The 114,654-nt window shown below is 66.3% G+C and carries 96 protein-coding genes, 3 tRNA genes and 1 pseudogene (2 of these 100 cut by a window edge); 65 read left to right on the top strand and 35 right to left on the bottom strand.

What is annotated here, in order from left to right; translation table 11 throughout:
* The 14 genes from AVTE2539_RS02380 to nudB form a co-directional block, all read left to right on the top strand.
* Positions 1-1,740, top strand: the 3' portion of a protein-coding gene (locus tag AVTE2539_RS02380) for a DUF3683 domain-containing protein (protein WP_284408226.1). It extends 2,175 nt beyond the left edge of the window; only the last 1,740 of its 3,915 coding nucleotides appear in the window; its start codon lies beyond the left edge, outside the window; it ends in the stop codon at positions 1,738-1,740.
* A complete protein-coding gene (locus AVTE2539_RS02385; RefSeq protein WP_284408227.1) occupies positions 1,740-2,198 on the top strand; it encodes an HIT family protein in 459 nt (152 codons plus the stop codon). The genes AVTE2539_RS02380 and AVTE2539_RS02385 overlap by 1 nt, the downstream gene beginning before the upstream one ends.
* 124 nt (positions 2,199-2,322) lie before the next feature.
* On the top strand, positions 2,323-2,757 hold the full coding sequence (locus AVTE2539_RS02390; protein ID WP_272565478.1) for a gamma-butyrobetaine hydroxylase family protein: 435 nt from the start codon (positions 2,323-2,325) through the stop codon (positions 2,755-2,757).
* Between the two features lie 111 nt (positions 2,758-2,868).
* Positions 2,869-3,600 (top strand): bifunctional demethylmenaquinone methyltransferase/2-methoxy-6-polyprenyl-1,4-benzoquinol methylase UbiE, encoded by a 732-nt coding sequence (gene ubiE, locus AVTE2539_RS02395; protein ID WP_284408228.1) that lies wholly within the window; start codon positions 2,869-2,871, stop codon positions 3,598-3,600.
* A gap of 53 nt (positions 3,601-3,653) precedes the next feature.
* A complete protein-coding gene (locus AVTE2539_RS02400) occupies positions 3,654-4,679 on the top strand; it encodes a Tim44 domain-containing protein (RefSeq protein ID WP_272565476.1) in 1,026 nt (341 codons plus the stop codon).
* 75 nt (positions 4,680-4,754) lie between these two features.
* Positions 4,755-5,321 (top strand): hypothetical protein, encoded by a 567-nt coding sequence (locus tag AVTE2539_RS02405; protein WP_284408229.1) that lies wholly within the window; start codon positions 4,755-4,757, stop codon positions 5,319-5,321.
* Positions 5,318-6,883, top strand: coding sequence for a ubiquinone biosynthesis regulatory protein kinase UbiB (ubiB, locus tag AVTE2539_RS02410; protein WP_284393778.1), 1,566 nt, complete (start codon positions 5,318-5,320; stop codon positions 6,881-6,883). The genes AVTE2539_RS02405 and ubiB overlap by 4 nt, the downstream gene beginning before the upstream one ends.
* 77 nt (positions 6,884-6,960) lie before the next feature.
* Positions 6,961-8,412 carry a high affinity choline transporter 1 gene (locus tag AVTE2539_RS02415; RefSeq protein WP_284408230.1) on the top strand — a complete coding sequence of 484 codons (1,452 nt, stop codon included), beginning with the start codon at positions 6,961-6,963 and terminating at the stop codon, positions 8,410-8,412.
* Between the two features lie 62 nt (positions 8,413-8,474).
* The gene (locus AVTE2539_RS02420; RefSeq protein ID WP_284408231.1) at positions 8,475-8,798 is read left to right on the top strand and encodes an FmdB family zinc ribbon protein; all 324 of its coding nucleotides are present in this window, start codon (positions 8,475-8,477) and stop codon (positions 8,796-8,798) included.
* A 10-nt stretch (positions 8,799-8,808) separates the two neighbouring features.
* Positions 8,809-9,429 (top strand): DUF502 domain-containing protein, encoded by a 621-nt coding sequence (locus AVTE2539_RS02425; protein WP_272565470.1) that lies wholly within the window; start codon positions 8,809-8,811, stop codon positions 9,427-9,429.
* A 77-nt stretch (positions 9,430-9,506) separates the two neighbouring features.
* On the top strand, positions 9,507-11,321 hold the full coding sequence (aspS, locus tag AVTE2539_RS02430) for an aspartate--tRNA ligase (protein ID WP_284405495.1): 1,815 nt from the start codon (positions 9,507-9,509) through the stop codon (positions 11,319-11,321).
* Positions 11,322-11,425: 104 nt separating this feature from the next.
* Positions 11,426-12,247 carry a CsgG/HfaB family protein gene (locus AVTE2539_RS02435; RefSeq protein ID WP_284405496.1) on the top strand — a complete coding sequence of 274 codons (822 nt, stop codon included), beginning with the start codon at positions 11,426-11,428 and terminating at the stop codon, positions 12,245-12,247.
* 225 nt (positions 12,248-12,472) lie between these two features.
* Positions 12,473-15,127, top strand: coding sequence for a chemotaxis protein CheW (locus tag AVTE2539_RS02440; RefSeq protein ID WP_284408232.1), 2,655 nt, complete (start codon positions 12,473-12,475; stop codon positions 15,125-15,127).
* A 5-nt stretch (positions 15,128-15,132) separates the two neighbouring features.
* Positions 15,133-15,594, top strand: coding sequence for a dihydroneopterin triphosphate diphosphatase (gene nudB / locus AVTE2539_RS02445; RefSeq protein WP_284405498.1), 462 nt, complete (start codon positions 15,133-15,135; stop codon positions 15,592-15,594).
* 20 nt (positions 15,595-15,614) lie between these two features.
* Here nudB and AVTE2539_RS02450 read toward each other — a convergent pair whose 3' ends face one another.
* The gene (locus AVTE2539_RS02450) at positions 15,615-17,354 is read right to left on the bottom strand and encodes a response regulator (protein WP_284405499.1); all 1,740 of its coding nucleotides are present in this window, start codon (positions 17,352-17,354) and stop codon (positions 15,615-15,617) included.
* Positions 17,355-17,484: 130 nt separating this feature from the next.
* Here AVTE2539_RS02450 and AVTE2539_RS02455 point away from each other — a divergent pair, with 130 nt between their 5' ends.
* The 7 genes from AVTE2539_RS02455 to AVTE2539_RS02485 all read left to right on the top strand — a co-directional run bounded on the left by AVTE2539_RS02455 (position 17,485) and on the right by AVTE2539_RS02485 (position 22,928).
* On the top strand, positions 17,485-18,225 hold the full coding sequence (locus tag AVTE2539_RS02455; protein WP_284405500.1) for an endonuclease/exonuclease/phosphatase family protein: 741 nt from the start codon (positions 17,485-17,487) through the stop codon (positions 18,223-18,225).
* A gap of 20 nt (positions 18,226-18,245) precedes the next feature.
* Positions 18,246-19,466, top strand: coding sequence for a cardiolipin synthase ClsB (gene clsB, locus AVTE2539_RS02460; RefSeq protein ID WP_284408233.1), 1,221 nt, complete (start codon positions 18,246-18,248; stop codon positions 19,464-19,466).
* 120 nt (positions 19,467-19,586) lie between these two features.
* Positions 19,587-20,312: a GTP cyclohydrolase I gene (gene folE / locus AVTE2539_RS02465; protein ID WP_272565459.1), complete on the top strand. Its 726-nt coding sequence runs from the start codon at positions 19,587-19,589 to the stop codon at positions 20,310-20,312.
* 1 nt (position 20,313) lies between these two features.
* Positions 20,314-20,736, top strand: a complete 423-nt coding sequence (locus AVTE2539_RS02470) for a BLUF domain-containing protein (protein ID WP_284408234.1) — start codon at positions 20,314-20,316, stop codon at positions 20,734-20,736.
* A 100-nt stretch (positions 20,737-20,836) separates the two neighbouring features.
* Positions 20,837-21,718 (top strand): EamA family transporter, encoded by an 882-nt coding sequence (locus AVTE2539_RS02475; RefSeq protein WP_284405502.1) that lies wholly within the window; start codon positions 20,837-20,839, stop codon positions 21,716-21,718.
* Positions 21,719-21,721: 3 nt separating this feature from the next.
* Complete coding sequence (locus AVTE2539_RS02480) at positions 21,722-22,582, top strand: DUF429 domain-containing protein (RefSeq protein ID WP_284408235.1); 861 nt, start codon at positions 21,722-21,724, stop codon at positions 22,580-22,582.
* Positions 22,583-22,664: 82 nt separating this feature from the next.
* Complete coding sequence (locus AVTE2539_RS02485) at positions 22,665-22,928, top strand: hypothetical protein (RefSeq protein ID WP_284408236.1); 264 nt, start codon at positions 22,665-22,667, stop codon at positions 22,926-22,928.
* 40 nt (positions 22,929-22,968) lie between these two features.
* On the opposite strand, the gene AVTE2539_RS02490 is transcribed toward AVTE2539_RS02485, so the two are convergent.
* Positions 22,969-23,367, bottom strand: a complete 399-nt coding sequence (locus AVTE2539_RS02490; RefSeq protein WP_284393805.1) for a 4-oxalocrotonate tautomerase — start codon at positions 23,365-23,367, stop codon at positions 22,969-22,971.
* Positions 23,368-23,477: 110 nt separating this feature from the next.
* On the opposite strand from AVTE2539_RS02490, the pseudogene AVTE2539_RS02495 reads away from it, so the two are divergent.
* The 7 genes and pseudogenes from AVTE2539_RS02495 (at position 23,478) to AVTE2539_RS02525 (ending at position 36,322) form a co-directional block, all read left to right on the top strand.
* Positions 23,478-24,377, top strand: a pseudogene (locus AVTE2539_RS02495) (LysR substrate-binding domain-containing protein).
* Positions 24,378-24,894: 517 nt separating this feature from the next.
* Positions 24,895-30,207 carry a carboxypeptidase regulatory-like domain-containing protein gene (locus AVTE2539_RS02500; RefSeq protein ID WP_284408237.1) on the top strand — a complete coding sequence of 1,771 codons (5,313 nt, stop codon included), beginning with the start codon at positions 24,895-24,897 and terminating at the stop codon, positions 30,205-30,207.
* Complete coding sequence (locus AVTE2539_RS02505; RefSeq protein ID WP_284408238.1) at positions 30,204-33,455, top strand: transglutaminase domain-containing protein; 3,252 nt, start codon at positions 30,204-30,206, stop codon at positions 33,453-33,455. The genes AVTE2539_RS02500 and AVTE2539_RS02505 overlap by 4 nt, the downstream gene beginning before the upstream one ends.
* The gene (locus AVTE2539_RS02510) at positions 33,455-33,844 is read left to right on the top strand and encodes a hypothetical protein (RefSeq protein WP_284408239.1); all 390 of its coding nucleotides are present in this window, start codon (positions 33,455-33,457) and stop codon (positions 33,842-33,844) included. The genes AVTE2539_RS02505 and AVTE2539_RS02510 overlap by 1 nt, the downstream gene beginning before the upstream one ends.
* Before the next feature lie 429 nt (positions 33,845-34,273).
* Positions 34,274-34,408, top strand: coding sequence for a hypothetical protein (locus tag AVTE2539_RS02515; protein WP_284408240.1), 135 nt, complete (start codon positions 34,274-34,276; stop codon positions 34,406-34,408).
* Positions 34,380-34,676: a hypothetical protein gene (locus tag AVTE2539_RS02520; RefSeq protein ID WP_284408241.1), complete on the top strand. Its 297-nt coding sequence runs from the start codon at positions 34,380-34,382 to the stop codon at positions 34,674-34,676. Before AVTE2539_RS02515 ends, AVTE2539_RS02520 begins: the two co-directional genes overlap by 29 nt.
* Before the next feature lie 551 nt (positions 34,677-35,227).
* Positions 35,228-36,322, top strand: a complete 1,095-nt coding sequence (locus AVTE2539_RS02525) for a BMP family ABC transporter substrate-binding protein (protein WP_284408242.1) — start codon at positions 35,228-35,230, stop codon at positions 36,320-36,322.
* 50 nt (positions 36,323-36,372) lie between these two features.
* Here the strand turns inward: AVTE2539_RS02525 and AVTE2539_RS02530 are convergent, their stop codons facing one another.
* The gene (locus tag AVTE2539_RS02530) at positions 36,373-37,128 is read right to left on the bottom strand and encodes a sulfite exporter TauE/SafE family protein (protein ID WP_272564920.1); all 756 of its coding nucleotides are present in this window, start codon (positions 37,126-37,128) and stop codon (positions 36,373-36,375) included.
* Positions 37,129-37,280: 152 nt separating this feature from the next.
* On the opposite strand from AVTE2539_RS02530, the gene AVTE2539_RS02535 reads away from it, so the two are divergent.
* The 9 genes from AVTE2539_RS02535 (at position 37,281) to AVTE2539_RS02575 (ending at position 48,738) form a co-directional block, all read left to right on the top strand.
* Positions 37,281-38,252 carry a LysR substrate-binding domain-containing protein gene (locus AVTE2539_RS02535; protein ID WP_284408243.1) on the top strand — a complete coding sequence of 324 codons (972 nt, stop codon included), beginning with the start codon at positions 37,281-37,283 and terminating at the stop codon, positions 38,250-38,252.
* Between the two features lie 202 nt (positions 38,253-38,454).
* Positions 38,455-41,742 carry a 3-keto-5-aminohexanoate cleavage protein gene (locus AVTE2539_RS02540; RefSeq protein ID WP_284408244.1) on the top strand — a complete coding sequence of 1,096 codons (3,288 nt, stop codon included), beginning with the start codon at positions 38,455-38,457 and terminating at the stop codon, positions 41,740-41,742.
* Positions 41,743-41,773: 31 nt separating this feature from the next.
* The gene (locus AVTE2539_RS02545) at positions 41,774-43,240 is read left to right on the top strand and encodes an FAD/NAD(P)-binding protein (protein ID WP_284408245.1); all 1,467 of its coding nucleotides are present in this window, start codon (positions 41,774-41,776) and stop codon (positions 43,238-43,240) included.
* A 68-nt stretch (positions 43,241-43,308) separates the two neighbouring features.
* A complete protein-coding gene (gene guaD / locus AVTE2539_RS02550) occupies positions 43,309-44,592 on the top strand; it encodes a guanine deaminase (RefSeq protein WP_284408246.1) in 1,284 nt (427 codons plus the stop codon).
* Between the two features lie 96 nt (positions 44,593-44,688).
* Complete coding sequence (gene dcd / locus AVTE2539_RS02555; protein WP_272564912.1) at positions 44,689-45,255, top strand: dCTP deaminase; 567 nt, start codon at positions 44,689-44,691, stop codon at positions 45,253-45,255.
* Positions 45,256-45,412: 157 nt separating this feature from the next.
* Positions 45,413-45,736 (top strand): hypothetical protein, encoded by a 324-nt coding sequence (locus AVTE2539_RS02560; protein WP_272564911.1) that lies wholly within the window; start codon positions 45,413-45,415, stop codon positions 45,734-45,736.
* Positions 45,737-45,891: 155 nt separating this feature from the next.
* A complete protein-coding gene (locus tag AVTE2539_RS02565; protein WP_284408247.1) occupies positions 45,892-46,125 on the top strand; it encodes a hypothetical protein in 234 nt (77 codons plus the stop codon).
* 97 nt (positions 46,126-46,222) lie between these two features.
* Positions 46,223-47,101, top strand: a complete 879-nt coding sequence (ypfJ, locus tag AVTE2539_RS02570) for a KPN_02809 family neutral zinc metallopeptidase (protein WP_284402275.1) — start codon at positions 46,223-46,225, stop codon at positions 47,099-47,101.
* Positions 47,102-47,268: 167 nt separating this feature from the next.
* Positions 47,269-48,738: a DEAD/DEAH box helicase gene (locus AVTE2539_RS02575; RefSeq protein ID WP_272564908.1), complete on the top strand. Its 1,470-nt coding sequence runs from the start codon at positions 47,269-47,271 to the stop codon at positions 48,736-48,738.
* 92 nt (positions 48,739-48,830) lie between these two features.
* Here AVTE2539_RS02575 and AVTE2539_RS02580 read toward each other — a convergent pair whose 3' ends face one another.
* Positions 48,831-49,676, bottom strand: a complete 846-nt coding sequence (locus AVTE2539_RS02580) for a symmetrical bis(5'-nucleosyl)-tetraphosphatase (RefSeq protein ID WP_284408248.1) — start codon at positions 49,674-49,676, stop codon at positions 48,831-48,833.
* Positions 49,677-49,923: 247 nt separating this feature from the next.
* Between AVTE2539_RS02580 and AVTE2539_RS02585 the strand changes: the two genes are divergently transcribed.
* The 6 genes from AVTE2539_RS02585 (at position 49,924) to AVTE2539_RS02610 (ending at position 63,089) form a co-directional block, all read left to right on the top strand.
* The gene (locus tag AVTE2539_RS02585) at positions 49,924-50,214 is read left to right on the top strand and encodes an H-NS histone family protein (RefSeq protein ID WP_272548868.1); all 291 of its coding nucleotides are present in this window, start codon (positions 49,924-49,926) and stop codon (positions 50,212-50,214) included.
* A gap of 533 nt (positions 50,215-50,747) precedes the next feature.
* Positions 50,748-53,663: an aconitate hydratase gene (locus AVTE2539_RS02590; RefSeq protein ID WP_284408249.1), complete on the top strand. Its 2,916-nt coding sequence runs from the start codon at positions 50,748-50,750 to the stop codon at positions 53,661-53,663.
* 74 nt (positions 53,664-53,737) lie between these two features.
* Entirely contained in the window at positions 53,738-57,076 is a 3,339-nt protein-coding gene (locus AVTE2539_RS02595) for an EAL domain-containing protein (protein ID WP_284408250.1), read from the top strand.
* A gap of 77 nt (positions 57,077-57,153) precedes the next feature.
* On the top strand, positions 57,154-59,676 hold the full coding sequence (locus AVTE2539_RS02600) for a putative bifunctional diguanylate cyclase/phosphodiesterase (protein ID WP_502868883.1): 2,523 nt from the start codon (positions 57,154-57,156) through the stop codon (positions 59,674-59,676).
* 102 nt (positions 59,677-59,778) lie between these two features.
* Entirely contained in the window at positions 59,779-60,990 is a 1,212-nt protein-coding gene (locus AVTE2539_RS02605; protein WP_284408251.1) for an FAD-dependent monooxygenase, read from the top strand.
* A 287-nt stretch (positions 60,991-61,277) separates the two neighbouring features.
* Positions 61,278-63,089 (top strand): leucine-rich repeat domain-containing protein, encoded by a 1,812-nt coding sequence (locus tag AVTE2539_RS02610; protein WP_284408252.1) that lies wholly within the window; start codon positions 61,278-61,280, stop codon positions 63,087-63,089.
* Positions 63,090-63,218: 129 nt separating this feature from the next.
* Here AVTE2539_RS02610 and AVTE2539_RS02615 read toward each other — a convergent pair whose 3' ends face one another.
* From AVTE2539_RS02615 to AVTE2539_RS02650, 8 genes are all read right to left on the bottom strand, one after another.
* Positions 63,219-64,460: an MFS transporter gene (locus tag AVTE2539_RS02615; protein ID WP_284408253.1), complete on the bottom strand. Its 1,242-nt coding sequence runs from the start codon at positions 64,458-64,460 to the stop codon at positions 63,219-63,221.
* 43 nt (positions 64,461-64,503) lie between these two features.
* Positions 64,504-65,034, bottom strand: coding sequence for a hypothetical protein (locus AVTE2539_RS02620; protein ID WP_284409397.1), 531 nt, complete (start codon positions 65,032-65,034; stop codon positions 64,504-64,506).
* Positions 65,035-65,209: 175 nt separating this feature from the next.
* Positions 65,210-66,652, bottom strand: a complete 1,443-nt coding sequence (locus AVTE2539_RS02625; RefSeq protein ID WP_284408254.1) for an amidase — start codon at positions 66,650-66,652, stop codon at positions 65,210-65,212.
* A 17-nt stretch (positions 66,653-66,669) separates the two neighbouring features.
* Positions 66,670-68,160: an ABC transporter substrate-binding protein gene (locus AVTE2539_RS02630; protein WP_284408255.1), complete on the bottom strand. Its 1,491-nt coding sequence runs from the start codon at positions 68,158-68,160 to the stop codon at positions 66,670-66,672.
* A gap of 125 nt (positions 68,161-68,285) precedes the next feature.
* A complete protein-coding gene (locus tag AVTE2539_RS02635) occupies positions 68,286-69,224 on the bottom strand; it encodes an ATP-binding cassette domain-containing protein (protein WP_284408256.1) in 939 nt (312 codons plus the stop codon).
* Positions 69,221-70,237, bottom strand: coding sequence for an ABC transporter ATP-binding protein (locus AVTE2539_RS02640; RefSeq protein ID WP_284408257.1), 1,017 nt, complete (start codon positions 70,235-70,237; stop codon positions 69,221-69,223). The genes AVTE2539_RS02635 and AVTE2539_RS02640 overlap by 4 nt, the downstream gene beginning before the upstream one ends.
* 28 nt (positions 70,238-70,265) lie before the next feature.
* Positions 70,266-71,153, bottom strand: coding sequence for an ABC transporter permease (locus tag AVTE2539_RS02645; RefSeq protein WP_284408258.1), 888 nt, complete (start codon positions 71,151-71,153; stop codon positions 70,266-70,268).
* Positions 71,153-72,115 (bottom strand): ABC transporter permease, encoded by a 963-nt coding sequence (locus AVTE2539_RS02650; RefSeq protein ID WP_272548856.1) that lies wholly within the window; start codon positions 72,113-72,115, stop codon positions 71,153-71,155. The genes AVTE2539_RS02645 and AVTE2539_RS02650 overlap by 1 nt, the downstream gene beginning before the upstream one ends.
* Positions 72,116-72,426: 311 nt before the next feature.
* On the opposite strand from AVTE2539_RS02650, the gene AVTE2539_RS02655 reads away from it, so the two are divergent.
* A complete protein-coding gene (locus AVTE2539_RS02655) occupies positions 72,427-72,696 on the top strand; it encodes a YfhL family 4Fe-4S dicluster ferredoxin (RefSeq protein WP_284408259.1) in 270 nt (89 codons plus the stop codon).
* 60 nt (positions 72,697-72,756) lie between these two features.
* Here the strand turns inward: AVTE2539_RS02655 and pth are convergent, their stop codons facing one another.
* The 7 genes from pth to AVTE2539_RS02690 all read right to left on the bottom strand — a co-directional run bounded on the left by pth (position 72,757) and on the right by AVTE2539_RS02690 (position 78,606).
* Complete coding sequence (gene pth / locus AVTE2539_RS02660; protein ID WP_284408260.1) at positions 72,757-73,365, bottom strand: aminoacyl-tRNA hydrolase; 609 nt, start codon at positions 73,363-73,365, stop codon at positions 72,757-72,759.
* 139 nt (positions 73,366-73,504) lie between these two features.
* Complete coding sequence (locus AVTE2539_RS02665) at positions 73,505-74,140, bottom strand: 50S ribosomal protein L25/general stress protein Ctc (RefSeq protein ID WP_272564888.1); 636 nt, start codon at positions 74,138-74,140, stop codon at positions 73,505-73,507.
* Between the two features lie 147 nt (positions 74,141-74,287).
* On the bottom strand, positions 74,288-75,262 hold the full coding sequence (locus AVTE2539_RS02670; RefSeq protein ID WP_272548852.1) for a ribose-phosphate pyrophosphokinase: 975 nt from the start codon (positions 75,260-75,262) through the stop codon (positions 74,288-74,290).
* A gap of 44 nt (positions 75,263-75,306) precedes the next feature.
* A tRNA-Gln gene (locus AVTE2539_RS02675) sits at positions 75,307-75,383 on the bottom strand.
* 24 nt (positions 75,384-75,407) lie between these two features.
* A complete protein-coding gene (ispE, locus tag AVTE2539_RS02680; RefSeq protein WP_284408261.1) occupies positions 75,408-76,271 on the bottom strand; it encodes a 4-(cytidine 5'-diphospho)-2-C-methyl-D-erythritol kinase in 864 nt (287 codons plus the stop codon).
* A gap of 5 nt (positions 76,272-76,276) precedes the next feature.
* Positions 76,277-76,696: a lipoprotein insertase outer membrane protein LolB gene (locus AVTE2539_RS02685; protein ID WP_284402291.1), complete on the bottom strand. Its 420-nt coding sequence runs from the start codon at positions 76,694-76,696 to the stop codon at positions 76,277-76,279.
* Positions 76,697-76,815: 119 nt separating this feature from the next.
* Positions 76,816-78,606 (bottom strand): tetratricopeptide repeat protein, encoded by a 1,791-nt coding sequence (locus AVTE2539_RS02690; RefSeq protein WP_284408262.1) that lies wholly within the window; start codon positions 78,604-78,606, stop codon positions 76,816-76,818.
* Between the two features lie 29 nt (positions 78,607-78,635).
* Here AVTE2539_RS02690 and mutM point away from each other — a divergent pair, with 29 nt between their 5' ends.
* The 3 genes from mutM (at position 78,636) to mutY (ending at position 82,558) form a co-directional block, all read left to right on the top strand.
* Positions 78,636-79,451, top strand: a complete 816-nt coding sequence (mutM, locus tag AVTE2539_RS02695; protein ID WP_284408263.1) for a bifunctional DNA-formamidopyrimidine glycosylase/DNA-(apurinic or apyrimidinic site) lyase — start codon at positions 78,636-78,638, stop codon at positions 79,449-79,451.
* A 108-nt stretch (positions 79,452-79,559) separates the two neighbouring features.
* Entirely contained in the window at positions 79,560-81,521 is a 1,962-nt protein-coding gene (locus AVTE2539_RS02700; protein WP_284408264.1) for a dynamin family protein, read from the top strand.
* The gene (gene mutY / locus AVTE2539_RS02705; protein WP_284408265.1) at positions 81,518-82,558 is read left to right on the top strand and encodes an A/G-specific adenine glycosylase; all 1,041 of its coding nucleotides are present in this window, start codon (positions 81,518-81,520) and stop codon (positions 82,556-82,558) included. Before AVTE2539_RS02700 ends, mutY begins: the two co-directional genes overlap by 4 nt.
* A 39-nt stretch (positions 82,559-82,597) precedes the next feature.
* On the opposite strand, the gene rapZ is transcribed toward mutY, so the two are convergent.
* Genes rapZ through AVTE2539_RS02720 form a run of 3 tightly spaced genes read right to left on the bottom strand, consistent with a single transcriptional unit; the run spans position 82,598 to position 86,030 of the window.
* A complete protein-coding gene (rapZ, locus tag AVTE2539_RS02710) occupies positions 82,598-83,461 on the bottom strand; it encodes an RNase adapter RapZ (RefSeq protein ID WP_284408266.1) in 864 nt (287 codons plus the stop codon).
* A gap of 4 nt (positions 83,462-83,465) precedes the next feature.
* The gene (gene recN / locus AVTE2539_RS02715; protein ID WP_284408267.1) at positions 83,466-85,133 is read right to left on the bottom strand and encodes a DNA repair protein RecN; all 1,668 of its coding nucleotides are present in this window, start codon (positions 85,131-85,133) and stop codon (positions 83,466-83,468) included.
* On the bottom strand, positions 85,134-86,030 hold the full coding sequence (locus AVTE2539_RS02720) for an NAD kinase (protein ID WP_284408268.1): 897 nt from the start codon (positions 86,028-86,030) through the stop codon (positions 85,134-85,136).
* Between the two features lie 1,193 nt (positions 86,031-87,223).
* On the opposite strand from AVTE2539_RS02720, the gene AVTE2539_RS02725 reads away from it, so the two are divergent.
* The 11 genes from AVTE2539_RS02725 to greB all read left to right on the top strand — a co-directional run bounded on the left by AVTE2539_RS02725 (position 87,224) and on the right by greB (position 95,936).
* Entirely contained in the window at positions 87,224-87,550 is a 327-nt protein-coding gene (locus AVTE2539_RS02725) for a hypothetical protein (RefSeq protein ID WP_284408269.1), read from the top strand.
* A gap of 469 nt (positions 87,551-88,019) precedes the next feature.
* Positions 88,020-88,250, top strand: coding sequence for a major capsid protein (locus tag AVTE2539_RS02730; RefSeq protein WP_284408270.1), 231 nt, complete (start codon positions 88,020-88,022; stop codon positions 88,248-88,250).
* 113 nt (positions 88,251-88,363) lie between these two features.
* Positions 88,364-89,905: a virulence factor TspB C-terminal domain-related protein gene (locus AVTE2539_RS02735; RefSeq protein ID WP_284408271.1), complete on the top strand. Its 1,542-nt coding sequence runs from the start codon at positions 88,364-88,366 to the stop codon at positions 89,903-89,905.
* Between the two features lie 2 nt (positions 89,906-89,907).
* Positions 89,908-90,207, top strand: coding sequence for a DUF2523 domain-containing protein (locus tag AVTE2539_RS02740; protein WP_284408272.1), 300 nt, complete (start codon positions 89,908-89,910; stop codon positions 90,205-90,207).
* On the top strand, positions 90,207-91,397 hold the full coding sequence (locus AVTE2539_RS02745; RefSeq protein ID WP_284408273.1) for a zonular occludens toxin domain-containing protein: 1,191 nt from the start codon (positions 90,207-90,209) through the stop codon (positions 91,395-91,397). The genes AVTE2539_RS02740 and AVTE2539_RS02745 overlap by 1 nt, the downstream gene beginning before the upstream one ends.
* A gap of 692 nt (positions 91,398-92,089) precedes the next feature.
* Positions 92,090-93,052: a rolling circle replication-associated protein gene (locus AVTE2539_RS02750; RefSeq protein WP_284408274.1), complete on the top strand. Its 963-nt coding sequence runs from the start codon at positions 92,090-92,092 to the stop codon at positions 93,050-93,052.
* Positions 93,053-93,181: 129 nt separating this feature from the next.
* Entirely contained in the window at positions 93,182-93,880 is a 699-nt protein-coding gene (locus AVTE2539_RS02755; protein ID WP_284408275.1) for a recombinase family protein, read from the top strand.
* Between the two features lie 9 nt (positions 93,881-93,889).
* A complete protein-coding gene (gene hrcA, locus AVTE2539_RS02760; protein ID WP_284407617.1) occupies positions 93,890-94,894 on the top strand; it encodes a heat-inducible transcriptional repressor HrcA in 1,005 nt (334 codons plus the stop codon).
* 19 nt (positions 94,895-94,913) lie between these two features.
* Positions 94,914-94,990: transfer RNA gene (locus AVTE2539_RS02765), tRNA-Ile, on the top strand.
* 232 nt (positions 94,991-95,222) lie between these two features.
* Positions 95,223-95,299: transfer RNA gene (locus tag AVTE2539_RS02770), tRNA-Arg, on the top strand.
* 79 nt (positions 95,300-95,378) lie between these two features.
* The gene (gene greB / locus AVTE2539_RS02775) at positions 95,379-95,936 is read left to right on the top strand and encodes a transcription elongation factor GreB (protein WP_284408276.1); all 558 of its coding nucleotides are present in this window, start codon (positions 95,379-95,381) and stop codon (positions 95,934-95,936) included.
* A gap of 17 nt (positions 95,937-95,953) precedes the next feature.
* Here the strand turns inward: greB and AVTE2539_RS02780 are convergent, their stop codons facing one another.
* From AVTE2539_RS02780 to AVTE2539_RS02795, 4 genes are all read right to left on the bottom strand, one after another.
* A complete protein-coding gene (locus tag AVTE2539_RS02780) occupies positions 95,954-98,224 on the bottom strand; it encodes a RelA/SpoT family protein (RefSeq protein WP_284402680.1) in 2,271 nt (756 codons plus the stop codon).
* Between the two features lie 96 nt (positions 98,225-98,320).
* Positions 98,321-98,524: a DNA-directed RNA polymerase subunit omega gene (gene rpoZ / locus AVTE2539_RS02785; RefSeq protein WP_272564822.1), complete on the bottom strand. Its 204-nt coding sequence runs from the start codon at positions 98,522-98,524 to the stop codon at positions 98,321-98,323.
* A gap of 18 nt (positions 98,525-98,542) precedes the next feature.
* On the bottom strand, positions 98,543-99,163 hold the full coding sequence (gene gmk, locus AVTE2539_RS02790) for a guanylate kinase (RefSeq protein WP_272564821.1): 621 nt from the start codon (positions 99,161-99,163) through the stop codon (positions 98,543-98,545).
* A 40-nt stretch (positions 99,164-99,203) separates the two neighbouring features.
* A complete protein-coding gene (locus AVTE2539_RS02795; protein ID WP_284409399.1) occupies positions 99,204-100,097 on the bottom strand; it encodes a YicC/YloC family endoribonuclease in 894 nt (297 codons plus the stop codon).
* A gap of 90 nt (positions 100,098-100,187) precedes the next feature.
* On the opposite strand from AVTE2539_RS02795, the gene AVTE2539_RS02800 reads away from it, so the two are divergent.
* The 5 genes from AVTE2539_RS02800 to hemW all read left to right on the top strand — a co-directional run bounded on the left by AVTE2539_RS02800 (position 100,188) and on the right by hemW (position 104,934).
* Positions 100,188-101,204: a serine/threonine protein kinase gene (locus AVTE2539_RS02800; protein ID WP_272548837.1), complete on the top strand. Its 1,017-nt coding sequence runs from the start codon at positions 100,188-100,190 to the stop codon at positions 101,202-101,204.
* Complete coding sequence (locus tag AVTE2539_RS02805) at positions 101,201-102,103, top strand: PP2C family protein-serine/threonine phosphatase (protein WP_272564820.1); 903 nt, start codon at positions 101,201-101,203, stop codon at positions 102,101-102,103. Before AVTE2539_RS02800 ends, AVTE2539_RS02805 begins: the two co-directional genes overlap by 4 nt.
* Positions 102,104-102,200: 97 nt before the next feature.
* Positions 102,201-102,932, top strand: coding sequence for a ribonuclease PH (gene rph, locus AVTE2539_RS02810; RefSeq protein WP_272564819.1), 732 nt, complete (start codon positions 102,201-102,203; stop codon positions 102,930-102,932).
* Positions 102,933-103,047: 115 nt separating this feature from the next.
* Positions 103,048-103,647 carry an RdgB/HAM1 family non-canonical purine NTP pyrophosphatase gene (gene rdgB / locus AVTE2539_RS02815; protein ID WP_284407620.1) on the top strand — a complete coding sequence of 200 codons (600 nt, stop codon included), beginning with the start codon at positions 103,048-103,050 and terminating at the stop codon, positions 103,645-103,647.
* A 30-nt stretch (positions 103,648-103,677) separates the two neighbouring features.
* The gene (gene hemW, locus AVTE2539_RS02820; RefSeq protein WP_284408277.1) at positions 103,678-104,934 is read left to right on the top strand and encodes a radical SAM family heme chaperone HemW; all 1,257 of its coding nucleotides are present in this window, start codon (positions 103,678-103,680) and stop codon (positions 104,932-104,934) included.
* 64 nt (positions 104,935-104,998) lie between these two features.
* On the opposite strand, the gene AVTE2539_RS02825 is transcribed toward hemW, so the two are convergent.
* The 5 genes from AVTE2539_RS02825 to AVTE2539_RS02845 all read right to left on the bottom strand — a co-directional run bounded on the left by AVTE2539_RS02825 (position 104,999) and on the right by AVTE2539_RS02845 (position 110,433).
* Complete coding sequence (locus AVTE2539_RS02825; protein WP_284408278.1) at positions 104,999-105,331, bottom strand: I78 family peptidase inhibitor; 333 nt, start codon at positions 105,329-105,331, stop codon at positions 104,999-105,001.
* Between the two features lie 127 nt (positions 105,332-105,458).
* Positions 105,459-106,898 (bottom strand): SPOR domain-containing protein, encoded by a 1,440-nt coding sequence (locus AVTE2539_RS02830; protein WP_284408279.1) that lies wholly within the window; start codon positions 106,896-106,898, stop codon positions 105,459-105,461.
* Between the two features lie 51 nt (positions 106,899-106,949).
* The gene (locus AVTE2539_RS02835) at positions 106,950-108,251 is read right to left on the bottom strand and encodes an SAM-dependent methyltransferase (RefSeq protein ID WP_284408280.1); all 1,302 of its coding nucleotides are present in this window, start codon (positions 108,249-108,251) and stop codon (positions 106,950-106,952) included.
* Positions 108,248-109,042 (bottom strand): DUF1365 domain-containing protein, encoded by a 795-nt coding sequence (locus tag AVTE2539_RS02840; RefSeq protein WP_284402685.1) that lies wholly within the window; start codon positions 109,040-109,042, stop codon positions 108,248-108,250. The genes AVTE2539_RS02835 and AVTE2539_RS02840 overlap by 4 nt, the downstream gene beginning before the upstream one ends.
* Positions 109,039-110,433, bottom strand: a complete 1,395-nt coding sequence (locus AVTE2539_RS02845; RefSeq protein WP_284408281.1) for an NAD(P)/FAD-dependent oxidoreductase — start codon at positions 110,431-110,433, stop codon at positions 109,039-109,041. The genes AVTE2539_RS02840 and AVTE2539_RS02845 overlap by 4 nt, the downstream gene beginning before the upstream one ends.
* A gap of 116 nt (positions 110,434-110,549) precedes the next feature.
* Here AVTE2539_RS02845 and AVTE2539_RS02850 point away from each other — a divergent pair, with 116 nt between their 5' ends.
* The gene (locus AVTE2539_RS02850; RefSeq protein ID WP_284408282.1) at positions 110,550-111,209 is read left to right on the top strand and encodes a sigma-70 family RNA polymerase sigma factor; all 660 of its coding nucleotides are present in this window, start codon (positions 110,550-110,552) and stop codon (positions 111,207-111,209) included.
* Positions 111,206-111,865, top strand: a complete 660-nt coding sequence (locus AVTE2539_RS02855) for a ChrR family anti-sigma-E factor (RefSeq protein ID WP_284402688.1) — start codon at positions 111,206-111,208, stop codon at positions 111,863-111,865. The genes AVTE2539_RS02850 and AVTE2539_RS02855 overlap by 4 nt, the downstream gene beginning before the upstream one ends.
* Positions 111,866-111,908: 43 nt before the next feature.
* Here AVTE2539_RS02855 and AVTE2539_RS02860 read toward each other — a convergent pair whose 3' ends face one another.
* The 4 genes in view from AVTE2539_RS02860 to AVTE2539_RS02875 are tightly spaced (at most 21 nt apart) and all read right to left on the bottom strand, a layout consistent with a single transcriptional unit that may run on beyond the window.
* Positions 111,909-112,328 carry a DUF2177 family protein gene (locus AVTE2539_RS02860; RefSeq protein ID WP_272564809.1) on the bottom strand — a complete coding sequence of 140 codons (420 nt, stop codon included), beginning with the start codon at positions 112,326-112,328 and terminating at the stop codon, positions 111,909-111,911.
* A gap of 21 nt (positions 112,329-112,349) precedes the next feature.
* On the bottom strand, positions 112,350-113,015 hold the full coding sequence (locus AVTE2539_RS02865; RefSeq protein ID WP_284408283.1) for a DUF6134 family protein: 666 nt from the start codon (positions 113,013-113,015) through the stop codon (positions 112,350-112,352).
* Positions 113,012-113,818: a DUF1295 domain-containing protein gene (locus tag AVTE2539_RS02870; RefSeq protein ID WP_284408284.1), complete on the bottom strand. Its 807-nt coding sequence runs from the start codon at positions 113,816-113,818 to the stop codon at positions 113,012-113,014. Before AVTE2539_RS02870 ends, AVTE2539_RS02865 begins: the two co-directional genes overlap by 4 nt.
* Before the next feature lie 10 nt (positions 113,819-113,828).
* Positions 113,829-114,654, bottom strand: partial view of an SAM-dependent methyltransferase gene (locus AVTE2539_RS02875; RefSeq protein ID WP_284408285.1) — the 3' portion only. 218 nt of this gene lie beyond the right edge of the window; 826 of the gene's 1,044 nt are visible here — the last part of the coding sequence; the start codon falls outside the window, past its right edge; its stop codon occupies positions 113,829-113,831.

Genomic DNA, 114,654 nt, shown 5'->3' on the forward strand with positions numbered 1-114,654 from the left:
CTGGCCCGCCAGCTCGACGGCGTGATCTCGGGCGAGCACGGCATCGGCATCACCAAGCTGGAGTTCCTGACCGACGACGAACTGCGGCCGTTCGCCGACTACAAGCAGCGCGTGGACCCCGAAGGGCGCTTCAACAAAGGCAAGCTGCTACGAAATCAGGAGCGTGGTGCCCTGGTGGATATTGCCCGGGAGCCCGGTTCGGCCCGCAACTCGCTGATGTTCGCCGACCTGACCAACGCCTACACGCCGAGCTTCGGCCTGATGGGGCACGAGTCGCTGATCATGCAGCAGAGCGACATCGGCGCCATCGCCGATTCGGTCAAGGACTGCCTGCGCTGCGGCAAGTGCAAGCCCGTGTGCGCCACCCACGTGCCGCGCGCCAGCCTGCTGTACAGCCCGCGCAACAAGATCCTCGCCACCTCGCTGCTGGTCGAGGCCTTCCTGTACGAGGAGCAGACGCGCCGGGGCGTGTCGATCAAGCACTGGCAGGAGTTCGAGGACGTGGCCGACCACTGCACCGTGTGCCACAAGTGCTACACGCCGTGCCCGGTCAAGATCGACTTCGGCGACGTGACCATGAACATGCGCAACCTGCTGCGCAAGATGGGCAAGAAGACCTTCCGCCCGGGCAACGCGCTGGCCATGACCATGCTCAACGCCACCAACCCCGACACCATCAAGCTGATGCGCAGCGCCATGGTCGGCGTGGGCTTCAAGGCCCAGCGCATCGCCGTGGACCTGCTGCGCAAGGTGGGTCGCCGCCAGACCGCGCGGCCGCCGGCCACGGTGGGCACCGCGCCGGTCAAGGAGCAGGTGATCCACTTCATCAACAAGAAGCTGCCCGGCGGCCTGCCCAAGAAGACGGCGCGCGCGTTGCTGGACATCGAGAACAAGGACTACGTGCCCATCATCCGCAACCCGGCCACGACCACGGCCGAGACGGAGGCGGTGTTCTACTTTCCCGGCTGCGGCTCCGAGCGCCTGTTCAGCCAGGTGGGCCTGGCCACGCAGGCCATGCTGTGGCATGCGGGCGTGCAGACCGTACTGCCGCCGGGCTACCTGTGCTGCGGCTACCCGCAGCGCGGCAGCGGCCAGTTCGAGAAGGCCGAGAAGATGATCACCGACAACCGGGTGCTCTTTCACCGCGTGGCCAACACGCTCAACTACCTCGACATCAAGACCGTGGTGGTGAGCTGCGGCACCTGCTACGACCAGCTGCAGGGCTACGACTTCGGCAAGATCTTCCCGGGCAGCCGCATCATCGACATCCACGAATACCTGCTGGAAAAGGGCGTGACCCTGCAGGGCAAGGGCGCCTACCTGTACCACGAGCCCTGCCACAACCCCATGAAGCTGCAGGACTCGGTCAAGACCGTGAAGGCGCTGGTGGGGCCGCAGGTGCTCAAGAGCGAGCGCTGCTGCGGCGAATCCGGCACGCTGGGCGTGACGCGGCCCGACATCTCCACGCAGGTGCGCTTTCGAAAGGAAGAGGAAATCAGGAAGGGCGAGGCCGCGCTGCGGGCCAGCGGCGCCGCGGGCGCGCAGGACAACGTGAAGATCCTCACCAGCTGCCCCAGCTGCCTGCAGGGCCTGAACCGCTACCAGGACGACCTGAACAACGGCCTGCTGGAGGCCGACTACATCGTCGTCGAGATGGCGCGCGAGATCCTGGGCGACCAATGGATGCCCGAATACGTGCAGCGCGCCAACGCGGGCGGCATCGAGCGGGTGCTGGTCTGATGGCGGCCACGGCGCCTGCTGCGGCCACCGTGCCCGATTGCCCGCTGTGCGACGGCGACGGCGGCGCGATGGTCTGGCGCGGCCCGAAGCTGCGCGTGATCCGCGCGCAGGAGGCCGGCTTTCCGGCCTTCTACCGCGTGGTATGGAACGCGCACGCGGCGGAGTTCACCGACCTGGACGCGGGCGACCGCCTGCATTGCATGGAGGCCGTGGCGGCGGTGGAGACCGCGCTGCGCGCCCATGTGCAGCCGGACAAGATCAACCTGGCCGCGCTCGGCAACATGGTGCCGCACCTGCACTGGCACGTGATCGCGCGCTTTGCCTGGGACAGCCATTTCCCCGGCGCTGTGTGGGCCACGCCGCAGCGCGACCGCGCGCCCGAGCGCGAGGCCGAGGTGGCCGCCCGCCTGGCCGCGGCCGAGGCGGCGATGGCCGCGCGGCTGGCGCAACTGGCCTGACGCCCAGGCGCGTGAGCCCTGGCAGGGCGCGCTGACGGGCCGGCCAGGGCGCGGTGGGACAATCGCGCTCCGGCTCCATCGGGCCGCCCGCAGCGGGCACAACGCAAACGCACAGAGGATTTCCATGGCAGGTTTGAAAGCCGGCGCACCCACGCCGCAGTCGATCACGGTGCACGAGGCATCGCGCGTGCTGGAGGTGGTGTTCTCGGACGGTGCGGCCTTCCGCATCCCGTTCGAGCTGATGCGCGTGTACTCGCCCTCCGCCGAGGTGCAGGGCCACGGCCCGGGCCAGGAGGTGCTGCAGACCGGGCAGCGCCACGTCACGCTCGCGGGGCTGGAGCCGGTGGGGAACTACGCGGTCAAGCCCACGTTCTCCGACGGCCACGACACGGGCATCTTCTCGTGGGATTACCTCTACGAACTCGGCCAGCGCCAGGACGCGCTGTGGGCCGACTACCTGCGCCGGCTGGACGAGGCCGGCGCCGATCGCGACACGCCGATGCCGCCCCGGCGCGGCGGTGGCGGCCATTCGCACGGTTCCGGCGGCTGCGCGCACTGACGGCGGCGGGCCCGCTCGGCGCGCGCCGCAGCGTCCAAATTGCGACAGATGCCCCATGCAGGTGCGGGGTTGTCGCTGTACGAGCGGGGCCCGCGCCCCTAGCATCGCGGAATGAGCACCACGCATTTCGGATTCCAGTCGGTCGATGAAGCGGAAAAGGCGCGCCGCGTGCGCGGCGTTTTCGACTCCGTCGCATCGAAGTACGACGTCATGAACGACCTCATGTCCGGTGGCCTGCACCGCGCATGGAAGGCCTATACGGTCATGGTCGCCAACCTGCGCGAGGGCCACCGCGTGCTCGACATCGCGGGCGGCACGGGCGATCTGGCGAAGGCCTTCGCCAAAAAGGTCGGCGCATCGGGCGAGGTGGTGCACACCGACATCAACGAAGCCATGCTGCGCGTGGGGCGCGACCGCCTCATCGATGCCGGCGTGGTGCTGCCCACGCTGGTCTGCGACGCCGAGAAGCTGCCCTTCCCCAATGGCCACTTCGACGTGGTGAGCGTGGCCTTTGGCCTGCGCAACATGACGCACAAGGACCAGGCCCTTGCCGAGATGTGCCGCGTGCTCAAGCCGCGCGGCCGCCTGCTTGTGCTGGAGTTCTCCAAGGTGGCCAAGCCGCTGGAGAAGGCCTACGACTGGTATTCCTTCAAGGTGCTGCCCCAGCTGGGCCGGATGGTGGCCGGCGACGACGCGAGCTACCGCTACCTCGCCGAGTCGATCCGCATGCATCCGGGGCAGGAAGAACTCAAAACCCTCATGCAGAAAAATGGCTTTGGGCATGTGGACTATCACAACATGACGGGGGGAATCGTTGCTTTGCATGTTGGAATCAAGTGCTGAGCCGCCTTGCGTTTTCGTTCGCAGCCGGCACCTATCTATAAATTGGAGATGACATGATGAAACTGTGGTCCGTGGCGCTGGTCGCCATGTTGTTGGTGGTGCATGCCGATGCGGATGCGCGCCGCATGGGCGGCGGCAAGTCCGTTGGCAAGCAGTCGAGCAATGTGACGCAGCGCGAGGCGGCTTCACCTCCGCCCGCTGCGCCCGGCGCACCGGCGCAGAACGTCAACAGCGCGGCGGCTGCCAAGCCCGCCGCCGCACCGGCAGCCGCTCCCGCGGCGGCCGCCAAGAAGCCCTGGGGCGCGATGCTCGGCGGCCTGGCCGCGGGCCTGGGCCTGGCCTGGCTGGCCCACTCGCTCGGCCTGGGCGCGGGCTTCGGCCAGTTCCTGCTGATCGCGCTGCTGGCGCTGGGGGCCTTCGCCGTGTTCCGCATGTTCATGCGGTCGCGCAAGCCCGCTGAAGGCGGTGGCGCGGGCAATTCGCCCTTCGCCTTCCAGGGCGCCGGCGGCGGTGCTGCTTCGCCGGCCGAGGCGCAGATGCCCCGCCAGTACAGCCCGCAGAACGTGGGCAACGATGCCTCCGCTCGGCCCTTCGAGCGCAGCAGCATGGCCTTCGACGCCTCGCGCCAGAGCGGCGGTGGCTCCGGCGTGGTGATCGGCTCGGCGCTGGCCGGCTCGCAGAACTGGGGCGTGCCCGAGGGCTTCGACACCGAAGGCTTCCTGACCGCAGCCAAGCGCAACTTCATCACGCTGCAAGGCGCCTGGGACCGTTCCGACATCGCCGCGCTCCGTTCGATGATGACGGACAGCATGGTGGAGGAGATCCGCACCCAGCTGAGCGAGCGCGAGTCGCTGCGCGGCGCCAGCCAGCCCAACCACACCGATGTGGTCATGCTGGAGGCACAGCTGCTGGGCATCGAGGACCTGGGCGATGGCTACATGGCCAGCGTGGAGTTCTCCGGCATGATCCGCGAGGAACTCTCGGCCGGCCCGAGCCCGTTCCGCGAGGTGTGGAACATGACCAAGCCCAAGAGCGGCGGCAGCGGCTGGCTGGTGGCCGGGGTGCAGGCCCTGCAGTAACCGGCCGCAATGGCGCGGCGGGCGCGGGGGTAAAGCCCTCGGTGCCGCGCCCAGTTCGGGGAATAATCGGGGACTATGGCAACACAGTCCCCTTTTTCATTCCTGGATGGGCTTTTCGAGCGCATCGCCGCAGGCCCGCAGCCACCGCAGTGGCTGGTGCACGAGGTGCAGCACCGCCTGGTGCTGTTCCTCAACCACGTGCTCATGCAGGAGCCCGAGGCCATGGACCGCCTCGTGCGCCAGAAGGGGCGCGTGGCGCGGGTGCAGTGGCGGGTCTATTCCATGGCCCTGCAGATCACCCCGGCCGGGCTGCTCGACCTGGCCCCCGAGGGCCAGGTGCCGGACCTGCGCCTGGAGGTGATCGAAACCTCCCCCCTGTCGCTGGCCCAGACCGCGCTGCGCGGTGACAAGCCCGGCATCCGCATCGAAGGCGACGTGCAGCTGGCCGCCGACATCAACTGGCTGGTGGACCACGTGCGCTGGGACGTCGAGGAAGACCTGGCCCGCGTGATCGGCGATGCGCCGGCCCATGCCATCGGCTCGGCGGCCCGCCGCGCCGCGCAGGCGCTGCGCCAGTTCGTCGGCGCACGCGGGGCATCCTCCGCCGGCGAGGCCGGCGGTACCGACCGATTCGCACCATGAGTCGTTTCTTTCGCGGCGTCACCATCGTCTGGGTGGTGCTGCGCTATGGGCTGGACGAGCTGGTCCTGACGAGCTTCCAGAAGCCCTGGCTGCGCCTGGTGGCGCGCATCGTGTCGATCGGCCGCAACCTGGACGCCCCGCGCGGACAGCGCCTGCGCGAGGCGCTGGAGCGGCTGGGCCCGATCTTCGTGAAGTTCGGCCAGGTGCTGTCCACCCGGCGCGACCTGATGCCGCCCGACATCGCCGACGAGCTGGCGCACCTGCAGGACCGTGTGCCGCCCTTCGATCCCGACGTGGCGGTGGCCACCATCGAGCGCGCCTTCCGCCGCCCGCTGGCCGAGGTGTTCGTGTCGTTCGACCGGGTGCCGATCGCCAGCGCGTCCATCGCCCAGGTGCACTTCGCGGTCGTGCGCGACCGCAAGGGCGTGGAGCGCGAAGTCGCCGTCAAGGTGCTGCGCCCGGGCATGCTGCCCGTGATCGAGAACGACCTGGGCCTGATGCGCCTGATGGCCGGGTGGGTGGAGAGCCTGTCGGCCGACGGCAAGCGGCTCAAGCCCCGCCAGGTGGTGGCCGAATTCGACAACTACCTGCACGACGAGCTGGACCTGGTGCGCGAGGCCGCCAATGCCGCGCAGCTGCGCCGCAACATGCAGGGGCTCGAACTGGTGCTGATCCCCGAGATCCTCTGGGACTTCTGCCATGCCGAGGTGCTGGTGATGGAGCGCATGAAGGGCGTGCCCATCAACCAGATCGAACGCCTTCGGGCCGCGGGGGTGGACATCCCCAAGCTGGCGCGCGACGGGGTCACGATCTTCTTCACCCAGGTGTTCCGCGACGGCTTCTTCCACGCCGACATGCACCCGGGCAACATCCAGGTGAGTCTGGAGCCGGAGACCTTCGGGCGCTACATCTCGCTGGACTTCGGCATCGTCGGCACGCTGACCGAGTTCGACAAGGAATACCTCGCGCAGAACTTCACGGCGTTCTTCCGCCGCGACTACAAGCGCGTGGCGGAGCTGCACATCGAAAGCGGCTGGGTGCCGGCCCACACGCGCGTGAACGAGCTGGAGGCGGCCATCCGCACCGTGTGCGAGCCGTACTTCGACCGCCCGCTCAAGGAGATCTCGCTCGGCATGGTGCTGATGCGGCTGTTCCAGACCTCGCGGCGCTTCCATGTGGAGATCCAGCCGCAGCTGGTGCTGCTGCAAAAGACGCTGCTCAACATCGAGGGCCTGGGACGCCAGCTCGACCCCGACCTGGACCTGTGGAGCACCGCCAAGCCGTTCCTCGAAAAGTGGATGCTCGACCAGATGGGGCCGCAGCGCCTGTGGCGCGAGCTGCGCGCCGAGGCGCCGCGCTTTGCCAAGATGCTGCCCGAGCTGCCGCGCCTGCTGCACGGCTACCTGCGCGAGCGGCCGCACGACCACCGGCGCGAGCTGCTGGAACTGCTGGCCGCGCAAAAGCGCACCAACCGCCTGCTGCAGAGCCTGATCTACGGTGGCATGGGATTTGTATTGGGGCTGCTGGCGATGCAGCTGCTGATCCGCGTGCGGCTCTTCTAGCCTTTTTCCGACCCCTCCCTTTCCCCTACCCCTCCCTTTCCCCTACCCCTCCCTACGCGACATACGAGGAGCATGCCGTGCTGTTGACCCTGGTCATTGTCTATCTGCTGATCACCATCGCCATCGGCCTGCTCGCGGCGCGGCGGGTGAAGAACTCGGCGGACTTCGCCATCGCCGGGCGGCACCTGCCGCTGTACATGATCGTGACGACCACGTTCGCCACGTGGTTCGGCTCCGAGACGGTGCTGGGCATTCCGGCCAAGTTCATCGAGGGCGGGCTGGGCAACGTGGTGGAAGACCCGTTCGGCGCGGGCTTCTGCCTGATCCTCGTGGGGCTGTTCTTCGCGGCGCGCCTGTACCGCATGACGCTGCTGACCATCAGCGACTACTACCGCGAGCGCTACGGCCGCGCGGTCGAGATCGTGTGCTCGCTCATCATCATGCTGAGCTACCTGGGCTGGGTGTCGGCGCAGGTGACGGCGCTGGGCCTGGTGTTCAACCTGCTGTCCGGCGGTGCCATCAGCATTCCGATGGGCATGACCATCGGGGTGATCTCCATCCTGGCCTACACGCTGTTCGGCGGCATGTGGTCGGTGGCGGTGACGGACTTCATCCAGATGATCATCCTGGTGGGCGGGCTCACGATCATCGCCGTCTTCGCCGGCAACATGGCCGGCGGGGCGGACAAGGTGATCGAGCTGGCCAGCAGCCGCGACCTGTTCCGCTTCCTGCCCGAGCCCAAGCTGCACGACATTCTGTTCTTCATCGCGGCGGGCATCACGATGATGTTCGGCTCCATTCCGCAGCAGGACGTGTTCCAGCGCGTCATGTCGGCCAACAACATCCGGGCGGCCACGCGCGGCCCGGTGATCGGCGGCATCTGCTACATCCTGTTCGCCTTCGTGCCCATGTTCCTGGTGGCCAGCGCGCTCATCATCATGCCGACCGAAACGGCCGAACTGCTCAAGGACGACCCGCAGAAGGTGCTCCCCACGCTGGTGCTGCAGAAGATGCCGTTCATCATGCAGGTGTTCTTCTTTGGTGCGCTGCTGTCCGCCCTCAAGTCCACGGCCTCGGCCACGCTGCTGGCGCCCAGCGTCACGTTCACCGAGAACATCTGGCGCCAGTTCCGTCCGAACGGCACCGACAGCGACCGCCTGCGCACCATGCGCATCAGCACGCTGGTGTTCAGCGCCCTGGTGCTGGCCTATTCGATCCACATGCAGGGCACGTCGATCTATGAACTGGTGTCGGGTGCCTACCAGGTGCCGCTGGTGGGCGCCTTCGTGCCGCTGGTCTTCGGCCTCTATTGGAAGCGCGCGACGACCCAGGGCGCCATCCTGGCCATCATCGCGGGCCTGTCGTCGTGGCTGCTGTTCCTGGCCACGCCGGCCGGCGCCGTGTTCCCGGCCCAGCTGGCGGGCGTGCTGGCCGCCACGGCGGGCATGCTGATCGGTTCGCTGGCGCCGCAGGGGCTGCGCAACGTGCATGCATCGCACCACCCGGTGGCAGGGGTGGAGCAGGCGTGAAGGGGGTTGGGATGCGGTGCCTATAATTGAAGGTTTTGCACTTTCCATCGCACACGCTCAAGATGCCTATCTATGCTTATAAATGCGGTTCCTGTGGCCACGCCAAGGATGTGCTGCAAAAAATCTCGGACGCCCCCCTCACGGTGTGTCCGGCCTGCGGGGCCGAGGCCTTCACCAAGCAGGTGACGGCGGCCGGCTTCCAGCTCAAGGGCTCGGGCTGGTACGTGACCGATTTCCGGGGCGGCAACAGCGGTGCGGGCGGCTCCAAGCCCGACGCCACGGCCCCCGCCGCCGCATCGCCTGCCAGCGACAGCGCCCCCAAGAAGGAATCCGCCAGCCCGGCGCCCGCGCCGGCCGCCAGCAGTTCCGACACCAAGAAGAACTGAACGGCCCCGGATGTCCGCTTTGCGCAAATGGCTGTTCACCGGCCTTCTGGTCATCGTTCCCGGCGTCATCACGGCCTGGGTGCTGAACTGGATCGTGAGCACGCTCGACCAGACCCTGCAGATCCTGCCCGGCTCCTGGCAGCCCGACAAGCTGCTGGGCTTTCACATTCCCGGCTTCGGGGTGCTGCTCACCCTGGGCATCCTGCTCGCGGTCGGCGCGCTCACCAGCAACTTCGCGGGGCGCAAGCTGGTGGAGTGGGGCGATGCCCTGGTGAGCCGCATCCCGGTGGTGCGCTCGATCTACTCCAGCGTCAAGCAGGTGTCGGACACGCTCTTTTCCGAGGGCGGCAACGCCTTTCGCACCGCCGTGCTGGTGCAGTGGCCGCGCGAGGGCGTGTGGACGGTGGCGTTCATCACCGGCACGCCGAGCGGTGAAGTGGCGGCCTACCTGCGCGATGAATACGTGAGCGTCTATGTTCCCACCACCCCCAACCCGACGGGCGGTTACTTCGTGATCCTGCGCAAGAGCGATTGCATCGAGCTCGAAATGAGCGTCGATGCGGCACTCAAGTACATCGTCTCCATGGGGGTGGTCGCACCCCCGGATCTCACGCCGCCCGATTCCCGATAACACCTCGTCGCATGCCCGCTTGCCGCGGGCGTGCGGAAACCTTGTCGCGCTCCACGAGGGCGCAGGAAGACTCTCCAATGGCCATGCGTTCCCACTACTGCGGTCTCGTCACCGAAGCCCTCCTGGGCCAAACCGTCACCCTCGCGGGCTGGGTGAACCGCCGCCGCGACCATGGCGGCGTGATCTTCATCGACCTGCGCGACCGCGAAGGCTACGTGCAGGTGGTGTGCGACCCCGACCGCGCCGAGATGTTCAAGACGGCCGAAGGCGTGCGCAACGAGTTCTGCGTGCAGGTCAAGGGCCTGGTGCGCGCGCGCCCCGAGGGCACGACCAACGACAGCCTCAAGAGCGGCAAGATCGAGGTGCTGTGCCATGAGCTGAACGTGCTCAACCCCTCGGTCACGCCCCCCTTCCAGATCGACGAGGAAAACCTGTCGGAAACCACGCGCCTCACGCACCGCGTGCTGGACCTGCGCCGCCCGTACATGCAGAACAACCTGATGCTGCGCTACCGCGTGTCGATGGAGGTGCGCAAGTTCCTCGACGCCAACGGCTTCGTGGACATCGAAACCCCCATGCTCACCAAGAGCACGCCCGAAGGCGCGCGCGATTACCTGGTGCCCAGCCGCGTGCACGACGGCCAGTTCTTCGCGCTGCCGCAGTCGCCCCAGCTGTTCAAGCAACTGCTGATGGTGGCCGGCTTCGACCGCTACTACCAGATCACCAAGTGCTTTCGCGACGAAGACCTGCGCGCCGACCGCCAGCCCGAATTCACCCAGATCGATATCGAAACGTCGTTCATGGAAGAGCAGGACATCCGCGACATGTTCCAGGGCATGATCAAGACGGTGTTCCAGAACACGCTGGGCGTGGACCTGGGCGAGTTCCCGGTCATGACGTACCAGGACGCGGCCTACCGTTACGGCTCCGACAAGCCCGACCTGCGCGTGAAGCTCGAATTCACCGAGCTGACCGAGGTGATGAAGGACGTGGATTTCAAGGTGTTCTCGGGCGCGGCCAACATGAAGGGCGGCCGCGTGGTGGCCCTGCGCGTGCCCGGCGGCGCGCGCGAGACCGGCGGCCTCTCGCGCGGCGAGATCGACGGCTACACCGAGTTCGTGAAGATCTACGGCGCCAAGGGCCTGGCCTACATCAAGGTCAACGAGCTGGCCAAGGGGCGCGACGGTCTGCAGTCGCCCATCGTCAAGAACATCCATGACGCGGCCATCGCCGAGATCCTCAAGCGCACCGGCGCACAGGACGGCGACCTGCTGTTCTTCGGCGCCGACAAGGAAAAGGTCGTCAACGACGCCATCGGCGCGCTGCGCATCAAGATCGGCCACAGCGAGTTCGGCAAGAAGAACGGCCTGTTCGAGGACCGCTGGGCGCCTCTGTGGGTGGTGGACTTCCCGATGTTCGAGTTCGACGAGGACTCCCAGCGCTACACCGCCGTGCACCATCCCTTCACCGCGCCCAAGGACGGTCACGAGGACTGGATGGTCACCGCACCCGAAAAGTGCATCTCCAAGGGCTACGACATGGTGCTCAATGGCTGGGAGATGGGCGGCGGCTCCGTCCGTATCCACCGCGCCGACGTGCAGCAGAAGGTGTTCGACGCCCTCAAGATCACGCCCGAGGAAGCGCAGCAGAAGTTCGGCTTCCTGCTGGACGCCCTGCAGTACGGCGCGCCACCGCACGGCGGCCTGGCCTTCGGCCTGGACCGCATCGTCACGCTGATGACGGGCGCCGAGTCGATCCGCGACGTGATCGCCTTCCCCAAGACGCAGCGTGCGCAGTGCCTGCTGACGCAGGCGCCGAGCCCGGTGGACGAAAAGCAGCTGCGCGAGCTGCACATCCGCCTGCGCAACCCCGACGCCGTCAAGGCGGCCTGATCCGTCCAGGCGCACGGCCGATCCCCCGGGACCGCTGAAGCGATGGACCCCCAAGCGGCAGGAGCGTCATGTTCCTGCCGCTTTTTTCATTGAAGGACGCGTTGATGCAAACCCGCAAAGTGACCCGGCTCTCCGTGACCCTGCTGGCCCTGGTGGCTGCGCTGGCCGGCTGTGGCGAGAAGAAGACCGAGCTGGGGCAGGGCGGCTCCGTCGTCACCGGCTCGGCCGGCCCGGAAGGGGCGCGCAACGCCGCGCGCGAACTGGTGCGCTGCGACGCGCCCGTGGCCACGCTGGCGCTGGCCGAGAACCCGAACGGCTACATCATGGGGTCGGGCTACCAGTTGCCGGCCTCGCCCGTGCCGCTGATCAAGCTGCTGGCGCAGCAAAGCGGCTGCTTTCGCGTGGTGGACCGTTCCGCCGGCCTGCGGGGCACGGTGCAGGAGCAGGACCTGAAGGACGCGGGCGTTCTGCGCAAGAACTCCACGGTGCAAAAGGGCCGGGGCTACGAGGCGCAGTACACGCTCACGCCCAGCCTCACGTTCAGCGAGCAGGACGCGGGCCGCGGGCTGTCCGGCGTCATCGCCATGATCCCGGTGCTGCGCGACATCGCGGGCCTGGCCGGCCTGGTGGAGCAGGTCAAGTTCAAGGAAGCGCAGACGGCCCTGCTGCTGTCCGACAACGAGACCACCGAGCAGGTGGCGGCCTCCACCGGTGCGGCGCGGTCCACCGACCTGGGCGTGGGCGGGCTGGTGTTCGGCAAGCTGGGCGGGGCGGCCGGCGCGGGCTGGAGCAATACCAACGAGGGCAAGGTGATCGCCGCGGCCTTCCTGGATGCGCACAACCAGCTCGTCACGCAGGTGCGCGCGCTGCAGGCCAAGGAAATGCCGCCGCCCGTGGCCACGGCACGCCAATCCTCGGGACGCTGACGCGCCGGGCGCAGCGACTCGGGGGGCACCGGGTCGCCCGAGTGGGTGATGGGGCAGGGAAGGCGGAACAGGGTGCGGGGGTGTGGCACGCATTGTGCTGCTGTCTTCGGCCCCGTCGTGCAGGCCCTGCCTGGATGGCAGAGGGCAAACCCCATGCCGATGGCATGCGGTTTGCGCCATGCATGCATCACAATCTGGGCCATCGCCCAGGCAAAAGGACTTCCTGTGTCTCACGCGTCTCCCTTTCTGGCCACCCCCGAGCAATGGTTACGGTACATGCCGGCGGCGCAGCACCAGCGACAGGAATTGAGACTGGTCGAGAACGCATGGGACCACCTGTCCTTGCTGTCATCCCTGTCGCTGCTGTCGTCCAAGGCCTCCTCCGGCCATGATCTGGCGCAGGCCCGCAGGGACTTCGCCGCGCTGTCGGCCGACCTGATGCGCGGTCTGGCCGGCGAGGCGCTCAAGAACCGGATCAGCGATCTCGCCTCGCGCGCCCAGGTCTGCATCGATGTGCTGGTGCGCAACCTCTTCGAGCGCACGGCCGACATCGGCTTTTTCGCCACCGACGTGGGCGTGGCCGAATTCCTGGGACATCCCGACCCCGGCACCCGCCCCGCCATCGCCGCCCGGTTGCGCGAGTACGCCGACAAGTACACGGTCTACGGCAACATCTTCCTGTTCGACACCGCTGGCCGGCCGTGCGCCCAGTTGCATGCGGTGGAGCCGATCGCCTCCGAGGCGCAGCGGCAGGCTGACCAGGCGTTTTTGCAGTCGGTGCTGCAAAGCCATGCGCCCTATGCCGAGCACTACGCGGTGCACGGTTTCAGCGGCGAGGCTTGCAAGACGCTCATGTACGCCCGGCGCGTGGATTTCGAGGGGCATGCGGCGGGTGTGCTGTGTCTGCAGTTCAAGCTGGCCGACGAAATGCCGGCCATCTTCGCCTCGGTGCAGGACGGCGGTCGCCCGCAGGGCCAGGGTTGCGACGCCGTGCTCGCGCTCACGGACGGCCAGGGCCGCGTGCTGGTGTCCAACGACCCGCTGCAGCTGCCGGCCGGCTGGCTGGTGCCGCAGGCCGCGGCCGCCGGTGTGCAACCGATCCACCATGCGAGCCGGCGCTACCTGATGGTCGTGCGCGACGCCGAGGGCTTCCAGGGCTATGCCGGGCCGGGCTGGCGCGGCGTGGCGCTGCTTCCCCTGGACGTGGCCTTCGACGAGGCGGCCCAGAGCGATGCCGGCGCTTTTCCCGTCGAACTGGCAGGCCACGCCGATGTGCTGTCGCAGGAACTGCGCGATATTCCGGCGCGCTCGGCCACCATCCAGTCGGCGCTGGAGCGCTCGGTGTGGAACGGCCTGCTGGACCTGCACCAGCTCGGTGGCGACGCGGCGGCGCCTCGCGAGCTGCAATTCGCCAAGACCTTGCTGTCCGAGATTGGCGCCACCGCCCGCAAGACGGCGCTGGCCTTCGCCAGTGCCCTGCAGGACCTGTACGGCGTGGTCATGCGTTCGCTGCTGAGCGATGCCCGGGGCCGCGCGTCGCTGGCGATGCAGATCCTGGACCGCAACCTGTATGAGCGGGCCAACGACTGCCGCTGGTGGGCGTTGACGCCGCAATTCGCCCGCACCCTGGAGGCCGGCACGCCGGGCTGCGAACAGGCCACCGCGGTGCTGCAGGGCATCAACCGGCTCTACACCGTGTACGCCTGCCTGGTGCTGTTCGACCGCGAGGGCCGCGTGGTGGCCGTCTCCCAGCCCGGCCAGGCGCGGCAGGTGGGCACGTCACTGGACGAGGAATGGGTCGGCCGCTGCCTGCGCCTGCAGGGCAGCCAGGGTTACGTGGTGAGCCGCTACGCGCCGAGCCGGTTCTACGGCCAGGGCCCGACCTTCGTCTATGCCGCAGCGGTGCGGGGCGAAGCACGCGGCGAGGGCAACGGCCGCGGCACCCCGGGACCGCTGCTGGGCGGCATTGCGATCGTCTGGGATGCGGCCGAGCAGCTGTCGTCCATCCTGGCCGACTGCGCGGTGGGTGCGGGCGGGCGCGACGTCCTCGCGTTCGTCGATGCGCAGGGCGCGGTGGTCTGCGCCACGGGCAGCGAGGTGCAGGCGGCGCTGCCCGCCTGGACGGCCGGCCGCACCGAGCCCCGCATGGCGGTCCTGGGCCGCCACCTGTACGCCACGGGGTTCGCGCGGGGCCAGGGCTACCGCGAGTTCCGCGCGCAGGACGGCTATGACCACGGCCTGGGCTGCGCGGTGCTGCGCCACGTGTGCGAGCACCAGGCCGCCGCGGCGCTGGCGCCCGCGCTGGCGACATTGCCCGGCGCGCGCACCGAGGCCGCGCAGGGTTTGCAACTGGCATCGTTTCGCATGGGCGCGCAGTGGTTCGGGCTGGAGGCCGCCTCGGTGGTGGAGGCCGCACCCGACGTGACCGTGCTGCACGCGGGTGGCCTGCGCGCGCCGTTCCTCGGCCTGGCGCAGATCGGCCACCGCGTGTGCCCGGTGGTGGACCTGCGCAGCGTGATCGCCGCGCCGGCAGGCCAGGCGCATGCGCCGGCCCCGCGCGAGGGCGACCCCAACCGCCAGATCGTGGTGGTGCGCGCGACCCTGGACGACGGGCGCCTGCAGGAGTTCGCGCTGCGGGTGGATGCGCTCGGCGCCATCCTCGAACTGGACCGCCGCACGCTGCAGCCGGTGGGCGTGGGAGCGGTCGCCGGAGCGGCGCCCTTGATCGATGCCGTGGTGCCGGTCGCCACTGCGGGCGAGCCGGCCGGCCGGGCCATGCTCTGCCGCATCTCGCCGCAGTGGCTGCAGCAGTGCGCGGCCGGTGCGCTGGCGGACGCGCCCCGGCAGGACCTGCAGTCCTTGCTCGCCGCGGCGGCCTGATCCCGTTGCCGGGCGCGTTCAAGATCCCCGAGTCGGTGCTGGTGGTGGTCCACACCCCGGCGCTGGATGTGTTGCTGATCCACCGGGCGGGCGGTGGCGACCACTGGCAGTCGGTCACCGGCAGCAAGGACTGGCCCGAGGAGCCCTTCGAGGATGCGGCGGTGCGCGAAGTGCGCGAGGAAACCGGCATCGATGCCCGCGCCCCCGGCTGCGTGCTGACCGACTGGGCGCTGGAAAACGTCTACGACATCTGGCCGCAGTGGCTGCATCGCTACGCGCCGGGCGTGGTGCGCAACCGCGAGCGGCTGTTCGGCCTGTGCGTGCCGCAGGGCATGCCGGTGGTGCTGAGCCCGCGCGAGCATGTGGCGTGGCGCTGGCTGCCTTGGCGCGATGCGGCGCTGGCCTGCTTTTCGCCCTCCAATGCCGAGGCGTGCCTGATGCTGCCCCGGTTCACGCCGCCCGCCTGACCGCGGCCTCCCGGCCAGCGCTACATCGGCCGCAGGCGCAGCACCGCCGCGAGATCGGCCGGTTCGGGCAGTGGCGAGGCGGGTGACGAAGGCGAGGCGGGCGTGGCGGCGGGCGTGCTGGCGGCGCTGGACGTGCGCAGCACCAGCTCGCCCGGCTTTCTTTCGGTGGCCTGGCCCAGCACGGCGCGCGGCGTGGTCGGGCCGCAGCGCGAGCGCAGGGCGTCGATGGCCGCTTGCCGCGCTGCAGCGTCGTCGATGCGGGCGGCGTGCCGGGTCAGCATCTGCTGCGCCAGGTCCAGCAGCTTGGTGTTGAGCGTGGTGCCTGCCGCTTCGAGCAACTGCGCCACCGCGCCGCCGGGATCGCCCGACAGGCTGAGCGCCACCGCGTTCTCGGCGGCCTTGTTGATCTGGGGCAGGCAGCCGCGCACGATGTCCGAGTAGTCGGGGTGGACCAGGCAGGCATTGGCCATCAGCTCGCACAGGCCGCGCGTGTTGGCGTAGCGCATGCCGATGGCGGTGACCCACGCCGGTCCCTCCTGCAGGTCGATCGAGGTGGCCGCCAGCACGGCCAGCAGGCTGCTCAGGTTGCAGGCGGCTTCGTAGTCGAAATCGCCGATGCCGATCTCGCGCGCCATGGAGCGCACCCCCGCCACGGCCTGGGCGAACTGGCGCTGCTGGATCTGCTGCAGCGCCGCCACGATTTCGCTGAAGCGCTGCACGCGGCGGCTGTCGCCATGGCGCTCCAGGATGCGCACGAAGTCGGCCATGCAGCGCTCCAGGCCCTTGCGGTCGTTGCCCGCGAAGTGCGCGAAGGCCAGCAGCACCAGCGACTGGTAGTCGAACAGCTTGGAGTCGATGCCCAGCACCGCGGCGCGCGACAGGGCCTTGGCCGCCGTCTCGCGGTCGCCCATGTAGTGGGCCATCATGCCGAGCTTTTGCAGCCGCACCACCGAGTCCGGCGTGAGGCCGCTGGCCGTGCGGTAGGTGGCCATGGCGTCCTCGAAATGGCCCATCTCGACTTGCGCGCGCCCCAGCACGTCATACGCGTCGGCGAACGAGGCGTCCTCCCCGATCAGGCCCTGCAAGGTGGTGATGGCCCGCGGCGCCTGGCCGGACTCGATCTGCGCCCGCGCCACCCCCAGTTTGGCCCAGGGCAGGGCGCGCGCCTCGATCACCGCCTCGAACAGGGTGCGGGCCTCGTCGTGCCGCGCCAAGCGCAGCAGCAGTTCGGTGCCGATGCGCGCGGCATACAGCCAGTAGGGCTTGCGCGCCTCGAAGCGCTCCACGCACAGCTGCGCGGCGGCCTCGAAGTCTTCCCGCCCGATGGCATCGAAGATCGGGCGCAGGTGCGTCTTGCGCAGGCGCGCCAGGCCCAGCCGCTCGAACAGCGCGCTGGGCGTGAAGGGCTTGAGCAGGTAGCCGTCCAGCGCGGATTCCGCCGCCTCGGCCACGGCGGCGTAGGAGGCCTCGGCGGTGACCATGAAGAACACGGTGGAAAACGGCAGCATCTGGGCGCGCCGCAGGTCGTCCAGCAGCGTCTGGCCGGACTGCCCGGATTCGGCGAAATACTGCTCGCACAGCACGTAGTCGAACACGGTGTGCTCCAGCCGGCTGCGCGCGTCCTGCACCCTGCTGCACTGCACCACGCGGTGGATGCCGTACTCGCGCAGCTGCGCCACCAGGATGCTGCGCGAGGTCGCGTTGCTGTCGATCACCAGCGCCTGGGATTCCGTGGAGTCTGGTTCTTTGGCGGTGGCCATGGCGGTGCGGCGCGCGTCCCGTTGAGCAAAGAGCACAGTGTAGGCCGGGCGGCGCGGGCCCGAGGGTGGAAAAAAGCCCCTTCCCGCAGGCTGACACCGGAACGACGCGCGCCTGCGACACAATCGCGCCATGGACCCCTCCGACATCCTGCGCGTTGCCACCTACAACATCCACAAGGGAGTACAGGGCCTGGGCCCAGCCCGCCGCCTGGAGATCCACAACCTGGGCCATGCCGTCGAGCAGCTCGACGCCGACATCGTCTGCCTGCAGGAGGTGCGCAAGATGCACCGCCGCGAGCAGCAGTACTTCCAGCGCTGGCCCGACATGCCCCAGGCCGAGTTCCTGGCGCCCGAGGGCTACGAGGCGGTGTACCGCACCAACGCCGTCACCCGCCATGGCGAGCACGGCAATGCGCTGCTGTCGCGTTGGCCGGTGATCGGGCACCGGCACGAGGACATCTCCGACCACCGCTTCGAGCAGCGCGGCCTGCTGCATGTCGAGGTCGAGATCCACGGCCGCCGCGTGCATGCCATCGTGGTGCACCTGGGCCTGATCCCCGGCAGCCGCGTGCGCCAGGTGGCGCAGTTGCAGCGTTTCATCGCCCGCGAGGTGCCGCCGGACGAGCCGCTGGTGGTGGCCGGCGATTTCAACGACTGGGGCCTGCAGGTCAAGCGCGCGCTGGCGGCCTGCGGGCTGTACGAGTACGAGGAGGCGCCCCGCACCTTCACCTACCCGGCGCGCCTGCCCATGGTGCAGCTCGACCACGTGTACGTGCGCGGGCTCACGCCGCTCGGCCTGCACGTGCCGCGCGGGCGCATCTGGTGGCGCATGTCGGACCACCTGCCGCTCATCGCCGAGTTCCGCCTGTGAGCCGCGGGGGGCTTTGAGCCATGTCGCATGCCGCCGTGCTCGGCGCGGACCACCGCGTCCGCTTGCTGCAGGGGTCCGAGGAGCTGTTCGCGGCCCTCGTGGCCGACATGGACACCGCCACGTCCGACATCCAGTTCGAGACCTACATCTTTGACTGCACCGGCACCGGCGCCGCCATTGCCGAGGCGCTGGTGCGCGCGGCCGAACGCGGCGTGCGCGTGCACCTGGTGGTGGACGGCGTGGGCACCGGCTCGCTGCCCGGCCCGTGGCCCGAGCGCTTCCAGGCCGCGGGCGTGCAGATGCAGGTGTATTCGCCGGTCGGCACGCTGGGCCTGCTGCTGCCGCACCGCTGGCGCCGGCTGCACCGCAAGCTGTGCGTGGTGGACGGCTGCGTGCTGTTTTGCGGCGGCATCAACGTGCTGGACGACCTGCACGACCCCAACCACGGCGTGCTGGAAGCCCCGCGCTTTGATTTCGCGGTGCGTGCCGAGGGCCGGCTGGTGGAGCAGGCCGACGAGGCCATGCAGCACGTGTGGTGGCGGCTCAAGGCGGTGCGCGACGCGCGCCGCCACCGCCTGGCCGATGCGCTGCGCGACCTGCGCGCGGCCGCCCGGGCCCGGCGCGCGCAGCAGGACGCGGACGACGCGGGGCCCCGTATGCGGGCCGCGCTGGTGCTGCGCGACAACCTGCGCAATCGCAGCCGCATCGAACGCGCCTACCGCCGCGCCATCGCCAACGCGCGGCACGAGATCATCATCGCCAACGCCTACTTCGTGCCCGGCGGCAAGCTGCGCCGCGCGCTGGTGCTGGCCGCGCGCCGCGGCGTGCGCGTGCGCCTGCTGCTGCAGGGGCGCTACGAATACTTCATGCAGTACCACGCGGCCCGGCCCGTGTACGGCGCGCTGCTCAAGGCCGGCGTGGAGATCCACGAGTATTCGCCCAGCTTTCTGCACGCCAAGGTGGCGGTGGTCGATGCGCTGGGCGAACACCCCTGGGCCACCGTGGGCTCGTCCAACCTGGACCCGCTGTCGCTGCTGCTGGCGCGCGAGGCCAACGTGGTGATCGAGGACGCGGGCTTCGCCGCCGACCTGCGCGAACGCCTGGTGCACGCCATGGAGCATGCCGGCCAGCGCATGGACCCGCGCGCCTACGCCGAGCGCCCCTGGCGCCAGCGCGCGCTGGACCGCATCGCCTTCGCCATCATGCGCGCCGCGCTCTGGGTGACCGGCAACCGCTACTGAGCCGGTGCGGCTTGGGTTTGGTGCTATTATTTTTATAGCTATACGCCCTAGAAAAATATGCGCTGGGGGCCAAAAACACTCAGCAAGCCGGGGCGGGCATTCGCTGGTACGATGCCGCCCATGTTCAGACAACTCGCCGCCGAATCGAACGACGCGCCGCCCGAAGAGGGCACGCCCGTTTCCGTCAAAATCCGCGAACGGCTGGCCGCGGCACGCAAGCGCTTCAATGCGAACGACAACATTGCCGAGTTCATCGAGCCCGGCGAGCTGGAACTGCTGCTCGACGAGGTCGAGGCCAAGATGCAGGGCGTGCTCGACAGCCTGGTCATCGACACGGCGACCGACCACAACACCCAGAACACCGCGCGGCGCGTGGCCAAGATGTACCTCAACGAGGTCTTCAAGGGCCGCTACGCGCAGCAGCCGGCCATCACCGAGTTCCCCAACGCCGAGCACCTGAACGAGTTGATGATCGTCGGCCCGATCACCGTGCGCAGCGCCTGCAGCCACCACTTCTGCCCCGTGATGGGCAAGATCTGGATCGGCGTGCTGCCCAACGAGCACACCAACGTCATCGGCCTGTCCAAATACGCGCGGCTGGTGGACTGGGTCATGGGCCGCCCCCAAATCCAGGAAGAGGCCGTGGTGCAGCTGGCCGACCTCATCATGGAAAAGACCCAGCCCGACGGCCTGGCCATCGTGATGGAGGCCAGCCACTTCTGCATGTCCTGGCGCGGCGTGCGCGAGATGGACAGCAAGATGCTCAACTCCGTCATGCGCGGCGTGTTCCTCAAGGACCCGGCCCTGCGCCGCGAATTCCTCTCGCTCATTCCCGGAAGGAACTGACATGCTCGTCCGACTGCTTTACGCCAGCCGCGCCGTGGACACCTCGCCCGACGCCATCGAAGCCATCCTCAGCCAGTCGCGCCAGCACAACCCCACCTGCGGCATCACCGGCGTGCTCTGCTACGGCGGGGGCGTGTTCCTGCAGGCGATCGAGGGCGGCCGCGCCGCGGTGAGCGCCCTGTACGGCCACATCCAGAAGGACCCGCGGCACAAGGACGTGGAGCTGCTGCACTTCGAGGAGATCCACGAGCGCCGCTTCGGCGGCTGGACCATGGGCCAGGTCAACCTGACCCGGATCAACCATTCCATCTTGCTCAAATACTCCGAAAAGCCCGAGCTGGACCCGTACTCGGTGTCGGGCCGCGTGTCATTCGCGCTGCTGGAAGAACTGATGGCCACGGCGTCCATCATCGGCCGCGCCTAGGCGGGCCTGCCTCCCCCGTCCCCCACCCGTCTTCCGAGGCCGCAGGCGCCATGCGCTGCGGCCTTCTGCATTCAGGCTTCCTCTCCCCCGTTTCACCACCGTGACCTTCAACGCCTTCGCCCTCATCCTGCTGGCCGGGCTCATCCACGCATGCTGGAACATCGCGGCCAAGAAAGCGGGCGGCGATTCGCGCTTTGCCTTCTTCACCTCGGTGCTGATGATGCTGGGCTGGGCGCCGCTGGGCTGGTGGCTCGGGCGCGATGCCGTGCCCGAATGGGGCGCCAGGGAATGGGGCTTCGTCGTGGCCAGCGGGCTGCTGCACGTGGCGTACTACGTCATCTTGCTGCGCGGCTACCGCCAGGCCGACCTGACCGTGGTGTACCCGCTCGCGCGCGGCTCGGGGCCGCTGATGTCGTCGCTCGTCGCCATCACGTTCCTGGGCGAGCAGATCTCGCTGCTCGGGGGCCTGGGCATCGCGGGCGTGGTGGGCGGGGTGTTCCTCATCGCCGGCGGCCCCGCGCTGCTGCGCGCCGCGCACGACCCGGCCGCGCGGCAGCGGGTGCATGCGGGCATCCGCTACGGCGTGCTCACCGGCGCGTTCATCGCCAGCTACACGGTGGTGGACGGCTACGCGGTGAAGGTGCTGCGCATGTCGCCCATCCTCGTGGACTACATGGGCAACTTCGTGCGGGTGGCGGTGCTCGCGCCCGTGGTGCTGCGCGACCTGCCGGCCGCGCGCGTGCTCTGGCGGGTGCAGTGGCGCTTCGCCCTGCTGGTGGCGGCGGTGAGCCCGGTGGCCTACGTGCTGGTGCTGTACGCCATGCAGGAGGCGCCGCTGTCGCACGTGGCGCCGGCGCGCGAGGTGTCGATGCTGTTCGCCGCTCTCATCGGCGGCCACCTGCTGGGTGAGGGCGACCGGGCCGCGCGCATCGCGGGCGCGGTGCTGATCGCGGCGGGCGTCACCGCCCTGGCGCTGGGGTAGGGCATGGATGCGGGTGCCAGCGCCGAGCCGCCACTGCCGATGCTGATCGGCTGCGATTTCTCCAGCAGCCCCAGCCGGCGCAAACCCATCGTGGTCGCCAGCGGGCAACTGGCCGGGACGCGCGTGGTGCTTTCGGGGCTGGAGACCTTCGACACGCTGGCGGGCTTCGGACGCTGGCTGGCCGAGCCGCGCACCTGGGTGGGCGGGTTCGACCTGCCGTTCGGCCTGCCGCGCGAGCTGCTGGCGCACCTGGGCTGGCCGCTCACCTGGCATGCCAGCATGCAGCACTACCGGAGCCTGAGCCGAGCGCAGATCCGCGACACCTTCGCGGCATTCTGCGATGCGCGCCCGGCGGGCGCCAAGTTCGCCCACCGGGCCGCTGACGGGCCGGCGGGCTCCAGCCCGTCGATGAAGTGGGTCAACCCGCCCGTCGCCTACATGCTGCACGCGGGCGTGCCGTTGCTGCTGGATGCCGGCGTGCACCTGCCCGGCCTGCATGCGGGCGATCCGGCCCGCGTGGCGCTGGAGGCCTACCCCGGCCTGCTGGCGCGCGAGATCCTGGCCCGGCGCAGCTACAAGAGCGACGACCGCGCCAAGCAGACGCCCGACCGCCTCATCGCCCGCAAGGACCTGGTCACGGCGCTGGAGAACGGCGCCACCCGGCTGGGGCTGCGGCTCAAGCTCACGCACGCGCAGCGCGATGCGCTGGTGGACGACGCCAGCGGCGACCGCCTGGACGCCGTGCTGTGCCTGGTGCAGGCCGCCTGGGCGGAGCAGCGCCACCGGCAGGGCGATGCGCTGTACGGCCTGCCGCCGGGGCTGGACCCGCTGGAGGGCTGGATCGTCTCGGCGCCCGTGGATTGAGGCACGGGCCCTCAGAATGGCAACGGGGCGGCGCCGCAGGCTGCGCCCCGTCCATGCTCAACAGCCATGTCAAAGACACGCCATGACTTCGTCGCTTCCCGATTTCCGCACCCGCCCGGCCGGCGCCTTCGTCCTGCGTTGCGGCGCCGCGCTGCTGGCAGCCGCATGCCTGGCCGGCACTGCGGGGGCCGCGCCCGCGCCGTGGTACTTCTGGCGCAGCAAGGTCGATGGCAAGCGCGTCTGCGCCCAGGTGTCGCCAGGGCCGGGCTGGGAGCGCGACAGCACACCTTACGACGGCCCGGGCTGCGAGGCGCGCCGCCGGGTGTTCGTCATCCCGATGCGCTGACGCTGCCGCCGCAGGGCGTGGCAGCACCTGCACCGCGCCGCTATACGCCGGCCTGCTGGTGCCGCCATTCCTGGCTGCGTCCGCCGTAGCCGTAAGCGGCCGCGCGGGCATCGATCAGGTGGATGTAGCTCACCTCGTGCAGGCGGGGCAGCAGGCCGGCGAACGCGGCATGGATCTCGCGCAGGTAGCGCGCCTTCTCCGCCTTGGTGTTGGTCTCGTCGGTGATGCTGATGTCCAGGTGGAAGGCGGTCTGGCCCAGCTCGGCCAGCGAGACGCCCCCGATGAACCATTGGTCGGCCGCGATGAACTGCACCGTGGTGGCGATCACGGGCAGAGCCTTGCCCAGTACGTTCTGGGTGATGTCGGCGACGGCCGCGGTCGCGCGGCGGGCCAGGGCGGCATCGGCGGGGCCGGACAGGTGGATGGCGATGTGGGGCATGGTGCGGGTGCTCGTTGAAGGGATGCCGTGATTTTTCGCCGCATCCACCGTCCTGAAAAGCGGGATTCATGGATACCATCCATCGGTTATTCCGTTGGATGCACTGCGCCATGCACGCCTTTCCCCTCGACCAGCTTCGCACCTTCGCCGCCGTGATCGACGCGGGCAGCCTCACGGCTGGCGCGCCGCGGGTGTTTTTGTCGCAGTCGGCCGTCAGCGAGCAGTTGCGCAAGCTCGAAGAGCAGGCCGGCCAGTCGCTGCTGCTGCGCTCCAAGGCCGGCGTGGCGCCCACGGCGGCGGGCGAGCGGCTGCTGGGCCATGCGCGCCAGCTGCTCGCGCTGAGCGAAGCGGCCTGGCGCGATCTGCACGGCGTGGCGCTGTAGGGCACGCTGCGGCTCGGGGTCACCGATTACTTCCGCCCGGCCGATCTGGCGGGCCTGCTGGCGCGGGTGGAGGCGCAGTACCCGCAGGTGCGGCTGCAGGTCACGGTGCAGAAAAGCGGGTTGGTCGAAGCGGGCTATGCCAGCGGCGAGTTCGACGTGGGGCTGACCATGGCCTTGCCCGCCGCGCGCACGGCGGCCGGCGCGGCCCGCGCACGGCCTGCCGCCAATGCCGCCGCGGCCAAGGCGTCGCTGCTGCGCCAGGAGGCCCTGCACTGGATGGCCGCCCCCGGCGTCACGCGCGTGCGGGGCGAGCCGCTGCGCCTGCTCGCGCTGCCCGACAGCTGTTCGCTGCACCAGTTCACCGTGGCGCTGCTGGAACGCCGCCGGGTGCCTTATCGCATCGCGCTGCTCGCCTCGGGCGTGGCGGGGCTCCAGTCGGCGCTGGCGGCGGGCCTGGGCGTGGCCTGCCTCAATGCCTCGGCGCTGTGCCCCGGCGTGCGGGTGCTGCCGGCGCCGCACGGCCTGCCGGCCTTGCCGCAGGCGGGCTTTTATCTGCTGCCGCCCCGGGCCGGGGAGTCGGACTTCGTGCGCGAGGCGCGCGGGGTGCTGGCTGCAGGCTTTGGCTGATCCCCGCACGTCCGTGCGGATTGCTATTGAAAATATAGCGTTATGCCCTAGTTCCAATTGCGCTGGAGGCACTTTTCACCCCCATCGGTGAAGGGCGGCCCGCACAACCCTCGGGCCCCGGCCGCCCTTTGCGTTTCAATGGCTCTTGGGCCGCAGTGGCCCGAAACGCAGTGGCGCTTTGGTTCTGCAAAGGTTGTCGCTTGAATCGACCCGGCATGTAGTGACCAGAAGATTGCCTCTGCGTGGCTGCGCATCACCCTGGATGTCGTGAAAGCCAATGATTGAGGCATTTGGGCATTCCATCGTCACGGCGGGGGGTGAACAGAAAGCGGTGCTTTGTCGCGAATCGGTGTCAACCACAATTTGTCACAGATGATTGCAATCGTTATGGTTAGCATCCGCCGCAATAAAAAATTGCAACGACTCTGCATCTGCGATTGGGGGAGGTGGTTGGCTCAGGGTCGACCGGCGACGCTTTTCATGCGCATGGTGAGAGACAAGAGGATCTCCAATGTGTGTGACGGGAATCGACCGCGCGGCCAGAGCCGTGCGGTATTGGCTGTGCTTTGCTCTGATATCGACATGTTGCGGGCTGGCTTGGTCAGGCACTGCCAGTGGCCTGGCATGGCTTCAGACCCAGGTGCAGGCGAACGGCCAACTGGCCGGCGCCTCAAGCTCTGCCACTGCGCTCCAGAGCCAATGTGAAGCAGCCCGGACGCTGCTGGAATTTTCCGATCTCGCCAAAGCTGCATCGCTTACGGCCGCGCTGGATGCAGCGCCATTGGCCGAGACTGCGACGGAGGTGCTGGCATGCACCCAATGGTTGCAGCAGCAACAAAGCCAGATTCCACGTACCCCCGAACTTCAAAGCCGGCGCTCGGTCTCCGGCGGCTTCGCCATGTATGACAGCCTCAGCGGGACCAATGCGCTGGATACCGGCTGGGCACTGCAAGCACTGGCTGGCCAATGGAGCGCGACCCAGGCTGAGCCCACCCTGGCTTGGCTGCAACAGCAACAGGCCGCCAACGGCAGCTTCACCGTGGGTGGCGTTGGTGATCTGCTGAGCACGGCCACCGTGCTGCGTGGTCTGCAGGAACACCGTCAGCGCTCCGTGGTCGCGGCAGCCATCGCCGACAGAGCAGCCGCTTATTTGCTGGGTCAAGCTAACCCGGCGGGACATTGGCAGTCCGATGCCGGCATCACCGCGCTCATCTATGGAGCCGTGCACCCCTACAGCGGCGCTCTGCCGACCATGGGCCCATCCGTAAAAGCATGGTTGCTGGCAGCGCAAAGTTCCAGCGGGGCGTGGGGCAACAACGATCCCTGGACCACGGCACTGGCCCTGCGCGCACTTGCATTGGCCGAGCGCCCTGCCATCAACCCGGCTCAGGCCGCGCTGCGCGTGCAGTTTGTGGACGCGCGCAATGGCAGTCCCATCCCGGGAGTGCAGCTCACGGGTCCGGCAAGCAGCGGCATCCTTGGATTGAGCGATAGTTCGGGCCAGATTCACCTGACGGGACTGGTTCCCGGCGCCTACACCCTCACTGCCAGTACCTCCGGCTACAGCACCGTCCAGACATCGGCCACATTGCGCGCGGGCCTTGTGACGGACCTGGGTATCCTTCAGATGCTGGTGCCAGGCAACAGCGCCACCGCGGTCATCAGCGGGATCGTCAAAGACACCGCCAGCGAAATGCCTCTGAGTGCAGTGACCGTCACGGTGGCTGCTCAATCGCTGAGCGCCACCACCGACGCGGCAGGCCGTTACCTGATCAGCAGTGTCGCACCCGGCAACGTCAGCGTGATCGCCCGCAAGGCCGGCTACTACGACGCCTCCGGCCAGGCCAACGCATTGGCCGGGCAAACCCTGGACTTTTCCCCCGGCCTGGTGCCCAGCCAGCCTGGCGGCTCGGGCAGCACCACCGACTGCCGCATCACCGGCCGTGTCACCAACGCTGCCGACACGACGCCTGTTGCCGGAGCCACCGTGGCTCTGAGCGGCGTCAATACCGGCACGACAATCACGGATGCCGATGGCACCTATGTGTTGGCTGGCCTGGTTGCGGGCGACACACGCATCAGCGTCAGCCAAGCAGGCTACAGCTCTGCCGAGGCCAACACCCGACTCTCCTGTAGTTCACAGAGCAACACGGCGGTTCAGTATTCCCCCAGGCTCCATGCGGGCAGCCAAAGCCCGCCAGAGGCCAACGGCGCTAGCCTCAGCGGCATCGTGCTGGACGCGCGAACCGGCCAGCCTATTGCAGCGGCGCAACTGTCCGCCACGACCACCACCGGCATCGTGCGCACCACGGCGAGCCAGGTCGATGGCCGCTTCGCACTCGGCGGGCTGGACGGATCCGCGGCGCAGCTCGCCGTGACGGCCGCAGGCTATGAGGGCGTCACGGCTGGCTACTTGCTGCAGCCTGCACAGAACAGCGACCTGGGACAACTGCGCTTGCGTCCCCCGCAAACAGCAGCGCTGGCCGTGGACCTGCAGGTGCAGGCCGTCAGGCGCCACACCTTGCAGACCGACCCGCAGACGTTGCGCGTTCTTGGTGCGCTGCAGGTGCAGATACGCAACGCAGGCACACAGCCGGCCCCGGCGAGCGTCCCGTTGCTCGCTTTCCTGGACATGGACGGTAATGGCGAATACAACCCGGGCAGGGACGCCGTGCTCGGTCAGGCAACGCTGCCGGCGGCGCTGGCTTCGGGGCAGTCCCAAACACTCGAGATCGTGGTGGCGGGCATGCTGCCTTTCCGCGATGCACCGATCCATGTGATCGTTGATCCCGCAGGGATCATTCCTGAGAGCAGCAAGCTCAACAACGTGCGATCCAGCGCGCAAGATGTGCTGTTCACTCCCTCGGCCGCAGCGTTCTCGCCCAAACTCAAGTGGCACTGGGATGGGAGCAACTCGCCGTACCCCGATTACAACCAAGTCATGATGGCGCCGGTTGTCGGGCGCATCGTCGATACCAACGGCGACGGGCGCCTGGATGGGGATGACATGCCGGCCGTGGCGTTCACGTCGTTCTCGGCATCGCTGGGGTACAACAACGCAGCGACGATCCGTGTCGTCGATGGCAAGACCGGCTCGCACCTGTTGTCCATCCGGGACGACTCCATTTCCGCGATTGCCAACTTGGCGCTGGCGGACCTCGACGGCGATGGCAAGCCGGAGATCATCGCCATCACTCGGGACTACCGCGTCGTGGCCTTCCGCCACACCGGCGAGCGGTGGTGGGTTTCCGATGTGACCGTTGCCAGTTCCGGCTCTCCTCCGTGGGGGGCGCCGTATGTGGCAGACATCGATCGCGACGGAAAGCCGGAGATCATTTTTGGTCTCACCGTCCTGAACTTCGACGGCACCACCAAGTGGCGTGCCAATGGTCCGTATGTCGGCACTTCCTATGAAAGAAACGGGGGTTTTTCCATCCCCATCGCGGCCGACATCCAGGGGCACGGCAATGCCAACGTGATTTTCGGAGGCGCGCTCTATTCCGCCGATGGAACGCTGGTGTGGCAGGCCCCCATGGATGGATACACCGCCGTTGCCTCCTTCGATTCAAGCCGGCAACCATCCATTGCCATCGTTCATTCGGGCCAGATCTCGCTCATCGGTGCGGACGGGCAGGTCCGTTGGACGACCGCGCTACCCGGCGGAGGAACAGGCGGCCCGCCCACCATTGCCGACATGGATGGCGACGGCATCCCGGAAATCGGCGTGGCGGGCTCCAACGCGTATTCCGTATTCCGGGGCGATGGATCGCTGCTGTGGAGCAAGGCATCGCAGGACTGGTCTTCGCAGATCACGGGTTCGACCGTCTTCGACTTCGACGGCGACGGGGTGGCCGAAGTGCTCTATGCCGATGAAATCAAGCTGCGCGTCTTCAAGGGCCCGACAGGCGAGGTGCTCTGGGAGCAGCCAAACACATCGGACACGACCTTGGAATATCCCTTGGTCGTCGATGTGGACGCCGATGGGCATTCGGACATGCTGGTGGTGGCCAACGACTTCGGTTGGCTCATCAATGCCACAGCACGTTTCCACGGCGTTCGGGCTTTCGAAGATGTCAACAACGCATGGGTGCCCACGCGCACCCTCTGGAATCAGCACGCGTACAGCATCAACAACATCAACGATGACCTGAGCGTTCCCCGCGACCCCGAGCCCAGCTGGAAGAGCCACAACACCTTCCGGCTGAACCGGCGCATGGATGCGGACCCCCGGGCTGTCGCGGACATCACGGCCAGTTACGTGCGCGTGGTGGACAAGGGAGCGCAGCCGCTTTCGCAGATCATCGTGCGCGTGGGCAATGCCGGCTCCTACAAGGTGCCCGCGGGCACCCCGGTCGCCGTCTACAACACCGACCCCGCCCTGGGCCAGCCTGCGGCGCAAGCCCTGGTGGCGCAAGGCGTCACGCGAAGCGTGCTGCCAACGGGCGCCTACGAAGATCTGGCGATTGTCCCCGCCCGGCCTTTGGCCCAACTCAGTGCCATGGGCACCGTTTGGATCGTCGCCGACGACGATGGCACGGGCAGGCACACCCTCTCGGACTTCGACCGCGGCAACAACGTGGCAGCGGCCGACCTGGGGGCCATCGCGACCAACCTGGTTGTCTCGGTGGCCACGGACAAGCCGATCTACACCGAGGCGGACACTGCCAGCTTCACAGCGATGGTGCACAACGCGGGCAGCTTTGCCCGCGACGCGCTCGTGCGGCTGACGGTGCTGGATGTGGCCGGCCAGTCCGTGGACGTGTTGCCGCTCGGCACGGCCGCCCAACTGCAACCGGCGACCACCGAACAGGTGCGGGCACCTTGGTCGGTGGCTGCCGTGCTCGCCGGCGACTATCAGGTCCGGGCGGAACTCGTCACCTCTCAGGGCCTGGTCTATGGCAGTGCAAGCGCTTCCTTTGCCGTGAAAGCGGGTGCCGGGGTAGGAGCGGTAGACAACAGCCTCAACAGCGCCCGCGCAAGTACGGACCGCAGCCGCTACAGCGCTGCGCACACCGTGTTCATCGACTCGCGGGTTGCCAATCTCAGTGCCAATTTGCTGCAGGAAAACCTGCGTGCCATCACGCAGGTCATCGCGCCCGATGGGCAGGTCGTGCTCGTCCATGCCGAGGACATCGCCCAGGCCAGTCCGCGCAGCCAGCGCAAGTACGGCTACTACCTCAAGGCCGGCAGCCTGATGCCAGGCTCCTACCAGGTGCGCATCCAGCTCTTCGGCTCGGCCAGCTACAAGAGCAACCGAATGGCCATGGGCGCCAAGTCGAGCGCTCGGACGGGCCTTGCAGACGTCGAACTGGCGTCCAACACCACCAGCTTCGTGGTTCAGGACGCCTTGCAAAGCGGTGTGGGCATCACGGGCCAGCTCAGTGCGGCCCCCGCTTCCGTGATCGTCGGCGCCTCATCGGCACTGCAACTGAGTTTGGCCAACAACGGCAACTCGGCCATCGCGGGGGCTACGGTGCGCGTGCGCGTACTGGATCCCGCCAGCGGCACACCCATCGCTGTCTTCACCCAAACCGGCGTGCAATTGCCCGTGGGTGCAGGTGGACAGTACAGCTGGAACTGGGTCGCGGCAGGCACCGCGGGCAGCGTGCTGCCGGTGGCCGCCACCATCGAGATTGCAGGGAACGAGCAACCTCTGGCGCAAGCCACCCTCACGCTCATGGCCCCGGGCGGGCAGCCGCCTGTCGAGATCCAGCCTGTGCCTCTCGATTGGCAATGGCTGCTCGCGCTGCTGCTTCTGATGCCCGCGGCGATGCATGGCATTGCGCGCCGTCGCTTGTCCCCGCGCGCTCCCCTTCAAAGCGAACCATGAATTACGCGACCCCGAGCATGAGTGCACTCCAACACCCCCGAAACGCGTGGCATCCCTGGCTGCGCCCTGTGGCTCGCATCGTAGTGGCGGCGCAACTGGCATTGGCGCTACAACCCTTGAGCGTGCTGGCCCAGGAAGGCGCGCCTGTCATCCCTGCGACCGCCCAGCAGCAAATGCAGCGCCTGGCCCAATGGCAGCAACGCATCGAGCAGGCCAAGCTGGAGCAAGCGCGTGCGGCGCAGCCGCCCGGCGCGCTGGCGACCGAGCGCACGAGCCGCAATCTCACCCGGGTGCACGAACTGCTCAGAGAAGTCAAAGCCCGGACCGAGCGGCAGCCTGCCCCGACCGCCAGGCTTGGCAACGCCGGGAATCAAACAGCAAAGGCCGCCCCGACCGCTGACCAAGCCAACGAGGCAGACCAGGCTCAGATCAGCGCACTCCTGGCGGCGATCGATGCCGATACCGATGCCGTGTTGGCCGACTTTGCCTCGGTGCGCCAGCAACTCCAGGCACAGGGCGTGAGCGCGGAGATCCTGGCCCGCCACGATCAGGCGCAGGTGGAACTGGAAAAGCGTGCCGGTGAACTGCGCGACTTGATTCGTGCCTGGCGACAGGCACCCGGGGTGGCCGCGTTGGCAGCCCTGGACGCCTACTTCCAGCGGTATCCGGCTGCCCGTGCCCATGCAACGGCAGACCCTGGCAAATTACCCTGGAGGTCGCCGCAGCCCAATCAACGTCCGCCGGCCGGGAACCAGACCGCGTGGTTCCAGAACCTGCATGGCAAACAGCAGGTGAAGCTTGCGCAGGCAGGCGGGGGAAACAGCCTCGGTTTGCAGTTCACCATCCCGCCAGAACCCGGACAAGCGCCCACGCCCGAGGATTTGGCGGAAACATCGGAAGTCACCCTCACGGCCGCCGTCCGCGCAAAGGCGCAGGAACTGGGCAACAACCCCGTTGCCATCCAGAACTGGGTGCGCAACACCATCGAATGGGTGCCGACCTGGGGAGCGATCCAGAGCGCGCAGGACACCCTGGACAAGCAGCGCGGCAATGCCATCGACATCGCCAGCCTGCAGATCGCGCTGCTGCGCGCAGCGGGTATTCCTGCACGCTATCAATTCGGCACGGTGGAAATCCCCGCCGTGCAGGCCATGAACTGGGTGGGTGGAGCATCCAACGCACAGGCCGTTTTGCAACTCATGAACCAGGGCGGCATTGCAGCGCGGGGCAGCGTGCAGGGCGGGACGGTCCAGAGCATCCGCTTCGAACACGCATGGGTGCAGGCCTATGTGAACTGGGCGCCCGGGCGGGGTGCCAAGAACGCGACGGCCTCCCAGCACAACCATCCCAATGGAGCGTTGAATGCCTGGGTGGCGCTGGATGCCAGCGTCAAGCAATACGCCTATGCCGCGGGCATGGACCTGCAGGCCGCAGTGCCACTGGATGCGCAGGCGCTGCTGAATGCCGCCCAAAGCGGGGCCACGGTCAATGAGCAAGAAGGCTGGGTACAAAACCTCAACCAGGCCGCCATCCAGAGACAACTGGACACCTACCAGAGCCGCCTGAAAACCCACATCGACACCCAAAAGCCCAACGCCACGGTCGGCGACATCATTGGCAGGAAGATCATTCCGCAGACCATGTACAGCGTGCTGAGCGGTGTCATCCCGCTGGCCATCATTCAGACCGGCCAGCAGAGCACTGCGGTTCCGGCCGGCCTGCAGCACCAGTTCACTTACCGCTTGAGCGACGGTTGGGGCAATGAGCTGCTGAGCTACACGGCACCCACCAGCCGCCTGGGGAGCAAACGCCTCACCTTGAGTTATGTGCCTGCGGACCAGGCCACGTCGGCCCTCATCGCAAGCTTTCTGCCCAAGCCCAATGCGGACGGCAGCCCCATACGCCCAGACCAACTGCCCAGCAGCCTGCCGGGCTACCTCGTCAAGCTGAAGCCGCAAATGACCCTGGATGGGCAAGTGGTGGCACAAGGCACAGGCGTGGTCACCATGGGATTGGATCTGCAAGGACAGGGCGGCTTTACCCAGTTGTACGATCCCACGCAGTGGGACCTGACGCCGGACCAAAGCCACGTGGCGGGCCAGGCCACGGCCATCGGCATCAGCGCAGGGGGCATCAGCGCCAGGCAACTGGACAGCCTCAAGACAAGGCTGGAGAACACCAAAAACCAACTGCAAGCCAACCAGCTGCAGAACCTGACTGGCGAGCAAATCAGTGGGGACCTGCTCACCGCCGTGATCTGGAGCTGGTTTGCAGCTGCGGAGAGCCACAACCGCCTGAGCCAGAATCAGGCCGGGATGGTTGAAACCCCGGGCCTGTCCTACGGCTTGTTCCATGCCCTAGCCCAGCCGACCTATAGCTGGGGCGTGGTGAGGAAGGTGACGTTCCCTGGGGTGAACATCGATATCGGGCACATCCGGAACGTCAGCTGGGCCAAGGACAACGACGATAAGAAATGGGTGAGCTACAACCGGCTCCGGGGCCAGTACATGAGCGCGCTGGAACACGCGGTGCCCGAGCGGTTCTTCAATGACCCGGCGAAATGCAATCTGGCGGGCAGCTCCAGTCCAGTCACGGGGCTATCCGACTGCCCGCAGGGCATCAGCGCGGTCAAGGCCCTGGGGATTGCGGCGGCGCAGGGGCAGAAGATTTATACGATCACGCAGAAGGTTTACAACCACAACCCGGACATCGTGAACACGGCGCTGTCGGCGCACAGCCATGACACCCAGAGCCGGGTGCAGCGGTCGCTGGACGCGGGGTATGAGGTGACCATCCACGAGAGCCCGATCACGGAGAGTGGGTGGACGGGAGTGGGATTCGTCAGCATTGATCCGAGCACAGGGGCCGGGGGATACACCATTGAAGGGGGTAAAAATGGGGGATTCCTTTTGGTGATCTTTGCAATTTCCTTATTGGTCATTTCTGCTTACTTTGCTGGTTCTCTCTTGCTGGCGGGGGTAATTGGCCCCGTCGGTGGCCTACTAGCTATTGTTGGTGCCGCTACCAGTTACTTTAACTTGCTCAAAGGATTGGGTGAAGTCAAAAATGAAACCCAATTTAATAATTTGGTTGCATTCACGGCGCTAAAAGGGCTTGCTTCAATACTGCTTTCAGGTGTTGCATCAGTATTTTATAATTCTCTGATCTCATTTGGTCCGATAACAGATCTTTTGCCATTTTCGATCATTAATTTCGGTATATTTTTCTTTTCGGGATGGTTTTTTTAATGACACCGCTGATATTTGCTGAGATTTTGGTGGCGCTAGCTCTTTTTTTCGGGGGTGAGCTTTTTTATTTTTACTTGGACAGAGGGGTGGCAAATTTTTTTCATAGAGCACTCTTGAGATTTTTATTATCAATTGCAGCGCCTGGAATTGTTTTATTCCATTCTTTTTATAATAAATATTGGGGTTATGTGATAATCGGGATTTTGGCGCCGTTTCTTTTTTTTATTTCTGAGAGGATTTTAAAAAATTTTGCTCACAGTCGTGGCTGGCAAATGAAAATAGATATCCCATATTTCGACATTGAAAATAATTTTTTTGCCAGTGCAGTGTCTATTATATTTATTTATTGGATAATATCTTTATATTGCATTTATAGTATATGGCGATGAATTTAATCATTGCATATTGCACGCAATGCTCCTTGTAGGCATTCATCTCCATAAGCGGATTCTGAATTCAAAGAGAAGTGCTACGTCTGCCGAGCATGTGAACTCGCCATTACTACCAGAACCGTGTGGTCTTCATGGTCGCAACCTGTGCTCGCATTGTGATGGCGGCGGAACCGGCTATTGCTATAGCCATTGCATTGCATTGCATTGATTTCTGGGAAGTGCGAGGCTGCGAGGGTCGTGATTGCTATAATGAGCGCAGTTTTTATTTTGAATGAAGTATCTGCTGCGCAGAATAAATACTGTTAAATAAACTACCAAAAAGCTGCCGGATTTCATCTTGCTAATGTAGCCCGTTTTTGCTCCCATTGCTATTATTAATGTTTTTTGGATTATTAATCCTTGCAATTCTGCTGCAGGGAATATTCTATGCAAAACTTAGAAGGGAAGATGGCTATTTTTTTGCTAATTGTATTGATGGCGGGCGCTATTGGGGCTGGGTTTTTTGAAGAGGCGAAAGGCTATGGAGCGGCTCTTGAAGTTAAAGAATCGCGAAGAGCTTAATATTGATTTCCTTATTGATCAGATTGCTGAAGGAAGGGCTATTAATGAAAGTGTTGCAAAGAACGAATTGATTGCTCTTTCAAATGCACTTTCAATACCCGTGGGATTGCTGGGGCCAGAAGATGTGGTTGAAGATTTAATCGGGCAGGACTATTTCAGCGGGGATGCTGTGCTCGAAATTGAGAAGAAACTCCTATCTCTGAGAAATCAAGAATTTTGTAAACCGACTGTTCGAAAAATAATATTGGCTCTTTCGCAAAGTCCATGATATGCCGCCATCACAGAACAAGAGGGCTGGGTACAGAACCTCAATCAGGCTGTCATCCAAGCGCAGCACAATACCTACCAGAGCCGCCTGAAAACCACCATCGACACCCAAAAGCCTGGCGTCACCGTGGGCGACACCATCGGCACGAAGGTCATTCGCTGGTTTGATGCAGTGGAAAGCCATAACCGCCTGAGCCAGAACCGGGCAGGGATGGTTGAAAGCCCGGGGCTGTCTTATGGACTGTCCACGCCATGGCCACCCCGGTGTACAGCTGGGGCGTGGTGAGAAAAGTGACATTCCCCGAAGTGAATTTGTGCTATTGAAAATATAGCGGCATGCCCTAGTTCTAATTGCGCTGGAGGCACTTTTCGCCCCCAATCATTGAAGGGCTGCCCGTCCATGCCTCGGCCCGGATGGCCGCAGGGGCGCCCGCCCGCATGGCCCTGCCGGCACGGGGGGCGGGCCGGCTGACTACAATCGCGCTCCCCGAAAGGCGGCTGTCCCGGCCGCCTTTCGCGTTTCCATCCCCCGGGACCATGTAGAGGACCACCATGTACAAAAACCTCGCAGCCACGCTCGTGGCCGCTTGCTGTTGGCTTTCCCCCGCCTTTTCCCAAACCGGCCAGACCGTCCAGACCGTCCCCCCGGCCGTGGTGAAGGCCGGCTTCGTCTATGTCTCGCCCATCACCGAAGCGGGCTGGACGCACCAGCACGACGAAGGCCGCAAGGCCGTCGAGGCCGCCTTGGGCGACCGCGTGCGCACCACGTTCGTGGAGAACGTGGCCGAGGGCGCGGACGCCGAGCGCGTCATCCGCGACTTGGCGGCCACGGGCCACCAGATCATCTTCACGCCCAGCTTCGGCTACATGGAGCCCACGCTGCGGGTGGCGCGGGACTATCCCGGCGTGAAGTTCGAATCCATCACCGGCTACCAGACCGCGCCCAACGTGGCCACGGCCAACGCCCGCTACTACGAGGGCCGCTACCTGGCCGGCGTCGCCGCCGGGCGCATGACGCGCACCAACGTGGCGGGCTACGTGGCCGGCTTTCCCATCCCCGAGGTGCTGCAGGGCATCAATGCGTTCACGCTGGGCCTGCGCTCGGTCAACCCCCAGGCCACGGTCAAGCTGGTGTGGCTGGACGTGTGGTTCGACCCGCCCAAGGAACGCGATGCGGCCATGGCGCTGTTCAACCAGAACGTGGACGTGGTGGCCTTCCACACCGGCTCCACGGCGGTGATGGCCGCGGCCCAGGAGCGCGGCAAGCTCGCGATCGGCTACCACTCCGACATGCGCCGAATGGGGCCGGACGCGCAGATCCTCGCCGTCACGCACCAGTGGGGCGGCTACTACACCGAACGCGTGCGCGCCGTGGCGCAGGGCACATGGAAAAGCGGCAACCTCTGGGGCGGCGTGCGCGAAGGCATGATCCGCGTCGAGGGCTTCGGCAGCAAGGTGCCGCCGGCTGTGAAGGCCGAGGTGCTGGCCCGCCAGGAAGACATCGCCAAGGGGCGCTTCCACCCGTTCCGCGCGGGGGCGACCCCCGTGCGCGACAACACCGGCCGCGAGGTCATCGCCGCGGGCCAGACCCTCGGCGATGCGCAGATCCTGCAGATGAACTGGCTGGTCGAGGGCGTGCAGCGCTGAAAAGGGCGGAAAGGGGCCTTGGCGAGGGGCCGTCCTCTCTCTTTCGGCCGCTACAGGTGGCGCGCCACCAGCTGCGGCAGCGACGAGGCCAGCAAGGCCACGCCCGACGCGGTGAGCAGGCCCAGCACGATCTGCCGGAAGGCCACGTCGCTCAGACCGATGTACAGCCGCGTGCCGAGCAGCGTGGGCACCAGCATCGCCGGCGCCACGATGGCGAAGAACGGCAGCATGTCCCGCGTGACCATGCCGGTGCCCAGGTAGGTGCCCATGGTGACCAGCAGCATCGACAGGTTGAAGTTCTGGATCACGGCGCGCTGCTGGTCCTTCTCGTAGCCGCGCAGGGTGCACCACAGCGTGGGCAGCGTGCCGGTGAATCCGCCGATGCCGCCCATCACGCCGCCGGCCAGCCCCACGACGCCATCGGCCACGCGGCCGCCCGAGCGGATGCGCGGCAGGCGCTTGGCCATCAGCATGGTCGGGCACCACAGCACCAGCAGGGCGCCCAGCAGCGTCTTGAACCACACCATGTCCAGCCGTGGCAGCAAGGCCACGCCCAGCGGAATGCCCAGCAGACCGCCCAGCACGAACGGCGCGAGCGTGCGCACGTCGAAGCCGCGGCGCACCGACACCGCCGCGACGATCTGCCCGGTGAGCGCCCCGAACACCGCCAGCGCCGCCGCCAGGCGCGGCTCCAGCGTCCAGGCCCAGAACGACATGGCCACCATGCCGAACGCGAACCCCGACAGCCCCTGCACGAACCCGGCCACCACGGCCCCGATGCCCACCACCCAGTAGATCGTTTCCATTGCGCGCTTCTCCCCCTTTTTTTGGATTGGAAGGCGTCCGGCCCCGCAGGGCCGCCGCCGCATGGGCTGCGATTGTGGAGTAGCCGCATGAGCCAATCTTTCTCATTTAGTATTGCCCCATAAGCCAATGGATATGGCTCTGGGACCGTTCGATGACCCCTGCCGAGATGGAGGCCCGGCTCGCGTCGCGGCTCAAGATGCGCCACCTGGTGCTGCTGCGCATGATTGCGGAACACGGGTCGCTGACCCGCGTGTCGCACCGCATGGCGACCAGCCAGCCGGCCGTCACCCACGCGCTGGCCGAGCTGGAAGCCATGTTCGGCGGCGCGCTGTTCCACCGCTCCGCGCGCGGCATGGCGCCCACGGCGCTGGGGGAGCTGGTCATCGCCCGGGCCCGGGCGATGCTGGAGGACCTGGGCCATTGGGTGCGCGACATCGAGGCCGTGGGCCTGGGCCGCGCCGCGCACCTGCAGGTGGGCGTGATCCCTTTCGTGTCCGGGCGGCTGCTGGCCGCCGCCATCGGCCAGACGCGGCCGCAGGGCCTGCAGGTGACCGTGACCATCCACGAAGGCACCAGCGACCGCCTGCTGGAGCGCCTGCGCCAGCACGAACTGGACTGCGTGATCGGCCGTGCATCGGCCGTGCTCGACATGCAGGGGCTGGAGCATGAAGTGCTCTACCACCAGGAGCCCCGCCTCATCACCCACCGCCGCCTCGCCGCCCGGCTCGGGCGCCAGCCGCTGGCCTGGCAGGAACTGGCCCGGCTGGAGTGGATTCTGGGCGCCCGCCAGACGCCCATGCGCGAGCAAATCACCGATTTCTTCCTGCGCGCAGGGGTGGCGCCGCCCGCGCCGTTCGTCGAGAGCCTGTCGTCCAAGCTCATCGGCGAGCTGATCGCGGCCAACGAAAAAGCGGTGTCCATTGTGCCCGCCGACATCGCGGAGGAACTGGCCCGCATCGCGGGTGTGGGCATCGTCGCCCACCGCTTCGGCTGGACGCTGCCGCCCATCACGCTGTTCCAGCGGACCGAGGGCGCGCGCTACGAAGAGCAATCGCTGTTCGTGGCGGCGCTGCGCGCGGTCTGCGCCCGGCAGGCGGCAGCGCAGGCCGGCGACGCCGCATAGCGCCAAGCGCGTCGTTCGCAGGGCTCCGCGCTGACCTGGAATGCATCTGCGCCGGTCTGGCAACTACCCGAAGGGATAGTTTCCGGGCGCCCCGGGCATTGCTGTAATGCCATCGACATGCCCGCCAGGCACGCGATGCGCTGGCCCGCGCGGCCCGCGGCGCGCCCGGCGGGTCCAGAAAAAAACCAAGGGGAGAAGGTCGATGCGAATGTTCATCACGGCGGCGCCTGTGGGCGCCGTTCCACAGCAAGCCCTGGCCCGGGAGCCGAAATTCCTGCCCGCCCGGTCTATCGAGGCCGCGGACGCCCAGGGCATGGGCCTGGCCCATCGGCTGGCCGCCGATGGCTGGGAGGCGGTGCCGGCCGGCGGCCTGGGGATCTGCGACAGCCTGGACGCCCTGCAGGTGGCCAGCGCGGCGGACGGGCCCCAGGCCCCGGGCCGCCGCCTGGGCGACATGGAGGCGCGCCGGCACCTGCCGGGTGAGGCCCTGCACCGCATCGCATCGGCAAAAACGGCGCGCGAGCTGGTGCTGACGCTCACCTCCCAGGGTTGGGACGTGGCGGGCGCCGGCGATCTGGCATGGCACCCGGAAACGATCGAGACCTACTTGCCACCCGCGTTGGTGGCCGCGTTGCAGGCCGAGGCGCCGCAACTGCTGGACGCCCTGCGCGAGCGCGGCTGGGCCGACCACGGCGCAGGCCACTGGAACCCGGGCAGGACGGCATCGCCGCACCTGCCCATCGCACCCGAAGCCATCGTCGCGCACAGCGTGGCGGCGGTGCGCGAAGGGGCCGCCATCGTGCACCTGCACACGCGGGACTGCAGCGGCCAGCACCCGGTCCACGTGCCCGGGGTGGCCGTGCCGGTACGCCTGGGGCGGCAGGCCAATCACATCGACGAGGCACAGTACGCGGCGATCGTGCCCCGGCTGCACCAGGCGGCGCCCGCTGCCATCCTGAACCTGTCCACCAGTGTGCGGGGCGGCGCGGCCGACTTTGAAAGCCCCGTGCGCCGGGTGCATCTGCGGGCCTACGGCGCGCAGCAGCGCGCGCCGGAGATGGGCTCCTTCAGCCCCGGGCCGGTGGTCTTCCAGGCGGGCGGCGGCTATGAAAACCCCCCGGCCTTCCTGGCGGCGCAGATCGCGCACTGCCGGCAATGGGGCGTGCGGCCCGAGGTGGAGGTGTTCAACGGCGCGATCCTGGACGGTGCGCTGGGGCCGTATCAGGCCGGCCTGCGCTCGGTGGGCGGGCCCGTGCTGTTCATGCTGGTGGTGGGGGTGGACCAGCACCGGCGCCTGCCTGAGGGCGGAGTGCAGGACGATTCCCTGCTGCCGGTGCAAGAGCGCAAGGACATCCTGCGCCTGCTGGCCGAAGGCTCCGCAGAGTCCTTCGAGCAGGCCCTGGCCCAGGCGGTGGCGCGGCTGCGGCCAGTGGTGGCGCGCATCCGCGCGAAGTGCCCGGGCGCCAAGGTGTCCGCCCTCGTGCCCGGCCCGATGATCGTGCTGCTGCCGCGCCTGGCCGTGGCCCTGGGCCTCGACGGCGTGCGGGTGGGCCTGGAAGATGCCTTGAACGTGCCGGATCCCGAGGTGACGGGCGGCTGGCGCCGCGGCACCACGGCGGAGCAGGTGCGCTACGTGCGGGAGCAACTGCAGGCCCTGGGGGCCACGGTGCTGACGGCCGAGGAAACGCGCGTGGCGCTGGACATGCCCCATCCCGATGTGGCGCTGCTGCAGGCCGCGATCGCCCGGCTGCAGCCGCTCGCAGCGACCGTGCCGCTGGACCGCCCCCGGGCCATGGCCAGCGCCGTGCTGGCGGCGCTGGCACCGCTGCAGCCCGCCTACGCGGCCCGGGAATCCCGGTTCCTGGACGCGCTGGAGGCGGCGGCCAACCACCTGCCGCCCGATGCGCAGGCACCGGGTGCGGGCGACCTCGCGCTCGCGGCCCTGCGCGACCACGGGCTCTACGCGCGATTTTTCGTGGAAGAGCGGGACCGCTATCCCCGTGAAGGTGCGGCGGCGTTCCGGCACGTCTATCCGCTGCAGGCCCTGAACTTCGTGCGCGAGTTGCTGGCCGAGCGCCAGTGCCCCGGCGGGCGGTGGGACGCGGCGCTGCAGGCCATGGCTACTGAAGCGGGCCTGCCGCCCCATGCCTACCAGGTGCCGCCTGCGCAGTTCAAGGGGCCGGAGGGGCGGTTTCTCGAATTCCTCACCGCCATTCCCTGCCACTACACGGACGACCGCACCGACATCGTCCACACCGCCGTGCGCAGCGAGCCCGGCTACAGCGCCGCCATGGCCGTGCTGTTCGAGGCCATCCACGAGCGGGCGGTGGCCCTGCGGGCCAATTCGGAGGCCGAGCCCAAGAGCGCCGGCATCCGGGTGTACCGGGCCGCGCAGCGCAGCGGCGGCCTGGCGGTGCCCATTGACATGGACGTGGCGGCCGTGCAGGGCGCCATCGCCCGCGGCGCATGGATCGTCCTGCCGAGCACGCCCACCACCCACTACCCGGAGGGGCTGAAGCTCTCCACCGGGCTCACGGCCACGTTCGCCCGGTTCCTGGAGCGCACGCAGGCCGCCGCCGAGGTGCTCGGCATCGCGCACGCCGGCCTCGATGCCGACGGCACCGTGCTGATCGAATCCAGCATGCTGCACAACCGCTTCACGCTCAACACGAAGGCGCATGCGCAGGTGGTCAGCCACTCGTCCCGCCTCATCTACGAGCGCGTGGTGCTGCCCCGGCTGGTCGCGTTGCCGCGGGCGCTGGCCTGGACGGCCACAGGGCTGGTGGAACGCGATGCGGCGGGCCGGCCGCTGAACCGCGACGGGCAGCCGGCGGGGCGGCTTTCTTTCCAGGGCATCGAAGACCTGGTGCGGCTGCATTTCCTGGCGCACAGCTCCGGCATCGCGACCATCCAGCAGATCGACAACGCTGCCCGGGCGGACCTGCAGCGGCTGGGCTATTCGGTGCAGGAGCAGGAGGAAATCTTCAACCGCTCCGTCGCCTTGTCGTTCGCGTCGGCCTGCGATGTGAACCTGTCCGTGCTCGGCACACCCACCGTGGACGTCACCGCGCTGAACGATGTGCGCAGCGTGGCCGGCACGACCACGCCGGACTACCTGTGCGGCAGCAACAACGGGCTCTGGAGCCTGGCGCCGCTCCTGCCGCACCGCGATGACGAGGCGTTCCGCTACGGCAGCGCGCACTGGATCCTGCGCAAGGGCGAGCAAAAGAAGCTGCTGCTCCGCCTGGCGGGCGTGGTGCTGCGGGAAGACCCCGTGCGCCTGCACGACGGGCACTCCATCCGCCGTTACCTGGAAGGCGCGCCCGCTTCGCTGGTCGAGCTGGTGGCGCTGCTGCAGACCGCTCCCGCCTCGCTGCGTGCCGACATGTTGCTGCGCCAGCATTTCGCACGGCATGGCTCCCCGGCACGCCCCGTGCCCGCGGCCCGGGATCGCGCGGCGGACCTGGCCCTGGCCGGTGGTACCGCCTGATGCGTCGGCGCACCGCACCCGCGAAGGAGACATGAGCATGGCCAGGATCGCCATCATCGGGGGCGGCTGCAGCGGCACCCTCGTCACGCAAGCGCTGAGCCGCATGGGCGGCCAAGCCGGGATTTCCGAGGTGCTGCTGTTCGACGAGTCCGGCGGGTTCGGCCCGGGACTGCCTTACGGCCGGGACACCAACGACGGCGAGTTCATCCTCAACATGGCTTCGTCGTTGCTGAGCGCCCGGGCCGGCGAGCCGGACGGGTTCGACCGCTGGCTGCAGCAACTCTGCGCGGGGCAGGCCGATGCGCCGGGCGGATACGTGCGGCGCTCGCTCATGGGGGCCTACCTGCAGGATGTCGCCCACCAGGCCGAGAGCGCGTTCGCCGCGCGCGGCGTGAAGCTGGTGCGCGTGGCGCAGGCGGTGACCGACATCGAGCGCGGGGCCAGCGGCTTTCACGTGGCCACAGCCCAGCATGCCTGGCATGTGGACCAGGTCGTGCTGGCGCTGGGGCATCTCAAAAAGCGGTCGCCGTTTCCGGGCGTGGCGCACTACCACGCGAACCCGTACCACGACCTGGGCGCCATCAAGGCCGAGCTGCCGCGGAACGCACGCATCGGCATCCTCGGCACCAAGCTCACGGCCATCGACATGGCGCTACTGCTCGGCCGGCTCGGTGTGGAGCGCATTCACATGTTTTCCCATTCCGGCCAGTTGCCCCTGGTGCGCGGCGCCTTGCCCACCACGCCCCTGGTGCGCCCCGAGCACCGCTATGCGGGCGACACGCTGCGCGGCTTCCTGCGCTGGTTCCGCGAAAGCCATCCTTGTGGGCACGAATACCCGGGCCTCATGACGATCCGCGACCCCCTGGTCCGCATCGGCCGGGAGATCGAGGCGGCCCAGGCGGTGCGGGACTGGCAGCTGCAGCTGGACGCCACCAAGGAGGACATCGACCGTTACTGGACCGCGCTGCGGCCGGACCAGAAACGCCGGTTCTTTCGCAAATACCAGGGCCTTTGGATGAGCTACCGGCACCCGATGCCGCTGGACAACGCGCGCAAGGTCCAGGCGCTGCTCCAGGCGGGCCAGCTGACCGTGCACCCCGGATACCGGGCCACCCGGCTGGCGGAGGGCCGGCCGGGATTCCAGGTGGAACTGGCCGGTGGAACGCTGGCGCTCGACGGCATCCTGGATGCGACCGGCGTGGCCGGCAACCTGGCGCGCATCGATTCGCCGCTCATCGAGAATCTGATCGACCGCGGCCTGATTCGCCAGCACGAACTGGGCGGCATCGCGATCGATGCGCAAAGCCTTCAGGTGCTGGGCCAGCCCGGCCTGTTTGCCATCGGGGCGCTGACCCAGGGCGCGCTGTTCTACGTGTCTGCCATCGAGCGGCTGTTGCTGCACGCCCAGCGCATCGCGGGGCAACTGGGCCGCACTGCCGCCCCGACGGCGGCGCAGGACCGCGAGGCGTTGCCGCCCCGGGAGCGGGTGGCGGTGTAGTGCCGCCGGTATGGGCCCCATGCGCTGCGGCGCATGAAAGGCGCCGTGCCCGGCGTTAAGCTGCCGCCATGCAAATCTACCGCTCCGGCCTGCTGCGTTTCGCCGACGACCATTCGGCCCTGTATGAAGAAGACGGCCTGCTGGCCATCGGCCCCGATGCCCAGGGGCGCCAGCGCGTCCAGGCCGCAGGCGCCTGGAACACCCTGGCGGCCCAATACGCACAGTGGCCGGTGGTGCACTGGCCCGGCCGCATCATCGCGCCGGGGTTCGTCGACATGCACGTGCATTTTCCGCAGACCGATGTGATCGGCTCGCCCGCCGACGGCCTGCTGCCCTGGCTGGAAAACTACACCTTTCCCCACGAATCCCGCTTTGCCGATCCAGCCTATGCCGCCGGCGTGGCCACCGTGTTCCTAGACGAACTGCTGCGCAACGGCGTGACGACCGCGCTCACGTTCGCCACCTCGCACCCGGCGTCGGTGGACGCGCTGATGGGCGAGGCGCAGGCGCGCGGACTGCGCCTGATCGCCGGCAAGGTGCTGCAGGACCGCCACTCGCCCGATGGCGTGCGCGACCAGACCGAGCAGTCCCTGCGCGACACCGAGGCGCTGATCCGCCGCTGGCACGGCCAGGACCGGCTGGGCTATGCCATCACGCCGCGCTTTGCGCCCAGTTGCACCGAGGCCCAGTTGCGCGGTGCGGGCGAACTGGCGGCGCAATACCCCGACGTGTGGATTCAGTCGCACGTGGCCGAGAACCTGGACGAGATCCGATGGGCTCGCGAACTGTTTCCCGCAGCCCGCAGCTACCTGTCGGTGTACGACGATTTCGGGCTGATGCGCGAGCGCGCCGTGTACGCCCACTGCATCCACTTCGACGATGCCGACCGGGCGCTCATGCGCGACACCGGGGCGGTGGCGGCGGTCAGCCCCACCAGCAACCTGTTTCTGGGCAGTGGCTTCTTCGACTACGCCGGGGCCGACTGGGTCGGCTTTCGCTACGGACTGGCGAGCGATGTGGGGGGCGGCACGAGCTTCAGCCCGTTCCACACCATGCTCGCCGCCTACTACGTGGGGCGCGAAGGGCAGACGAAGCCCGGCCTGTCGCTGTCGCCGCAGGCGCTGTGGTGGCAGCACACGGCCGGCGCGGCGCGCGCGCTGGGGCTGGCGGGCGTCATCGGCAACCTGCAGCCCGGGTGCGAGGCCGACTTCGTGGTGCTGGATCCGCGCGCCACGCCGCTGCTGGCGCGCAAGACCGCGCACGCGGCCAACCTGGACGAACTGCTCTTCGCGATGATCGTGCTGGGCGACGACCGGGTGATCGAGCGCACCGTGGTTTCCCAAGCCGAATAGGCCCCTGACGCAGGTTGCACTAGCGCATGTCGCTATGAAAAATATAGTGCCTGCCCGCGCGTCCTCTCTACAATGGCGGCCCAGCAGGAGTGAGCAATGAGCATCAAAAGCGACAAATGGATTCGCCGCATGGCAGAGCAGACCGGAATGATCGAACCCTTCGAGCCGGGCCAGGTCCGTGAGGCCGAAGGCCGCAAGATCATCAGCTACGGCACCAGCAGCTATGGCTACGACATCCGCTGCGCGCCGGAATTCAAGGTGTTCACCAACATCCACAGCACCGTGGTAGACCCGAAGAACTTCGATGAAAAGAGCTTCGTCGACTTCGAAGGCGACAGCTGCATCATCCCGCCCAACAGCTTCGCGCTGGCACGCACGGTGGAGTACTTTCGCATTCCCCGCAACGTGCTGACCATCTGCCTGGGCAAGAGCACCTATGCCCGCTGCGGGATCATCGTGAACGTGACGCCGTTCGAGCCCGAGTGGGAGGGCTATGTCACGCTGGAATTCAGCAACACCACCCCGCTGCCGGCCCGCATCTATGCCGGCGAGGGATGCGCCCAGGTGCTGTTTTTCGAAAGCGACGAGGTTTGTGACGTGAGTTACAAAGACCGGGGCGGCAAATACCAGGGGCAAAGCGGCGTCACGCTGCCCAAGGCCTGATGCGGGCCTGATTTTTCGGGCGGTGGAGTCCTACACCGCCACGGCTTTTTTGCCGTGAGCGAGGGCGGCTACGGTTTTTTACGATTCAGCCAGGTTCTGTGTTGCATTCGGTTGAATGCTGTAAATCCCACGCAGAACGCTGCCTGAGGAGCCCACCATGCCTGCCACCCACCACGCCGTATCGTCTTTCCAGGCCGAGCGCACGGGCCTTTCGCATGTGCTGCACGAGGCTTCGGGAGGCAGCACCCACCGCTGCTATTGGCCCGCCGAAGCGCTCGATGCCTTCCTGCTGCAGATGGCCGCCCGTGGCCATTGCATCAGCGCCGCCATGATGCTCGGCGACCGCACTTACGCCCTGCAGCAGATCGAACGGGCCCGTGCCCTTCCGGGATGCGCCCTGCAAGCCCTGGTGCAGGAGTTGTCCGGGTATTTCGAAGACGCCGAGCCCGCCGCCGCCAGCGTGCACTGGTGCACGCGTTGATCCAGGCAGGGAGCGCCTGAAGGTCGGCGCGTTGCAGGGGGTGTCGCCAGACCGGCTCCGTCCTACGCCCCCGCAGGCCATCGACCGGGTTTTCGGCTCTGGCGCGCTGCCTAGCATCCCATCCATCCATTTCAGACCTATCGCAAGAGACCGCCATGCACGACGATTTTCATCCCCCCGTGTCCTCCGCCCCGACGCTGCGCCCTTGGCCCATCGTGATCGGCAGCGTGGTGATCGCGGCGCAACTCGTCGCGCTGGGCTGGGTGGTGCAGGGGCAGGTGCAGCAGGCATCGGAGCGCCAGGCGCACTGGGCGCCCCGGGGCCTGCAGAGTTCACCGGCCACCTATGCAGCGGTGGACGCGCCCTCGTTCAGCGAGCCGCAGCCTTGATGCCTTCTCGAATCGACCCATGGGAACCGCTGCCCGGCCTGCGGCGCGGGCGTAACATCCAGCGCACCGCATCCGCAGGTGCGAGCAGGAGAACCGTATGAAATGGGAAGGCAACCGCGAATCGGACAACGTCGAGGATCGCCGTGACGGCGGCGGCGGTGGGGGCATGCCGGTGTTCGGCGGCCGCAGCATCGGCATCGGCACCATCGTGGTGGCGTTGCTGGGGGGGTGGATTTTCGGGATCAATCCCTTGACGATTCTGGGACTGCTGAGCGGCGGCGGAGGCGCTCCCGCCCAGGTCCAGCAGGCGCCGGCACACCGCCCGCCGGCCGACGACAAGATGGCGCGCTTCGTCTCCACCGTGCTGGCCGACACCGAAGACGTGTGGACCGACATCTTCCGCCAGGGTGGCAACGCCTATCAGGACCCGAAGCTCGTACTGTTCCGTGGCTCCACACCCACCGCCTGCGGCACCGGCCAGGCGGCAATGGGCCCGTTCTACTGCCCCGGCGACCGCAAGGTGTACATCGACCTGGGCTTCTATGAAACCTTGAAGAACCGGCTGGGCGCGCCTGGGGATTTCGCCCAGGCCTACGTGATCGCCCACGAGGTGGGCCACCACGTCCAGAACCTGCTGGGCATCAGCGCCAAAGTGGACCAGATGCGTGGCCGCGTCAGCCAGGTGCAGTACAACCAGTTGTCCGTTCGCCTGGAACTGCAGGCCGACTGCTTTGCCGGGGTCTGGGCCCACCATGCCCAGAATGCCCGCCAGATCCTGGAGCAGGGCGATGTGGAAGAGGCCATGAACGCCGCAGCCAAGATAGGGGACGACGCCTTGCAGCGGGCGGGCGGCGGCGCCGTCGTGCCGGACAGCTTCACCCACGGCACCAGCGCGCAGCGCCAGCGGTGGTTCCATGCAGGCCTGGAAAACGGCAGCGTGAAGGCTTGCGACACGTTTTCGGCCCGCAGCCTGTAGTGTGAACGCCGCAGTGGAAGCGTTCACCCTGCAATGCCTGGGGTGGCGTTTGCGCTTTTACAGCCATCGTATGATGCTATGAATTGAATAGCATCGTGCCTTTGGCACACGAATGCCTACCCGAAAAAACACCCCGTTCAGCCCCTGGTGCGACAATAGCGGGCTAAATGACAAGTTCTTTCTCCAATTTATCGCTGGCTGAACCGCTGGCACGCGCCGTGGCCGAAATGGGCTACGAGTCCATGACGCCCATTCAGGAGCAGGCCATTCCGGTCGTCTTGACTGGCAAGGACGTGATGGGTGCGGCCCAGACAGGCACCGGCAAGACGGCCGCCTTCTCGCTGCCCTTGCTGCAGCGCCTGCTCAAGCACGAAAACAGCTCCACCTCCCCCGCCCGCCATCCGGTGCGCGCCCTGGTGCTGCTGCCGACGCGGGAGCTGGCCGACCAGGTCGCCCAGCAGGTCGCCCTGTACGCCAAGTACACCAAGCTGCGCAGCACCGTGGTGTTCGGCGGCATGGACATGAAGCCGCAGACGCTGGAGCTGAAAAAAGGCGTGGAAGTGCTCGTGGCCACGCCGGGTCGGCTGCTGGACCACATCGAAGCCAAGAATGCGGTGCTGAACCAGGTCGAGTACGTGGTGCTCGACGAAGCCGACCGCATGCTGGACATCGGCTTCCTGCCCGATCTGCAGCGCATCCTCTCGTACCTGCCCAAGCAGCGCACCACGCTGCTGTTCAGCGCCACGTTCTCCCCCGAGATCAAGCGCCTGGCAGGCAGCTACCTGCAAGACCCGATCACGATCGAAGTGGCGCGCCCCAACGAAACGGCTTCCACGGTGGAGCAGCGTTTCTACAGCGCCAACGACGACGACAAGCGCCGCGCCATCCACCAGGTGCTGAAGACGCGGGGCCTGAAGCAGGCGTTCATCTTCGTGAACAGCAAGCTCGGCTGTGCCCGGCTGGCCCGCAGCCTGGAGCGCGAAGGCCTCAAGACCGCGGCGCTGCACGGCGACAAGAGCCAGGACGAACGCTTGAAGGCGCTCGACGCCTTCAAGCAAGGCGAAGTCGATCTGCTGGTGTGCACCGACGTGGCGGCACGCGGACTGGACATCAAGGATGTGCCGGCCGTGTTCAATTTCGACGTGCCGTTCAATGCCGAGGACTACGTGCACCGCATCGGCCGCACGGGCCGCGCAGGCGCCTCGGGCCTGGCGGTCACGCTGGTGTCCAGCAGCGACACGCGCCTGGTGGCGGACATCGAAAAGCTCATCAAGAAGAAGATCGATCTCGAAGCCCTGGAGTACGAGGAAGACCGCCCCCGCGGCCGCATCAACGACGGTCAGCGCGCGTGGCGCGAGGATGGCCAGCGCGAAGGTGGCCGGCGGGAGCGGGGCGGCGAGGCGCACGACCCGCGCGGCAGCGCGCCGCGCAGCAGCTACCGCGCCCCTTCGGCACCCCGCGATCCGTTCTTCGACAAGCCCTACGAGGCACCGGCCACCGAGGCGGCGCCCCATTGGGAGTCCGCGGCCAAGGCCCAGCCGGCGCGCAGCGGCATCTCGGCCAACATCAAGCCCAAACGCAAGGTGGCGGCCCTGTTCAAGGCCGTGCAGCCCGAAACCGAAACCTCCTCGCAGTGAGCGCCCAGGGCCGATCCGTCGGCCGGGGCCAGACCCGCTCAGGCCCTGGGTGATTTCTTATTGCCGTTGGGCAGTGGGTGGCCCGTTCTTGTTCAGGCCCCTGGCTTTTGCGCCTCCTCGCAATCGACATGGCAGTGCTCGCGGTCTGCCAACGTGCGGCCAAAGCGGACCGCGCTGAGGCAGCCTCCCCACACGCAACCGGTGTCCAGCGCCAAGAGGTTGGAGCGGTTCATCCAGCCCAGGGTGGACCAGTGCCCGAATGCCACCAGCCCGTCCTGCGTTTTTCGGCCCGGTGCTTCGAACCACGGCACCAGGCCGGCGGGGGCAGCGCTGGCACCCTCGCTGCTCTCGAAATCCATGGCGCCCTCGGGTGTGCAGAAGCGCAATCGGGTGAAGGCATTGACGATCACGCGCAAGCGGTCCGTCCCCGTCAGCGTGGGTTCCCAGCGGTCCGGGGTGTTGCCGTACATGGCGTGAAGGAATGCGGGCATGTCGGCACCGCGCAGCACGGCCTGCACCTCGTCGGCATGCGCCAGCACATCCTGGGCCGACCACGAGGGCAATACGCCCGCGTGGACCATCAACAGGGGCTCTCCACCATGCACATGCTGGCGTGCCAGCGGCTGGTGGCGCAGCCAGTCCAGCAGGGCCTCGCGGTCGGGTGCCTGCAGCACCTGGTCCAGCGTGTCGCGGCGGGAAGGCTTGCGGGCCCCGTGGGCGGCCGCCAGAAGATGCAGGTCGTGGTTGCCCAGCAGGCTGCGCAGGCTGTCGCCCTGCTGCATGCAGCGGCGCAGCACGGCTGCGGAATCAGGGCCTCGGTTCACCAGGTCGCCCAGCAAATAAACGGTGTCCCGGCTGGGAGAGAACCCTATGTGGTCCAGCAGGCGCTGCAATGCCGTATCGCAACCTTGAATATCCCCGATGCAGTAGAGCGCCATGGCGTTTCCGAAGGTGGTAAACCTGCATTGTCGCGTCTGCAAGGAGTTGTGCCAGGTAATCGCCCAGGCCGGGATAGCCCAGCCGGTGCAAATCGGGGCGCGCGCTTCGATATGGCTGAGCTGGCAGAGTTCCCCGAAATTCCAGAAATCGATGGGTTATTCAAGAGGTGGATTGCGCCCGCTTTCTCTGCACGATATTGAAAGATACCTATAATGCGGCCTTCGTTATTAATCTCCGCACACTACCATGAGCACTAGCTACAAAGACCTGCTGAAACAGCGTGAAGAACTTGAGCAGCAAATCGGCGAAGCACGTCGCCGCGAACTTTCCGATGCCATCAATCAGGTTCGCAATCTGGTGGCGGAGTATGGTTTGACCGCCCAGGACGTATTTCCTACGGGCCGCGCCCGCAGTGCCAGCGCCGGCGTCAAAGTCGCTCCCAAATATCGCGATCCTGCGACGGGCCAGACATGGACGGGCCGTGGCAAGGCTCCCAAGTGGATCCAGAACCAAGACCGCGAGCAATTCGCCATTTGATGGGCAAACCTTGAATTCCAGATCCCGCGCAGACTTTGTCGGCGCTGCGGATTGGCAAGAGCAACCCACGCAATAAACAGCCCGCCTTGGCGGGCTTTTTTCATGGCCACGGAATACCGTTCTGTTTGGTGGGGCGGCATGGGCATCCATGATGTGTTTCTTGGCTTCCCGTTCATGGGTGCACTGAGTGCTTTCTGCGTTGCGTCTTGCCTCGAAATCCCAACCATTGGGAATTGGCTTCACCTTCATGATGGGTGGTGCTGCACAGCGATTAATTTCAAGAGGATGATTCAATAAAAACGGAGATTCCACTGTGCGGTATTTCATTAATCGAAATGGCCCGCGGTATATGGCTGCGCACTTACTCGCGCTGCGGTTCCCATGGTGTAGGACGGCAGGCCTTGTGATCGGACGTCTTGCCTGGAGTTTGGCGGTGGACTCTCTGAAATGTCGTGCATGCGATTACCCCACGATTGCATCGATATGTAGGACTGCCAGAATAGGTGCTCTCGTCCCCACAGGAGTAGCACTACATGGCCTCGATGTCACCCCCGGTTTCCCGCCACGCGTTCGCATCCACCCTGAAGAATTTCACGACGGGGTCCGGTAAAAGCGGCAAGTTCTATTCGCTCCCGGCACTGGCCAAGCAATACCCGTCGATCAAACGGCTGCCGGTTTCGATTCGGATCGTTCTGGAATCGGTGCTGCGCAACTGCGATGGCCGCAAGGTCACGGCGGAACACGTGGAGCAGTTGTCACGCTGGCAGCCGGTGGCGGACCGCAAGGACGAGATTCCCTTCGTCGTGTCGCGCGTGGTGCTGCAGGATTTCACCGGAGTGCCCTTGCTGGCCGATCTGGCCGCCATGCGCAGCGTGGCCCAGCGCCTGGGCAAGAAGCCCAAGAAGATCGAGCCGCTGGTGCCCGTGGACCTGGTGGTGGACCACTCCATCATGGTGGACCACTACGGCACGAAAAAGGCGCTGGACCTGAACATGAAGCTGGAATTCCAGCGCAATCGCGAGCGCTACGAATTCATGAAGTGGGGCATGCAGGCATTCGATACCTTCGGCGTGGTGCCGCCCGGGTTCGGCATCGTCCACCAAGTGAATCTGGAATACCTGGCGCGGGGGGTGCACAAGAGGGCCGATGGCGTGTACTACCCCGACACGCTGGTGGGCACGGACAGCCACACGACCATGATCAACGGCATCGGCGTGGTGGGTTGGGGCGTGGGCGGCATCGAGGCCGAGGCGGCGATGCTGGGCCAGCCGGTGTATTTCCTGACCCCGGACGTGGTGGGCTTCGAGCTGACCGGCCAGTTGCGCGAAGGCGTGACCGCCACCGACCTGGTGCTCACGGTGACCGAGATCCTGCGCCAGCACAAGGTGGTGGGCAAGTTCGTGGAATTCTTCGGCGAGGGCACGCGCACGCTGTCGCTGCCCGACCGGGCCACCATCGGCAACATGGCGCCCGAGTACGGCGCGACGATGGGCTTTTTCCCGGTGGACGAAAAGACCATCGATTACTTCAAGGGCACCGGCCGCACCGACAGCGAGATCGAAGCGTTCGAGGCGTATTTCCGCGCCCAGGGCCTGTTCGGCGTGCCGCTCGCCGGCGAAATCGACTATTCCAAGATCGTGCGCCTGCACCTGGGTGATGTGACCCCCAGCCTCGCCGGACCGAAACGGCCCCAGGACCGGATCGAGCTGGGCAACGTGAGCAGCGACTTCGTGTCGCTGTTCAGCAAGCCCGCGGCGGAAAACGGCTTCAACCGCCCGGCCGAACTGCTGCACACGCGGCACCACATCCACCGGGGCGACGAGGGCGTGAGCGAGGCGGTTCCCGCCGAGAAGCCCGCCCCTGCGGGTGGACCGCGCTTCCTGGTCGAGATGGAGCACAACAAGCCGCCGCTGGCGGTCACGCATGCCGATGCCGCCGTGCGCCTGCCGACCAAGGGGGTGGACCCCACCATCGGCAACGGCGACGTGCTGATCGCCGCCATCACGAGCTGCACCAACACCTCCAATCCGAGCGTGCTGCTGGCCGCCGGCCTGCTGGCCAAGAAGGCCGTGGAGGCCGGCCTGAAAGTGCGGCCGCACATCAAGACCTCGCTCGCGCCCGGCTCCCGCATCGTCACGGAATACCTCACCGAAACCGGTCTGATGCCCTACTTGGAAAAGCTCGGGTTCGCGCTGGCGGGGTATGGCTGCACGACCTGCATCGGCAACGCCGGTGACCTGGCGCCCGAGCTGAACGAGGCCATCACCGGCAACGATCTGGTCTGCGCGGCGGTGCTGTCGGGAAACCGCAATTTCGAGGCCCGCATCCACCCCAACATCAAGGCCAACTTCCTGGCCAGCCCGCCGCTGGTGGTGGCGTACGCGATCGCCGGCACGGTGCTGCGCGACCTCATGACGGAGCCGGTGGGCAAGGGCAAGGGCGGGCGCGACGTGTACCTGGGCGACATCTGGCCCACCAGCGATGAAATCCACGCGTTGATGCGCTTCGCCATGAACGGCAAGGCCTTCCGCGACAACTACGGCAAGGTCAAGACCGATCCGGGCGCGCTCTGGAACAACATCAAGGGCGTGAAGGGCGACACCTACGACTGGCCCGCCAGCACCTACATCGCGGAGCCGCCCTTCTTCGCGCGGTTCACGCTGGATGCCAAGGAGCGGGCGGTGGGCGCGGACGGCTCCAAGGCATCGGAGTCGGTCGTGGGCGCACGCATCATGGCGCTGTTCGGTGACTCGATCACCACCGACCACATTTCTCCGGCGGGCTCCATCAAGGAGACATCGCCCGCCGGGCAGTGGCTGCTGCACAACGGCGTGATGAAGCAGGACTTCAACAGCTACGGCGCGCGCCGCGGCAACCACGATGTGATGATGCGCGGCACCTTCGCCAACGTGCGCATCAAGAACCTGATGATTCCGCCCACCGCCGACGGCTCGCGCGAGGAGGGCGGCGTCACGCTGTTCCAGAACGAGGGCGAGTTGCAGGGCACGAAGATGTTCATCTTCGATGCGGCCATGAAGTACATCGCCCAAGACACCCCCACCGTGATCTTCGCGGGCGAGGAGTACGGCACCGGCTCCAGCCGCGACTGGGCGGCCAAGGGCACGCAGCTGCTGGGCATCAAGGCGGTGGTGGCCAAGAGCTTCGAGCGCATCCACCGTTCCAACCTCGTGGGCATGGGCGTGCTGCCCCTGCAGTTCAAGGCGGGCGATTCCTGGGAGTCGCTGGGCCTGACCGGCAACGAGACGATCGACGTGGCTCCCGATTCGGAACTCACCCCGCAAAGCGACGCGCTGCTGACGATTCGCCGGGCCGACGGGTCGCGCCAGGAGGTCACGGTCACGCTGCGCATCGACACGCCGATCGAGGTGGACTACTACCGCGCCGGCGGCATCCTGCCCTATGTGCTTCGGCAGTTGTTGACCGCCTGATTCGGGGACATCCGCCCAGGGGGCGAGCGGCCCGATACACTTGTGACGATATGTTCAGGTAACCCGCCGCCGCCATGCCCCCCCCTCCCCACCGTCCGGTCACTGCAGCCATCGCGCGGACGCTTCTGTCGGAGGCGCCCGCGGTCACGCTGATGCTGGTGGTGGCGGTGCTGGCGCTGCTGCTGGTGCCGGTGGTGCAACTGCTGGGTTCGGGCCTGCAGGGGCTGCACGGCCTCGAGCCTTTCCTCGACATGGTGGTGGTGCTCATCGGCCTGCTGGCCGTGGCGGTGTCCCTGCACATGCTCGACGATACGCAGCAAGGCCGCGCCAATGTGCTCGTGGCCGGGCTGGCGACCGCTGCGGTCTGTAATTTCCTTCACGCCGTCCTGCTGCACCAGATGGAAAGCATGGCGTCCGTCACGCGGGCGAATGTCTCTTCCTACTTCGGATTGCTGGCCCATGGGGTCGAGGCGCTGACCCTGCTGCTGTTCGCTTTGCGGGTGTCGTTCCACGGGCCCGGCCGGGCCTGGGCCGTGGCCTCGGCCGGCGTGTCGCTGGTGCTCGTGTGGTCCGCCTCCAGCGGGTTGCCCGAGCAGTTCGGGCTGGCGCACGGCGAGCGCTTCGCCATGGGGGCGGACGCGCTGCTCGGAGGCGTCATGGCCGTTGCAGCCTGGGTGATGTACCGGGTGCACGACACCGCCGGCAGGGAGCGCGGCCGGGGGCGCCGGCGCATCATGGCCTGCGCGGCGGCCGCCCTGGCGTTGGCGGAATTCGCCATGCTGCTGTACCCGCTGCATCCGGTTTTCGTCGACACGTTCGCACACGCCTTGCGCGTGCTGGGGTATGCGCTGATGTTCCAGGCGGTGTTCATCGCCGGCATCCGCATGCCCTTCGCCCGGGCGCGCGAGGCCGAGGCCCGGCTGCTGGAAAGCGAACGCCGCCTGCAGCTTCTGGGCCGCAACCTGCCCGACAGCGTGCTGTACCAGCGCGTGCGCGAGGCGGACGGCCGCTGGCATTTCGTGCACATGGGCGATGCGATCGAGCGCCTGAACGGCATTTCGGCCCAGGCGGTGGTGAACGATGCCACCCTGTTCTTCGAGCAGATGGAGCCGCAGGACCGCCTGGCCTGCGCCGCGTCGGACGAGGCGTCCTACCGCACCATGGGTGTCGGCGACTCGGTGGTGCGCATGCGCGTGGCCAACGGCCAGTTGCGCTGGATGCGGATGAGCTCCACCCCCCGGCCGCTGGACAAGGGCCGCGTGATCTGGGACGGCGTGCTGACCGACGTCACCGAGCAGCGGGAGGCCCAGGACCTGAGCCGCGCGCACGAGGTGCAACTGGCGAGCCTGCTCAGCCACCTGCCTGGCGGCGTCTCGCGGCTGGACCGCGATCTGCGCATCGTGTACGTGAACCCCTCGCAGGCGCACTGGCTGCGCCGTCCGGTCGATGAGCTCGAAGGCCAGTTCCTCGTGGACGTGCTGCCTGCCGACCTGATGGCCCCGATCCAGCCGCATTTCGACCGGGCGCTGCAGGGCGAGACGGTGGTGTTCGAGCACCGCATTCCCAAAACCCATGGGGCCCAGTTCTGGCACACCACGCTGGTGCCGGAAGTCGCCGCCGATGGCCGCACGGTGGCCGTGGTGGTGTTCGCGTTCGACCTGACCGAGCAAAAGCGCATGGCGCTGGAACTCACGCAGCAGCGCACCCGCCTGGCCAGCCTGGTGAGCGCGATCCCCGACGTGGTGTTCCTCAAGGATGCGAACGGCTGCTACCTGTCGTGCAACCCCGTTTTCGAGCGTTTCATCGGGCGGCGCGAGCGCGACATCATCGGCCTGTCGGACGACGATCTCCTACCCGCCGTCGAGGCCCAGCGGGTGCGCCAGCTCGACCAGCGCGCCATGGCCGCCTGGCAGCCACTGGTGTACGAGGAGACCCTCACGTTCCAGGAAGACGGCTACGAGGGCTACTTCGAAACCATCAAGACCCCCATCCGCGACCTGCACGGCCATGTCACCGGGCTGCTGGGCGTGTGCCGTGACATCACCGACCGCAAGAAGGCCGAGCAACAGATCGAATTGCTGGCCTTTTTCGATGCGCTCACCGGCCTGCCCAACCGCCGCCTGCTGCTGGACCGCCTGCAGCGCGCCAGCGCGGTCTGCCAGCGCAACGGCCAGCTGGGCGCGTTGCTGTTCATCGACCTGGACAACTTCAAGGACCTGAACGACACGCTCGGCCACGACATGGGCGACCAACTGCTGGCGCAGGTCGCCACGCGCCTGGTGTCGTGCGTGCGGGCCACCGACACGGTGGCGCGCTTCGGTGGCGACGAGTTCGTGGTGATGCTGGAAAACCTCGACGCCGGCCTGACCGAGGCGGCCACGCAGGCCGAGCACGTGGCCGACAAGCTCTTGCTGCAGCTCAACCAGCCCTTCATGCTGGGCACGCAGCAGCACTACAGCACGCCGAGCATCGGCATCACGCTGTTCGGCGACCAGCCGCGCAGCGTGGACGAGCTGCTCAAGCGCGCCGACCTGGCCATGTACCAGGCCAAGGCCGAAGGCCGCAACACGCAGCGCTTTTTCGACCCGGAAATGCAGGCCCAGGTGCATGCCCGTTCGCACCTGGAAGCCGATCTGCGCCAGGGTCTGGCCCGCCACGAACTCACGGTGCACTACCAGCCCATCGTGGACCACCGCGCGCAGCTGTGCGGCGCCGAAGCCCTGGTGCGCTGGCGCCACCCGGAGCGCGGCATGATCAGCCCCGGCGACTTCATCCCGCTGGCCGAGCAGACCGGGCTCATCCTGCCGCTGGGGCGCTTTGTGCTCGAATCGGCGTGCGAGCAGCTGGTGCGATGGGCCGAGCACCCCGACACCGCGCGGCTGACCATCGCCGTCAATGTGAGTGCACGGCAGTTCCGGCAGCCGGCCTTCGCGGCCGAGGTGCTGGAGACGCTGCAGCGCACGAGCGCCAACCCCCAGCGGCTCAAGCTGGAGCTCACCGAGAGCCTGCTGCTGGGCGACATCGAGGACGCCATCCAGCGCATGGCCCAGCTCAAGAAGCAGGGCGTGGGCTTCTCGCTCGACGACTTCGGCACGGGCTATTCGTCGCTCAGCTACCTGAAGCGCCTGCCGCTGGACCAGGTCAAGATCGACCAGGGCTTCGTGCGCGACGTGCTCACCGATCCCAACGACGCCGCCATCGTGCGCACCATCCTCGCCCTGGCCAAGAGCCTGGACCTGCAGGTGGTCGCCGAAGGGGTGGAAACCACCGGGCAGCTGGCGTTCCTCAAGCTGCACGGCTGCGAAGGCTTCCAGGGCTACTTGTTCGGCCGGCCGAGCCCGGTGGCCCAGTTCGAACGCGACCAGCAATTGCCGGGCGCCCTGCCCACGGCCGCAGAAGCTGGCATGGCATGAGCGCGCTGCCCACCGTTTCCTCTGCCGCCGCCGCCCCGTGCCCTCTGGGAACGGGCGGCGCGCCGGTATCCACCGCCATGGCCGCGCGGCCGCGCATCGGCTGGGTGGGCACCGGTGCGGCACCGGCCCGCGCGGCGATGCGATGGCTGTCCAGCCACCGCCCCGACTGGGAGGTGTCCCCCTCGGATTTCGCGGCTGGCCGCGATGGCGTGGCGCGGTCTCCCGCGTTCGCCGTGCCGGGGGCCTGCCAGGCCCTGGTGCTGGACCTGGAACGCGGTGCCACCGCCTTGCCGGACTGGGCGGCGCAGGGGCGCACCCAGCCGCTGGTGCTCTGCCTGGACCCGGCGCAGGAGGCGCTCGCCGCGCGTGCCCTGCGCCTGGGCCCCGGGGATTACGTGCTGCGCGCCGAAGACGGCGCGCACCTTCCGCAACTGGCCCAGCGGCTGGCGGTGCTGCTGCAGGCGCATGCGCCGCACGGTCCGATGCCCGCCGCCGTGCCCGCGCTGCCGTGGCCGGACGAACCTCCTTCGCAGCGCGCGCTGCTGCAGACCACGCTGGCCAGCATGAGCCAGGGCCTGTACACCGTGGGGCCCGACGGCCGCATCACCGTCTACAACGACCGGGTGCTGGAGTTGCTCGAGCTGCCGCGCGCACTGTTCGATGCCCGGCCCACGCTGATGGAGCTCAAGCAGCTGCAGCAAGCGCGCGGCGATTTCGGCGAAAGCGCGGAACTGGTCGATGCGCAGGCGCGGGCCTATGTGCAAAGCGCTGGCGGCATTCCGTCGCCCGCGGTGTACTGGCGCCGCACGCGCCACGGGCGCACGCTGGAGGTGCACACCACGCAGCTGCCCGACGGCGGCATGGTGCGCACCTTCACCGATGTGACCGACCACGTGCGCACCCAGGCCGAACTGCGGGTGAGCGAGGCACGCTTTCGCAGCCTGAGCGACCTTTCCTCCGATTGGTACTGGGAGCAGGACGCATCCTTCCGGTTCATCCACTTCGTGGGCGGGCGCAACCCCGTGGGCATGGAGCCCGGCGAAGTCGTGGGGCGCACCCGCTGGGAGCTGGGTGCCCTCAACATGACCGAGGAGGACTGGGCGGCCCACCGCCGGCTGCTCGATGCGCGCGAGCCCTTCCGGGAGCTCGAACTGCAGCGGCTGGCATCGGACGGCACGGCCTACTGGGTGTCCATCAGCGGCGTGCCCGTGTTCGACGAGGCCGGTGCGTTCCAGGGCTACCGGGGCGTCGGCCGCAGCATCACCGACCGCAAGCAGGTCGAGGCCGAGATCGAGCGGCTGGCGTTCTTCGACGTGCTCACCGGCCTGCCCAACCGGCGGCTGCTGATCGACCGGCTCTACCGCGCCACGCTGTCCGTCGGCCGCACGGGGCGGCACGGCGTGCTGCTGTTCATCGACCTGGACAACTTCAAGGACCTGAACGACACGCTCGGCCACGACATGGGCGACCGCCTGCTGGTACAGGTCGCCCAGCGCCTGCAAGGCTGCGTGCGCCAGAGCGACACCGTGGCCCGTTTCGGCGGCGACGAGTTCGTGGTGCTGGCCGAAGGCCTGCCCGCCGAGGCCTGGGCGGCCAGCGCCGATGCCTCGCTGCTGGCGCGCAAGATCGGCAACGCCCTGAGCCTGCCGTACCTGCTGGACGGCATCAGCCACCACAGCACGCCGAGCATCGGGCTCACGCTCTTCGGCGAATCCGCTGGCAGCGTGGACGACCTGCTCAAGCACGCCGACATGGCCATGTACCAGGCCAAGGCGGCCGGCCGCAACGCCGTGCGCTTCTTCGACCCCGGCATGCAGGCCGCCGTCAGCGCGCGGGCTGCGCTGGAAGCCGAGCTGCGCCGCGCGCTGCAGGTGGGCGAGCTGATGCTGCACTACCAGCCCATCGTGGACCGGCGCGGCCAGATGCTCGGCGCCGAGGCGCTGGTGCGCTGGCAGCATCCGCAGCGCGGCATGGTGTCGCCGGGCGAGTTCATCCCGGTGGCCGAGCAGAGCGGACTCATCGTGCCGCTGGGGCAGTGGGTGCTGGAGCACGGCTGCCGGCAGCTCGTGGCCTGGTCCCGCAGCGCGGCCACGGCGCACCTGGTGCTGTCGGTGAACGTGAGCGTGCGCCAGTTCCGCCAGCCCGACTTCGTCGATCAGGTGCTGCAGGCGCTGCGCGAGAGCGGGGCGCAGCCGCGGCTGTTCAAGATCGAACTGACGGAAAGCCTGTTGCTCACCGACGTGGAGGACGTGATCGCCCGTATGGAAAAGCTGCGCTCGCACGGCGTGGGCTTTTCGCTGGACGACTTCGGCACCGGCTACTCGTCGCTCAGCTACTTGAAGCGCCTGCCGATCGACCAGCTCAAGATCGACCAGGGCTTCGTGCGCGACGTGCTCACCGATCCCAACGACGCTGCCATCGTGCGCACCATCCTCGCCCTGGCGCACAGCCTGGACCTGGACGTGGTGGCCGAGGGCGTCGAAACCACGGGCCAGCTGCAGTTCCTGCAGCGCCACGGCTGCCATGCGTTCCAGGGCTACCTGTTCGGGCGCCCGGCGCCGGCCACGGTGCTGGAGCGGGCGGTGCGGCCCGCGCTCTGAGCTCCGGCGGAGCCGGCACCCGGCCCTTGCGAAGGGCGGGATCGCTTCTTCCTTGATCTGTGCCCTGCGGGTGCCAGCCCTGCCGCGGGCACAATCGTCCGCATGCAGAAACAACAGGTGTTGGTCGCCGGCGGCGGCATCGGCGGGCTTGCGGCGGCGCTGGGCGCCTCCCGGGCGGGATGGGACGTGCGGCTGTACGAGCGCGCCGAGGCCTTCAGCGAAGTGGGCGCGGGCGTGCAGCTCGGCCCCAACGTCGTGCGCCGGCTGCAGGCCTGGGGCCTGCAGCACCGGCTGCAGTCGGTGGCCGCGTTCCCGGAGCGTCTGCAGGTGCGCAGCGCGCTGAGCGGCGCCGAACTGGCCGTCTTGCCCCTCGGGCCCACGGCCGTGGCGCGCTACGGCGCGGCCTACGCCACCATCCACCGCGCCGACCTGCACGGGCTGCTGCTCGCCGCCGTCACCAAGTACACCGACACGCAGATCTCGCTGGCCCACGCCATCGACCATTTCTCCGATGCCGAGGGCGTCGTCACCGTGCGCACCAGCCGCGGCAAGGAGGTGGAAGGCGACGCGCTGGTAGGCGCCGATGGCCTGTGGAGCCGCACGCGTGCCGCGCTGCTGGGGGACGCGCGCCCGCGCGTGACGGGGCACCTGGCCTACCGCGCGCTGGTGCCGCAGCACTCCCTGCCCGACGTGCTGCGCACCCGCCAGGTCACCGCATGGCTGGGACCGCGCCTGCATGCCGTGCAGTACCCGGTGCGCCGGGGCGAACTGCAGAACTTGGTCGTCATCGTGCAAGGGCCGGCGCCGGACGACTTGGAGGGCTGGGACCACGCCGCCAACGCCGCCGGACTGGCGTCGGCGCTGCGCGGTGCCTGCCCCGCGCTGCAGCAGGCGGTGAGCGGCGTGGCCGACGCCGGCGGCGGCTGGCGCCTGTGGCCGCTGTGCGATCGTCCGCCCTTGCGCGGCGCCGACGGCATGGCGCGCGGCCGTGTGGCCCTGCTGGGCGATGCCGCGCACCCCATGCGGCCCTACCTCGCACAAGGCGCCGGCATGGCCATCGAGGACGCCGCCGAACTGCAGCGCGCCCTGTCCATGCACGACCTCGACGTGCCCCTGCGCCTGCGCCGCTACGCCCTCAACCGCTGGCAGCGCAACGCCCGGGTGCAGGCGCGCTCCACGCGCAACGGGCGGATCTTCCACGCCACCGGCCCGGTGCGCTGGGCGCGCGATGCCTCGCTGCGGCTGCTGGGCGAGCGCCTGCTGGACGTGCCCTGGCTTTACCGGGGCGATGGCTCCAGCGCCAGCTCCTTGTAGTTTGCTATTGAATTTATAGCGATATGCCCTAGTGTTGATTGTGCTGGAGGCCGATTGGGCTTGAAGTCCTCCACCGACGCGGTGCGCGGATGCGGGCTTGCCTCCGGTGTGCCGATCCTGGCGACAGGGCGTCGGCGCGCCGTCAACGCCCCGTGTTGGCATCACGCCAGGAAGTCGGTTCGCGCAGCGCTGTGACCTTTTCGGTTTTTGCGCAGCGATTGCGCTTGACGGAAAGTAGCCTGAGGTGCGCTGGAACTTCAAAGCCGCCAAGCCTTTGGCGCACCTCCATGTTCAACACCATCCATCGCCTTTTCCATTCCCGTCCCCGAACCGGTCCAACGGAACGTGCACCTGCCGAGAACACGCCGCCACGCGGTTCTTCCCGTGCAGCCGAAGGCTCTGGCAGTCCGCTGACCGCGCGGCGTCGTGAAAATGCCCAGGCGGAAAGCACCATGGCGCCCCGAAGCTCTGTGGTTGGGCGCGCTTCCAGTTCACCGCCGCGTTCGCCGCTGCATCCGGCCGCAGCGGCGGGGACCTCGTCGGCTGCCCTGGCCAGCAGCGTGGTGCGCGATATCGACGACTGGCTCGAGCGCAGCCTGCTGCTGGCAGACAAGGTGAATGGCTACGTCGACTTCTACGATGACGTTGAAGACAGAGACACGACACAGGATGTCTTGAAAGCGGTGGCCACCGCGATGCGCCGCGTGGCCACGGGAGAAAGCTCCAGGCTCGTGGTGGCATGGGGCCTTCCTGCCAAGACGTTGCCCGATGCGATCGGACGGCTGCAAGGCCTGCAAGAGCTGTCGCTGACCAACACCGGGCTGACCTCGCTGCCTGAAACCCTGGGTGAGCTTCGCCAGTTGCGCCATCTGAAGCTGGCCACCAACCAAGAGATGGAGAGCCTGCCGGCGTCGCTGACGGCCCTCCCCAACTTGCACACCCTGCAATTGACCGGGAATTCATTGAAAGAACTTCCCTTGGACTTGGGGCGCATGCAAAGCCTGCGCACGCTCGAGTTGGGTTGCGGGGAGTATTCGAGCCTGCCAGACAGCATCACCGAACTGCGCCACCTGACGCAATTGAGCGTGTCGCACTCTCGGCATATCCGGGAATTGCCCGAAAACATCGGCGACATGCAGGGGCTCCAGACATTGGTCCTGAAAGGGAATGCCAAGCTGGCGCGCTTGCCCGACAGCGTGGGAGACCTTTCCAACCTGCACACCCTGGACTTGGAGGGCACGGCGTTGCAGGCCCTCCCGCAGTCCCTGGCCCGGTTGCCCGCCAACTGCGTCATCAAGGTGCCCGATCATTTGCGCGGCCAATTGCAGCAAATCCGCCACCCCCAGGCCGCACGGCAAGCGGCGCAGGCGCCCGCAGCGAGGACGCGGCCACCGACCACGCCCGCGACCGGGCAGGCTGGGCCATCGCGGAACCAAGGGGCTGAACTCCGGCGTGAGCTCAAGCGCATCGACCCCGACCTGACTGCGCGCTTTGACAAGTGGAGGGCGGGGCTGTCCCACGACGCGGTGATGTTGGGCCGACCGCTGACGCGGGAGGACAGGGCCCTTCTGGATCAGATCGTGGCCGAGGCCATCGCGTCTGCCGGGTTTCGAAGCAGCTTCGACCAGTTTTTGAGCGAACACACACTCAAGGCCGTGGATGCCGATGGCGTGACGCAGGTGCATGACGGCCCGGCCGTGTTGGGCGACGTCAAAACCGGGTTCTCCAAAATGCTGGAGCACAAGATCATGCATACGCAAGACCCGAGCGCGGCGCTTGCCATGCTGCAAGGCGCTCTTCTCAATCCCGGTCTGGGCATGTCGCGCGAAGAGCTTCTCCACGAAAGAGACCTGCTCGATCCTCGCCTGACGCACATGTGGGCACCGCTGCGGGCCTACATTTCCATGCACGACGTCAAGGTAAAAGCCAAGCAGGAAGCCGCGACCAAACTGGCCATGGCGCAGTTCGAGAAAGCGGAGAAGGGCGTCATCAGCGAAGCGAAAGCGATGCAGGAGTCTAAAAAGGCGAAGGCCAAAGTGAATGACTCCATCGACCGGCGGGCCCGGGCGCTGGTGGACGGTGAATGGCGCATCCGGTAGGCAGCGCAAGCTCCTTTGGTGTGCTATTGAATTTATAGCGGAATGCCATAGTGTCGATTGTGCTGGAGGCCGATTGGGCTTGAAGCCCGGTTGCGGCCTGCGGCGCAGTGGCCGGCCGCGCCCTCCCACTCAGGCGTGCACCGGCGCTGGCAGCCGCAGGAACGCCAGCACGCCGGCGGCCAGCAGCGCCGCGATCGTCAGCATCACGGCCGTGTATGGCTCCACGCCGTGCGCCGCTGCCATGGCCGCAGCCACGCCGGTCAGCCACTGCATCAGCGCCACGCCGAGGAACATCGCCATGGTGAACACGGCCATGGCTCGGCCCGTCATCGCGGCGGGGTAGGCCGAGCGCACGTCGGCGTACTGCAGCACCATGTAGCCCGACAGCAGCCCCACGCCGATGGCGCCGCCCACGTCCAGCCAAGCCTGGTGCACGAGGCCGATGGCGAGGAACACCAGGGCCAGCACGCCGGTGAACCCGGCGATCCAGCGCCGGCGCCGCGCGGGGCCCGGGTCCAGCCGCCCGAACAGCGCGGGGCTGAAGAGCGACACGAGCGACACCACCACGGCCACGTTGCCGCTTTGCACCAGCGAGAAGCCGTGCCGCTCGATCAGCAGCGGCCCCAGCCACAGCCCGCGCAGTGCGAGAAACGATGCATAGGTGTTGAGCGCCAGCAGCACGATGCCTGCCGTGTGCGGCAGCAGGAACAGCGCCGCGAAGCCACGCACGGCGGCGCCCACCGATTCGCGCGGGGCGCCGTCAGCGTGCGGCCGCGCGGGCTCGTGCACCTTCCAGAAGATCAGCAGCCACGCCAGCGCGGCCAGGCCCGCCAGCACGCCGAACCCCCAGCGCCACGACGCGTGCTGCACCAGCCAGGCCAGCGGCGTGCCCGTGAACAGCATGCCCAGGCCGCCGACGCCCATGGCCACGCCCGACACCACCGCGAACCGCTGGGCCGGAAAATGCCGCGCGATGAACACGGTGCACACCAAAAAGGCCGGGGCGCAGCCCACGCCGATCAGCGCCTGCCCGAGCAGCACCAGTCCATAGCCCGGCGCCAGCGCCGAGAGCAGCGCGCCCGCGATGGCCAGCGGAAACGCCGCCAGCAGCGTGCGCCGCACGCCGTACAGGTCGATCCCGATGCCCATGAACAGCTGCATGGTGCCGAAGGCGAACGCAAAGGCCCCGGCGAAGGCGCCCAGCGCCGCGGCCGATAGCCCGAACTCCGCCCGCAGGCCCGTGGCGATGATCGCGGTGATGGTGCGAAACGCCTGGCTCAGCGCGAAGCCCGACACCAGTGCCAGCAGCATGCCCCAGGCCGCGCGCGGCGCCAGAGCGGCAGGGGGCGGTGCGGCGGGCGCGGTCGGCATGGGCGATGGCGGGGGGGGGGCGGGGTGTGGACGATGAGGGCGGTCAGCCGTTGACCAGCGCCAGATAGGCCTTGCGCGTCTCCGGCGACACCGAGGCCACGAGCTGGTCGTAAGGCGTCTGGTGCCGCGCCATCATGCGGGCCGAGGCGACGGTCTTCGATTTGCAGAACCAGTGGCAGGTGTGCTGCATCAGGAACAGCTCTGCCGACAGGGTGAAGGCCTTGTCGCGCGCATCGCGGCCGGCTTCGTTGCGCACCGCGCGGTCGATGCCCTGGGCGTGCACCAGCAGGGCCCTGCGCATGTCGAACGCGGCCGATGGAAACAGCTGGTGGGCGAACGGCAGGCCGACCGCGATGCGGCTCACGCGGGTCAGCGACGGGTCCAGGCGCGAGAACTCGGCCGTGAAGCGGTTGAACTGGTCGGTCAGCTGCGATTCGGTGGTGGTCAGCAGGCTCCAGATCTGGTCGCGCCGCTGCGGCTCGCTCTCGCCCAGGGCGCGCAGGTAGCCCTCGGTGAGGTTCTCCATCAGCTTCTCGATCTGGTAATTGGCCAGGTGGCGCGCCAGCAGCGCGATGCGCCGGCGCTGCTGGCGGGCGTTGAGGGCTTAGGTGCCGGTGGCGATCAGGATCGCCAGAAGAAAGGTGTCCATGTGCGGGGTCGGGCCGTGGTGTCGGGAAAACGGGGGTGAAGGAAAGCAGGGCAGGCGTTGAAAGGACATGGGCCTGAAGGCGCGCCCGTGGGCGCAGCCTTCAGGCCCCGGGGGGCTGGGGCCAGGGGCGTTGCGGCCCTCGGATCTGCTCGAAGGCATGGGCGACCTGCAGCACGCCCAGGTCGTCGAAGCGCGGCCCGGCGATCTGCAGCCCGATCGGCAGGCCCGCGGCCGTGTACCCGCAGTTCACCGAGGCGGCGGGCTGCTCGGACATGTTGAACGGCACGGTGAAGCCGATGTGCTCCAGCGGGCGCAGCGGGTCGTCGGTGGGCGAGGGCAGCTCGGCCGCGAAGGCGGGCAGGGGTGCGACGGGCGAGAGCACGTAGTCGAACGCGCCGCAGGCCTGTACCGTGGCCACGCGCGTCGCGTGGAACTGCTGGCTGGCGTGGAACACTTCGGTGCCCGACAGGCCCGCTGCGCTGTCGGCCCAGGCACGGATGTAGGGCAGCACGCGGGCGCGCCGCTCCTCGGGCAGGGTCTGCAGGTCGGTGTAGGAGCGCATGCGCCAGAAATGGTCCATGCCGTCGAGCATCCCCTGCGTCATGAACGGTGTCATGGGCTCGATGTGAGCGCCCGCCGCCTCGAACCAGCGCGCGGCCTGCTCGATGGCTGCGCGCACCTCGGGGTCCACCGGCAGGCCGCAGCCGGCATCCAGCAGCAGCCCCAGGCGCAGCCCGCGCAGCCGCTCGGGCCCGCGCGCAGCATCGCCCCAGGCGATGGGCTGGAACGGCAGGCCCATGCTGTCGCGCCCATCCGGCTGGCTCAGCACCTGCATCATCAGCGCGGCGTCGGCCACGGTGCGCGTCATCGGGCCGGCAGCGCGGCCGGTGTAGGGCGGGTCGATGGGGATGCGGCCCAGGCTGGGCTTCAAACTGAAGATGCCGCACCAGCTGGCCGGCAGGCGCAGCGAGCCGCCGATGTCGGTGCCGATGTGCAGAGGCCCGTAGCCCGCCGCCGCGGCCGCGCCCCCGCCGGCGCTGGAGCCGCCCGGGCCCTTGGAGCGGTCCCACGGGTTGCGCGCCAGCGCATGGAAGCTCGACAGACCGGACGACAGCATGCCGTAGTCGGGCATGGTGGTCTTGGCCACGATCACCGCGCCGGCCTCGCGCATCCGCGCGGCCGGCGGGGCATCGGCCGGGGCCGGCACCAGCACCGTGGCGGCCGTGCCCAGCGGCGTGGGGTCGCCCGCGGTGGCGATGTTTTCCTTGATGGTGGCGGGCACGCCGTCCAGCAGGCCCTGCGGGGCGCCGCGCAGCCATCGCGCCTCGCTCGCGCGGGCCTGCTCCAGGGCCGCTTCGGGGCGCAGCAGGTAGGTGGCGCACAGGTGGGGCTCCCACCGGGCGATGTGGTCCAGCACCGACTGCGTGACCTCCACCGGGGACAGGGGGCGGCTGCGGTAGGCGTCGAGCAGGGCGTGGGCGGGCAGGTCGTGCAGTGCGGATGAGGCGGACGATGCGGGCGTTGTGGAGGCGGCCTGGGGCATGACGGGCTCGTTCACACTCAGGCCCAGGACATCGCCGACAGGTCGTTCACGAAGATCGGCATGTCCTTCCACAGCCCGCGCAGGTTCTTGTTGGCCACCGTGACCCATTGCGGCTGGTAGAGGAAGGCATGCACGGCATCCTCGGCCAGCAGGCGCTGCGCATCGCCCAGCAGGCGCGCCCGGTCGGCGGGGCGGGCGGCGTTCTTGATCTGCTCGTACAGCGCGTTGAATTTGGGCGAGTTGTAGCCCCAGTAGTAGTCGGGCTTGGCGAAGTTGCCCAGGTCGAACGGCTCCACGTGCGAGATGAGGGTGAGGTCGTAGTTCTTGTTGCCGTAGGTGCCGCTCAGCCACTGCGCCCACTCCACGTTCTGCAGCTTGGCGACGATGCCCACCTTGGCCAGCTGCGCCGCGATGACCTCGCCGCCCTGGCGCGCGTAGGGCGTGGGCGGCAGCGTCATGGTCAGCTCCAGCGGCGTCTTCACGCCGGCCTCGGCCAGCAGCTTCTTCGCCTTTTCGGGGTCGAAGGGGTTGATGCCGGTGGTGTCCAGGTAGCCGAAGGCGCCCGGCACGTAGTGGCTGCCGATCGGCACGCCCAGGCCGTCCCCGGCGCCCTGGATCACGGCCTTGCGGTCGATGGCGGCCGCGATGGCGCGGCGCACCCGCACGTCGTCCAGCGGCTTCTTCTGCTGGTTGATGGCCAGGATGGTCTTGGCGCGCGAGCCGCTCACGATCACCTGAAAACGCGGGTTGGCCTTGAACTGCGCCACGCTGCGCGGCGTGACGCGCGGGAACGCGTCCACGTCGCCCGCCATCAGGGCCGCCACCTGCGCGGCCGGGTCCGAGATGAAGCGGAAGGTCGCGCGGCGGATGTGCACCGCGTTCGCCGTGCGGTAGCCGTCCCAGCGCGCCAGCGTGACCGAGGCGCCCTTGCTCCACGATTCCAGCCGGTACGGCCCGGTGCCGACGGGCTTGGTCGCGTTGGTGTCGGCGCTGCCCGGCTCCACGATGACGGCGGTGGCCTGCCCCAGCAGGAAGAGCAGGTCGGGGTCGATGTCCTTGTTGATCACCACCACCGTGAGGTCGTCCACCACCTGCGTGGTGAGGTTGGCGAAGGTGCGCTTGTCCTTGTTGGTGCTCTTGTCGCCCGCCGCGCGCTCGAACGAGAACTTGACGGCCGCCGCGTTGAACGGCGCGCCGTTGTGGAACTTGACGTTCCCGCGCAGCTTGAAGGTGTAGGTCTTGAGGTCGGGCGAGACCTCCCAGCTTTCGGCCAGCAGCGGCGAGACGCTGCCGTCCGCGTTGATCTTGGTGAGCGGCTCGAACACGTTGTACAGCGTGATCTCGCCGATGGACGAGGCCGCGCCGGCCGTCGGGTCCAGCCCCGGGGGCTCCAGCGTCATGGCGAGGGTGACGGCGTCCTTCTTGCCCTGGGCCAGCGCCTGCAGGGGCGCTGCGAGCGGCACGGTGGCCAGGGCGCCGGTGGCGAGGACGGTGCGACGGTTCAGCATGGGCGGATTCTCCGGATAGGAACAGACCAGGGGCGGGACGGAAGGCGAGGGGGCGGGCGGCGGCATCGGATCGGCGGGGTGGATCGGCCGGCGGCGCGCGCCCTTGGCGGCCAACAGGCTTTTTACTACACCCCGGGCCCGGCCGGGGGGCGCCGCGCTGCTGGCGCACGCGCCCGCCCGGGTTCGATGGATGGCACGGCGGCCACCAGCGCGCGGGTGTAGGGGTGCTCTGCCTGGGTGAACAGCGCCTGGGGCGTGCCGCGCTCCACGATGCGGCCCTGGTAGAGCACCACCACCTCATCGCACAGGTGATGGACCACGGCCAGGTCGTGGCTGATGAGCAGGTAGGTGATGCCGAAGCGCTCCTGCAGGTCCTGCAGCAGGTTCAGCACCTGCGCCTGCACCGAGACGTCGAGCGCGCTCACCGGCTCGTCGGCCACCACCAGCCGCGGCCGCGTGACGATCGCGCGCGCGATGGCGATGCGCTGGCGCTGCCCGCCCGAGAACTCGTGCGGGTACTTGTCCAGGTCGCTTGTGCGCAGGCCCACCTGGGCGAGCGCCTCGCCGGCCCGCTCGCGCTGCTCGGCACGCGACACCTTCGCCGTGCGCGGCGTGGCGGGCAGTGCCTGCAGCGGCTCGGCCACGATGCGCGCCACCGTCTGGCGCGGATCGAGCGAGCCGTAGGGGTCCTGGAACACCATCTGGAAATCGCGCCGAGCGGCCTGCAGTTCGGACGCCGGCAGCGCGTGCAGGTCGCGGCCCAGCAGGTGCACGCTGCCGGCGGTGGGCGCATCGAGCGCCATCACCAGCCGCGCCAGCGTCGATTTGCCCGAGCCGGATTCGCCCACAACGCCCAGGCTGCGGCCGGCGGCGATGGACAGGCTCACCCCGTCCAGCACCCGCACCGTGGGCGGCGGCGACCACAGGCGCTCGCGCGGCAGGGCGTATTCGCGCACCAGGCCGGTGGCCTGCAGCAGGGGGGGCTCTTTGGGGTCGAATCGGTCCTGTGCCCTAGTACTGATTGCCGTGGTTGCTATGTTTTTGATAGTGTCATCCAAGGTCATGCCCGGCCCTCCTGCGCCGCTTCCGCCACCGCGTCCAGGCGAATGCAGCGGGCCGAATGGCCGTCGCCCAGCGGCACGGGCGCCGGCAGGGCCGGGTAGCACGCGGGCACCGTGAAGCCGCAGCGGCCCGCGAACGGGCAGCCGAGCGGCAGGTCCACCAGTTCCGGCACCGTGCCGGCGATGGTGGGCAGGCGCACGCGCGCACCGTGGGCATCCCTTCCCGACGCAGCCGCATCGAGCCGCGGGCGGGCTGCGAACAGCCCCCGCGTGTAGGGATGGGCCATGGCCGAGAACACTGCCGCCGTGGGGCCGCGCTCCACCACCGTGCCGCCGTACATCACCAGCATGCGGTCCACGTTCTGCGCGATCACGCCCAGGTCGTGCGAGATCAGGATCAGCGCCATGCCGCGCTCGGCCACCAGTTCGCCGATCAGCCCCAGGATCTGCTGCTGCACCGTCACGTCCAGCGCGGTGGTGGGTTCGTCGGCGATCAGCAGGTCCGGCCCGCAGGCCAGCGCCATCGCGATGGTGATGCGCTGGCGCTGCCCGCCCGAGAACTGGTGCGGGAACGCATCGAAGCGCTGCGCCGCGCGGGCAATGCCCACGCGATCCAGCAGCGCCACGGCCTGCGCGCGCGCGGCGGCGGCCGGCAGGCCCAGGTGCCGCCGCAGCGGCTCGGCCACCTGCCGGCCGATGGTGTGCACGGGGTTGAGCGCCGTCATGGGCTCCTGAAAGACCATGCCGATGCGGCGCCCGCGGATGCGGCACAGCGCCGCCTCGTCCTGGCCCAGCAGCTCGGTGCCGTCGAAGCGGATGCTGCCGCGCGTGGTGGCGCGGTCCGGCAGCAGGCCCATCAGCGCCATGGCGGTGAGCGACTTGCCGCAGCCCGACTCGCCGATCAGGCCCAGTGTTTCGCCGCGTTCGAGCGTGAAGCCCACGCCCCGCACGGCATCGGCCGGGCCGCGGTGCGTGTGCAGCCGCACGTGCAGGTCGGAGACTTCGAGCAGGGGCATGGCGGGCGATGCGTGGGGATCCATGGCGTCAGCGCTGGCGCGACAGGCGCGGGTCGAGCAGGTCGCGCAGGCCGTCGCCCAGCAGGTTCAGCCCCAGCACCGCCAGCGCGATCGCCACGCCGGGCCACACGGCCAGCAGCGGCGCCTGGAACATCAGCGTCTGCGCCTCGCTCAGCATGCGGCCCCAGGACGGCTGCGGCGGCTGCGTGCCCAGGCCCAGGTACGACAGCGCGGCCTCCGCCAGGATGGCCAGCGCGAACTGGATCGTGGCCTGCACGATCAGCGCCGCCGCGATGTTGGGCAGCACGTGCTCCCGCGTGATGCGCCACGGGCCCTTGCCGCAGGCGCGCGCCGCCAGGATGAATTCGCGCGACCACACGGCATTGGCCGAGGCGCGCGTGACCCGGGCGAAGGTGGGAATGTTGAAGATGCCGATGGCGATGATCGAATTGACCACGCCCGCCCCGAACACGGCGGTGAGCATGATGGCCGAGAGAATCGCCGGGAACGCGAAGGTGAAGTCCGCCATCCGCATGATGAGTTCTTCCACCCAGCCGCGCCGCGCCGCCGCCAGCAGCCCGAGCGCCGTGCCGATGGACAGGCCGATGCCCACCGCGATCACCCCCACCAGGATGGAATTGCGCGCGCCCACCAGCAGCAGCGAGGCCACGTCGCGCCCGAACGCATCGGTGCCCAGCCAGTGCGCGGCCGAGGGGGGCAGCAGCTTGGCCTCCATGTCCATGTCGTAGGGCGAGCCGGGCGTCCACACGAAGGACACCAGCGCCGCCAGCACCAGCAGCAGCGACAGCACCCCGCCGATGGCGAAGCTGCGGTGGCGCAGCGCGCGGCGCAGGCCGGACGGCGCGGCCCCCGCTGCCGGGACGGGCTGGGAGGGCGTGGCGGGGGACGGGGGCATCACAGGTCGCTCGCTTTCACGCGCGGGTCGATGGCGGCATAGAGAAGGTCCACCACGAAGTTCACCACGATCACCATGGCCGCCAGCAGCATCACGCAGTTGCGCACCACGATCAGGTCGCGGTTGGCGATCGACTGGAAGATCAGCCGCCCCAGGCCCGGCAGGTAGAACACGTTCTCCACCACGATGGTGCCCGCCAGCAGGTTGGCGAACTGCAGGCCCATCACCGTCACCACGGGAATCATCGCGTTGCGCAGCACGTGGCCCCAGAGCGCCGCGCGGCGCGACAGGCCCTTGGCGCGGGCCGTGCGCACGAAGTCCTCGCGCAGCACCTCCAGCACCGACGAGCGGGTGATGCGCGCCAGGATCGCCGCCTGCACCACGGCCAGCGAGATCGCGGGCAGCAGCAGCGCCTTGAGCGCCTCGAGCGGGCTGCCACCGCTGTCCTCGGTCCAGCCCGGAAAGCCGCCTGCCGAGAACCACTGCAGCTTCACCGAGAACAGCAGGATCAGCAGGATGGCGAACCAGAAATTCGGAATGGCGATGCCGATCTGCGCCAGCCCCATCACGCCCACGTCGCCCCAGCGGTTGTGGCGCGATGCCGCGTACACGCCCGCCAGCAGCGCCAGCACGGTGGTGATCGCCATGGCCATCAGCGCCAGCGGCACGGTGAGCGCCAGCCGCTCCAGAACCAGGTCCCGCACCGGGGTGCCGTAGGCGTAGCTGTCGCCCAGCTGGCCCGTGAGCAGCCCGCCCACCCAGTGGCCGTAGCGCTGCAGCGCGGGCTGGTCCAGCCCCAGCTTCGTCGCCAGGGCGGCCACGGCCTCGGGCGAGGCATCCGGCCCCATCAGCATCTGCGCCGCATTGCCGGGCAGGATCTCCAGCACCACGAACACGACCACCGACGCCCCGGCCAGCGTGGCGATGAGCGTGAGCAGCCGTTTGAGGAGGAAGGGTCCCATGGGATGGATCGGAAGGGCGCCGCAAGGCGTCCGGGCTGCCGAAAGGGGCAGGGCGGTGTGGGTGCAGCATAGCGGCAAACACCGCGCGGCGGTCGGAGGCGGGGCGCGTGCGGTCCACCGGTGCCCGTTGCGGCGCGGGTCCGGATGGGCACGGCGCAGTGCGCGCGGGGACGGGGCAGGGATGGGGTATGGGGGCAGACCGCCCCGCCTGCGCCAGGGACTTGTCGGGGCGGGGATAATCCCGGCATGACGTCCGCCCTCCGTGCCCTTGCGGCCTTTCGCGCGCCCCAGGCCTGTGCCAGGAGATCGCCATGGCTTTGATGATCACCGACGAGTGCATCAACTGCGATGTGTGCGAGCCCGAGTGTCCCAATCAGGCCATCTACCTGGGCGAGGCCATCTATGAAATCGACCCGGCCAAGTGCACCGAGTGCGTGGGCCATTTCGATGAGCCGCAGTGCGTGCAGATCTGCCCCGTGGCCTGCATTCCGGTCAGCCCGCAGCACGTGGAAAGCCGCGAAACCCTGTTCCAGAAGTACGAGCGCCTGCAAGCCGGGGCGGCCCAGGGCGCGGCGTCCTGATCCAGACGTTTCAGCCTCCCGCGCACGAGGGTATTGCGCGGGCAGCTTTCAAAATAATAGCTAAATGCCGTCCGGCCGTGGCGGCTTGGGGCGCTGCGGCTTGGTCGTGTGCACCAGCAGCGTGGCCTTTTCCATGTCGCCCGCCAGCATCGCCGGGTGCGCCTTCAACGAATGGGCAATGCTGTCTTCGATCAGGGTGCGCTGGTCGGGCGACGGCTTCTTGAGCACCCAGTTGGCCACTTCCGCCTTGATGCCCGGGTGCCCGATCCCGATGCGCAGGCGCCAGTAATCCGCCGATCCCAGTTGCGCATGGATGTCACGCAGTCCGTTGTGGCCGGCATGGCTGCCGCCGCGCTTGAGCTTCACATGGCCCGGGGCGATGTCGAGTTCATCGTGCGCCACCAGGATTTCGTCGGGCTGGATCTTGAAGAACCGCGCCAGCGCCGCCACCGATTTGCCCGAGAGATTCATGAAGGTCTGGGGTTCCAGCAGCCAGACGCTCTGCCCGTGCACGTTCGTGCGGGCGACAAGGCCGTAGTAGTTGCGGTCCGGCACCAGCGTGGTTTTCAGTTCGCGGGCCAGCGCGTCGATCCACCAGAATCCGGCGTTGTGGCGGGTGGCGTCGTAATCGGGCCCTGGGTTGCCCAGGCCCACAAACAGTTTGATCATGGTGTCCGCGATTATCCGTGTGTGCCCAAGAAAAACGGCCCACGCAGGTGGGCCGTTCGGAGCGGTGCCGCTAGCGCGGCCCGCCAGGAGGTTGCCCTCCGCCTGTCGCCGGGACGGCGACAGTTGGGGAGAAGATTACTTACTTCTTCTTGCCCTTGCCGCCCTTGGCGTCGGCGGCAGGTGCTGCGTCGGCAGCAGGTGCTTCCACTTCGACCACGGGGTTGGTCACGGACACCAGAACGGGGTTGTTCTGGCCGCCACGGATCACGGCGCTCACGCCGCGGGGCAGCTTGATGTCCTTCAGGTGCAGCGATGCACCCTTCTTCAGCTTGGTCAGGTCCACGGCGATGAATTCGGGCAGGTCCGAAGGCATGCACGACACGTCGAGTTCGTTCACGACGGGGTTGACCAGGCACTTGTCCACCTTCACGGCGTCGGATTCTTCAGCGCCGCTGTAGTGCAGTGGCACCTTCATGTGCAGCTTGGTCTTGGCATCCACGCGCTGGAAGTCGATGTGCAGCACGAGTTGCTTGTAGGGGTGGTATTGCACGTCACGCAGCAGCACCTTGGAGGTGGTGCCGGCCACTTCCATGTCCAGCACGCTGGAGTGGAAGGCTTCCTTCTTGAGGGCGTGCCACAGCGCGTTGTGGTCGATCTCGATCAGTTGGGGCTCGGCGGCACCGCCGTAGACGATGCCGGGCGTCTTGCCCGTGTTGCGCAGACGGCGGCTCGCACCCGTACCTTGCTTGGCGCGCTCAAAAGCGACGAAGTTCATGGTTAGCTCCTGTGAGGGCCGGCCGCGACCAGCTCGGCCCTGTTGAAAAAGACCCGTGCCACCTGGCAGCGGACCTGCTTGTGTTCCCGAACGAACAAACCTCCCGAAGGAGGTTTGCCATCCCTTCCGCCCCGAGGGCGGACGTCATCAGAAAAGGTTGTCCTGGTCCGAGAACAGACTCATCACCGACTCTCCCTTGGCGATGCGCTGGATCGTTTCTGCGATCAGCGGTGCCACGGAGAGCTGGCGAATCTTGGTGCATCCCTTGGCGGCTTCGCTCAAGGGGATGGTGTTGGTCACGACCACTTCGTCGAGTGCGGAGCCCTTGGCGATGCGCTCGATGGCCGGGCCCGAGAAAATGGGGTGCGTGCAGTAGGCGTACACCTTTTTGGCGCCACGTTCCTTGAGCACTTCGGCGGCCTTCACGAGCGTGCCGGCGGTGTCGATCATGTCATCCATGATCACGCAGTTGCGGCCGTCGATCTCGCCGATCACGTGCATCACTTCCGATACGTTGGCCTTCGGGCGGCGCTTGTCGATGATGGCCAGATCGCAGTTCAACTGCTTGGCCAGGGCCCGTGCGCGCACCACGCCACCCACATCGGGCGACACGACGATCAGGTCGTCGTATTGTTTCTGGCGCAGGTCGCCCAGCAGCACGGGCGAGGCATAGATGTTGTCCACGGGGATGTCGAAGAAGCCCTGGATCTGGTCTGCATGCAGGTCCATCGTCAGCACGCGGGCCACGCCCACGGCCTGCAGCATGTTGGCCACCACCTTGGCGGAGATCGGCACGCGGCTGGAGCGCGGACGGCGGTCCTGGCGGGCATAGCCGAAGTAGGGGATCACCGCGCTGATGCGTTCGGCCGAAGCGCGCTTGAGCGCATCGACCATGATCAGCAGTTCCATGAGGTTTTCGTTGGTCGGCGCGCAGGTCGACTGCACGACGAACACATCGCGGGCACGGACGTTCTGCTTGATTTCGACAGTGACTTCGCCGTCGGAGAAACGGCCCACGTCCACTGCACCCAGCGTGGTGCCGAGGTGCCGGGCAATGTCCGCCGCCATCCCAGGATTGGCGTTGCCGGTGAAAACCATGAAGTCGGGGTGATTGGCTTGCATGAGCGACCCAGCAGTCTAAAAAAAAGCCCGTGTGCGAAAGTATTTGGCAGGGGAAGAAGGATTCGAACCTTCGCATGCCGGAATCAAAATCCGGTGCCTTAACCAGCTTGGCGACTCCCCTACACAGGTCGATCACTGAAAGTAATCAACCGAAATCCTGATCCGAGGCCCATCCTGCCAGAGGATGAATCATCAGATTTTCACATGCCTTGACTTGCCACGCGCCGGGCGCGTCTTGCAAGTTCACTGCCTGTGGCATCTGCGCAAACACTGCACTTCCCGAGCCAGTCATTCGGCCTTGCAACCCTTTCGATTCCAGCCACTGAAGGGCTTGACCGATCTCGGGACACAGTGCCTGAGCAACCGGCTGCAGATCGTTACTTCCAAACTGGTAGTGTGCTGCAGCAAAGCCTAAGATTGTAGCACAGCCAGAATCGCGTTTTAAGGAAGGGTGCGAAAAAATCGATTTCGTATCCAATCCTGCTTCTGGTTTGACCACCAGGAATTGTGTTCTTGGCAGTGCATGCGCTTTCTCAAGCGGGCGTATTGTCTCACCAATTCCTTCCACCCAAGCGTTATGGCCGCGTAAAAAAAATGGCACGTCAGCGCCCAGCGACAGTCCGATGCGCTCCAGTTCCCCACGCGTCAGTTGCAGGTTCCACAATTGGTTGAGGGCCAGCAGGGTCGAGGCCGCATCGGACGACCCCCCCCCCATACCCGCCTGCGCTGGAACTCGCTTTTCAATGCCGATGTGTGCGCCCAGCGTGCATCCGGTGGCAAGCTGCAAGGCCGAGGCGGCGCGCACGCAAAGGTCTTGTGGGGGCAACGCCTCCGACAGGTCCTCCCGGGTGATCCCGCCGTCCTCGCGCAGTTCGAAATGGAGCGTGTCGCACCAATCGATCAGCATGAACACCGATTGCAGCAGGTGATAGCCGTCGGCGCGTCGCCCGTTAATGTGCAGAAAAAGATTGAGCTTGGCCGGCGCCGGCACATCGTGCAAAGACCGCATGGGTGTCAGCGGTCCAGGGCAATGCGCAGTGTGGCGTGCGGCAAGGGACTGCGACGGTGAGCGACGAGCCTGCCACGGTCCATGCCGTCGAGTTCTGCCTCCCAGCCATCGACCGCGATGGGTTCGCGTTTGAGCCAGCCGAACAAGGCGGAAACTGGCACCGTGCTGCCTGTCAGCTGCAGGACCAGTGCGTCCAGTGAGTCGGATCGGCGCGTTTCCGATCCGTTGGTTAGTGTGGCCAGCCCGGGCGACCACGCCAGCTTGGCCATCACATTGCCGAAGGGGTTGAGAAGCGTCAGTTCCCCTTGTTCGGGGGCGCCTCGCAATTCGAATGCCGCGTTCAACGGTTGCGCGGCGGGATCGTCCACTTGCAGCGAGAGCCGGCCGCTCCATGCATCGCTGGGCGCTGCATCCTGCGTGGCCAAGTGGGCGTGCTGCGCACAACCCGTGAGGAGCAAGAAGGCCACCGTTGCCAGCCAGGTACTCCAGGCAGGCCAGGCGCTTTTGGCATCTGCGCGGCGAACACCGCTTGCGGCATGCCGCATCAAGGGTTGGCCCCCAGGCGCTTCAAAGTCTGGCGCAGGGTGTCGTTGTCCTTGTTCAGCCGCAGGCCTTCTTTCCAGACAGATGTCGCGCGATCGCGCTCTCCGAGCGACCACAGCACTTCGCCCAGATGGGCCGCGATTTCCGGATCGGGCTGCGCCTTGAATGCATCGCCGAGCAAGCGCGCGGCTTCTTTCCGATTACCGAGCCGAAACTCGACCCAGCCGAGACTGTCCATGATGAACGGGTCGCCGGGCGCGTATTCCAGCGCCTTGGCAATCAGCTGTTTGGCTTCCGGCAGCCGGATGTCGCGCTCCGCGAATGAATATCCCAAGGCGTTGTAGGCATGGTGGTAGTCGGGCTGGCGGGCAATGATCTGCCGCAGCAGCTTTTCCATCTCGTCCAGCAAGCCCGCTTTTTCGGCCAGCATGGCTTGGTCATAGACGAGTTCGTTGTCTTGCGGAGCCAAGGCAACGGCCTTGGCTTGGGCTTCATAGGCTTCCCGGTATTTCTGTGCATCGCGCAGCAGCTGGACCTCGGCGAGCAACTTCATTCGCTCTTCCTGGGGCGTCTTCGCAGGCAGCGCGCGAATGAGCGCCAGGGCTTCGGGCAACTTGCCCTGGCGAGCCAGCAGGGATGCCCTGCGGCTTTGCACCGTCAGCAGTTCTGCGGAGTTCTCGACCCGGCCCAGCCAAGCCTCCGCTTCCGTCAGGTTGCCCCGCTTTTCTGCGATCTGGGCTTGCAGCAGGAATGCCTGCGTCATCGCGCTGCGGCGCGGATCGCTCGCAGGCAGTGCCTCGAGGAGTTTCTGAAACTGCGTCAGGGACGCATACGCCTCATCGAGGCGGTTGGCCTGCAAGTGCAGGCTGGCTTTGACCAGCCAGGCTTCTGCCATGTCCGGCGTGCTCTGGGTCAGCAGATCCGCCTGCTTGGAGGCTTCCGCATAGCGTTGTGAGTCCAGCAGGGTGCGAACGTACACCATGCGGATTTCCGGCTTGGGTGTCCCGGCCAGATAGCGGGCAACCAATGGCTCGGCCTCTGTCTCGCCGGCTTCCAGCAGTTGCAGCGCCAGCAAGGCGACGCCTTCGGCGGGCGCATCCATGGTCTGGGCCTGGCGTGCGGCTTCCAGTCCACCCTTCTTGTCGCCCGCGGCCAGACGCATTCGGCCGATGGTGATCCATGCGGACGGGCCGGATGCCGGGTTGCTAAGCTGATCTGCCAGCGCCTGCTCGACGACCTTGGCGGCCATGGCCTTGTCGCTGGCCCGTCCGTACAACTGCGGAATGGCCTGGAGCGTCATCGCCCTGTCATTCGCAGGCGATTGATCCAATTCCTGCTTGAGGAGGTCGGACGTCTCCTCGATGCGATTGAGTGCAATGAGGATCTGCAACACGTACCGGTTGGCCTCGCGCGACTGAGGCTGTGCGCCTTTCCACGCCCTCGCTGCCGCCAGCGCATATTCGGCCGAGCGCGATTGCAGGGCAATCTCGACGGCCCGTCGATAAAGCTGGCCATCGCCGCTGCGGCGGGCTGCTTCGAGCATGAGCGAATAACCGGTGCCGGGATCCCCCCCCGTGGTGCTGATCTCCCCGAGCAGGATTTCATAGAACAATTCTGCATCGAGTGCGGCGGCTGCATCGCTGGAAGACTCCTGAGACGCTCGAAGACCAGCTTGCGATGTCGGTGCCGGCGAATTTTGCGCCTGTGCAGAAAGAGTTCCCGTCACCATGGCGCATGCCAGGGTGATGGTCCAGAGTCGATGTGATTGCGCCATCAACCCATAATAATCCATGGTTCAACGTCTTTGTGGAGCGTGCAGGCATGCCTGAGTTGCCGGAAGTGGAAGTAACGCGACTCAGCATCGCGAAGGGGATTTCCGGCGCGGTAATCCAGTCGGTCACGGTGGGCAAACCATTGAGATGGCCACTCGGTTGCCCGCCCGAGGGGTTGATTGGCCGCACCATCACGGCAGTGCGGCGCCGGGGCAAGTATTTGCTCCTGGACCTGGACGGAGGGCTTCTCCTGATCCATCTCGGCATGTCAGGGAGCCTTCGTCTGGGGCAATCGCTGGAAGCGCGCGGTCCACACGACCATTTTGAAATGGAAACGACCTTGGGGACCTTGCGCCTGCGGGATCCTCGAAGGTTCGGCGCAGTGGTTTGGGCGCGAGACGAGGGCGCTGAAGAAGCGAAGAAGCTGTTGGGTTCACTGGGGGTGGAACCCCTTTCCGACCTGTTCACCGTCGACGGTCTATTTGCCGGTTTGCGTGCGAGCCGGGCGCCTGTGAAGCAGGTCTTGCTCAGCGGCAAAGTGGTGGTGGGGGTTGGAAACATCTACGCATCGGAAGTGCTGTTCCTGGCGGGCATCCGCCCGACCGTGAAGTCATCGACCATCGGCTTGGCGCGGGTTCGCCGCCTGCACGCAGCCATCCGCGAGGTACTGGCGCGCGCGGTGGAGCGCGGCGGCAGCACGCTGCGGGACTTTGCCAGCGCGGACGGCAGTGAGGGCCATTTCCAGCTGGAGGCGCATGTCTATGGACGGCACAACGAGGCGTGCCGGGCCTGCGGGTCTCCAGTGCGAATGATCCGGCAAGGCCAGCGCAGCACCTACTATTGCATCCGTTGCCAGAAGGCATAGGGTTAAGAGGGGTGGCACCACGCCGTTTCGAGCTTTCAAGAAGTTCGTGGGGTGCTATATTTTGCGAAGGCTCCTGCACGTGCGGGCGCAGCGACACTCGGGAGCAAAGTGGGACCCTCTTTTAACGAACAGTTCGACCAGCACGGCGCGTGGCGTCGGGCATTCGCACTTCAACTGAAGCAGTTGGCCGACTGGATGGCGTCGCATTCCCTCATGGATGCGGCTGTTGGCGAGAAGCTCCAGCGACTGGAGGGTCAAGTGCGCAGCGACAAAGTCATGGTGGCTTTCGTCGCGGAGTTTTCACGGGGCAAGTCCGAACTGATCAACGCCATCTTCTTTGCCGACTATGGCCGCCGGATCATGCCTGCCAGCGCGGGACGAACGACGATGTGCCCGACGGAATTGGGCTACGACCCCGGCGTGCCTGTGAGCCTGCGCCTGCTTCCCATCGACACCCGGCTGCAGGTGCAGGGACTGGCCGAGTGGCGCCTGAAACCCGAACGCTGGGTGCAGATTCCCTTGGATGTCAATGATGCGGGGCAGATGGCCCGCTCGCTCGAGAAGGTGGCCGAGGTCCGGCGCGTCACCTTGGATGAAGCGCGAGCGCTGGGTTTCTGGCACGACGACCTGCCGGAAGAAAACCCGGTGCCGGACGCCAGCGGCCTGGTGGAAGTTCCGATGTGGCGCCATGCCCTCATCAATATTCCCCATCCGTTGCTCAAGCAGGGCTTGGTCATTCTGGATACGCCCGGACTGAACGCAGTGGGTGCGGAGCCCGAACTCACGATCAATCTGATTCCACAGGCGCATGCGGTGGTCTTCATCCTGGGGGCGGACACCGGGGTCACGCGGTCCGATCTCTCGATCTGGCGGGAACATCTGGCAGCCCCGTCTGAAAATGCGGATGCCCGCTTGGTGGTCCTCAACAAGATCGACACACTGTGGGACACCCTGAACTCGCCTGAGCAGGTTCAAGAACAACTGAAGCGCCAGCGTCTGACCTCTGCCGAGATGCTGGGTATCTCGCAAGAGCACGTCATGCTGGTGTCAGCCCAGAAAGGGTTGATCGCCAAAATCCAGTGCGATGACCTGTTGCTGGAGCGCAGCGGCTTGCCTCTTTTGGAAGAAGCGCTGGCACAAGGGGTGATGGGCAAGCGCCAGTCCATTCTCCGCTCTGCCGTGGCAGCGGGCATTGCCGGCCTGCGTTCGGAAACCTCTCGCGTGATCAACATCCGCCGGCGCGATCTCGATGACCAGATGCTGGAATTGCGGAGTTTGCGCGGAAAGAATGCTTCCGTCATCGATTCCATGCGCACTCGGATCGAGCAGGAGCAGCGGGAGTTCGAGCTGAGCACCGCGAAGATTCAGGCGGTGCGTGCGGTCCATCTCAAATTGCTGCGCGATATCTTCCATGAGCTCGGAGCCCGTTCGCTGAAGGCCGAACTGGCGCTGCTCACAGACGCATTGCAGCAAAAGGGACTGAAGCTGGGCGTGCGCAAAATCTACGCGGAGACCTTCCAGCGGCTGCAGGCGATAGTGGACAAGGCGCAATCTTCGGGCACTGAAATCCATGCCATTTTGGGCGGTACATTCCGACAGCTCAACACGGACTTCGGCTTTTCACTCCAAGTGCCTCCGACTCCGCAACTGGAGCCCTTCCTGCAGGAAATCGCGCAAATTGAGCAGCGGCATTTGCAGTACCTGGGCGTGGGCAATGCACTCAAACTGGCGCAGCCTGAGTTCGCGCAGCGATTGGTCCGTGCGCTCGGCATGCGGCTTCGTACGGTGTTTGAATCGGTCGCCAACGATCTGGAGCTTTGGAGCAAATCCGCAACAGCGCAACTGGATGCCCAATTGAGAGAGCGCAAACGGAGCTTTGCACGTCGCATCGAAGCGGTGGACCGCATTCAGCACGCAGCAAGCGGTTTGGTGGAGCGCATTGCGGAGATTGAAATGGCCGAGCAGGAGTTGGGGCAAATGGAAACGCGCTTGAATGAGATGACGGAGCAACTCGCAGCCGTCCCGCGCGCCGAGCCGCCCCAGGTCAGCCCGCAAACTGCCCTGGCATGAGCGACACCCCGGAAATCGCCACCGATGTGGTTCGGTGGCAGGCGGTGCATGGCCGCAACCATTTGCCTTGGCAGCAAACACGAGATCCTTATCGGGTGTGGCTGTCTGAAATCATGCTGCAGCAAACCCAGGTCGTCACCGTCTTGGGCTATTACGAACGCTTTCTGGCGCGATTTCCAGATGTGCAGTCGCTGGCTGCGGCAACGGAGGGTGAGGTGCTCGCCTTGTGGAGCGGTTTGGGCTACTACAGTCGCGCCCGCAATCTGCACCGTTGTGCTCAGCAAGTCGTGCATTTGCACGGGGGCGAGTTTCCCCGGACCGCCGAGGTCTTGGCCCAGTTGCCGGGAATCGGCCGATCGACGGCTGGTGCGGTCACGGCCTTCTGTTTTTCCGAGCGTGTTCCCATATTGGATGCAAATGTTCGCCGGGTGCTGACGCGAGTGCTTGGCTTCACGGCCGATTTGGCAATCGCCAAGAATGAGCGTCTTCTTTGGGATCAGGCCTGTGCCTTGCTGCCAGTCAGTGATCTGCAGCATGCGATGCCGCGCTATACCCAGGGTCTGATGGATCTCGGAGCGACGGTGTGCACGCCAAAGAAACCGACCTGCATGGTCTGCCCTTTGAACCGGCAATGCAAAGCCCGCCGCGACGGAGACCCCGAACGCTATCCCGTGCGGACCCGCAAATTGTCGCGTCGTGCGGAGTCGTGGTGGCTGATGCTGCTGCAGGACGGAAATGGGCGTGTCTTGCTCCAGCAGCGTCCCTCCAGCGGCATTTGGGCGGGTCTGCACTGCCTGCCGGTGTTCGAGGAACGCGCAGCACTGCAAACAGCATTGGCATCACGGCCTGCGCCGCTTCAGGATTTGGAGGGATTTCTTCATGTCCTGACCCATCGGGATCTGCACCTCCATCCCGTGCAAATCCCGTGGCAAGCGGAATGGGACCTTCCGGTGGATGGTGCCTGGTTCGGTGCTTCCGATTGGGACCGCTTGGGTATGCCAACGCCCATCCGGAAATTGCTGCTGGACCTGTCCTGATTTTTCCACGTCTCGCCACTCTGTGGCGAGACGTGAAAGTCACAGGCCGTCCAGCTCACGATGCCGCCGCAGGGTGGTCCAACGCTGGCTGAAGTGCGCTGCCAAGCGCTCTACCAAATAAACCGAGCGGTGTTGTCCGCCCGTGCAGCCAATGGCCACGGTCACGTAGCTTCGATGATTCTGCGCCAAAGGCTCCAGCCAGTGCGAAAGGAACTGCGCGATGTGTTCCTGCATCAGTTTCACATCAGCCTGGTGCTGTAAATAGTCGATGACAGGCTGGTCTTTGCCTGTCAATGCCTTCAACGCGGGCTCATAGTGGGGATTGGGCAGCATGCGCACGTCGAAGACGTAATCCGCATCGACAGGCACCCCGCGTTTGAACGCAAACGATTGGAAGACCAGCGTCAGTTGACCGGGCAGGGCGGGCATCAGGCTTTTGACGTAGCCCTGCAATTGCGCTGCTCGAATGGCGCTTGTATCGATGACATGGGACTGCTCACGCAGCTCGGCCAGCAGTTCACGTTCCAGTTCGATGGTTTGCAGCAACGCGCGTTGGCCTTCCGTCCATTCGTCTCTGGAGAGGGGGTGGCGTCGGCGCGTTTCCGAAAATCGCCGGATCAATGTGTCGGTGGTGGCATCCAGAAACAGTGAATGGACGACCACGCCCTCGCCACGCAGGCGTTTCAATTCCAGCGGAACCAGCGGTAACGCGGTGGCGCTGCGAACATCCATTGCGATGGCAATCCGGTTGCCATGGTGCTGATGTTCTAGCGCGACGAAGGCGGCCAGCAGCTCGGGTGGCAGGTTGTCTACGCAGTAGTAGCCTGCGTCTTCCAAGGCATGCAGGGCAACGGATTTGCCGGAACCCGCCATGCCTGTGATCAATACGACCTCTAGCGTCATTTTGTCATGCCTTGATCTGTGCGGGTTGGTTGCTGCTGAGCATTTCGCGTGCGTGCGCCATGGTCGCCTTCGACTGGCGCTCCCCTCCTAACATCCGAGCCATTTCGATCACGCGTTTTTCTCCCTTCGCCACGGCCACCTGACTGGTGGTGTGCTGATCCTGACTGGTTTTTGCCACGATCAGATGGTGATCCGCACAGGCCGCCACCTGCGGAAGATGGGTAACGGCCAGCACCTGGCGATCGCGGCCCAACTGCTGCATCAGCCGACCCACCGTCTCGGCGACGGAGCCTCCAACGCCTGAGTCCACCTCGTCAAAAATCAGGGTAGGGGCCTCGCCCAACTGGCTTGTCGTCACGGAAATGGCCAACGAGATGCGAGACAGCTCCCCTCCCGAAGCGACTTTGCCAACGGGCCGGGGTGTGGCACCGGGATGCCCTGCAACCAGAAAAGAAACACTGTCGAGACCTTGAATGCCGGGTTCCGGTGTCGGTTCCAAAAGCACCTCAAACCGCCCGCCCACCATGCCCAGGCCCTGCATGGCTTGTGTGATCGATTGGGCAAGCCGTGGCGCTGCGGTCGTCCGCTGCCGGGACACAGCCTGCGCCGCCTTGCGATAGGCTTTGCCACTGGCCTGTTCGGCCGCATTGAGCGCTTCCAGGTCTGCTGCCGTCTCCAGTTGGGAGAGCTCCGCTTTCCATCCCTCCAGCAGTGCCGGCAGTTCCGATGGTGCCCGCTTGTATTTGCGTGACAGCGAAATCCACAGCGACAGGCGTGAATCCAACTGTTCAAGGCGCTCAGGATCGAGTTCCGTGTGTCGAAGATAGCTTTGCAATGAGTGAGCCACATCGGCCGCCTGGTCCATGCACGATTGAAGCACCTCTCCCATCGCCTTGAATTCGGGATCGAGGGTTTGCTGCTCCTGCAGCAGATGGCAGGCGCGGCTCAATTGAGTCTGTGCACCGGATTCTTCATCCTCCAGCGCGGACAGGGCCGTTTGCGCGCTGTCCAGCAAGGCTTGGGCGTGAGAAAGGCGGCTGTGCTGGGTATTGAGTTCTTCCCACTCGCTGGATGCCGGGCCCAGCTTTTCGACTTCACTGATCTGCCACTGCAGTCGTTCCCGCTCCTGTTGCAGGGTATGTCTGGCCGCTTCTGCTTGCACTACCGCTTTGCGGTCGTCACGCCAGCGAGTCCAAAGCGGTTCCAGCGCCGCGGTACTGATGCCGCCATAGGCATCCAACAGGCTGCGAACGGCCTCCTGGCGCGTCAAGCTCTGCCATGCGTGCTGGCCATGGATATCGAGGAGATGCGCCCCCAGGGTCCGCATTTGGGTGGCGGTTGCTGGAATGCCGTTCATCCAAGCACGGCTTTTTCCTTGCCGATCGATGGTTCGGCGAAGCAGCAGGCTTTCCTCCTGCGGTATGCCAGCTTCATCAAGCCATGCAGACAAACTGGGTGGGCAATCGAATTCAGCGCAGATGTCCGTACGCTCGGTGCCCTCGCGAATCACCCCGGCATCGGCGCGGCCGCCCAGCAGCATTTGCAAGGCATCGATCAGGATGGATTTGCCTGCACCCGTTTCTCCGGTCAGCACCGTAAATCCTTTGTGAAGATCCAGGTCCAAGACATCCACGATGACGAAATCGCGCAATGCGATCCGTTTGAGCGCCATCTATGAGCCCCCTTCATTCCAGCGCAACTTTTTGCGCAACGTAGCAAAATAGTTCCAGCCTCGAGGGTGCAAGAAGCGCACGCAGTGCTCCGACCGCCGAACCACGATCCGATCGCCATGCTGGAGCGATGCCAGCGACTGCATGTCGAAATTGGCGCTGACGTCCCGGCCCCCTACGACTTCCACCGCAATGTCCGTCGAATCCGGCAGCACGATGGGTCGATTGGACAGCGTATGGGGTGCGATGGGGACCATCACCCAACCAGGAATTGCAGGGTGCAGCATCGGGCCTCCCGCGGAGAGCGCATAGGCTGTGGACCCAGTGGGCGAAGCGATGATCAGCCCGTCTGCCCTTTGGTTCGAGACGAAATGCCCGCCCACTTCCACCCGCAATTCGACCATGCCGGAAGTGGAGCCACGATTGACGACGACGTCGTTGAGTGCCAGTGCTTCAAATACGCATTCGTCCTGACGCATCACGCAGGCATGCATGAGGGGCCTGGCGTCTTCTTCGTACTCGCCATGGAGCATCGGCCTCAGTGCTGAAGCATGCTCGCCCAGAGGGATATCGGTGATGAAGCCCAGCCGCCCCTGATTGATGCCGATCAGCGGAATTTTGTAGGGGGCTAATTGCCTGCCGATGCCCAGCATCGTTCCGTCTCCCCCGATCACCATCCCCAGATCGCACTCCTTGCCGATCTGTTCCACCTTCATCGCCGGATAGTCAGAAATACCGGTGTTGTTCGCCGTTTCCTGTTCCAGAATGGGTTCACAGCCTTCATTTCTGAGGAACTGGGCAACCTCTTGTACGGCATTGCGCGAACTGTCAGAAATAACGCTGGAAGTGAGCGGCTGGTACTTGCCGAAGAGTGCGACCCGTGTGAACCTGAGCTTCATTGGGAAATTAGATCATTAAAGCGATGTGAGCTTGGGTAGTCTCTTGAGCATCCGTGTCTTGCAAGCGCTGTCTCGTTCCGATTCCAGTGCCGCCACAACAATCCATTCTTTTACGTCTTGGCCCATCTCGTCGGCGAGGGCGCCAGCTATAGCGGGGGACAGGTGTCCTCTGTCGCGTGCTGTGTAAAGCGCTTGTTTTGATAGCCCAAGGCGAGCTGTCCATGCGGCGATGTTTTGAATTTCTAGTGCTGAGTTCAAAAGGTTCATGGTTGACGGCATATCGATCCTCTACACATGTTGTATAAATTACACATGACGTAGAAATTGTATCGAACGACTTGTCTACATGTTGTAGACCGTGTAACCTCCTGTTTGTCTACAACATGTAGATTTTCATGGAGCTACCCATGCTGTGCCTTGTCTCTGTCTCTGCGCCTGCTAACGATTGCGGTCCCCCTGTCCATGAAACCGCCGTTGTGGTGGTAGCTCACCCGGTGACGGTGGGCAGTGGGGATCGCATTTACCGCTCTGCGCGCATTGGTGGTAAGTCTGCGGTTTGGCTGCGACTGCTATCTACAGCACGGCTCCATCTGTCCCCAAGCCTGGATTCGTTGATGCCGTCCCGGATCGCGCATTTGATGACCACGTATGTGATCCATATCCCAATGATCAGCGCTATCAATTGGATAGCGAAAAAGAATAGCGCGGCGCGCGTTAACTCCGTCTGGAATGCTTGCAGGGTCTGCATTTTTGGTGTTCCTCCTGCGTCGATGTTATCCGTTGGGTCTGGGGCGTGACATGGCGTCAAACCTCGATCTGAACGACAAGCTAGTCAAACGCGGTCTTACCGTGTCCTGGCATGGTTACCGTGGTCCCGTGCAGCGTGTTCGCACTGGCCGCTGCTTGGTGCATTTCCCTCTCGGTAGGGGCTCCACTGCTCGCGTCGAGGCCAAGTGGGTTCCTTGCGCCTCTGTTCAGGTGGTGCAGCCATGAAGGACAGGCCTCCGGATTCGGTCCTCGTGGCGTTCGTCCTGTTTTACAGCCTGTGTTTTTTCCTCTACCTCTGCTGTCAGGACCCTTTTTTTCCCTGAGTGTTTAGCTGGGCTAAACAGTCCGGCCGTTCCGTGATGCCTCCCCCGGTGGCATCACAGAGCGCTAATGCTCGTAACCAGCCACATGAAGGCGTACTCACCATGGCATACACCAGCACCATCCAAATCCTCAAGGTCGAGGTTCAGCGTTCCAAGAAATTGGACCCCAACACCCAAAAGCCTTACGAATCGACCATTGCCCGTACGGCATTGCTCAATGACGACGGTGAACTTGAAACAGTTGGTCGTCTGCGTGTCCCCCGCGATCTGGTGGACCTCGCCAAGGTGGGCACCTACCGTGCCACCTTCGCGCTGTCGGTGCCCGACTACGGCGAATTCAAGGGCGATGTGGTGAGCATCCTCACCGGTCTGGTCCCTGTCCCTCCTGCCCGCCAAGCTGCGCCGGCTCCTGCGCCTGTCAAGGCCTAAGCCATGAGTGTCCAAGAGCTTGAATCTCTCGCCTATGCGGTGGCAAAGCTGGCGTTCGCCTTTGGTTTCCTTGGCGCAATGTCCTGGTCCTTGCTCGCTGTCCTCTGGGATGGACTGTGCGATGTCTTCGCCTCTTGGGAAGAGCGTCGTCAGCGTGTGTGGCATGCCCGCATGCGTTTCCAGTGCGGTCCGCTCCTGATGCCTGGGGCGCCTCGCTGGCTGCGTGCTGTGTATGCCCGCGCTCTTAGGGTGCGCCATGGCTGACCCGACCACCATCGAATGCGCCGCTGCTTGCACGGTCACGGTGGTGCATGAATTAAGTCTCCCCCCGCTGCAGTTGTCTCCAGCGGAGGGAGCCGCAATCGCAAGTGCTGTGCTTGTGATCTGGGCCATTGGCTGGGTGTTTCGCCAGCTGATTCGCATGGTCCAGCCGTCTTACAGCGATCCTCAACTACCTGAAAGGTAAACCATGCAAGTTCGTGAAAAGTTCGCCTCTGCCAAGGCCAAAACCGCCGCTGCCGTGGCTCTCGCAACCGCTGCCGTCATGGCATCCCCCATGGCACAGGCTGCTATCGATGTGGGCCCCACGGTCATCGAAATCGGCGAAGCCAAGGCGCCTATCGGCCTGATCGGCCTCGCTGTGCTGGGCGTTCTCGTTGCCCTCGCCACTTTCGCCTGGGTCAAGCGCGGCGTGAAGTGATCCGTGTGTCCTCGGTCTGCAGGCCGGGGACCTTTTTGCATAGCGTCACTGGTGGCGCTGCGCAAAGGGGGTGTCGTGGGACTATTCGTACTCATTGCCGTGCTGGGGGCCGCATGGCTAATCTTTTCCGCCTGATCGTCTTGCTGGTCTGCTCCTTGTGCTTTGGCATGGTTCAGGCTCAGGAGGGAGAGTCTCCCCGCATCGAGTCGTGCTCGCACTATTCGTGGAAACCTACCTGTAGTGCGCCTCCCGCTGCCTTTGGCTGGTATCTCGCTAAGACCGAGGAGTCGAAGCCTCAGCCTGACATTGTGTTTAGCTACGTTTATTGCCGCGTCACTACAGGGCTGGTTCAATACCCCAACGGCGTCCTTAAGTGCGTGCCCCAGCAGTGCGAGGCCAATGCCGAGTCCGTCAACGGCCAGTGCCAGTGCAAAGAAGGGTTCGAAAAAGACCAGACCGGCGCCTGCGTCAAAAAGCCTGACGACAAGTGCCCCGACGGCCAGATAAAGGATGCATCTGGGGCCTGCGTGCCCGACCCCAAGAACAAGACGGATGACCAGCGCTGCGCTGATGCTGCGGTGATGCACAACACCGTTGGCGTGGACCGCGTTGGCCGCATCGGCGGTAAGCAGCCTCTCGGCGAGGAGATGGGCGTATGCCGAAACTCCGGGGTCACGGGTGGCAGTGGTCAGCCGCTCGGCTGCATGCATCGCTTCACCGGCGAGGTGGCCTTTCAAACTCCCAACGGTTGGATCACGGAGGGCGAGTCCTGGGCCAATAACACCAATGCCTCCGGCACGACTGCTGGCTTGGCATGTGCCCTCGGCCTGGAGAAAGACCCCAACAACCCTGCTGACGCCGATAAGGCCCCTGAGGCGAACAAGCCTCCCAAGGATTGCCGCGGTGGATTCACCGGCTCGGTGAACGGTGTCAATGTCTGCGTGGATCGCGCCAGCACCAACACCAACGGCGTTGATTGGACCCGCATCACCGATGGCGACGGTAAGCAGGTGGACATTCGCACCGATGTCAATTGCACCGGTGACCGGTGCTTGATAAGCCAGAGCAAAAAGCCGGTCGATGGCGGCGCCACGGTCACCACGCAAACCAGTGTGGATCGCACCCAGTTCTGCAGGCAGAACCCCAAGAACCCGGTGTGTGGCACGGCCACCGGTGCGTCCACCAACAACGGCAACGGCACCACTGGGGGCAACACGGGCGGCAATGGGAATGGGGACGGCGATAAGGAACCCAGCTCGTTCGGTGGCAGTTGCGGTGCCTTCTCCTGCGAAGGCGATGCCATCCAGTGTGCGATTGCCAAAGAGCAGCACAAGCGCGCTTGCGAGATGTTCGATGCCAAGGACACGCCGGAAATGAAGCTGGTCGATGCTGCTCGCGCGCTCGATGGCAAGGGCAAGGTCACGGGGTCCCTGGAGGGCAATCGCGAAGTGGACCTGTCTACTGTCATCAGTACTCGGGATCAGTTTCTAGGCGGCGGTGGCTCTTGCCCTGCCGATACCACCATCAATCTGCCTGGTGCCGGTTCCTTCGTGATCTCTTGGACCTTGGTCTGCCCGACCTTGGTCCTCATGGGTCATGTGCTGGTCATCTTGTCCTCGATTTCCGCCGCCTTCATCGTTCTCAAACGGGACTAACCATGCCTGCTTTCATACCCATGATTGGAGGGCTGCTGCTCTCCCTGGTCGCCGGCTTCGTCGGCCGTACCTTGGCCTCGTTGGGCCTGTCGGTGGTCACTTATGTGGGCATATCGAAGGCCCTCGATTTCCTGAAGGATTTGATCGTGCAGAGCTTGGCGCATCTGCCCGCTGTCGTGGTGCAGTTGCTGGCTCTGATGAAGGTCGGGACCGCCCTGTCCATCGTCTTCAGCGCCATGTTCGCCAGCATGCTTTTGAACGGCCTCAATAGCGACACCTTCAAGCGCTGGGTGCTGAACTAATGCTGTATCTGATCACTGGCGCCAACGGCGCAGGCAAGACCCTCAATGCGCTCAAGTGGGTGCGTGAACGGCAGGTGAAGGAAACCCGCCCGGTGTGCCACAACGGCCGCTTTGATGTGGTCGAGGATGGTGAACTCAAGGACTGGAAAAAGATTGATTTCAAGAACTGGCAGGATGAGCCTGACGGGACCATTTTTTTGGTGGACGAATGCCACAACGATCTACCAAACCGCCCCACCGGCGCCGTCGTCCCGGATCACGTCAAGATGCTTGCTGAGCATCGCAGGCGCGGTTTTGACTTCTATCTGATCAGCCAGCATCCCGGCAACATCGATAGCTTCGTGCGCCGTCTGATTGGCTCCCCAGGGTGGCATCGCCACCTCAAGCGCACCTTCGGCGGTTCCAGTTTGGTGAGTTGCATCCAGTGGGACGCCGTCAATCCGAACTGTGAGCGCAACGGGTCAGGCAGCACGGGCGAAGTCACCATGGTCCCTTTCCCGAAGCACGTCTTTGGGTGGTACCGCTCTGCCAGTTTGCACACTGCCAAAGTGCGTATCCCCAAAGCTGTTTGGATCTGTCTTGGGGCCATTGCGACGGTCGCTGTCGCGGGGTACTTTGGCATTTCGTCGCTCAAAGCCAAGTCGGGCATTGCAGACAAGCCAGCGACTTCTGCAGCCGGTCCCCAGTCTGCGGCTGCAGACACGCCGATGTTCGGCGGCTCCGGCCGCGACCGCAAACCTATGACGGCCCTCGAATATCTGCAGGACCGCAAGCCGCGATTGCCAGACTTTCCCCACACGTCGCCCGTCTATGACGGTGTGACCCAGCCAACTGTGGCCCCGTACCCTGCCGCCTGTGTGCAGATGGGCTCCAAGTGCAAGTGCTATACCCAGCAAGCTACGCTCATGCAGGTAACCGCCTCGGTCTGCGAACAGATCGTGAGACAGGGCTACTTTGTAGACTGGGCCCAGCACCAGCAGGGCCCCCAGCCGGCCCAGCAGCAGGTGCAATTGCAGATGCCGCAAGGTATCCAGCAGCCGCAGCAATTGCAGCCGCTGCAGGCCCGCACGGTGCCAGTTCCGGCGCCCGTGCAACCGCAGGAAGGGCTGATCACTCCTGAGCAGTTGTCCTCTGCCCTGGCCGTGCGCAATCCAGCCTACGCAGGTCTCCCCCGTGTGTCCACGCGCTGAGCCTGTGCCTGCTGTTACTCCCAGCTGCCGCGCCTCGGCTGTTACAGCGGTCCTGGATGGCAGTAACACCGACCTGGCCCTGCGCTCCTGTCTGGGGACAAACAGGGGGCCCGCCAAAGGCCGAATAGGCCGTCGAGCGCAGCGAGCTTGGTGGGGGCGGGGTATGGGGTGCCACACCCCATGTCAATACTCATGCGACCCGTACCCAATGCCATGGGGCCGGCTCTCGATCGCTCAACGGATGGCTGTTTCGGGAGGCTGCGGCACGTGCGGCCCGGCGCAAGCGGAGCGCGACGGGCCGCGCGGAGCGCGGCCTAGATTTATCCCATAAACACTTTGGAACACGTACTCAAATGGGCTACTTAAATCCTCTTTTAGACCTGCCTGAGGTCGAATCATTGATGGCTGATGGTCGTGCTCTTTCACCAGGTGAGCGCGAGTTCCTTGTGAAGGTATTTACCGCTATTCGCCATGGCGCGAATCGTGAGGCTGAGAGTTCTTGGCGCGCTCGTAAGGCGCCTATGGCTTTGTATTTCCGCTGGGCCTCTACGTATGCCCGTCACATTGCTCACCTGGTGAAGTTACTCGACTGCGAGCCTGGCTCGCGAAACCTCGGCAAGTAGAAAGAGGTGATCCCGGCAACGGCTGCAACCGTCCCGGGATCGTGATGTCAACCACAACGACTGGTCAACATGATCCGCATTGTCTCTGAAACGAATCCGACTGCAAGGCACACCCCTGCTGAACTCCTGCACATGCACCGCCAAGGCATCCCCCTGGTACCTTTTGAAGGCAAGACCGGCGACGGCATTAACCTCAAGGCCCATGACCTCGGCCACGGTCACACTGAAATCACGGGCTCTGCACCTACCGTTTGGGAGGAACTCGATTGGTCCTCGATGGTCCTGGAGCATTACCTCGAGGCCGCGATTCAGCATCGCGAAGAGAACGCCGATGAGCTACGCGAAAAGGCCCTCACCATCGCCGCGAACCGGGCCAAGGTGAAGGTACGCAAGCTGTGCAAGGCCATGGGTGCCGATACCCTCTTGACCCTGACCTATTGGGCCAATGAAACCGACCTCCAGCGGTCCAAAAAGGACCTCAAGGAATTTGTCCGCAGGCTTCGCCGAGTGATGCCCGACTTCCGCGCGGTCGCGGTGTATGAGCATCAGGCCCGTGGCGCGCTGCACTGGCACATGGCCACGGCCAACATACCGGCAACCTTCACCCGAACGGCCGACAACGGCCAGCCCTGCAAGGTCAAGAGCTTTGACGTGATCCGCGCCATCTGGCGGTCGGTCACCAAAGAGCGCAAAGGCAATATCGACATTGCCCGTCGCAAGGCCAACAGCCGTAAGAGCCCTGCGCAGATTGCCTCCTACATCGCCAAGTACATCGTCAAGGCGTTCCGCGATGGGCAGGCATTCAGCAACCGCTACAGCGCGTTTGGTGACTTCGGCATCCCGCAACCGGTTTCAATGGGCTACTACCCCTCGCTCCGTGATGCCTGGGCCGCTGCATACGGCTGTGTTCTCGATGCCCAGCAAATAGTGCTAGAGCGCCTCTCGCACTTCAAAGACTGGTTCGTGTTGCACGCGGAGATGCCCAAAAAGGCCCGCAGCCGGCCCGTTCCACTGGAGGTGGTCCATGCCTAAGCAGCATCCTCAATCGCCAATCGTTACCGGAAACACCAGCGCTGCCAGAGTCGCGGCGCATCGGTCCCAGCATGAGCGGTTGGATGTGTCCGTGTCTCTCAAGATGGGGGCGACGATTGCGGACATAGCATGTTTTTACGGCTGCACGAAGGCCGAAGTGGTCCGGTCAATGCTGCGGTGGGCTGCGGCAAACCGGGATTGGAAAAAGCAAGGCTTGATATGGAGGGATTGACGATGGCGCGATTGGTTGGCTATGCGAGAGTGTCCACGCGGGAGCAAGAGACGGTTATGCAATTGGCGGCTTTGCGCGCGGCTGGTGTCGCGGTGGTTTATGAGGAGCAAGCTAGTGCTGTTCGCCATCGGCCGGTTTGGGAGCAATGCCTTGCTGCCCTGCGTTCGGGTGATGTGCTGGTGGTGTACAAACTCGATAGGCTTGCTAGGTCCATCGCTCACTTCGTTGCTATGTTTGACATGCTGAAAGCGCGTGGTGTGGCTTTTCGTAGTCTCACTGAAGCATTCGAAACGGTCACTCCTCAAGGCCGTATGTACCTGCACCTGATGGCTGTGTTTGCTGAGTTTGAGCGGGAGGTGATTAGGGAGCGCTGTGTGGCTGGCCAGCGTGCTGCGCGTGCTGCTGGCAAGACCTGGGGCAGGCGTGCCCAGGTGTCTAGGGATGAGGTCGCTCAGGCTGTGCAGGCGTGGCGCAGTGGGTGGTACACACAAGGTGTTTTAGCTGACATGCTCGGTGTACCGGTAGGCACTTTGCGATACCACATCCATCGCCATGAGGGCCGTGGCCAATCCGGTCCTTGGGCATTAGATAAGTAAAATGATTCAATGCTTGATGACCGTGCCAAGTTGTTGCTGAAGGCGCTTGTAGAGCGCTACATAGCCGATGGCCAACCCGTGGGTTCGCGTACGCTGTCGCGCGCGTCCGGTCTCGACCTCTCTCCCGCCACCATCCGTAACGTGATGGCCGATCTCGAAGAGATCGGACTGATCGCAAGCCCGCACACGTCTGCCGGCCGAATTCCGACGGCCAAAGGGTATCGCCTGTTCGTTGACACCATGTTGACAGTGCAGCGCGAACAGCTGTATTCGCCGCAACTGGCTGCAGAGCAGCCGCAAAAGGTGATTGCCAACGCGGCGCATTTGTTGTCCAGCCTTTCCCAGTTCGTGGGCGTTGTCATGGCGCCCCGGCGTGCCTCGGTGTTCAGGCACATCGAATTCTTGAGATTGTCCGAAAAGCGGCTTCTGGTCATCATCGTCTCCCCTGAAGGAGACGTGCAGAACCGCGTGATCTTCACCGATGTGGACTACTCGCAATCGCATCTCGTGGAGGCGGCCAATTTCCTGAACAGCCACTATTCCGGAATGGACATGGACCAAGTGCGCGAGCGCTTGAAGACGGAGGTGGATCAGTTGCGGGAAGAAATCGGCTCGCTGATGCAGGCTGCGGTCAATGTCGGCTCGGAGGCGATGGCGGAGTCTCAGGACAATGTGGTGATTTCTGGCGAGCGCAACCTGCTGGCAGTCAGCGACTTTTCCAACGACATGGGCAACCTGCGCCGTGCGTTCGACCTGTTCGAGCAGAAGACGCAAATCCTGCGTTTGCTCGATGTTTCCAACCGTGCAGATGGTGTGCGTATCTTCATTGGCGGGGAGAGCCAGATTGTCCCGTTCGAGGAGCTTTCGGTGGTCACCGCTCCCTATGAAGTGGACGGTCAAGTCGTCGGCACCCTGGGTGTCATCGGGCCAACCCGAATGCCGTACGACAGGATGATCCAGATCGTGGACATCACATCCAAGCTGGTTTCCAACGCGCTGAGTTACCGCAAGTAAGCACATACAATTGGCGCGGGGGGCGTTAGCTCAGTTGGTTAGAGCAGAGGACTCATAATCCTTTGGTCGCGGGTTCAAGTCCCTCACGCCCTACCAGTTCAACGGGCTTGATGGCTGTTCATGGCAATTCCTCGTGTGCCTGTTCAGGCGCATTGCGTGGACATGAGAGTTGAGATGCTTGCGTTTTCTGCGAACGAAGCCAAGCAGCCTCAAAAGATGGGTTAGAATTTAAGTCTTGCTTGATTGCGAAATTCCTCACAGAGTTCGCGTAAAAATCAAAACAAGAAATGAATGACGGCGTTGAAAACATGCTATAATTCAAAGCTTAGCGGCTGTAGCTCAGCTGGATAGAGTACTTGGCTACGAACCAAGGGGTCGTGGGTTCGATTCCTGCCAGCCGCACCAAACGGTAGGCCCTAGAACAGTGATGTTCTAGGGCTTTTTCCGTTGGGGATTCGAATGCTCTCTGCATCAAAATGCACCCATGAGCAAGGCATTCACCAAAGAATCGGATCAGTCCGATGACGAAGATTTTTCCCCTGCACCCCTTCCTGCGGGTGGCAAGAACTACATCACCCCTTCCGGCTACGCCAGGCTGCGCGATGAACTGCTGGATCTCATCGACAACGAGCGGCCCAAGATCGTTGAAGTGGTTCATTGGGCTGCAAGCAATGGGGACCGTTCGGAGAACGGGGACTACCTGTACGGCAAGAAACGCCTGCGCGAAATTGATCGCAGGATTCGGTTCCTGACCAAACGACTCGAAATTGCCGAGGTGGTCGATCCCGCCATTCACGCCGGAAGTGATCAGGTGTTCTTTGGTGCCACGGTCCACTATGCGGACGATGAAGGCGTCGAGCGCACCATCACGATCCTGGGAATCGACGAAGTCGAGACGGGCCTGGCGCAAGTCAGTTGGGTGTCGCCGGTGGCTCGGGCCTTACTGAAGGCCCGCGAAGGGGATCAGGTTCACTTGGCCACGCCAGGTGGCACGCGGACGCTGGAGGTTTTGGACGTCCGCTATCCCCAACCGGTGGCATAGGGAGCAAGGTGCCTGCCTCACCCCTGGGGCAGCACGCGGAAGGCGCGAAGCACTGCGGGCGTTCGGCGCAAATTGCGCAAGGAGGCCTCGACGTGTGACTGGTCTCGTGCAGCGATGACAAAACGCAAATCGGTCGTGTCCATGGCGGCTTCATCGTCCATGTCGACGTGAACGATGTCCGCTTCGGAGCTCGCCAGTTCGGCGGCGATGCGCGCCAAGACGCCCTTGCCGTTGGCCACGGTCACAACGATGCCGGTTTCGAACATGCGCGTGGGCTCATCGGCCCAGTCCACCGCGATAAAGCGCTCGCTGTCCTTGTGCTGAAGCTTTTTCGCCACGCTGCATTGGGCGTTATGAACCACCAGCCCTTCACCGCGCCCCAGGTAGCCGACGATGGGGTCTCCCGGTACCGGGCGGCAGCAATTCGCGTATTGAACGGATGCGTTCTCGCTGCCGTCCAAAGTCACGCCACCTTGCGACAGGGTTTCGTGGGATGAATACCTTTCACGGGTCAGCAACAGGGCATCGGGTCGGTGTCCATGCTCCGTCATCAGCACCATGAGTCGTTTCGCCACGATGCCCGCGATGCGTTTGCCCAGACCGATGTCGGTCATGAGTTCATTGCGTGTTCGATTGCCTGTGAAGCGGAGCAGCTTGTCCCACAGTGCCTGGTTCTCCGACTCGGTCGGCAGGCGTTCCAGCCCCTCGGCCCTCAGGGCCTGGGTCAGCAGCTTCTCTCCCAGTCCCGCTGATTCAGTATGGGCCAGCGTTTTGAGGTAGTGGCGAATCTTCGAGCGTGCGCGGCCCGTGCGCACGAAGCCCAGCCAGGCGGGATTGGGCGTGGACACCGGCGCCGTGATGATCTCCACCACATCGCCGTTCTTGAGCTCGGTCCGCAGGGGGACCTGCTCGTTGTTGATCTTGGCGGCCGTGGTGCGGTCACCCACATTGCTGTGGATGGCATAGGCGAAATCGACCACCGTGGCGCCCCGTGGCAGTGCCATGATCTGGCTCTTGGGGGTGAAGACATAGACCGCGTCGGGGAACAGGTCGACCTTCACATGGTCCCAGAACTCCGCGGCATCCCGCGTTTCGTTCTGAATATCCAGCAGTGACTGGAGCCACTTGGTGCCAAGGCGCTCCGCGGCCGATCCGTCGGCGTCCTGTGCTTTGTACAGCCAATGGGCGGCCACGCCGGCTTCCGCCACCACGTGCATTTCCTCGGTGCGCATCTGGAATTCGATGTTGACCCCGGAAGGACCGACCAAGGTGGTGTGCAGCGATTGGTAGCCGTTGAGCTTGGCGATGGCGATGTGGTCCTTGAACCGCCCAGGAACAGGCTTGTACATTTGATGCAGCACGCCCAGTGCCGTGTAGCAATCGACCACGGTCGGCACGATCACCCGAAAGCCGTAGATGTCCGTGACCTGGGCAAAGCTCAGGTGCTTGGTGTCCATCTTCTGGTAGATGGCATAGAGTGTTTTCTCGCGGCCTGCGAGGCGGGCTTTCATGCCCAGCTTCGAAAACGCGGTGTCGACCTCGGTTTGAACCCGCTGCACGATATCGCGCCGGCGGTTGCGCGATTTGTTCACCGCCTTGGATAGGGTCGCGTAGCGCCAGGGATGGAGATGCCGGAATGACAGATCCTGCAGCTCCCGGTAGGTCTGGTTCAACCCGAGCCGGTGGGCGATGGGGGCATAGATCTCGAGGGTTTCGGAAGAAATGCGGCCCCATTTGCTGCGCGGCATGTCCGAGAGCGTGCGCATGTTGTGCGTGCGGTCGGCCAGCTTGATCAGAATGACCCGTACATCGCGGGCCATTGCCAACAGCATCTTGCGGAAGGACTCGGCCTGGTTCTCTTCGCGGGTGTTGAACTGCAGCTTGTCGAGCTTGGTGAGGCCATCCACCAATTCGGCCACCGGCAGGCCGAAGCGATCGATGAGATCGGACTTGGTGACGCCGCAATCTTCCATGGCGTCGTGCAGCAGTGCCGCCATCAGCGCTTGCCCATCCAGCTTCCAGGTGGCGCACTGGGCCGCCACTGCGATGGGGTGGGTGATGTAGGGCTCGCCGCTGTTGCGCAACTGCCCCAGGTGGGCTTCGTCGGCGAAGCGGTAGGCCTGCCTCACCTGTTCGATGCTGGCTGCGTCGAGGTAGCCGAGGTTCTCCGTGAGGGCCGCAAAACTGGCCGCTGCTGCGTTGGCGGCTGCTGCGGACGTACCGCCCGCCGCCCCGCTTTCGCCGGGGCGCGGGTCTTGGGCAGATGGTTTATTCAAGACCGCATTCATCCCTTTAATGTAGCTTGCTGGGGAGATCGTGGTTTTTGGCCAAAAAAAAGCACCGCAAAGCGGTGCTATTGGTCTGCAGCAGCAGACTTGGGCGCGTCAGCCCGGGACCTTTTTCAGCATCTCCAGACCGACCTTGCCTTCGGCGATTTCGCGCAAGGCGGTCACCGCAGGCTTGTTGCGGCTTTCGATCTTGGGGGCATGGCCTTGGCTCAGCATGCGGGCGCGGTACGTGGCTGCCAGCACGAGTTGAAAGCGGTTGGGGATGTGCTCGAGGCAGTCTTCAACAGTAATGCGGGCCATGCGTCTTCTCCAGAAGGATCAGGTGATATTGAGGGATTCGAACGTGTCGGCCCGTGCACGGCGTTGCGCCGCATACTTCAGCCGCTGAGCGTGGACGATGGTTTTCAGGTCGAAAAGCGCACGCTCAAAGAGTTCGTTGATTATAACGAAGTCGAATTTGTATGCCTGTTCCATTTCCTGGGCGGCATTCTTCAGCCGGATCTCGATCACGTCCGGAGCGTCTTCCCCGCGGCGTTCCAGGCGGGATCTCAGTTCTTCCCAACTGGGGGGGAGGATGAAGATGAGGACGGCATTCGCAAAGGCCTGTTTGACCTGAATCGCGCCCTGGAAGTCGATTTCCAGGACCACATCAGCGCCTTGCGCGATGCGCTCCTCGATGGCCTTGCGGGATGTGCCATAGCGGCGGCCGTGCACGTGGGCCCACTCCACGAAGCCGTCGGAGGCGACCATGGCGTCGAACTCCTGCTCCGAGGTGAAGAAATATTCGCGGCCATGCTTTTCCTGCCCGCGCGGTGCCCGGGTGGTGTGCGAGACCGAAGGCTGCACATGGGAGTCCAGCTCCAGCAATGCCTTGACCAGGCTCGATTTGCCCGCGCCGCTGGGCGCTGCCACTACGAATAGATTTCCAGGGTAGTCCATGCGGGATAGGTGCTGGCTGCTATCAAAAAAGGATTATCACTCACTCGATGTTCTGGACCTGCTCGCGCATCTGCTCGATCAGGACCTTCATGTCCACGCTGATGCGCGTGAGTTCCATCGCGGCGGACTTGGAGCCGAGCGTGTTGGCTTCGCGGTGCAGTTCCTGGATGAGAAAGTCCAGGCGTTTGCCCACTTCGCCGCCTTTCTTGAGCAGGCGTTCGATCTCGTCCAGGTGCGAATCCAGCCGGGTGATCTCTTCCGCGACGTCGATGCGGATGGCGAAGGCGGTGGCCTCGGTCAGGGCGCGGTCCTGGGCGGCTTCGGGCAGCGTGGCGTTGTCGGCCAGGGCCATGGCCTCCTTCCAGCGTTCCATGAAACGCTGGCGCTGCTGCTCCACCAGCTTGGGAACCAGCGGCGTGGCCTGGTGGGCCAGGGCACGCAGTTGTTCGAGCCGGTCCTGCAGCATGGCCGACAGGCGCTTGCCTTCGCGTTCCCGGGCTTGGACGAGGTCTTTCAGCGCTTTTTCGGCCAGGGCGGGGACGGCATCGCTCCAGTCGTCCTGTGCGGAGCCGGGATTCGCGCACAGGCGCAAGGCGTCGGCGACGCTCAAGGGGGCCGCGTCGGGCAACCAGGCACGAACGGCGTCCTGCGCGGAGTTCAGCCGCTGCAGCAGGCGGGGCGCCGGGTCGGGCAGTGCGGTGGTGTCTTCGTTGTCGATGGAGGCGCGGACTTCGACCTTGCCCCGCTTGAGGCGGGCGGTAAGCAGGCTGCGCAGCACCGGCTCCTGGGCGCGCAGCTCGTCGGGCAGGCGGAACGACAGATCCAGGAAACGGCTGTTGACGGACCGGATCTCCAGCCCCAGGCGGCGGGTGCGGCCATCGGTTTCGCCCCCTCCCGCGGATGCACTTTGCTGTGCGCTGGCGTATCCGGTCATGCTGTAAACTGCCATTGGACTTTTCGGTGGTTGCTTGCGATCCGGCGATTATCCGGGTTCCGATTCGTGCCCGAGGTTTCTTCGCAAAATATGTCAAAAATCAAGCCGGCCCCCCTGCCGCCCGACACCACGATTGGTGGCTACCGCGTGGTGCGCCGGCTCTCCTCCGGCGGCTTCGGCGTGGTGTATCTGGCCATCGATCCGGACGGCCAGCAGGTCGCCATCAAGGAATATCTGCCGTCTTCCCTGGCCACCCGCGGCCCGGGCGAGTTGCTGCCCAAGGTGCCTCCCGAAAAGCTGTCGCTGTACCGCCTGGGCCTCAAGAGTTTCTTTGAGGAAGGCCGGGCTCTGGCGCAGATCTCGCACGCCTCGGTGGTGAGCGTGCTCAATTTCTTTCGGGAAAACGAAACCGTCTACATGGTGATGAACTACCTGGAAGGGGCCACCCTGCAGGACTTCATCATCACCGCGCGCGACCTCAAGACGCAGAAGGTGTTCCGCGAGTCCACGATCCGCTCGCTGTTCGACGAGGTGCTGCGCGGCCTGCGCATCGTGCACCAGCACAAGATGCTGCACCTCGATATCAAGCCGGCCAACATCTTCATCACCGACGACAACAAGGCGGTGATGATCGACTTCGGCGCGGCGCGCGAGGTGCTTTCGAAGGAGGGCAACTTCATCCGCCCGATGTACACGCCCGGCTTCGCAGCGCCCGAGATGTACCGCCGCGATTCGTCGATGGGGCCCTGGACCGACATCTACGCGATCGGCGCCTGCATCTATGCCTGCATGCAGGGATTCCCGCCCAACGAGGCGCCGCAGCGCTCCGACAAGGACCGCCTGTCGCTGGCGCTGACCAAGCTGCGCGGCGTGTACTCCGACAACCTGATCGAGGTGGTCGAATGGTGCATGGCGCTCGATCCGCTGTCGCGGCCCCAGTCGGTCTTCGCCTTGCAAAAGGAACTGAGCCGCGAGGGTGAGCGGCGCTACACCAAGCTGTCCGTGGGCGAGAAGATGCGGCTGCAGCTCGATACGCTGGTGTCCGATACCAAGAAGAATGTGCAGAAGGTGGGCGAGGCCACGCGAATGGGGGCGAAGCCGAAATGAAATTCTCCGTCTTCCAGGTCAGCCGTCGGGGCGGCCGCGAAACCAATGAAGACCGCATGGGCTACTGCTACACGCGGGAGTCCAGCCTGTTCGTCCTGGCGGACGGCATGGGCGGCCATCCGGAGGGCGAAGTGGCGGCGCAACTGGCGCTGCAGACGGTGTCCGCCGCGTTCCAGCGGCACGCCAAGCCCACGCTGGAAGACGTGCACGGATTTCTGGCCGACGCGCTGCTGGCCGCACACCACCAGATCCTTCGCTACGCGGCCGACCGCGGCATGCTGGACACGCCCCGCACCACGCTGGTCGTGGCGGTGGTGCAGGAGGGCTCTGCCAGCTGGATCCACTGCGGCGACTCGCGCCTGTACATGGTGCGCGGGGGCGAGCTGTTCACGCGCACGCGCGACCATTCGTACCTGGAGCTGCGCAACATGCCGTTGCAGGGCATCGAACGGGTGAACCGCAATGTGCTGTTCACCTGCCTGGGATCGCCGACCAAGCCCATCTACGACATCACCGGCCCGGTGGCCCTGGAGCAGGGCGACCGCATCCTGCTGTGCTCCGACGGCCTGTGGGGCACGCTGGACGACGAGACCATCGCCCGCCAGTTGAGCCGCCTGCCGGTCTCGCAGTCGGTGCCCGACATGGTCGAAGACGCACTGCGCAAGGCCGGCGACACCAGCGACAACGTGACCGTGGTGGCGCTGGAGTGGGAGACGCCGGACGCGTTCGAATCCACCCAGGGCATTTCGACCGACAGCATCAGCGACGACGGGTTTTCCTCCACGATCCAGGCCGGTCCGCTCGACATGGTGGACGACGACCTGGACGACGAGGCCATCGAACGTTCCATCGCCGAGATCAACGAGGCCATCCGCCGCTCGGCGGCCCGCAAGGCCTGAACGCTCGCTCCGCCCGGCGCTCGGCCGGACGCAGCGCCTGCCGGGTGACCGTGTTGTTTTCGCCGCCCTGTTTTCGTTTCCTACTGGACCCCATTCCATGACCTCTTTCACCCGTCCGGGCGGCCGTGCCGCCGACCAGTTGCGCCCGGTGCGCATCACCCGCCGCTACACCATGCACGCCGAAGGCTCGGTGCTCATCGAGTTCGGCAACACCAAGGTGCTGTGCACCGCGTCGGTGGAAGAGCGCGTGCCGCCCCACAAGCGCGGCAGCGGCGAGGGCTGGGTGACGGCCGAGTACGGCATGCTGCCCCGGTCCACCCACACCCGCAGCGACCGCGAGGCGGCCCGCGGCAAGCAGAATGGCCGCACGCAGGAGATCCAGCGCCTGATCGGCCGCAGCCTGCGGGCCGTGTTCGATCTCCAGCGCCTGGGCGAGCGCACCCTGCAGCTCGACTGCGACGTGATCCAGGCCGACGGCGGCACGCGCACGGCGGCCATCACGGGTGCCTGGGTCGCGGCGCAGGATGCGGTGGCCCATCTGATCGCGCGCGGCAAGCTGGCCGAATCGCCCATCACGGCCCCGCTGGCAGCCATTTCGGTCGGCATCGTGGAAGGCACGCCGCTGCTCGATCTGGAGTACGTGGAAGACGTGGCCTGCGACACCGACATGAACGTGGTGATGACCGGCGCCGGCCACTTCGTGGAGGTGCAGGGCACGGCCGAAGGCGTGGCGTTCACCCGCCAGGAAATGGACCGTCTGCTGTCGCTGGCCGAAAAGGGCGTGGCCGAACTGGTGGCGCTGCAGCAGCAGGCGCTGCGCAACGGATAGCGAATGCGGGCTTGGCTGCCCCTGGCCAGCCCCGTTGCACCGATGGAAATCGCATCTGCTATTGAATTTGTAGCGGTATGCCCTAGATGAATATGTGCTGGAAGCCATTTTGACCATGAAACTCGTACTCGCATCCAACAACCAGGGCAAGCTGGCCGAACTGCAGACGCTGCTGGCGCCGCTCGGCGTGGTGCTCGTGCGCCAGGCGGACTTGGGCGTCGGTGAGGCGGCCGAGCCCTTTCGGACCTTCGTGGAGAACGCGCTGGCCAAGGCGCGCTTTGCCGCCCAGCACACCGGACTGCCGGCGCTGGCCGATGACGCCGGCCTGTGCGTCGATGCCTTCGACGGATTGCCGGGCGTGGACACGGCCTATTACGCGACCCGATTCGGCTACGACAAGGGCGACGCGAACAACGTGCGCGCGCTGCTGGAGCAGATGCAAGGCATCGACCAGCGCCGCGCGGCGATGGTGAGCACCCTCGTGGCGGTGCGCACGCCCGAGGACCCGGAGCCGCTCATCGCCGTGGGCCGGGTCGTGGGCGAGATCGCGCGCGAGCCGCGTGGCAGCCAGGGCTTCGGGTTCGATCCGATCATGGTCGTGCCCGAGTTCGGCAAGACCTTCGCCGAGCTGCCGACGGAGGTGAAGAATGCCAATAGCCACCGGGGCCGGTCGGCGCAGCAGATGCTGGCGCTGATGCGCGAGCGCTGGTTCTGAGGCGCTGGCGCCTTTCGGAGATTCCTGGCCGTGTCCCCTTCCATTCCCATCGTTCCCGAGGCCTCGGCGGAGGCCGCGCCGGCGCCCGTGCGCGACGTGCAGCACTCCATGCGGCCGGGCGTGCTGCAGCTGGGCACGCTGCCGCCGCTGTCGCTGTACGTGCACCTGCCCTGGTGCCTGAAAAAATGCCCCTACTGCGATTTCAACTCGCACGAGTACCGCGATGGTGGCGGTGTACAAGCCCTGCCCGAGCAGCGCTACCTGGACGCCTTGATGGTCGACCTGGAGGCGGCGCTGCCGCTGATCTGGGGCCGGACGGTGCACAGCATCTTCATCGGCGGTGGCACACCCAGCCTGTTCTCGCCCGCCGCCATCGACCAGTTGATCGGCGGCCTGCGCGCGCGGCTGCGCCTGGAGGCGGATTGCGAGATCACGATGGAGGCCAATCCCGGCACGTTCGAGAAAGACCGCTTTCGGGCATACCGCGCGGCCGGGGTGACGCGGCTGTCGATCGGCGTGCAGAGCTTCGACGACCGTTTCCTGAAGGCGCTGGGGCGGGTGCACGACGGTGCCCAGGCCATGGCCGCGGTGGAAGAGGCTGCGCAATCGTTCGAGACCTTCAACCTCGACATCATGTACGCCCTGCCGGGCCAGACGCTCGCCGATCTGGAGCAGGACATGCGCACCGCGCTGGCGCTGGGGCCGCCGCACATCTCGATCTACCACCTGACCATCGAGCCCAACACGGTGTTCGCCAAGTTCCCGCCCGTGGTGCCCGAGGACGACCAGGCCTACGCCATGCTGGACCGCATCACCGAGATGACGGCGCAGGCCGGGCTGCAGCGCTATGAAATCTCGGCCTATGCACGCGAGGGCCACGGCTGCTTCCACAACACCAACTATTGGCAGTTCGGCGACTACCTGGGCATCGGCGCGGGCGCGCACAGCAAGATCAGCTTCGCGCACCGCGTGGTGCGGCAGGTGCGCTTTCGGGACCCGGGGCGGTACATGGACCACGCGCTGGCAGGCCATGCGGTGGCGCAGGACGACGAGGTGCGCCGGGCGGACCTGCCGTTCGAATACATGCTCAACGCGCTGCGCCTGCGCGAGGGGTTTGCGCTGCAGGACTTCATGGCGCGCACGGGCCTGCCGTTGACCGCGATTGCCAAGGCGCTGGACGAGGCCGAGCGCAAGGGCCTGATCGAGCGCGACATGGCGCGCGTGCGCCCCACCGAGCGGGGCTTCGATTTCCTGAGCGACCTGCAGGCGCTCTTTCTGGCCGACTGACGGGCGGGCGCTCCGGCGCCTGGACCGCCAGCCACCACTGGCCGAGCCGACCGGGTGCAGGTCGTCAGCCGCAGCGTGCCGCGACGATGCGGCCGTTGGCATCCACCTGCAGGTTCAGGCGGGTGGCGTCGAACTCCTTGGTCACGATCTGGTCGGGGCGCAGCACGCGGGCCATCTGCGCGCCGGAGCGCACCCGGGCGTCTTCCACCACCTTGGCCGTGCTGTTCTGGCCGACCACCACCTGTGCGGGTGGGCCGCTGCAGATGCCGCCCGCGGGCGCGCCCGTGCTGCTGGGGGTGCCCGGCGTGGCGCTGCCCCAGGGGGCGTTGGTGGTGCAGCCGGCGGCCAGCAGGGCGGCGGCGGTGAGGGCGAAGGCCGTCAGGGAGCGTTGGGACATGGTGGAAAGCGATGTCGTTGGTGAATGAAAGGAGCACACCTTAGCGCAGGGTGCTGGCGGCAGGGTCACCAGTGGTAACGCGGCAGCGGTCCCCGCGCCGTCCCCTCGGCTAGGGGGGGCCGAAGGGTCAATTCCGCGCCGGCGCAGGGAGCGCCGCCGCGGAAGCATCCAGGCCCAGGTCGCGCACCTTGGCCGCCGCCGCGTTGGCTTGCGACGCGGAGGCGAACGGCCCCACCCGCACGCGCAGCAGCTTCTGCCCGCCCGAGGTGGTGACGGGCTGCGACGTGGCCGGCAAGCCGGCCTCCCGCAGCCGGGCATGGGCGCGGCGCGCATTGGCGGGTTCGGCAAAGAGGCCGACGTTGATGTACAGGCGGCGGTCGGGCGCGGCGGTCGCGCTGGCTGCACTCGCAGCTGGGGTGGAGGTTTTGTCCGGGGCCGTTACCGTCCGAGCCGCGGCTGGCTTGGGCACGGAGGCGCGCGGTTTGGCCGGTTCGGCAGCCGCGCGGCTGGCGGGTGCGGCTTTCGAGGCCGCCGTGGCCGGTGCCGACGCTGGTGCCGATGCGGCTGCCGCCTGCGCTGGCATGGCGGCCGGTACGGAGGCCGCGGATGGAGCGGGCCGGGCGGCGGGCGGCTGTACGGCGGAGGATGCGCTGGGCGCCGTGGCCCGCGTGGGTTCTGCCGAGACTTGGGAGGCGACGGCGGATGCCGGAACCGCTATGGCCGGGGCTGCTGCGGAGGAGGCCGCTGGCGCGCGCGGAGTGGCTTGCGGGGCTTGTGCTTTCGCCGGCAGCGAAGCCGCAGGGACGGGCGCGGCGGGCGCACTGGCCCCGGCTGCGGGGGGGACGGTGGCCGGTGCTTCGGGCAGCACGGCACCGCTGGCCCCATTCGATGCCGCCGGCCTGGCGGCAGGTGCCACCCCGATGGCGGTCGCTGGCACGGCCGATGCGGCGGGCGTGGGCGCTGCCGCAGGGGGGTTGCCGGTGGCAGGGCCTGCCAAAGAAGCCCCGGCAGGCAGCAGCAGGTACAGCGCCAGCGCAGCCACCGCCAGCGCCACGTTGGCCGCGGCGATCCACCCCAGCCGGCGCCGGGTCGCTGCGCGGCGGGCGAGCCATTCGCCCGCCTGGGGCAAGGTGGCCGAGGCCGACAGCGCCTTGGTGATGCGCTTGCGCACCTCGGCGTGGAAGATGGCGTCGCCGTAGAGCCCGGGCACCACCGTGGCGGCCAGCAGGAGCGCGAGCAGCACGCCCGACAGCACCGGCAGCGGCCACTGCACCACGTACTGGCCCAGCGCGAACACCAGCAACGCCACGCCTTCGAGGGCCGCCACATAGACGAGGGCGGCCCCCCAGAGCTGGCGGAACACCAGCCAGTTCAGCGTGCACAGGGCCGCGGCCCAGTTCCAGCGCGGCAGCGGGCGGCCCGCGGTGTCCAGCCGCTCGAAGGCGGGCAGGTAGTAGTCGGCATTGACCGGGCCGATCGCGGCACGGTAGAGCGTTCCCATCGTGGTGTCGTCGGAGCGGCGGGGAACGAGGGCGGCATGGGCCGAATAAGCCGTGTGGGCAAGCATGGCGAGATTCTGGCACGCACCCCGCCGTGTGGGGCGCTGGGCGCGTGCGGTTTACCCGGGACGGTGCGATGCGCCAGGCGTGTCCGGGGCGCCCGGCGGCGCATGGACGATGGTGTACAGGCCCACGTCCACCCGGCCGGTGCTGAAGCCGGCTTCGCAATAGCACAGGTAGTACTCCCACAGCCGCCGGAACGGCGCATCGAAGCCCAGCGGCTCGATCGTGGGCCAGGCGCTCAGGAAGCGGTGGCGCCATTCGGCCAGGGTGGTCGCATAGCTGGGGCCGAAGGTTTCCGCGGCCTGCAGTGCCAGGCCCGCGTTCGCCAGCGCTTGCCGCAGCCGGGAGGGCGAGGGCAGCATGCCGCCCGGAAAGATGTAGCGCTGGATGAAGTCGGTGGTGCTGCGGTACTGTTCGAACTGCGCGTCCGCGATGGTGATGACCTGCACCACGGCCCGACCGCCGGGGCGCAGCCGCTCTTTGAGCGTTTCGAAATAGGCCGGCCAGTAGCGCTCGCCCACGGCCTCCAGCATTTCGATGGAGACGATGTGGTCGAACTGGCCTTCGACGTCGCGGTAGTCCTGCAGCCGCAGGTCGATGTGCTCGGTGAGCGCCTCGTCATGCACGCGCTGGCGGGCGTGGCGCAACTGCTCGGACGACAGGGTGAGGCCGGTCACCGATGCGCCGGTGTCGCGGGCCAGGGCAATGGCCAGGGCGCCCCAGCCGCAGCCGATCTCCAGCACGCGTTCGCCGGCCCGGGGCGCCAGCAGGGTGGCGATGCGGGCCAGCTTGGCCTGCTGGGCCTGCTCCAGCGATTCCTGGCCCGTGCCGTAGATGGCGCTGGAGTAGAGCATGTCCGGGTCTAGCCATTGGGCATAGAAATCGTTGCCCATGTCGTAGTGGAACGAGATGTTCTGGCGGCTGCCCCGGCGGGTGTTGGCGCGGCGCAGGTGGAACAGCCGCGCCAGCAGCCGCGCCGGCAGGCTGGCCTGTAGCGCGCGGCCCCAGCCGGCTTCGTTGCGCACGCCCAGCTCCAGCAGGGCCGCCAGGTCGGGGCTGGACCATTCACCCTGGCGGTAGCTCTCCGCCAGGCCCAGGTCGCCGCCCACGGCCAGGCGCCACAGCGGGCGCCAGCGGTGCAGCACGAGGGTGCCGTGGGGCCCGGGCTCGGTGCCGCGGCCTTCGGCGCGTTCGCCGCCGGGCAGCTCCACGGTCAGGGTGCCGCAGCGCACGTTGGTCAGCAGGCGGCGCAGCACGCGCTGCAGGGGCCGCGACCGCCAGGTGGCCCGGCGAGGCATCGACGCGACCGCATGCGTGCCGTCCGTCGGAAGTCCGGTGGAGGGGGTGGGGAGGGTCATAGGTCTTTGGTTTTGATGATGGTCACGGGCAGGGCCGGCGCGGGCGGCTTGGTGTGCAGCGGCACCCTTTTGATCCAGAGTTTCAGGGCTTCCCAGTGGATGGCGCCCATCACTTTCAGCGTGAGCAGCGGGTGGGTGAGGAAGGTGCGGGCGAGGGCGCGGTCGTCGAGCGGCCGGCGGCGCGCATGGAAGCGCGCGACCAGCACGGGTCCGTTCGCATCGCTGGCCGTGATGCCCACGCCCAGGTGGTCGCGCTGCGCCGCGGGCAGGGCGATGTCGAAGGCATACCGCATCGACAGCCCCAGAAAGGGCGACACATGGAATTCCTTGTCGCACGACTGCCGGATGCGGGTGGCGTGCTGCTCGGCTTCGGGGACGGCAATGAGGTAGCTGTGGCGCTCGCCGAAGGTGTTGTTCACCTCGTAGAGCAGGGCCTGGAGCGCGCCGTCGGACCGGTGGCAGAAGTACACGGTCAGCGGGTTGAAGGCGTAGCCCAGGATGCGGGGCATGGTCAGCAGCTGGATGCGGCCGTCGGGCGCCAGCCCCGCCCGGGCCAGTTGCTGCTCCACATGCTGGCGCATCGGCAGGCCCTCGGCGCCGCCGTAGTCCTTCTCGTGCAGGCTGAACAGGTTGAAGCGGTTGACGGAGAACAACCGCAGGCGGCGGTCGAGCCCTGCCAGTTCGTCCAGATCGATCAGCAGCGAAAAGACGCGGTACTGCAGCCGGTGCCGGGCCGGGCTGAGCCGCTGGTGCATCACGCGGCCGGTATAGAGCGCGGACTGGCCCGTCACTGCACGGCCCCTGGGTGCGCTGCAGCCCCCGCAGAGACCGCGGGCAGGTGGATGCGGCCGGATTCGTCGTCCACGCTCCAGGGCCGGCGCACGCCGCCCAGGGCCTCCGCCACGGCGAGGCCGGCCTGCAGCCCGTCTTCGTGGAAGCCGGAGCCGAAGTAGGCACCGCAGAACCAGGTGCGTCGCTGGCCCTGCAGCGACCAGAGCGATCGCTGGGCCTGCATGGCGGCGCCGTTGAAGATCGGGTGCTCGTAGGTCTGCGTGTGCAGCAGGTGGCGGGGGTGCGGTTCCTGCGTCGGGTTGAGGGTGAGGAACAGCGGGGTGGCGTCCGGAATGTGCTGCAGGCGGTTCATCCAGTAGGTCACGCTCAGGGCCTCGCTGCGTTCGCGCTCGGCGGCGTAGTTCCAGCTGGACCACACCGCGCGGCGCCGGGGCATCAGGGCCGGGTCGTTGTGCAGCACGGCCCGGTTGCGGCTGTAGCCGAAGGCGCCGAGCAGGTCGGTCTCTGCCTGGCTCGCATCCGGCAGCAGGCGCAGGGCCTGGTCGGCATGGGTGGCGATGACCACCTGGTCGAAGCGCCGCGATTCCTGCGCATCGCCCGTGCGCACGTAGGCGCCCTCGGCGGTGCGCCGCACTTCGATGGCCGCGCTGTCCAGGCGCAGCCCCTGCCCGAGAGCCTCCGTGATCTTCTGCACGTAGCGCTGGCTGCCGCCTTGCACGGTGCGCCAGGCCGGGCGGTGCCCGAGGTTCAGCAGGTGGTGGTTTTCGCAAAAGCGCACGAACGCCTGGACGGGGTACTCGCCGATGCGCGCCGCGGGCGTGGACCAGATGGCGGCGGCCATGGGATAGAGGTGGTCCTCGCGGAACGCCCGGCCATAGCCGTGCTGGTCGAGGTAGGCATCGAGCGAGAGGTCGCCCAGTTGGCGGACATCGGCGGGCGCCCGGCGGTAAAAGCGCACCAGATCGCGCAGCATCGACCAGAAACGGGGGCTCAGCAGATTGCTGCGCTGGGCGAACACGCCGCCGAAGCCGGTGCCGCTGTATTCGAGTGCGCCGCCGTCCAGGCTCACGCCGAAGGACATGTCGGTGGCCAGCGTGGCCACCTGCAGGTGCGCGAACAGCGCCGTCAGGTTGGGATAGGCCGATTCGTTGTAAACGATGAACCCGGTGTCCACGGCGATGTCGCCCTCCGGCCCGGGCACGTGGACGGTGTGGCTGTGGCCGCCGGGCCGGCGGTCGGCCTCGAACAGCGTGACCTGGTGCCGTTGGGCGAGCAGCCACGCGGCCGACAGGCCGGAAATGCCGCTGCCGATCACGGCCACGTCCAGCGGCCGCCCCGTCGGGGCGGCCTTGGCGGGCGATGCGGGCGCAGGCGCCGCGTGGATTGTCATTGCGTCCATCCTCGAAGTCTCCTCGCGGAGTATTGTGTCGGTATACGCAGTGACCACGCGTTTGGATTCCACCAGATGGGCGTGATCTAATCCGCCTGGTGTTGCGTATGAGCAGCATGACCACCGTCCGCCAGCCCGCAGAGCGGCCTTCCAGGCCTCGAAAATCCTGGCCTCCTTATTTGTCGATCGTGACCCAGCCACCCACCCATGGAGCCCATCCGACGGGAGACGCGTTGAGCGCCCTGGTCCAGGCGGTGGCCGCCCAGGGCGACCGGCAGGCGTTCGCGGCGCTGTTCAAGCACTTCGCTCCGCGCGTGAAGGCTTACCTCATGCGCCTCGGAACCCCGGAGAGCGTGGCGGAGGACCTGGCTCAGGAGGCACTGGTCAGTGTCTGGCGTAAGGCGCACCTGTTCGACCCGGCGCATGCCGGAGTTTCCACCTGGGTGTTCACGATTGCGCGCAACCTGCGGGTGGACCACTTTCGGCGCCGATCCAATCTGGCGCTGGAACAGGACGAAGGCCAGGGCGAGCAGCTGCCCGACACGGCGCCTGCGCCTGAAGAACACTGCTACGCCGCGCAACAGGAGAGCGACGTGCGGCATGCCCTGCAGCAGCTGGCGCCTGAGCAGGCTCAAGTGCTACGGCTGTCTTTCTTCGAAGAGCATCCCCACGCCCGGATCGCGCAGGATCTGGGCATTCCGCTGGGCACCGTGAAATCGCGGGTCCGCCTGGCGATGAACCATTTGCGCCGCTTGCTCGGCCACCTTGAGCCATGACGATCCAACACCATCCTGCCGACGACGTGCTGCTGGCCCAGGCCGCCGGGCACCTGCCCGCGGCCGCCTCGCTGCTGATCCAGGCGCATGTGGCCATGTGCCCGCACTGCCGCGAGCGCTTGTGCACACTCGAAATGGTCGGCGGTGCCATGCTGGACGGCATCGCCCCGGCCACGTTGCAGCCCGATGCCCTGGCGCGCACCCTGGCCGCCATCGACGGCGCTGCACATCGCCCTGTCCCTGGCCGGCGGTCATCGACACGCCCGGCGTCCTGGCCGGAAGGCGCCTTCTGGCCCGATGCGCTCGATGCCTGCCAGGTCTCCCCCTGGCGCTGGCTGGGCCCCGGCATGCGCTGGAGCCGCGTGACCCTGCCGGACGATGCCCAGGCCAACGTGCTGCTCCTGCGCATCGGTGCGGGCAAGCGTTTGCCGCAGCATACGCACAGCGAGGTGGAATGGACCCAGGTGCTGCATGGCGCCTTCCACGATGGGCGTGCGCGGTTCGGGCCGGGAGATTTCGACGGCGCCGATGGGCAGGTGCACCATCAGCCGGTGGTGGAGCCGGGCGGCGAATGCATCTGCCTGGCAGGTATCGAGGGCCGGGTGGTTTTCGATGGCGCCATCGCGCGATGGGTCGGCGCGCTCGCCGGCATGTGAGCCGGATGCACGCCCTTGTCGAAGGGCGCGTGGCGACAACCAATCAGCGCAGCGGACCGCCCCAGCGCAGGGTGGCCAGGCACGCTGCCGTGGCGGCTGCGCCCGTGACGAACGCGCCCCAGCACATGTCGGCGATCGTCACGCTCCACGGCCAGTCTTTCAGGGTGGCCTGGTTGGTCAGGTCGTAGGTGGCATAGGCGATCAGCCCCAGCAGGGCGCCCATGCCCAGGGCCGATGCCCAGCTGCGCTGCTCCACCGCAGGCAACACCGCCATCACGACCACGCCGGCGACGTAGATCAGGTAGAACAACGCCGCAGGCGCCACCGAAAACTTGTCCTGCATGAGGTGCCCGATGGCGGGGCGGTAAAGGCGGTCGGCCATGGTGGAGAGCCATACGGCGTCGAGCGCCAGGAAGACCAGGGCCGTGGAGGCATAGGCGACGGCAAGGGGGCGGATCATCATGGGTGTTCTCCTGGGGGTCGGTTACTTCAATCGGTAGCTGAGTCGGCGGCCGCTGCCCACGGTGGAATCGAGGCCGATCCACGCGCCATCGGCGGCATACCAGAGGTCGATCGGGTGCGGCAGCCCGGTGATGCGCCAGCGCACTGCCGCCACGGTTTCGCCCCGCACGTCGAGGGTGCCTTCGCCCTGCCGCACCACTTGCACGGCATCGATCTTGCCGGTCTGGGCATTGAGCAACTGCGTTTGGCTGCGGATGGCGGGGTTCCAGTACGCAAAGCTCAAGGTGCACGCGGGCATGCCTTCGGCGGGCGGAGTGGCGCTGCCCGGTGCGGGAAAGCGCAGGTCCACTTTGTTGACCTTGCCGTCGTCCTGCGTCTCCGCGGTGATGGCTTCAAGGCATCCATCGCGCCAGAGTTCACGGGCATCGTGCCGGTAGCGATAGACCACCAGGCCGAGCAGCTTGACGGCAAAGCGGGCTTCGCTGGTCAGCACGCGTTCCTGGGCCGCAGGCGCCGACAGGCGAAAGCGGTGTTCACCGATCGGCGTGCCATCCAGGGCCACCTGGAAATTCCACTCGTTGGCCGGCGGCATTGCCGCGGCCGCAGGCATGGCCGTGGCGGTCCACAGCAAGGCGGCGGCAACGCACCAGGCGGTTTGCCGGCCGCAGGATGCAAGGCGGCCGGTCATCGGGGGCCTCCGGTGCGCGGTGGTCCCGGAATGAAGGCATTGGTGCGCAGCATGTACTCGCGGTAGGCCGGGCGCCGCTCGGCGATGTCTTTTTCCAGCAGCGCCACGCCCGACACGCGCAGCAGCAGGACCGTCATGAGCGCGGGTGACACGATGGTCCACACGCCCGCCCAGCCCGTGCCTGCGAGTGCCAAGAGCCAGAGGCCCCACCAGACGCAGGCTTCACCGAAATAGTTGGGGTGGCGCGTGAACCGCCACAGTCCCCGGTCCATGACCTGCCCCGCATGGGCGGGATCGGATTTGAAGCGCGCCATCTGCGCATCGCCCACCGCTTCGAACACAATGCCGAATCCGGCCAGGGTGATGCCGATCGCATCGATCGTGCCCAGTGGGCGGGGCGATGCCGCCAGGCCTGACAGCAAGGGCGCCGAGACGATCCAGGCCAGCACGCCCTGCAGGCCGAACACGAGGTACAGGCTCTTGAAGGCGAAGTTCGGGCGGTAGCGTTCGCGCATCGCGCGGTAGCGGTGGTCTTCGCCGTGCCCCCAATTGCGTGCGGTGATGTAGGCGCACAGCCGCAGTCCCCAGATCCCCGACAGCAGCAGCAACGCAACGCCTCGGGCCCCGAGGCTCGGGGCCAAGGCCCCGTACACGGCGCCGCAGCCGGCGATGAGCACGGGCCACGCGCGGTCGGCCAGGCTGGCGTCCCTGCGGGCCAGGCTCACCAGCCATGTGGCAACGGAAGCGGACAGGGCCCAGGCGAGGCCGTACAGGGCCCAGGTGACGGTAGCCGATGCATTCATGCCGTTCCGATCAGTCGCGCCGGTGGAAAAAGTAGTGGCTCACCCACCACTGCTGCCCGCCGTCAAAGCCGAAGAGCTCTTCCACCGACAGGAAAAACAGGCGCCACCGGCTCCACCACGCCGGGGCGTCCTCTCCGTAGGTGCGGCGGAACAGTGGCATGAGCGCGTCGTGTTGCAGATCCATGTTGTCCAGCCAGGCGCGCGCCGTGCGTTCGTAATGCGTGCCGTCCCAGCGCCAGCGCCGCCGCAACTGCAGATCGTCCTGGCAGTGCAGGGCCAGATCGTCGCTGGGCATCATGCCACCGGAGAAGAAATGCTTGCTCATCCAGTCGCTCGCGTCGCGTTCCTCAAACGGGTAGGGCGCCTCACGGTGGGCGAACACGTGCATGAAGAACCGGCCACCGGGTGCGAGCCAGCGCGATACGTTGGCGAAGGCCTGCGGCCAGTTGCGAAGGTGCTCGAACATCTCCACCGAAACGATGCGGTCGAAGCGGGCCGCAATGTCGAAGCGGTTGAAATCGCAGGTGATCACCTGTACGTTGGACAGACCGCGCTTGGCCGCTTCCGCATTGATGTAGGCGCGCTGCGAGTGCGAATTGGAGACGGCAGTGATGCGGCTGGCAGGGTAGCGCTGCGCCATCCACAGCGTGAGGGACCCCCAGCCGCAGCCCAGCTCCAGAATGCGCTGCCCGTCGGCCAGCCCAGCGTGCTCGCACGTTCGCAGGAGCGCGGCTTCTTCTGCCTGCGCCAGGGTGGCGGCTCCGTCGCCCCAGTAGCCGCTGCTGTACTTGCGATGCGGGCCGAGCACCGCGCCGAAGAATTCGGCTGGCACCTCG

This window comes from Acidovorax sp. SUPP2539 (genome assembly GCF_030158975.1).
Taxonomy (GTDB): domain Bacteria; phylum Pseudomonadota; class Gammaproteobacteria; order Burkholderiales; family Burkholderiaceae_C; genus Paracidovorax.

What these genes read in the sequence shown, in the direction of transcription:
- AVTE2539_RS02540 (WP_284408244.1), top strand. Translation starts at nt 38,455, where the DNA reads ATGCGAATGTTCATCACGGCGGCGCCTGTGGGCGCCGTTCCACAGCAA.
- guaD (WP_284408246.1), top strand. Translation starts at nt 43,309, where the DNA reads ATGCAAATCTACCGCTCCGGCCTGCTGCGTTTCGCCGACGACCATTCG.
- AVTE2539_RS02780 (WP_284402680.1), bottom strand. Translation starts at nt 98,224, where the DNA reads ATGAATGCGGTCTTGAATAAACCATCTGCCCAAGACCCGCGCCCCGGC.
- AVTE2539_RS02735 (WP_284408271.1), top strand. Translation starts at nt 88,364, where the DNA reads ATGGCTAATCTTTTCCGCCTGATCGTCTTGCTGGTCTGCTCCTTGTGC.
- hrcA (WP_284407617.1), top strand. Translation starts at nt 93,890, where the DNA reads ATGCTTGATGACCGTGCCAAGTTGTTGCTGAAGGCGCTTGTAGAGCGC.
- aspS (WP_284405495.1), top strand. Translation starts at nt 9,507, where the DNA reads ATGGCCATGCGTTCCCACTACTGCGGTCTCGTCACCGAAGCCCTCCTG.
- AVTE2539_RS02835 (WP_284408280.1), bottom strand. Translation starts at nt 108,251, where the DNA reads ATGACCCTCCCCACCCCCTCCACCGGACTTCCGACGGACGGCACGCAT.
- AVTE2539_RS02420 (WP_284408231.1), top strand. Translation starts at nt 8,475, where the DNA reads ATGCCTATCTATGCTTATAAATGCGGTTCCTGTGGCCACGCCAAGGAT.
- AVTE2539_RS02590 (WP_284408249.1), top strand. Translation starts at nt 50,748, where the DNA reads ATGGCCTCGATGTCACCCCCGGTTTCCCGCCACGCGTTCGCATCCACC.
- AVTE2539_RS02650 (WP_272548856.1), bottom strand. Translation starts at nt 72,115, where the DNA reads ATGGGACCCTTCCTCCTCAAACGGCTGCTCACGCTCATCGCCACGCTG.
- AVTE2539_RS02450 (WP_284405499.1), bottom strand. Translation starts at nt 17,354, where the DNA reads ATGGCCACCGCCAAAGAACCAGACTCCACGGAATCCCAGGCGCTGGTG.
- AVTE2539_RS02725 (WP_284408269.1), top strand. Translation starts at nt 87,224, where the DNA reads ATGGCATACACCAGCACCATCCAAATCCTCAAGGTCGAGGTTCAGCGT.
- AVTE2539_RS02575 (WP_272564908.1), top strand. Translation starts at nt 47,269, where the DNA reads ATGACAAGTTCTTTCTCCAATTTATCGCTGGCTGAACCGCTGGCACGC.
- AVTE2539_RS02755 (WP_284408275.1), top strand. Translation starts at nt 93,182, where the DNA reads ATGTTTTTACGGCTGCACGAAGGCCGAAGTGGTCCGGTCAATGCTGCG.
- ispE (WP_284408261.1), bottom strand. Translation starts at nt 76,271, where the DNA reads ATGCGGTCTTTGCACGATGTGCCGGCGCCGGCCAAGCTCAATCTTTTT.
- mutM (WP_284408263.1), top strand. Translation starts at nt 78,636, where the DNA reads ATGCCTGAGTTGCCGGAAGTGGAAGTAACGCGACTCAGCATCGCGAAG.
- AVTE2539_RS02470 (WP_284408234.1), top strand. Translation starts at nt 20,314, where the DNA reads ATGCTCGTCCGACTGCTTTACGCCAGCCGCGCCGTGGACACCTCGCCC.
- AVTE2539_RS02865 (WP_284408283.1), bottom strand. Translation starts at nt 113,015, where the DNA reads ATGACCGGCCGCCTTGCATCCTGCGGCCGGCAAACCGCCTGGTGCGTT.
- AVTE2539_RS02690 (WP_284408262.1), bottom strand. Translation starts at nt 78,606, where the DNA reads ATGGATTATTATGGGTTGATGGCGCAATCACATCGACTCTGGACCATC.
- AVTE2539_RS02825 (WP_284408278.1), bottom strand. Translation starts at nt 105,331, where the DNA reads ATGTCCCAACGCTCCCTGACGGCCTTCGCCCTCACCGCCGCCGCCCTG.
- AVTE2539_RS02485 (WP_284408236.1), top strand. Translation starts at nt 22,665, where the DNA reads ATGACTTCGTCGCTTCCCGATTTCCGCACCCGCCCGGCCGGCGCCTTC.
- AVTE2539_RS02855 (WP_284402688.1), top strand. Translation starts at nt 111,206, where the DNA reads ATGACGATCCAACACCATCCTGCCGACGACGTGCTGCTGGCCCAGGCC.
- folE (WP_272565459.1), top strand. Translation starts at nt 19,587, where the DNA reads ATGTTCAGACAACTCGCCGCCGAATCGAACGACGCGCCGCCCGAAGAG.
- AVTE2539_RS02510 (WP_284408239.1), top strand. Translation starts at nt 33,455, where the DNA reads ATGACACCGCTGATATTTGCTGAGATTTTGGTGGCGCTAGCTCTTTTT.
- AVTE2539_RS02435 (WP_284405496.1), top strand. Translation starts at nt 11,426, where the DNA reads ATGCAAACCCGCAAAGTGACCCGGCTCTCCGTGACCCTGCTGGCCCTG.
- AVTE2539_RS02400 (WP_272565476.1), top strand. Translation starts at nt 3,654, where the DNA reads ATGATGAAACTGTGGTCCGTGGCGCTGGTCGCCATGTTGTTGGTGGTG.
- recN (WP_284408267.1), bottom strand. Translation starts at nt 85,133, where the DNA reads ATGGCGCTCAAACGGATCGCATTGCGCGATTTCGTCATCGTGGATGTC.
- AVTE2539_RS02480 (WP_284408235.1), top strand. Translation starts at nt 21,722, where the DNA reads ATGGATGCGGGTGCCAGCGCCGAGCCGCCACTGCCGATGCTGATCGGC.
- rapZ (WP_284408266.1), bottom strand. Translation starts at nt 83,461, where the DNA reads ATGACGCTAGAGGTCGTATTGATCACAGGCATGGCGGGTTCCGGCAAA.
- AVTE2539_RS02830 (WP_284408279.1), bottom strand. Translation starts at nt 106,898, where the DNA reads ATGCTTGCCCACACGGCTTATTCGGCCCATGCCGCCCTCGTTCCCCGC.
- AVTE2539_RS02605 (WP_284408251.1), top strand. Translation starts at nt 59,779, where the DNA reads ATGCAGAAACAACAGGTGTTGGTCGCCGGCGGCGGCATCGGCGGGCTT.
- AVTE2539_RS02630 (WP_284408255.1), bottom strand. Translation starts at nt 68,160, where the DNA reads ATGCTGAACCGTCGCACCGTCCTCGCCACCGGCGCCCTGGCCACCGTG.
- AVTE2539_RS02545 (WP_284408245.1), top strand. Translation starts at nt 41,774, where the DNA reads ATGAGCATGGCCAGGATCGCCATCATCGGGGGCGGCTGCAGCGGCACC.
- AVTE2539_RS02610 (WP_284408252.1), top strand. Translation starts at nt 61,278, where the DNA reads ATGTTCAACACCATCCATCGCCTTTTCCATTCCCGTCCCCGAACCGGT.
- ubiB (WP_284393778.1), top strand. Translation starts at nt 5,318, where the DNA reads ATGAGTCGTTTCTTTCGCGGCGTCACCATCGTCTGGGTGGTGCTGCGC.
- AVTE2539_RS02740 (WP_284408272.1), top strand. Translation starts at nt 89,908, where the DNA reads ATGCCTGCTTTCATACCCATGATTGGAGGGCTGCTGCTCTCCCTGGTC.
- AVTE2539_RS02870 (WP_284408284.1), bottom strand. Translation starts at nt 113,818, where the DNA reads ATGAATGCATCGGCTACCGTCACCTGGGCCCTGTACGGCCTCGCCTGG.
- AVTE2539_RS02515 (WP_284408240.1), top strand. Translation starts at nt 34,274, where the DNA reads ATGCAAAACTTAGAAGGGAAGATGGCTATTTTTTTGCTAATTGTATTG.
- AVTE2539_RS02625 (WP_284408254.1), bottom strand. Translation starts at nt 66,652, where the DNA reads ATGCCCCAGGCCGCCTCCACAACGCCCGCATCGTCCGCCTCATCCGCA.
- AVTE2539_RS02565 (WP_284408247.1), top strand. Translation starts at nt 45,892, where the DNA reads ATGCACGACGATTTTCATCCCCCCGTGTCCTCCGCCCCGACGCTGCGC.
- AVTE2539_RS02560 (WP_272564911.1), top strand. Translation starts at nt 45,413, where the DNA reads ATGCCTGCCACCCACCACGCCGTATCGTCTTTCCAGGCCGAGCGCACG.
- clsB (WP_284408233.1), top strand. Translation starts at nt 18,246, where the DNA reads ATGTCGCATGCCGCCGTGCTCGGCGCGGACCACCGCGTCCGCTTGCTG.
- AVTE2539_RS02640 (WP_284408257.1), bottom strand. Translation starts at nt 70,237, where the DNA reads ATGCCCCTGCTCGAAGTCTCCGACCTGCACGTGCGGCTGCACACGCAC.
- mutY (WP_284408265.1), top strand. Translation starts at nt 81,518, where the DNA reads ATGAGCGACACCCCGGAAATCGCCACCGATGTGGTTCGGTGGCAGGCG.
- AVTE2539_RS02665 (WP_272564888.1), bottom strand. Translation starts at nt 74,140, where the DNA reads ATGAACTTCGTCGCTTTTGAGCGCGCCAAGCAAGGTACGGGTGCGAGC.
- AVTE2539_RS02635 (WP_284408256.1), bottom strand. Translation starts at nt 69,224, where the DNA reads ATGACCTTGGATGACACTATCAAAAACATAGCAACCACGGCAATCAGT.
- AVTE2539_RS02670 (WP_272548852.1), bottom strand. Translation starts at nt 75,262, where the DNA reads ATGCAAGCCAATCACCCCGACTTCATGGTTTTCACCGGCAACGCCAAT.
- AVTE2539_RS02645 (WP_284408258.1), bottom strand. Translation starts at nt 71,153, where the DNA reads ATGCCCCCGTCCCCCGCCACGCCCTCCCAGCCCGTCCCGGCAGCGGGG.
- dcd (WP_272564912.1), top strand. Translation starts at nt 44,689, where the DNA reads ATGAGCATCAAAAGCGACAAATGGATTCGCCGCATGGCAGAGCAGACC.
- AVTE2539_RS02655 (WP_284408259.1), top strand. Translation starts at nt 72,427, where the DNA reads ATGGCTTTGATGATCACCGACGAGTGCATCAACTGCGATGTGTGCGAG.
- rpoZ (WP_272564822.1), bottom strand. Translation starts at nt 98,524, where the DNA reads ATGGCCCGCATTACTGTTGAAGACTGCCTCGAGCACATCCCCAACCGC.
- greB (WP_284408276.1), top strand. Translation starts at nt 95,379, where the DNA reads ATGAGCAAGGCATTCACCAAAGAATCGGATCAGTCCGATGACGAAGAT.
- ubiE (WP_284408228.1), top strand. Translation starts at nt 2,869, where the DNA reads ATGAGCACCACGCATTTCGGATTCCAGTCGGTCGATGAAGCGGAAAAG.
- rdgB (WP_284407620.1), top strand. Translation starts at nt 103,048, where the DNA reads ATGAAACTCGTACTCGCATCCAACAACCAGGGCAAGCTGGCCGAACTG.
- AVTE2539_RS02750 (WP_284408274.1), top strand. Translation starts at nt 92,090, where the DNA reads ATGATCCGCATTGTCTCTGAAACGAATCCGACTGCAAGGCACACCCCT.
- AVTE2539_RS02580 (WP_284408248.1), bottom strand. Translation starts at nt 49,676, where the DNA reads ATGGCGCTCTACTGCATCGGGGATATTCAAGGTTGCGATACGGCATTG.
- ypfJ (WP_284402275.1), top strand. Translation starts at nt 46,223, where the DNA reads ATGAAATGGGAAGGCAACCGCGAATCGGACAACGTCGAGGATCGCCGT.
- rph (WP_272564819.1), top strand. Translation starts at nt 102,201, where the DNA reads ATGACCTCTTTCACCCGTCCGGGCGGCCGTGCCGCCGACCAGTTGCGC.
- AVTE2539_RS02455 (WP_284405500.1), top strand. Translation starts at nt 17,485, where the DNA reads ATGGACCCCTCCGACATCCTGCGCGTTGCCACCTACAACATCCACAAG.
- AVTE2539_RS02600 (WP_502868883.1), top strand. Translation starts at nt 57,154, where the DNA reads ATGGCCGCGCGGCCGCGCATCGGCTGGGTGGGCACCGGTGCGGCACCG.
- AVTE2539_RS02490 (WP_284393805.1), bottom strand. Translation starts at nt 23,367, where the DNA reads ATGCCCCACATCGCCATCCACCTGTCCGGCCCCGCCGATGCCGCCCTG.
- AVTE2539_RS02505 (WP_284408238.1), top strand. Translation starts at nt 30,204, where the DNA reads ATGAATTACGCGACCCCGAGCATGAGTGCACTCCAACACCCCCGAAAC.
- AVTE2539_RS02615 (WP_284408253.1), bottom strand. Translation starts at nt 64,460, where the DNA reads ATGCCGACCGCGCCCGCCGCACCGCCCCCTGCCGCTCTGGCGCCGCGC.
- AVTE2539_RS02850 (WP_284408282.1), top strand. Translation starts at nt 110,550, where the DNA reads ATGACCACCGTCCGCCAGCCCGCAGAGCGGCCTTCCAGGCCTCGAAAA.
- AVTE2539_RS02385 (WP_284408227.1), top strand. Translation starts at nt 1,740, where the DNA reads ATGGCGGCCACGGCGCCTGCTGCGGCCACCGTGCCCGATTGCCCGCTG.
- pth (WP_284408260.1), bottom strand. Translation starts at nt 73,365, where the DNA reads ATGATCAAACTGTTTGTGGGCCTGGGCAACCCAGGGCCCGATTACGAC.
- AVTE2539_RS02425 (WP_272565470.1), top strand. Translation starts at nt 8,809, where the DNA reads ATGTCCGCTTTGCGCAAATGGCTGTTCACCGGCCTTCTGGTCATCGTT.
- AVTE2539_RS02845 (WP_284408281.1), bottom strand. Translation starts at nt 110,433, where the DNA reads ATGACAATCCACGCGGCGCCTGCGCCCGCATCGCCCGCCAAGGCCGCC.
- AVTE2539_RS02795 (WP_284409399.1), bottom strand. Translation starts at nt 100,097, where the DNA reads ATGACCGGATACGCCAGCGCACAGCAAAGTGCATCCGCGGGAGGGGGC.
- AVTE2539_RS02405 (WP_284408229.1), top strand. Translation starts at nt 4,755, where the DNA reads ATGGCAACACAGTCCCCTTTTTCATTCCTGGATGGGCTTTTCGAGCGC.
- AVTE2539_RS02595 (WP_284408250.1), top strand. Translation starts at nt 53,738, where the DNA reads ATGCCCCCCCCTCCCCACCGTCCGGTCACTGCAGCCATCGCGCGGACG.
- AVTE2539_RS02720 (WP_284408268.1), bottom strand. Translation starts at nt 86,030, where the DNA reads ATGAAGCTCAGGTTCACACGGGTCGCACTCTTCGGCAAGTACCAGCCG.
- AVTE2539_RS02525 (WP_284408242.1), top strand. Translation starts at nt 35,228, where the DNA reads ATGTACAAAAACCTCGCAGCCACGCTCGTGGCCGCTTGCTGTTGGCTT.
- AVTE2539_RS02805 (WP_272564820.1), top strand. Translation starts at nt 101,201, where the DNA reads ATGAAATTCTCCGTCTTCCAGGTCAGCCGTCGGGGCGGCCGCGAAACC.
- gmk (WP_272564821.1), bottom strand. Translation starts at nt 99,163, where the DNA reads ATGGACTACCCTGGAAATCTATTCGTAGTGGCAGCGCCCAGCGGCGCG.
- AVTE2539_RS02535 (WP_284408243.1), top strand. Translation starts at nt 37,281, where the DNA reads ATGACCCCTGCCGAGATGGAGGCCCGGCTCGCGTCGCGGCTCAAGATG.
- AVTE2539_RS02390 (WP_272565478.1), top strand. Translation starts at nt 2,323, where the DNA reads ATGGCAGGTTTGAAAGCCGGCGCACCCACGCCGCAGTCGATCACGGTG.
- AVTE2539_RS02585 (WP_272548868.1), top strand. Translation starts at nt 49,924, where the DNA reads ATGAGCACTAGCTACAAAGACCTGCTGAAACAGCGTGAAGAACTTGAG.
- AVTE2539_RS02800 (WP_272548837.1), top strand. Translation starts at nt 100,188, where the DNA reads ATGTCAAAAATCAAGCCGGCCCCCCTGCCGCCCGACACCACGATTGGT.
- AVTE2539_RS02530 (WP_272564920.1), bottom strand. Translation starts at nt 37,128, where the DNA reads ATGGAAACGATCTACTGGGTGGTGGGCATCGGGGCCGTGGTGGCCGGG.
- AVTE2539_RS02730 (WP_284408270.1), top strand. Translation starts at nt 88,020, where the DNA reads ATGCAAGTTCGTGAAAAGTTCGCCTCTGCCAAGGCCAAAACCGCCGCT.
- AVTE2539_RS02745 (WP_284408273.1), top strand. Translation starts at nt 90,207, where the DNA reads ATGCTGTATCTGATCACTGGCGCCAACGGCGCAGGCAAGACCCTCAAT.
- AVTE2539_RS02860 (WP_272564809.1), bottom strand. Translation starts at nt 112,328, where the DNA reads ATGATGATCCGCCCCCTTGCCGTCGCCTATGCCTCCACGGCCCTGGTC.